Source organism: Pedobacter sp. ok626, assembly GCF_900100435.1.
GTDB lineage: Bacteria > Bacteroidota > Bacteroidia > Sphingobacteriales > Sphingobacteriaceae > Pedobacter.
This window is the reverse complement of sequence record NZ_FNEX01000006.1, coordinates 173,015-288,357: the sequence shown is the minus strand read 5'-3', so window position 1 is coordinate 288,357 and position 115,343 is coordinate 173,015. Positions and strand designations below refer to the sequence as shown.

At 39.8% G+C, this 115,343-nt stretch carries 90 protein-coding genes (2 of these 90 running past the window's edge); 38 read left to right on the top strand and 52 right to left on the bottom strand.

The genetic code is table 11. The features are described 5' to 3' along the window. The 11 genes from BLS35_RS11105 to BLS35_RS11055 form a co-directional block, all read right to left on the bottom strand. Positions 1 to 1,412 carry the 5' portion of a RagB/SusD family nutrient uptake outer membrane protein gene (locus BLS35_RS11105; RefSeq protein ID WP_090780849.1) on the bottom strand. Its footprint begins 292 nt before the window's first position, so 1,412 of the gene's 1,704 nt are visible here — the first part of the coding sequence; the start codon lies at positions 1,410 to 1,412; its stop codon lies off the left edge, out of view. Between the two features lie 15 nt (positions 1,413 to 1,427). Further along, the gene (locus BLS35_RS11100) at positions 1,428 to 4,544 is read right to left on the bottom strand and encodes a SusC/RagA family TonB-linked outer membrane protein (protein WP_090780847.1); all 3,117 of its coding nucleotides are present in this window, start codon (positions 4,542 to 4,544) and stop codon (positions 1,428 to 1,430) included. 97 nt (positions 4,545 to 4,641) lie between these two features. Beyond that, the gene (locus tag BLS35_RS11095) at positions 4,642 to 6,885 is read right to left on the bottom strand and encodes a glycosyl hydrolase family 95 catalytic domain-containing protein (RefSeq protein WP_090780845.1); all 2,244 of its coding nucleotides are present in this window, start codon (positions 6,883 to 6,885) and stop codon (positions 4,642 to 4,644) included. Position 6,886: 1 nt separating this feature from the next. Then, positions 6,887 to 9,052, bottom strand: coding sequence for an alpha-galactosidase (locus BLS35_RS11090; RefSeq protein ID WP_090780843.1), 2,166 nt, complete (start codon positions 9,050 to 9,052; stop codon positions 6,887 to 6,889). Between the two features lie 13 nt (positions 9,053 to 9,065). Next, the gene (locus tag BLS35_RS11085; protein WP_254778828.1) at positions 9,066 to 11,129 is read right to left on the bottom strand and encodes a glucosidase family protein; all 2,064 of its coding nucleotides are present in this window, start codon (positions 11,127 to 11,129) and stop codon (positions 9,066 to 9,068) included. Between the two features lie 111 nt (positions 11,130 to 11,240). Then, entirely contained in the window at positions 11,241 to 11,750 is a 510-nt protein-coding gene (locus BLS35_RS11080; protein WP_090780839.1) for an Lrp/AsnC family transcriptional regulator, read from the bottom strand. Positions 11,751 to 11,818: 68 nt separating this feature from the next. Next, on the bottom strand, positions 11,819 to 12,502 hold the full coding sequence (locus BLS35_RS11075) for a hypothetical protein (RefSeq protein WP_165973247.1): 684 nt from the start codon (positions 12,500 to 12,502) through the stop codon (positions 11,819 to 11,821). A 155-nt stretch (positions 12,503 to 12,657) separates the two neighbouring features. Beyond that, positions 12,658 to 13,266 carry a hypothetical protein gene (locus BLS35_RS11070; RefSeq protein WP_175459592.1) on the bottom strand — a complete coding sequence of 203 codons (609 nt, stop codon included), beginning with the start codon at positions 13,264 to 13,266 and terminating at the stop codon, positions 12,658 to 12,660. A gap of 1 nt (position 13,267) precedes the next feature. Further along, positions 13,268 to 14,536, bottom strand: a complete 1,269-nt coding sequence (bioA, locus tag BLS35_RS11065) for an adenosylmethionine--8-amino-7-oxononanoate transaminase (RefSeq protein WP_090780835.1) — start codon at positions 14,534 to 14,536, stop codon at positions 13,268 to 13,270. Then, positions 14,533 to 14,973, bottom strand: coding sequence for an NUDIX domain-containing protein (locus BLS35_RS11060; RefSeq protein WP_090780833.1), 441 nt, complete (start codon positions 14,971 to 14,973; stop codon positions 14,533 to 14,535). The genes bioA and BLS35_RS11060 overlap by 4 nt, the downstream gene beginning before the upstream one ends. Before the next feature lie 3 nt (positions 14,974 to 14,976). Further along, on the bottom strand, positions 14,977 to 15,954 hold the full coding sequence (locus tag BLS35_RS11055) for a cation diffusion facilitator family transporter (protein ID WP_165973248.1): 978 nt from the start codon (positions 15,952 to 15,954) through the stop codon (positions 14,977 to 14,979). 135 nt (positions 15,955 to 16,089) lie between these two features. Here BLS35_RS11055 and BLS35_RS11050 point away from each other — a divergent pair, with 135 nt between their 5' ends. Then, positions 16,090 to 17,283 carry a pyridoxal phosphate-dependent aminotransferase gene (locus BLS35_RS11050; protein ID WP_175459591.1) on the top strand — a complete coding sequence of 398 codons (1,194 nt, stop codon included), beginning with the start codon at positions 16,090 to 16,092 and terminating at the stop codon, positions 17,281 to 17,283. Between the two features lie 79 nt (positions 17,284 to 17,362). Here BLS35_RS11050 and BLS35_RS11045 read toward each other — a convergent pair whose 3' ends face one another. Continuing rightward, complete coding sequence (locus BLS35_RS11045; protein WP_090780829.1) at positions 17,363 to 18,604, bottom strand: ABC transporter permease; 1,242 nt, start codon at positions 18,602 to 18,604, stop codon at positions 17,363 to 17,365. A 94-nt stretch (positions 18,605 to 18,698) separates the two neighbouring features. Continuing rightward, positions 18,699 to 19,406, bottom strand: a complete 708-nt coding sequence (locus tag BLS35_RS11040; protein ID WP_132225951.1) for a hypothetical protein — start codon at positions 19,404 to 19,406, stop codon at positions 18,699 to 18,701. A gap of 228 nt (positions 19,407 to 19,634) precedes the next feature. Between BLS35_RS11040 and queA the strand changes: the two genes are divergently transcribed. Together queA and BLS35_RS11030 are read left to right on the top strand one after the other, a co-directional pair. Next, positions 19,635 to 20,684 (top strand): tRNA preQ1(34) S-adenosylmethionine ribosyltransferase-isomerase QueA, encoded by a 1,050-nt coding sequence (gene queA, locus BLS35_RS11035; RefSeq protein ID WP_090780826.1) that lies wholly within the window; start codon positions 19,635 to 19,637, stop codon positions 20,682 to 20,684. A gap of 93 nt (positions 20,685 to 20,777) precedes the next feature. Further along, entirely contained in the window at positions 20,778 to 21,461 is a 684-nt protein-coding gene (locus BLS35_RS11030; RefSeq protein ID WP_090780824.1) for a 2-C-methyl-D-erythritol 4-phosphate cytidylyltransferase, read from the top strand. Here BLS35_RS11030 and BLS35_RS27510 read toward each other — a convergent pair whose 3' ends face one another. The 6 genes from BLS35_RS27510 to BLS35_RS11005 form a co-directional block, all read right to left on the bottom strand. Next, on the bottom strand, positions 21,462 to 21,623 hold the full coding sequence (locus tag BLS35_RS27510) for a lmo0937 family membrane protein (protein ID WP_131611230.1): 162 nt from the start codon (positions 21,621 to 21,623) through the stop codon (positions 21,462 to 21,464). A 92-nt stretch (positions 21,624 to 21,715) separates the two neighbouring features. Beyond that, positions 21,716 to 21,937 carry a DUF2795 domain-containing protein gene (locus tag BLS35_RS11025; protein ID WP_008240955.1) on the bottom strand — a complete coding sequence of 74 codons (222 nt, stop codon included), beginning with the start codon at positions 21,935 to 21,937 and terminating at the stop codon, positions 21,716 to 21,718. A 130-nt stretch (positions 21,938 to 22,067) separates the two neighbouring features. Continuing rightward, on the bottom strand, positions 22,068 to 22,616 hold the full coding sequence (locus BLS35_RS11020) for a cob(I)yrinic acid a,c-diamide adenosyltransferase (RefSeq protein WP_090780822.1): 549 nt from the start codon (positions 22,614 to 22,616) through the stop codon (positions 22,068 to 22,070). A 2-nt stretch (positions 22,617 to 22,618) separates the two neighbouring features. Then, positions 22,619 to 23,407: an ABC transporter ATP-binding protein gene (locus BLS35_RS11015; RefSeq protein ID WP_090780820.1), complete on the bottom strand. Its 789-nt coding sequence runs from the start codon at positions 23,405 to 23,407 to the stop codon at positions 22,619 to 22,621. 52 nt (positions 23,408 to 23,459) lie between these two features. After that, positions 23,460 to 23,750 (bottom strand): Asp-tRNA(Asn)/Glu-tRNA(Gln) amidotransferase subunit GatC, encoded by a 291-nt coding sequence (gene gatC / locus BLS35_RS11010; protein ID WP_090780818.1) that lies wholly within the window; start codon positions 23,748 to 23,750, stop codon positions 23,460 to 23,462. Beyond that, positions 23,747 to 24,550, bottom strand: coding sequence for a lysophospholipid acyltransferase family protein (locus tag BLS35_RS11005; RefSeq protein ID WP_254778826.1), 804 nt, complete (start codon positions 24,548 to 24,550; stop codon positions 23,747 to 23,749). Before BLS35_RS11005 ends, gatC begins: the two co-directional genes overlap by 4 nt. A 134-nt stretch (positions 24,551 to 24,684) precedes the next feature. Here BLS35_RS11005 and trpS point away from each other — a divergent pair, with 134 nt between their 5' ends. The 10 genes from trpS to BLS35_RS10955 all read left to right on the top strand — a co-directional run bounded on the left by trpS (position 24,685) and on the right by BLS35_RS10955 (position 39,479). Then, a complete protein-coding gene (gene trpS, locus BLS35_RS11000) occupies positions 24,685 to 25,683 on the top strand; it encodes a tryptophan--tRNA ligase (protein WP_090780816.1) in 999 nt (332 codons plus the stop codon). 45 nt (positions 25,684 to 25,728) lie between these two features. After that, entirely contained in the window at positions 25,729 to 26,343 is a 615-nt protein-coding gene (locus tag BLS35_RS10995) for a deoxynucleoside kinase (RefSeq protein WP_090780814.1), read from the top strand. 1 nt (position 26,344) lies between these two features. After that, a complete protein-coding gene (gene kdsB / locus BLS35_RS10990; protein ID WP_090780812.1) occupies positions 26,345 to 27,073 on the top strand; it encodes a 3-deoxy-manno-octulosonate cytidylyltransferase in 729 nt (242 codons plus the stop codon). A 33-nt stretch (positions 27,074 to 27,106) separates the two neighbouring features. Beyond that, positions 27,107 to 27,637 carry a putative periplasmic lipoprotein gene (locus BLS35_RS10985; protein WP_165973249.1) on the top strand — a complete coding sequence of 177 codons (531 nt, stop codon included), beginning with the start codon at positions 27,107 to 27,109 and terminating at the stop codon, positions 27,635 to 27,637. Between the two features lie 363 nt (positions 27,638 to 28,000). Then, the gene (locus BLS35_RS10980; RefSeq protein ID WP_090780811.1) at positions 28,001 to 30,775 is read left to right on the top strand and encodes an outer membrane beta-barrel protein; all 2,775 of its coding nucleotides are present in this window, start codon (positions 28,001 to 28,003) and stop codon (positions 30,773 to 30,775) included. Between the two features lie 9 nt (positions 30,776 to 30,784). Next, positions 30,785 to 31,549, top strand: a complete 765-nt coding sequence (locus BLS35_RS10975) for a GLPGLI family protein (protein ID WP_090780809.1) — start codon at positions 30,785 to 30,787, stop codon at positions 31,547 to 31,549. Positions 31,550 to 31,705: 156 nt separating this feature from the next. Next, complete coding sequence (locus BLS35_RS10970; RefSeq protein ID WP_090780807.1) at positions 31,706 to 33,322, top strand: CTP synthase; 1,617 nt, start codon at positions 31,706 to 31,708, stop codon at positions 33,320 to 33,322. A 20-nt stretch (positions 33,323 to 33,342) separates the two neighbouring features. Next, the gene (yidC, locus tag BLS35_RS10965) at positions 33,343 to 35,142 is read left to right on the top strand and encodes a membrane protein insertase YidC (RefSeq protein ID WP_090780805.1); all 1,800 of its coding nucleotides are present in this window, start codon (positions 33,343 to 33,345) and stop codon (positions 35,140 to 35,142) included. Between the two features lie 150 nt (positions 35,143 to 35,292). Further along, positions 35,293 to 38,145 (top strand): alpha/beta hydrolase family protein, encoded by a 2,853-nt coding sequence (locus BLS35_RS10960; protein WP_090780804.1) that lies wholly within the window; start codon positions 35,293 to 35,295, stop codon positions 38,143 to 38,145. Positions 38,146 to 38,207: 62 nt separating this feature from the next. Further along, the gene (locus BLS35_RS10955) at positions 38,208 to 39,479 is read left to right on the top strand and encodes a nucleoside recognition domain-containing protein (protein WP_090780802.1); all 1,272 of its coding nucleotides are present in this window, start codon (positions 38,208 to 38,210) and stop codon (positions 39,477 to 39,479) included. 23 nt (positions 39,480 to 39,502) lie between these two features. Here the strand turns inward: BLS35_RS10955 and BLS35_RS10950 are convergent, their stop codons facing one another. Beyond that, positions 39,503 to 40,399: a LysR family transcriptional regulator gene (locus BLS35_RS10950; RefSeq protein ID WP_090780800.1), complete on the bottom strand. Its 897-nt coding sequence runs from the start codon at positions 40,397 to 40,399 to the stop codon at positions 39,503 to 39,505. Positions 40,400 to 40,492: 93 nt separating this feature from the next. Between BLS35_RS10950 and BLS35_RS10945 the strand changes: the two genes are divergently transcribed. After that, a complete protein-coding gene (locus BLS35_RS10945) occupies positions 40,493 to 41,110 on the top strand; it encodes an NAD(P)H-dependent oxidoreductase (RefSeq protein WP_090780798.1) in 618 nt (205 codons plus the stop codon). Between the two features lie 37 nt (positions 41,111 to 41,147). Here BLS35_RS10945 and BLS35_RS10940 read toward each other — a convergent pair whose 3' ends face one another. The 4 genes from BLS35_RS10940 to BLS35_RS10925 all read right to left on the bottom strand — a co-directional run bounded on the left by BLS35_RS10940 (position 41,148) and on the right by BLS35_RS10925 (position 53,775). Further along, the gene (locus BLS35_RS10940; RefSeq protein WP_254778824.1) at positions 41,148 to 41,999 is read right to left on the bottom strand and encodes an energy transducer TonB; all 852 of its coding nucleotides are present in this window, start codon (positions 41,997 to 41,999) and stop codon (positions 41,148 to 41,150) included. A gap of 71 nt (positions 42,000 to 42,070) precedes the next feature. Next, positions 42,071 to 43,069, bottom strand: a complete 999-nt coding sequence (locus BLS35_RS10935) for a PorP/SprF family type IX secretion system membrane protein (RefSeq protein WP_254778823.1) — start codon at positions 43,067 to 43,069, stop codon at positions 42,071 to 42,073. 3 nt (positions 43,070 to 43,072) lie between these two features. Next, positions 43,073 to 51,922: an Ig-like domain-containing protein gene (locus tag BLS35_RS10930; protein ID WP_139205883.1), complete on the bottom strand. Its 8,850-nt coding sequence runs from the start codon at positions 51,920 to 51,922 to the stop codon at positions 43,073 to 43,075. A gap of 440 nt (positions 51,923 to 52,362) precedes the next feature. Continuing rightward, the gene (locus BLS35_RS10925; RefSeq protein ID WP_090780791.1) at positions 52,363 to 53,775 is read right to left on the bottom strand and encodes a L,D-transpeptidase family protein; all 1,413 of its coding nucleotides are present in this window, start codon (positions 53,773 to 53,775) and stop codon (positions 52,363 to 52,365) included. Between the two features lie 227 nt (positions 53,776 to 54,002). On the opposite strand from BLS35_RS10925, the gene abc-f reads away from it, so the two are divergent. After that, positions 54,003 to 55,601 carry a ribosomal protection-like ABC-F family protein gene (gene abc-f, locus BLS35_RS10915; RefSeq protein WP_090780787.1) on the top strand — a complete coding sequence of 533 codons (1,599 nt, stop codon included), beginning with the start codon at positions 54,003 to 54,005 and terminating at the stop codon, positions 55,599 to 55,601. Between the two features lie 110 nt (positions 55,602 to 55,711). On the opposite strand, the gene BLS35_RS10910 is transcribed toward abc-f, so the two are convergent. From BLS35_RS10910 to BLS35_RS10900, 3 genes are all read right to left on the bottom strand, one after another. Beyond that, a complete protein-coding gene (locus tag BLS35_RS10910; RefSeq protein ID WP_090780786.1) occupies positions 55,712 to 56,104 on the bottom strand; it encodes a group III truncated hemoglobin in 393 nt (130 codons plus the stop codon). Between the two features lie 48 nt (positions 56,105 to 56,152). Beyond that, entirely contained in the window at positions 56,153 to 57,307 is a 1,155-nt protein-coding gene (locus tag BLS35_RS10905; RefSeq protein ID WP_090780784.1) for a heparin lyase I family protein, read from the bottom strand. 104 nt (positions 57,308 to 57,411) lie between these two features. Beyond that, positions 57,412 to 57,693, bottom strand: coding sequence for a hypothetical protein (locus BLS35_RS10900; protein WP_090780782.1), 282 nt, complete (start codon positions 57,691 to 57,693; stop codon positions 57,412 to 57,414). Positions 57,694 to 57,765: 72 nt separating this feature from the next. Between BLS35_RS10900 and BLS35_RS10895 the strand changes: the two genes are divergently transcribed. Both BLS35_RS10895 and BLS35_RS10890 read left to right on the top strand, forming a co-directional pair. Then, positions 57,766 to 58,314 carry a TetR/AcrR family transcriptional regulator gene (locus BLS35_RS10895; protein WP_090780780.1) on the top strand — a complete coding sequence of 183 codons (549 nt, stop codon included), beginning with the start codon at positions 57,766 to 57,768 and terminating at the stop codon, positions 58,312 to 58,314. A 3-nt stretch (positions 58,315 to 58,317) separates the two neighbouring features. Next, positions 58,318 to 58,908 carry a pentapeptide repeat-containing protein gene (locus BLS35_RS10890; RefSeq protein ID WP_090780778.1) on the top strand — a complete coding sequence of 197 codons (591 nt, stop codon included), beginning with the start codon at positions 58,318 to 58,320 and terminating at the stop codon, positions 58,906 to 58,908. 11 nt (positions 58,909 to 58,919) lie between these two features. On the opposite strand, the gene BLS35_RS10885 is transcribed toward BLS35_RS10890, so the two are convergent. The 5 genes from BLS35_RS10885 to BLS35_RS10865 form a co-directional block, all read right to left on the bottom strand. Then, positions 58,920 to 59,891 carry an L-histidine N(alpha)-methyltransferase gene (locus BLS35_RS10885; protein ID WP_090780777.1) on the bottom strand — a complete coding sequence of 324 codons (972 nt, stop codon included), beginning with the start codon at positions 59,889 to 59,891 and terminating at the stop codon, positions 58,920 to 58,922. Between the two features lie 8 nt (positions 59,892 to 59,899). Beyond that, positions 59,900 to 61,051 (bottom strand): ergothioneine biosynthesis protein EgtB, encoded by a 1,152-nt coding sequence (gene egtB / locus BLS35_RS10880; protein WP_090780773.1) that lies wholly within the window; start codon positions 61,049 to 61,051, stop codon positions 59,900 to 59,902. Positions 61,052 to 61,166: 115 nt separating this feature from the next. Then, on the bottom strand, positions 61,167 to 61,784 hold the full coding sequence (locus BLS35_RS10875; RefSeq protein WP_090780772.1) for a gluconate 2-dehydrogenase subunit 3 family protein: 618 nt from the start codon (positions 61,782 to 61,784) through the stop codon (positions 61,167 to 61,169). Positions 61,785 to 61,799: 15 nt separating this feature from the next. Then, entirely contained in the window at positions 61,800 to 63,536 is a 1,737-nt protein-coding gene (locus tag BLS35_RS10870; protein WP_090780770.1) for a GMC family oxidoreductase, read from the bottom strand. Positions 63,537 to 63,674: 138 nt separating this feature from the next. Further along, positions 63,675 to 64,553, bottom strand: a complete 879-nt coding sequence (locus BLS35_RS10865) for an NAD(P)H-binding protein (RefSeq protein ID WP_090780768.1) — start codon at positions 64,551 to 64,553, stop codon at positions 63,675 to 63,677. A gap of 81 nt (positions 64,554 to 64,634) precedes the next feature. Here BLS35_RS10865 and BLS35_RS10860 point away from each other — a divergent pair, with 81 nt between their 5' ends. Next, positions 64,635 to 64,994, top strand: a complete 360-nt coding sequence (locus BLS35_RS10860; RefSeq protein ID WP_090780766.1) for a winged helix-turn-helix transcriptional regulator — start codon at positions 64,635 to 64,637, stop codon at positions 64,992 to 64,994. Positions 64,995 to 64,997: 3 nt separating this feature from the next. On the opposite strand, the gene BLS35_RS10855 is transcribed toward BLS35_RS10860, so the two are convergent. The 5 genes from BLS35_RS10855 to BLS35_RS10835 form a co-directional block, all read right to left on the bottom strand. Beyond that, positions 64,998 to 65,825, bottom strand: a complete 828-nt coding sequence (locus BLS35_RS10855; protein ID WP_090780764.1) for a hypothetical protein — start codon at positions 65,823 to 65,825, stop codon at positions 64,998 to 65,000. 10 nt (positions 65,826 to 65,835) lie between these two features. Next, entirely contained in the window at positions 65,836 to 69,138 is a 3,303-nt protein-coding gene (locus tag BLS35_RS10850; protein ID WP_165973250.1) for a TonB-dependent receptor domain-containing protein, read from the bottom strand. A gap of 214 nt (positions 69,139 to 69,352) precedes the next feature. Next, positions 69,353 to 70,318 carry a FecR family protein gene (locus tag BLS35_RS10845; protein ID WP_090780760.1) on the bottom strand — a complete coding sequence of 322 codons (966 nt, stop codon included), beginning with the start codon at positions 70,316 to 70,318 and terminating at the stop codon, positions 69,353 to 69,355. A gap of 114 nt (positions 70,319 to 70,432) precedes the next feature. Then, the gene (locus BLS35_RS10840) at positions 70,433 to 71,032 is read right to left on the bottom strand and encodes an RNA polymerase sigma factor (RefSeq protein ID WP_090780758.1); all 600 of its coding nucleotides are present in this window, start codon (positions 71,030 to 71,032) and stop codon (positions 70,433 to 70,435) included. A gap of 75 nt (positions 71,033 to 71,107) precedes the next feature. Next, positions 71,108 to 72,313: a DUF763 domain-containing protein gene (locus BLS35_RS10835; RefSeq protein ID WP_090781007.1), complete on the bottom strand. Its 1,206-nt coding sequence runs from the start codon at positions 72,311 to 72,313 to the stop codon at positions 71,108 to 71,110. 183 nt (positions 72,314 to 72,496) lie between these two features. Between BLS35_RS10835 and BLS35_RS10830 the strand changes: the two genes are divergently transcribed. The 6 genes from BLS35_RS10830 to BLS35_RS10805 all read left to right on the top strand — a co-directional run bounded on the left by BLS35_RS10830 (position 72,497) and on the right by BLS35_RS10805 (position 77,753). Beyond that, on the top strand, positions 72,497 to 72,853 hold the full coding sequence (locus BLS35_RS10830) for a VOC family protein (RefSeq protein ID WP_090781005.1): 357 nt from the start codon (positions 72,497 to 72,499) through the stop codon (positions 72,851 to 72,853). Positions 72,854 to 72,872: 19 nt separating this feature from the next. Then, positions 72,873 to 74,102, top strand: coding sequence for an exo-beta-N-acetylmuramidase NamZ family protein (locus BLS35_RS10825; RefSeq protein WP_090780756.1), 1,230 nt, complete (start codon positions 72,873 to 72,875; stop codon positions 74,100 to 74,102). Between the two features lie 31 nt (positions 74,103 to 74,133). Next, positions 74,134 to 74,685, top strand: a complete 552-nt coding sequence (locus tag BLS35_RS10820; protein WP_090780754.1) for a dihydrofolate reductase family protein — start codon at positions 74,134 to 74,136, stop codon at positions 74,683 to 74,685. Continuing rightward, the gene (locus BLS35_RS10815) at positions 74,682 to 75,830 is read left to right on the top strand and encodes an adenylate/guanylate cyclase domain-containing protein (RefSeq protein WP_090780752.1); all 1,149 of its coding nucleotides are present in this window, start codon (positions 74,682 to 74,684) and stop codon (positions 75,828 to 75,830) included. Before BLS35_RS10820 ends, BLS35_RS10815 begins: the two co-directional genes overlap by 4 nt. Before the next feature lie 67 nt (positions 75,831 to 75,897). Further along, positions 75,898 to 76,911: an SDR family NAD(P)-dependent oxidoreductase gene (locus tag BLS35_RS10810; RefSeq protein WP_090780750.1), complete on the top strand. Its 1,014-nt coding sequence runs from the start codon at positions 75,898 to 75,900 to the stop codon at positions 76,909 to 76,911. Between the two features lie 17 nt (positions 76,912 to 76,928). Beyond that, positions 76,929 to 77,753, top strand: coding sequence for a helix-turn-helix domain-containing protein (locus tag BLS35_RS10805; protein ID WP_090780748.1), 825 nt, complete (start codon positions 76,929 to 76,931; stop codon positions 77,751 to 77,753). A 5-nt stretch (positions 77,754 to 77,758) separates the two neighbouring features. Here BLS35_RS10805 and BLS35_RS10800 read toward each other — a convergent pair whose 3' ends face one another. The 5 genes from BLS35_RS10800 to BLS35_RS10780 form a co-directional block, all read right to left on the bottom strand. Further along, on the bottom strand, positions 77,759 to 78,277 hold the full coding sequence (locus tag BLS35_RS10800) for a GNAT family N-acetyltransferase (protein WP_090780746.1): 519 nt from the start codon (positions 78,275 to 78,277) through the stop codon (positions 77,759 to 77,761). Between the two features lie 89 nt (positions 78,278 to 78,366). Beyond that, entirely contained in the window at positions 78,367 to 79,332 is a 966-nt protein-coding gene (locus BLS35_RS10795) for an alpha/beta hydrolase (protein ID WP_254778820.1), read from the bottom strand. A 77-nt stretch (positions 79,333 to 79,409) separates the two neighbouring features. Further along, the gene (locus BLS35_RS10790) at positions 79,410 to 80,639 is read right to left on the bottom strand and encodes an MFS transporter (protein WP_254778818.1); all 1,230 of its coding nucleotides are present in this window, start codon (positions 80,637 to 80,639) and stop codon (positions 79,410 to 79,412) included. Between the two features lie 75 nt (positions 80,640 to 80,714). Further along, on the bottom strand, positions 80,715 to 81,593 hold the full coding sequence (locus BLS35_RS10785) for a helix-turn-helix domain-containing protein (protein WP_090780742.1): 879 nt from the start codon (positions 81,591 to 81,593) through the stop codon (positions 80,715 to 80,717). A gap of 232 nt (positions 81,594 to 81,825) precedes the next feature. After that, entirely contained in the window at positions 81,826 to 84,453 is a 2,628-nt protein-coding gene (locus tag BLS35_RS10780) for a zinc-dependent metalloprotease (protein ID WP_090780740.1), read from the bottom strand. A gap of 291 nt (positions 84,454 to 84,744) precedes the next feature. On the opposite strand from BLS35_RS10780, the gene BLS35_RS10775 reads away from it, so the two are divergent. Together BLS35_RS10775 and BLS35_RS10770 are read left to right on the top strand one after the other, a co-directional pair. Then, positions 84,745 to 85,236 carry a nitroreductase family protein gene (locus tag BLS35_RS10775; protein WP_090780738.1) on the top strand — a complete coding sequence of 164 codons (492 nt, stop codon included), beginning with the start codon at positions 84,745 to 84,747 and terminating at the stop codon, positions 85,234 to 85,236. Positions 85,237 to 85,283: 47 nt separating this feature from the next. Then, positions 85,284 to 85,724 (top strand): nuclear transport factor 2 family protein, encoded by a 441-nt coding sequence (locus tag BLS35_RS10770; RefSeq protein WP_090780735.1) that lies wholly within the window; start codon positions 85,284 to 85,286, stop codon positions 85,722 to 85,724. A 46-nt stretch (positions 85,725 to 85,770) separates the two neighbouring features. Here BLS35_RS10770 and BLS35_RS10765 read toward each other — a convergent pair whose 3' ends face one another. Continuing rightward, on the bottom strand, positions 85,771 to 86,157 hold the full coding sequence (locus BLS35_RS10765; protein ID WP_090780732.1) for a winged helix-turn-helix transcriptional regulator: 387 nt from the start codon (positions 86,155 to 86,157) through the stop codon (positions 85,771 to 85,773). A gap of 181 nt (positions 86,158 to 86,338) precedes the next feature. On the opposite strand from BLS35_RS10765, the gene BLS35_RS10760 reads away from it, so the two are divergent. From BLS35_RS10760 to BLS35_RS10725, 8 genes are all read left to right on the top strand, one after another. Beyond that, positions 86,339 to 86,914, top strand: coding sequence for an RNA polymerase sigma factor (locus tag BLS35_RS10760; protein WP_090780731.1), 576 nt, complete (start codon positions 86,339 to 86,341; stop codon positions 86,912 to 86,914). A 94-nt stretch (positions 86,915 to 87,008) separates the two neighbouring features. Further along, entirely contained in the window at positions 87,009 to 88,118 is a 1,110-nt protein-coding gene (locus BLS35_RS10755; RefSeq protein WP_090780729.1) for a FecR family protein, read from the top strand. 260 nt (positions 88,119 to 88,378) lie between these two features. After that, the gene (locus tag BLS35_RS10750; RefSeq protein ID WP_090780727.1) at positions 88,379 to 91,873 is read left to right on the top strand and encodes a TonB-dependent receptor; all 3,495 of its coding nucleotides are present in this window, start codon (positions 88,379 to 88,381) and stop codon (positions 91,871 to 91,873) included. A gap of 30 nt (positions 91,874 to 91,903) precedes the next feature. Beyond that, positions 91,904 to 93,337 (top strand): RagB/SusD family nutrient uptake outer membrane protein, encoded by a 1,434-nt coding sequence (locus BLS35_RS10745; protein WP_090780726.1) that lies wholly within the window; start codon positions 91,904 to 91,906, stop codon positions 93,335 to 93,337. A 45-nt stretch (positions 93,338 to 93,382) separates the two neighbouring features. After that, complete coding sequence (locus tag BLS35_RS10740) at positions 93,383 to 94,492, top strand: TlpA family protein disulfide reductase (RefSeq protein ID WP_175459590.1); 1,110 nt, start codon at positions 93,383 to 93,385, stop codon at positions 94,490 to 94,492. A gap of 1 nt (position 94,493) precedes the next feature. Then, positions 94,494 to 96,002 (top strand): hypothetical protein, encoded by a 1,509-nt coding sequence (locus BLS35_RS10735; protein WP_090780722.1) that lies wholly within the window; start codon positions 94,494 to 94,496, stop codon positions 96,000 to 96,002. Beyond that, entirely contained in the window at positions 96,002 to 96,517 is a 516-nt protein-coding gene (locus tag BLS35_RS10730; RefSeq protein WP_090780720.1) for a protein-disulfide reductase DsbD domain-containing protein, read from the top strand. Before BLS35_RS10735 ends, BLS35_RS10730 begins: the two co-directional genes overlap by 1 nt. Before the next feature lie 100 nt (positions 96,518 to 96,617). Further along, positions 96,618 to 97,637 (top strand): LacI family DNA-binding transcriptional regulator, encoded by a 1,020-nt coding sequence (locus tag BLS35_RS10725; protein ID WP_090780718.1) that lies wholly within the window; start codon positions 96,618 to 96,620, stop codon positions 97,635 to 97,637. Here the strand turns inward: BLS35_RS10725 and nagA are convergent. The 3 genes from nagA to BLS35_RS10710 are packed head-to-tail and all read right to left on the bottom strand — an operon-like array spanning position 97,634 to position 101,423. After that, a complete protein-coding gene (nagA, locus tag BLS35_RS10720) occupies positions 97,634 to 98,824 on the bottom strand; it encodes an N-acetylglucosamine-6-phosphate deacetylase (protein ID WP_090780717.1) in 1,191 nt (396 codons plus the stop codon). The two genes, BLS35_RS10725 and nagA, sit on opposite strands and share 4 nt — an antisense overlap. A 2-nt stretch (positions 98,825 to 98,826) precedes the next feature. Beyond that, complete coding sequence (locus BLS35_RS10715; protein WP_090780715.1) at positions 98,827 to 100,047, bottom strand: Gfo/Idh/MocA family protein; 1,221 nt, start codon at positions 100,045 to 100,047, stop codon at positions 98,827 to 98,829. A gap of 35 nt (positions 100,048 to 100,082) precedes the next feature. Next, positions 100,083 to 101,423, bottom strand: coding sequence for a sugar MFS transporter (locus tag BLS35_RS10710; RefSeq protein WP_090780714.1), 1,341 nt, complete (start codon positions 101,421 to 101,423; stop codon positions 100,083 to 100,085). A 187-nt stretch (positions 101,424 to 101,610) separates the two neighbouring features. Between BLS35_RS10710 and BLS35_RS10705 the strand changes: the two genes are divergently transcribed. Then, entirely contained in the window at positions 101,611 to 103,038 is a 1,428-nt protein-coding gene (locus tag BLS35_RS10705; protein ID WP_090780712.1) for a Gfo/Idh/MocA family protein, read from the top strand. 88 nt (positions 103,039 to 103,126) lie between these two features. After that, positions 103,127 to 103,864, top strand: a complete 738-nt coding sequence (locus BLS35_RS10700) for a glucosamine-6-phosphate deaminase (RefSeq protein WP_090780710.1) — start codon at positions 103,127 to 103,129, stop codon at positions 103,862 to 103,864. Between the two features lie 47 nt (positions 103,865 to 103,911). Here the strand turns inward: BLS35_RS10700 and BLS35_RS10695 are convergent, their stop codons facing one another. Genes BLS35_RS10695 through BLS35_RS10685 form a run of 3 tightly spaced genes read right to left on the bottom strand, consistent with a single transcriptional unit; the run spans position 103,912 to position 112,017 of the window. After that, positions 103,912 to 106,998, bottom strand: coding sequence for a T9SS type A sorting domain-containing protein (locus BLS35_RS10695; protein ID WP_254778816.1), 3,087 nt, complete (start codon positions 106,996 to 106,998; stop codon positions 103,912 to 103,914). Then, positions 106,988 to 108,757: a RagB/SusD family nutrient uptake outer membrane protein gene (locus BLS35_RS10690; RefSeq protein ID WP_090780708.1), complete on the bottom strand. Its 1,770-nt coding sequence runs from the start codon at positions 108,755 to 108,757 to the stop codon at positions 106,988 to 106,990. Before BLS35_RS10690 ends, BLS35_RS10695 begins: the two co-directional genes overlap by 11 nt. 17 nt (positions 108,758 to 108,774) lie before the next feature. Then, a complete protein-coding gene (locus BLS35_RS10685) occupies positions 108,775 to 112,017 on the bottom strand; it encodes a SusC/RagA family TonB-linked outer membrane protein (RefSeq protein ID WP_090780705.1) in 3,243 nt (1,080 codons plus the stop codon). A gap of 214 nt (positions 112,018 to 112,231) precedes the next feature. Between BLS35_RS10685 and BLS35_RS10680 the strand changes: the two genes are divergently transcribed. Next, the gene (locus BLS35_RS10680; RefSeq protein WP_090780703.1) at positions 112,232 to 113,005 is read left to right on the top strand and encodes a rhamnogalacturonan acetylesterase; all 774 of its coding nucleotides are present in this window, start codon (positions 112,232 to 112,234) and stop codon (positions 113,003 to 113,005) included. Between the two features lie 337 nt (positions 113,006 to 113,342). Next, entirely contained in the window at positions 113,343 to 114,173 is an 831-nt protein-coding gene (locus BLS35_RS27765) for a DUF6266 family protein (RefSeq protein WP_175459589.1), read from the top strand. A gap of 62 nt (positions 114,174 to 114,235) precedes the next feature. On the opposite strand, the gene BLS35_RS10670 is transcribed toward BLS35_RS27765, so the two are convergent. The 3 genes in view from BLS35_RS10670 to BLS35_RS10660 are tightly spaced (at most 27 nt apart) and all read right to left on the bottom strand, a layout consistent with a single transcriptional unit that may run on beyond the window. Then, positions 114,236 to 115,000: a Crp/Fnr family transcriptional regulator gene (locus BLS35_RS10670; RefSeq protein WP_254778814.1), complete on the bottom strand. Its 765-nt coding sequence runs from the start codon at positions 114,998 to 115,000 to the stop codon at positions 114,236 to 114,238. A gap of 27 nt (positions 115,001 to 115,027) precedes the next feature. Next, a complete protein-coding gene (locus tag BLS35_RS10665) occupies positions 115,028 to 115,291 on the bottom strand; it encodes a hypothetical protein (RefSeq protein ID WP_090780700.1) in 264 nt (87 codons plus the stop codon). A 24-nt stretch (positions 115,292 to 115,315) separates the two neighbouring features. Continuing rightward, positions 115,316 to 115,343, bottom strand: the final stretch of a protein-coding gene (locus tag BLS35_RS10660; RefSeq protein ID WP_165973252.1) for a methyltransferase domain-containing protein. It continues 584 nt past the right edge of the window; 28 of the gene's 612 nt are visible here — the last part of the coding sequence; its start codon lies off the right edge, out of view; the stop codon is at positions 115,316 to 115,318.

Here is a 115,343-nt window from a genome sequence, read left to right as displayed (position 1 = left end):
TTAATATTATCTAGGGCATCTTGCTGAGTAGCACCCCCCATATAAGCTGCTTCCGCAGCAATTAGATAAGTTTCAGCTAAACGATAAACAATTACCGGACGAATAGATGGATAATTCAAGTCAGCACGTTTGGTATCATTGTATTTTTTCATATAAGGTGCCAATGTAAAATCATAACCATCCGGCGGAATCAATAAATACCTGGAGGCTGCGATTTTAGCTGGGCTTACAGCAAAGCCAGGCATAAAAATCGCCGTATCCCCAACTGCAAATTTATTTTGTTCAGGAATAGCTCCAGCAGGAGCTCCTGGAGGAAGTACTTTAGGCCACTTAGGGATAGATGAGGCATTGTTGCATATCCAGGTAGTTAGAAACGTTTTATTGTAGCGGGTATCATTTACTCTTTCCTGAAAAGCAACATCAGTTAACCACCTCGTAGGCGAGCAACGAATATATGGACGTCCGTATATCACTGAACGCATCATTCCCGGACGAAGTTCATATTGAGGAACCCACATGTGATTTAATACATTATCGGCACCACCACTATTATTTGGGCCATTGTAAGCAAGATTAGAAGTATGCTGAACATTCCACAATACTTCATTACTATTTTCATTTCCTTCTGCAAATACATCCCCAAAATCTTGCATTAATGACATACCGCCAGTAGTGATCACGGTCTTTGCCATGTTATAGGCGTCCGTATAATCTGTCGATTTTTTTGCTAGCGAACCAGCTCTGGTTAAGTAAACTTTAGCCAACAAATGTTGTGCTGCAACTCTTGTAAGTTCACCAGCGACAGCGCCCGTTGTTTTCGGATTTGCATATAAAGTTGGTGTAGCAATGGCCTCTTTAAGATCGTTCACAATAAAATCATACACTTCGGCCATTGGTTCACGTGTGCCTGATGTTTTAGGGGTGTTTTGAAAATTTTTATTTAAACTTACATCACCATAAAACTGAACCAGAAGGAAATAATAATTTGCCCTCAAAATCTTTGCTTCTGCTACACTTCTGCTGATCACATCAGCCGACAAACCAGTAACGATCAAAGAATTATCTATTACTCCATTACAAGTATTGATATTATAGTAACAATTTTTCCAAACCGCCTCAACTTGTCCATTTGTAGTGGTGTAATTACTATTGTATTTATTGATGCTGTTGTTTCCATCCTTACCAGTAAAAAACTCATCCGTTCCAATTACTGTCATGGTAAATAAATCCTGATTCCCCCAGAAAGAACGATTACCTGCGTATGCAGCATCCAATCCTTTTTGAAAGCCCTGTGCTGTTGAAAAATACTCAGGAGTTAACGTTGAATGCGGTTCTTCTATTAATGCATTTTTACATCCGGTAGCTGCTAAATACAGACAAGCTACGAAGCAAATAATATATTTCTTTTTCATACAATTAAAATTGAGTTAAAGCGTCATATTTAAACCAAAAACCATAGAATAACTAGCGGGTGTATCCACACCAACGTTGGGTCTATTATTAGTGGCCCCAGTATTACTTATAATTGATTCAGGATCTATCCCTTTGTATTTATTACGATATTCTGAAAACAAAATGAAAGCATCATTTACAGAAGTATAGACTCTCAATGCTTTGATTCCTAATTTAGACACTAGTTTTTGAGGCAAATTGTACCCCAATGCTAAAGTCCTTATTTTAACGAAAGTACCATCAAAATAGCCCAATGTTGAATTGTTTGGCGTATTGGTTGATGCCGCATTCGGCTTAGGCCAGAAATTCTCATTATTAGTTGGCGTCCAATAATTCACATCCAGATTGTTATAATTTCCCTGGAATGTATTGGCAAATCCACTATTGTGCATACTGCTTACAATAGTACTACCGAAACGGCCGAAAGCGACAACAGTAAAGTCGAAGTTTTTATAAGCAAATCTATTAGTAAAACCACCCGACCAATCTGGCTGGCTAGAACCAATGATTACCCTATCATCAGCTGTAATTTTACCGTCGTTATTCGTATCTGCAATCCTTATATTTCCTATCACGGAACTGGAACCAGTCAGCGTTAAGCCCAATCTTTTAGCTTCAGCAATGTCTTCAGGAGTATTTTGCCAGATACCTACTTTTTTTAAATCGAAAATAGTGCCGATAGGCTGTCCAGTAAATCTGTTATTGTCCGGGTCATTGATAATCCCATCTTGAAGTTGAGTAATTTTACCACGGTTAATGGAAGCATTAAAGTCTGTTGTCCATCTTACCTTATCTTTACCATCCCCATCAATGTTCACTGTACTGATCTGAAACTCTATCCCTTTATTCTCAGACTTCCCTACATTGGTAACATATGCATTTGGAATTCCAGTTGTAAAAGGAAGATTTTGTTGCAAAATAAGGTTATCAGTCCAAACATGATAAGCATCAATTGACCCTGTTATACGATTATTGAATACACCAAAATCCAAACCAAGATTCGCCGTCGCACTATACTCCCAAGCCAGTTTTGGATTAGGCACACTAGCTAAGAATAATCCGGTAGTTGTTTTATCGCCAAAATTATAAACCACCCCATCAAGCGAGCCAAGCGTTGAATAAGGGTCGATTGCAGTATTTCCTACCGATCCATAAGAAAGTCTCAGTTTCAAATTTGAAATGGCCGATATCTTCTTAATAAAATTTTCCTGACTGATGTTCCATGCAGCTGCAGCAGAAGGGAATGTTTTATATTTTGCACCAGGAGCAAGTCGTGATGAGGCATCAGAACGTAAGGTCAGGGTTAACAAGTATTTATCCTTATAACCGTAATTTACTCTTCCCATATAAGAAAGCAATGACCATTCGTTAAAACTTCCTGTAGCAGTAAGATTTGAGCCAAGTTCTGGATTATAATACCACAGTGCATCCGCAACGAGGTTATTATTGTTAAAAGAATTACGCTGGTTTTCATCTTTCTGAAAGCTGAATAAACCCGTGAAGTTTAATTTATGATCTTTGGCAATCACTTTATCGTAGGTTAAGATATTCTCCAGCGTATAATCTGTTCTGAACTCAGTTCTATTGCTAGATGTTGATAAGCCACCAAGGTTATTTGAGGTTGCACTTCCGTAGAAATTGCCATAAATATCGGTTTTAAGTTCAGCCCCAGCATTAAATCTGTACTTTAACCCTTCAGTTATATAGGCTTCCGCATATAGGGTAGTGAAAGTTCCAAAACGTTTACGGTTCTCTACTTTAGCACCATCAACAAAATCGGCTAGTGGATTCCATACCTGATTTGCACTTCCTGGTACAAAGCCCCATAATTTACCCGTTTCATCATAAGGGGTAGCTAATGGACTAGCGCGGAGTACCTGGCCCATTGGATTGAAGCCTTCTCCTTTAGTCAAGCTATAAGTATTAAAACTGTTCAACCCAACTTTAAAATATTTACCTAATTTCTGATCAACACTTATTTTAGCGGAATAGCGTGTAAAAGCCTGACCAGGATAAATTCCTGTTTCATTGTGATACCCCCCAGATAGCGCATATTGGGTCTTTTCTGATCCTCCAGAAACTGCGATCTGGTGATTATTTGTAATCCCATTTTTATAAATCAGATCTTGCCAGTCAGTACTGCGCCCCATTTTAATGGACTCCAATTCTTGCGGAGCAAAAATACCGTCCAGCGCTGGATCATCTATTCCTGAATACTTCGTTGTACCATTAACGGTAGCCCATTTTTTTAACAATGCAAACTGAGCGCCATCCATGACGTCAATTTTCCCCAAATTCTTGGTAACCCCGGCATAACCACTATAGGTAACCACAGCCTCACCTATTTTCCCTTTTTTAGTCGTTACCAAAATCACACCGTTTGCACCCCTTGAACCATAAATCGCTGTTGAAGATGCATCTTTAAGCACCTCAACTGAAGCGATATCATCTGGATTCAAATCATTGATGCTTCCAGTATATGGAATACCATCTACAACAAATAACGGATCATTATTTGCAAGAAGGGAGCGTACTCCCCGAATCCTAATTACTGGCGTGGCTCCCGGTTTACTGTTACCCCCGCTTTTTTGAATATCTAAACCAGCACCTCTTCCTTGTAAAGCCTGTGATAGGTTGGTTACAGGAACATCAGCAAGGGCCTTTTCTCCAATAGAGACAATAGAACCTGTAATGTCAGATTTTTTCTGCGTTCCATATCCCACTACGATAACTTCTGATAGTGTTTTATTTTCGGCAACTAGTGTTACATTTATTATTGATCTGTTTTCTACTGCAATTTCCTGAGAAATATATCCAATAGAAGAAAATATTAATGTTCCTGTACCATCAGGAATTGTTAAACTGTAATTACCGTTTCCTTCAGTTGAAGTAGATTTCGTACTTCCCTTCAACTTTACAATGACACCCGGCAAAGGGCCGTTCACATCAGATACTTTACCTTTTACTGTTAATTGGTTTTTAAAATGAATTACCTTATTGATTGAGTCATATTTTCCAAGAGCATCTACCGCACTACAACACAATAAAAAAATCATGATATACCAATAGGAGGATGTTGTTCGATTAATCATAATTGATTGGTTATTTGGTTAAAAATTGATTAACCTAAATTACCAACCCAGTCAATGGTATTTATCTCTTACATTAGCATTGTAATCACCCAAATTGTCATTTCAATCCCCAGTAATTTTTACCATCCGAGTTCACCGCATCAAGCGTAAAATTAAGCGATTTTTGCCCTGAGTATAAGACCACCTCTTCTCCTGCTTTTAAATCAATTTTAACCACACCATTTTCCTGTGGCGTAATCTTAAACTGGCGTTTACCTATAGCTTTAACCATACCTTTTAAATCTGTTTTGACTAGACAAGGAGAACCTACCAGACTTTTAATTTTTATAAATTCAGTTTGTCCGTTTCTTCTACTTCCACTTACTAAAAATGCACCTTTTGCACTCAGATCATAAAATGTAGCATCTTTCCAACTATCCGGAACGGCAGGAAATGGCCGGATTATACCATTCCAGCTTTGCAAAAGCATCTCGTTCATGGTGGTTACAGCCGATAAGGGTGTTTCAATCACTGGTCCGGCCTCCAGGTACATCGTATTTGGTTTAATGCTGTATTTCCCCTTCATCATCTCATTCAACAGCTGCTGGGTTTTATTTCCATTGCCCATCATGGCATAAATAGAACCCGACCCAGTATAAGAATATCCCCTCCATGAAGCCGCATTATTTTCCCATTGACTTAATGATCTTTTAATCAAATCGCGGTTTTCCAGCTGATCCCAGTTGACATCATAAATCGGATAAATCTGTAATAAGTGTGAATAATGACGGTGAGAGATCGAAAAATCAGCATCACGACCAATTCTATAGCCCAATTTATCCTGCGGATATGGGGTTAAGTTGTTTAGCACCTCCTGCCATTTAGCAACAAGAGGATCTTTTAATCCAAGCTCTTTGTTGATATACAACAAAGTTTTTAAGCCCCAATGAAAGACAGATAAGTCGTAATTTGCATCTCTGGTAACTCCTTTAGGATATTCAGGAGAATAAGTATAAGGAAGATGATATTTACCATCGCTTTCCTTATCGATAATATTTAAATAATAATTAACAGATCGGGTTAATACCGGATAAAGGTTTTTAATAATCTGTTTATCCATGGTATGCTCATAAGCCTGATAGTAGACGTGCAAGAGCCAGGTAAGGTTACCCAACTCCTTGGATGCATCACTGCTTTCAGTTCCATTATTCCCCTTTAAAACTTTAATCCCCGAAGTCATTGTATATGGTCCGGATCTTCCTAAGGCTGCCGAATTGTGTTGATAAGGCTCAGGTGCATTTTTAGATAAATTGTCAATATTATCATTGATCATCTTCATCAATGGTGCAACCAACTCCACATGATTAGAGCTAAAAAAAGGATAATAAGTCAGTTGAATATTTAAATTCCACCAGTACTTAGGCCATGGTGTCATCTTGTACCATGGTCCCATTAAATCAATTGGATAAGCCCCCACTCTGGTTGCCGAAGCCATTTTATATTGCTGGATCCACCAGAAACTTTCCAGACGAGCATCAGGAATAGAAATAAAACTCTTCTGATAAAAATTACGCCAATGCGCTCTGTGGGCAGCAACAATTTGAGTCACAGTTGTAGGGCTTACCGAACTTAAAACTTGCTTTGCAGCTTCCTTAGAACCATCTTTAGGATAAGTGCTCGCGATTGTGATCAACAAGGAATTGGTATTCCCCTTTTTCGTATTTTTCCATGCTGTAGTATAGCTTCCCCCACTTGCCAAAAGCTGATAATTATAGTTTACCTCGTTTTCCTTAGAAATACGATAAGGCGGATTAGTGGTGTATTTTGAAGCAGTATCTTTTCCCAACGCCAAAAATGGACTCAGAGCTTGTTCCGGTTTCCAGGTCCAGCTTGGTTTTTCGTCCTTTTCTGTGCGTGTATTTAAAATAATGACATCTTTAGTAGCTGCTACAAGTCCATTGAAATGAATCAGTCCTTTATCCGTTGTAATTGTTCCCCTCAACTCAGCCTTAAGTAAATCTAAACGCAGCTTGATACTTTTAATGGAGCCCTTTACTTCCATTAAGAATCTACCAATAGGTAATCTGCACCTTCCAATAGATGCATTAATTCCTTCTTCATGCGCTACCACATCGGTTCTACCTAAATCAAACCTTAAAGTATTTGCATCCTCTCGGTACACCATCACACCCAGTAAGCCGTTACCTAAAAAGGCTCCCTCCTCCCATTTGGTAGATAAAGAATTAAAAACCATATCATTCCGGGACATAAAAGTATCCCAGTTTATTTTATTTTGGAACTGGGCAGAGCTCCGCTGAAAAATACCAGCCAGCAACAGTAAGATTAGGATTCGTTTGTTCATTTTATTTTTCTGCAACAATTTCAAATACAGCACTGGTTAAAGGTGCTATTTTACCCGCCGAAAGATTCAATCCTACTTTCATCAGGTAATCACCACTGTAAACTTTTCCATCCTCTGCTTGAGTAGACCTGGTATCAGGCAAGAGATTGATTTCTTGTATTTTATACTTTTTCAGAGGATCAAGTCCTTGTAAAAGTACTTTACCCATATATTCTTTACGTCTAAAATTAAGCAGGTAGTTGAACAGCACTGCCCTATTTTTACTTTGATCTGCATACATCAAAACGGCTCTATTCTCCTCATAAGGGGAGACCAAACGGTACAAATCGCCAAACCAGATGACATCACTGATTCCTTTGTAAGTTTTCACTGCCTGATTACTAAGCTTGATCTCTTGCTCTGTTAAGTTTTTAACCCGTATATCGTATCCCATTTTACCCATCATCGCTACATCGGTACGGAACTTAAGAGATTGTTTACCCATTGAAGTCACATGGCTCGATACAGTTAATGCCGGGAAAAAGTTAAGGTATCCCCATTGTATAAATACACGCTCCAAACCATCAGTATTGTCACTAGGCCAGAACTCTGTAAAGTATTTCAAACCTCCATAATCAACCCTTCCACCGCCACCAGCGCAAAGCATAATTGGTAAGTGTGGATGTTTTTCTCTTAAGCGCTTAAGGACATCAAATAAGGCTCTGTTATAGTCGATAAACAAATTACCCTGGTTTTCTTTTAAAAATGGAGAATAAGTGTTGGTCAGCATTCGGTTACAATCCCATTTGATAAAAGCAATGCCTGGATTCTTGGTCACCAAATCGTTTACCATATCGTATATAAAATCCTGGACTTTTGGGTTTACCAAATCCAACACCAATTGATTACGAGAGTAGGCTTCCTCTCTGTTGGGTAACTTTAGTATCCATTCTGGATGTTTTTCATAAAGCTCACTTTTAGGACTTACCATTTCCGGCTCTAACCAAATCCCAAACTGCAAATGCTTTTTACTGGCTTCACTAACGAGATAACCTATACCACTTGGCAGTTTTTTCTTGTCGACCTGCCAATCCCCTAGTGCGGTTTTATCCGCATCTCTGGGATATTTATTCCCAAACCAGCCATCATCCAATAAAAATAGATCAACACCCAATTTATTCGCTCCGTCAAATAATTCAACCAATACGTCCTGGTTGAAATCCATATGGGTAGCTTCCCAATTATTTAAAAGTGTTAATCTTGGTTTATTCCCATCCAATACACCATAATTTCTGGCCCAGCGATGCAGATTTCTAGTGGCCTCACCTTTACCATTTTTGGTATAAGTAAATATAAATGCAGGAGTTTCAAAGGTTTTGCCTGCCTGTAGTTTATATTCGGAAGCATAAGGATTCATACCAGTAATCATCCGTAATGAATTTTGCTGATCGATTTCAAAAGAACATTGAAAGTTACCTGACCAGGCCAATGTACCTGCGATCAATTCGCCTGTAGTTTCGTCAGACGGCCTATTTAGAGAAAGGAAAAAACAAGGTGAGCGATACATTTGGGCTCTGGTACCAAGCTTACTATCCAGTATTTTTATCCCCGGTGTAAGTTGACTTTCCTTCATGCGCATTTCGGTCATGTAGTCCCCATCAAACTGACTCAACCAATATTTAGAAGCATCAAAATGCAACATAGAAGATGCATAATTGGTTAGCGTAACTGGCTTTTTCTCATTATGCTTTATTTCTGTCCATTCTTTAATAATGTCTTCGTTGTAATAAGCCGAAAAATGCAAGACCACCTCTACCGGATATTGTGGATCCTTTAATGTGATAGACGTAGTAGTCACATTATCGTCTTCTTTGCTAGTCCTCTGCGCTGCATACTTTAAATCCAGTGAAGGATTACCATCACTGTGTACCATACGGATTGCAGGCTCAAAAAGATCGCCCATGCCTGCTCCAATGTAAGCTTCCCTGCGGGTAGATTGCAGTAAAACCTGATCTGCAGGATTAATAAGCCTTTGCCCCAGGTAACTTTGATATAATTTTTGAGCAGAGGATATAGTAAAAATAAGCGAGGTGTTTTTAGTTTCAACAACAATCTGCTTTTCTTTTTGCGCATTGGCATTACTACCAAGTCCTAAAAACAAAAGAAAACAGGCAATGTATTTAGTCATGTTTTAGTTTGTATTAGAGTTTAATTAATTGAGTTCCATCCTCTTTAATTTGATATTTATAATCCTTCCCTGCCTTTTTAATGGTTACCAGTAATTTATCCTTACCGGTACGCGCTACTTCCAGGTCAAATACATTTCCAAAAGAATGAATATTCCTTAAAGCCATATTGTTCCAGTCTTTGGGTAACCTTGGCGCGCACTCAAAGCTATTAAAACCAACAGGGCGCATGCCAAACAAGCCTTCAGTAAATATACGGCAGTATAAACCACTTTCAGCAGATAGATGGCGTTGATTCCCCTCTGGATAAGCTTCCACTGCATAAGGAACGTGATCACCCAATAACCTACGACGTGAGTAATATTTGATAAAATCCATTGCCTTTTCAGTTTCTCCAGCTTGCAGTACTCCTCTTAATGCGTAAAGCGTGGATCTGTCCCAGAAAGTTTCCTTTCCTGCCTGTGTGGCTAGTCCGTCCGCTGTCCATAATCTCGGGGAAAACAACGCATCAATGGTACCTTGTTTTCTATCAAAAATACCCATAGTTAAAGGCAAGCAAATCCATGCACGCAATACATCATTACCTTCGTAATACTTATAGGTTTCAAAGCCTTCTACATTACCGCCAAAATACTTTTCTATGTTCGTTTTCAATGCATCGGCCTCCTTACGGTAAGCATCAGTCTGACTTTTAGGTTTATTTAATGCCTGCCCCAATAACACTGACGAACGTAATGCATCATAGTATAAGGTATTGGTTGATAAATTGGCCTTACCAGCCGGAAAACGACCTTCTAGTTCATCTTTATCGGAAGTAACAACCCCCTCTGAATTTAATTTGCGTTTGCTGTATTCCAAACACCACTCAATTAAGGGCCATAACTTGCGAGCCGAATCTATATTCCCATTGGCCAATGCATAACGCGAAGCACCATATGCGATCATCGCCTGATCTCCCCGGTCCCCCGCACCTTTCCAAACCGCATCACCTTCGGCCACAATTGAACTTGGGATAGCTTTATAGTCAGGATTCATATACTTTGCAAACCAGCTATAAGCATTCATTGCAGAAAGATTACCTATCCTATCGCCCGAAAAGGCAAAATAAGGGTTGATATATTCTGCCTGATCATTGGCCCATATAGCCGCATAATAAGCTAAACCGCCAGGTCCATGCATATAGCCACCCTTTGTTTTATAAATACTTTCCGTAGCCCTAAGTTTAGCGAAATCGAAAGTTGTATTCAATACCTTATCAGGAGTTTCTAATTTTAGAGGGGCTTCAATCTCGGCAATTCTCGCTATTCTTTTTTGTTCTTCTACATCAGGGTTAATTACTGGTAGTTGATCAGGATGATCTGTAGCCAGGTAGTAAACAGCAAAGGTGATCGACTTTCCTGGTTTTAAAACCCGACTTCCATCACCGATTGTCCCCATGATTACACTATGCGATCGCACTTTACTTCTTGAAGGATCGGTTCTTACCTCACGTTTCAAGTATTCCATTGTAACCGGAAGATCCGCATCAGATACGTTGGTAAAGACAAATTTCTCAATGGCCATAGGCTGATCCACGGATGGGTAGATACTTCGTTCCATGGTACACAAAATCGGTTCCCCGATTTCAGCGTTTACACGCATGATGCCTTTATGATTGATATTTTTAATATCGTAACCTATACTACCCTTTTTCTTGCTTTTAGCACTTGCAAAATCAAAAAGTTTATTGTTGATGTAGAACCGGGGAAGTTCTATATCCTGAAATGAATAAGTGATATGTGTTCTGGTTCCATCAGGTAACATTCTAAAAGTTGGAAAAACAAGGGTTCTGCTAATTTTAGACCTTTTAAGACTATCCAGTCCGTATTCAACCCATATAGCTACCTTTTCACCCGCCATTTCAATGTGATCGGTATGTGGTACTGTATTGTTAATATTCCATGTAATACTTCCATTGCGTTGTATAGCCCATCTATCGATCTGTTTTGGCAAAGTAACACGCTGCTGTCCGTAGCATAAAGCCTGACTAAGACAAAAAGCTGCCGCAATAATGTTTGTTTTGGTAAAAAAAAATCTCATACTATTAATTATGTTCAAATTGGCTATTGCAATTTGAAGATTTTTCACAGCTTTTTCAGGCATTCAATTGGCTAGTTAATCAACAATCTTAGCATAGATATCCAATCAATACTATTTCATCCGCCTTTGATTTCTACTGAATCTGTTACACAAATGCGTTAAATCAATCGCTTGTCCACCTCCAATTTCATTGAGTACAAAAAATGTTCTGAGCTCACTTACATTTTCAAATTTAGCGAATGTATTGACCAGGCAATTGCGATAACCCTTCATATCAGTGGCTACTATATGTAGCAAAAAGTCAAACATTCCATTTACATGATAGCAATTAGTAACCTCAGGGACATACTTTACAAACTCCATAAAAGATTCCAGATTTGAACTGCTATTGTGAATCAACCGAACTCCGGTAAAGGCCATCAATTCTCTGTTTAGCATAGTGTTGTTCAAAACCGTCACATATTGCTTAATATATCCACGTTGTTCTAATCGCTTTATTCTTGAGCTTACTGAGTTAGGAGATAAATGGATCTTCCTTGAAATATCCTTGGCACTAATCCTTGCATTTTCCTGCAAATGAAATAATAATTTGAGATCTAGTTCGTCTAAGTTGAAAGGCATACAGTTTTTTTATTTGAAGGCAAATTAGATCAAGTCATCAATTAAAAAAACTGTCTGTAGATACTTTTTTATTTAGATTGTCTTTTAAAATTCTCTCCACGCAATCTGCTCAGAAACGAAGGTTGCATCGCTAAATAGCTGGCAATGTGCTTTACAGCAAAGTATTGTTCAATCTCGACCCCAAAAAAACTTAGGAATTCCTGATATCTTTCTCTTGGTTTCATCTTCCCTATTTTCCTTTTCTCTAGAAAATCCTGTTTCTCCAAGTCAAAAGCATTCAGCTTCAGACATTCAAAATATTCTTTTGGTAAGGGAATAATTACTGCACCACGAGCCAGCTGCAAATTAAGATCACTGTTTACAGGCATCTGTTCTACCTTACCAGGTTTACAAAAATCTTCAGTTTCCTCATAGGGTAAGCCTTCCTCATCAACCCTGCGGGTATAATAACGCCCATAACCCGAATGCAACCAAAAACCCTCAGTAGATAAGCCGCCTTCAGCCCCCACCATTGTCATTTTCCCCAAAGTTTCTACCTGGAGCATTGGCAATATCGTACTATAAAACGCATCTGAGTGGTCCAGAAAACTGCGTAAGTAGTTAAAAAAATCACTGATGACCATCAGTTCTCTTTCTGACCTATGCGAAATACTTAAGCCCCTGATACTGAACTCATCTTCAATTGATTCCATTATCGACATTTTACAAAATAAATAATCTTTACGCTCTTTCATAGATCTACTTTCTTTCATATGTTAATTTTCTTAATAAATTACACATAGTCCAACCAATAATCCACATTAGAAAGAAAATTTATTTTGTAACGATAATGGGACAAACTATCAAAAAAACAAAACCCGCCTTATAAATAAATTATAAAGCGGGTCCGGTAAAGTTAATTTATAATTTAAGCGACCAGCTTACCCAGGTTTTGTATCCAGTCTGCAAACATATTCTGTTCTATTTTTATAACCAATTCCGCATGTTTTTCCCAATCTGGCGAGAAGGTTTTAAGTTGGTTCAACATCTCTTCCAAATGTCCCTCTTCCTCCAAAATGATAGATTTAACATTCACCTTGCTTCCTGCTCTGGTTAAAACATCCTGATAAACAGGATACAACTCATCTGCCCGCACTTCAATTGCATAAGTAACAAATAAATAAGCAGCAAATTTCAGCTCATAACCAGTCAAATTGAAGTGCTGCTTTAAATATCTACATACAGCGACATCCAGCGCATTCAAATAAAATTTAGTATGATTAGGACTTAAAAGCTCGTCATTGGTATATGTTTTACACAAGTCACCATCCAGCTTATCCAATTGCTTCTTCAGGTAATATGCATGGCGATGTTCTTCTGCGGCATGTTTAAGAATGATCAGGTTCACCTGTTCCTTATGCTCCGATGCTGAAATCTTTTTGGCACCTGCATTCTCCATGTAGGACAATGTATTTAGCCACTTAGCATGCAACATATTATCATTAACTATATTCTCCAAAATTGCCTGGATCTGCATATTATATCTCTTTTAATGCCTGTAAAATTGTTTGGTAAATATACGCCAGATCTTCATTACTAATTACATAGGGAGGCAATATATATAATATATTGCCCAATGGACGCAGCACAATCCCCCGTTCTAAAAAGTACAAGTATAACTTATCCCTTAATCCGCTCAAATAAGAGGTATCATCACCAGTTTCCCATTCCATAACCAGTATTGTTCCAGCTTGCCTGATAGCTTTCAACTTAGGGTGTCCTTTAATACTTTCTGCAAATCCCCTATGTTGCGCTTCCACTCTCTGAATATTCTGCAGGGTTTCGGGGCTTAATAAAATATCAAGACTGGCCAATGAAGCAGCACAAGCGACAGGATTTGCCGTAAATGAATGTCCATGGTACAGTGTTTTAAGTTTATCATCACTTAAAAAACCATCAAATATCGTTGCATTACAGGTAGTAATCCCGAGCGGCATTGTTCCCCCTGTTAGTCCTTTAGAGAGACAAAATATATCAGGTTTATTGGCCAATGCTTCACAAGAAAAATACCTTCCTGTACGACCAAAACCAGTCATTACCTCATCGGCAATGGTTAAAATACCATGTTTCTGACAGCTTTCCAGAAGCTGATCTAGGTATTGAGCTTCATACATCAGCATTCCACTAGCTCCGAGAACCATTGGTTCGAAGATAAAACAAGCAACCTCATTAGAAAGATAGTTGATCCTCGACTTTAATTGCTCTATGTTTTGAGCATTGGGTAAGTCTATAAACTCTACATCAAACAAAAGCTGATTAAATGGATCCGTAAATATGCTGCGACCACTAACAGACATGGCACCAAAGGTATCACCATGATAAGCCTCTTTAAATGCAATGATCTTTTTACGGTCCTGCTTACCGGTATTTACCCAATACTGTAAACACATCTTAAGGGCAACCTCCACCGCAGTAGAGCCATTATCGCTATAAAAGGCTTTTGATTGCTTTCCCGGTAGCAGTGGTAATAGACGTTCCGCAAGTCGTACTGCAGGTTCATGGGTAAAGCCGGCAAATATTACATGTTCGAGTGTATTTAGTTGTTCGGCAACCTTGGCAGCAATATATGGATGTGCGTGCCCATGAATATTTACCCACCAGCTAGAAACTGCATCAATATACTTTTTGCCCGCCTCATCAAATAAATAAACACCTTCCCCACTCACAATAGGAATATGGGGCAAAGGATTTTTCATTTGCGTATAGGGATGCCAAATCACTTGTGCATCACGTGCTGCTAAACTCATAAATCGTATTGTTTCAATAACAGATCAATTGCCTTTTTATCGGTTTTAAAGGTCACATCGTCTTCCTTTAGCGTATCCAATGCAATCCATCTAAACGATTGCAGAACACCCTCATCAAAGTCAAACGCCTCAGTTTTAAAATTGAGTGCTAAAGGATGTATAGCCCTAACCAAGTAATAAATGCTTAAAATCTGGCTGTCGTTAAAAGATGACTGCTCATAAAAATCAGTCGTATAAAGATGAGCTAACACCTCTATTTCGGCATTACACTCCTCCATAAACTCCCTTTTAAGCGCATCTGCGAGGCCTTCACCAAGCTCAAGACCACCACCAGGGAACTTACTAAAGATACGCCCACCCGACTGCTCGTCACTAATCAAGACTTCATTGTTGGTGTTGATTAATAACCCGTATACCCTAACGTTAAAATAGCTCATTATTTATTGGTCAAAATGTTTTAAATTCTTAGTCGCATTGTCTATTGTCCACTTGATTTCAGCTCGGAAAGGTTCCTGTCTAACCGGGCATTCTTTCATATGACAATAATTACAGCAAGCCGGCAAACATGGATCAGTATGGATAAAAAGCTCAGTCCTACGATCCGCATTACCATTTATGATTTCATCTATTTCAGATACTTCCTTGTGAACCCTGTTCAAGTCAAAATAATATGGCAAAGTAATGTGACAATCGATGTGCAAATCAGCACCATATTGCTGCGCCCTTAAATTATGTACATCTATCCAGGGATCTTTCCTGTTTTTTTGAAGTATATTAATAATATCGGCAACCAGATCAACATTACTTTCGTCCATTAAACCGCCCACTGAGCGCCTGGTTAACTTATAACCGTTATATAATATGTATAAGCCCAAAAGGATTGAAATCACGCTATCCAGCCAAAAAATCTCCGTCAGCTTAATCAAAATGATTCCTACAACTAGGCCACCACTGGTAATCGCATCAGTTAACAGGTGTTTTCCATCGGCTTCAAGGGTAATTGATCTATGGTTCTTTCCGGTATTGATCAAATAGTAACCTACAATCAGGTTAACTACCCCAGTGACTCCAATAATGCCGGCTCCTTCAAAAAGTTGAACAATTGGCCTAGGATAGATCAAATCATACCCCGATTTAAAGATAATAATAACCCCTGCAATAGCTATTAGCACACCTTCAATAAACGCAGAAAAGAATTCCACTTTTCCATGCCCATACGGATGATTTTCATCCTTTGGCAAAGTAGCAAGGTAAATGCTATAAAAAGCAAAGCTACTGGCTATTACATTTACAATGCTTTCGGCGGCATCTGTAAGTATAGCATTTGAATGTGTGATGAAATAGGCGGCAAATTTAGCCAGCATTAACACTACGCTTACGCACAATGCGATTAATATGGCTTTCTTTTGAGGTTGCAAATTGCTGAGTTTAGCAGCCAAAAATACAGTTTACCTGTCAAATTATGATAAAAAGTATTTTTTTTAGTTTATAATACCGTTAGGTTTATATATTTGCTATTTCACAAAATAATATTTGCTTGCGCATTAATCATTATGACATTTTTATCAAAAAGAATCAACAACCTATCTGAGTCACAAACCATTAAAATGGCGAAGCTAGGAAGAGAGCTATCTGCAAAAGGGATAGACATTATCAATTTAAGCTTTGGAGAGCCTGACTTTTTTACACCTGATGATGTAAAGACGGCAGCCAAGAAGGCAATTGACGAAAATTACTCTTACTACACCCCGGTTTCAGGTTACCCTGAATTACGTAAGGCTGTTGTTGACAAGCTTTTAAAGGAAAATGGCTTGACTTATACGTTCGACCAAATTGTGGTCTCTACTGGCGCTAAACAATCATTAGCCAATGCGGTAATGTGCCTAGTTGATCCAGGAGATGAAGTTATCGTACCAACTCCTTACTGGGTATCCTATTCAGAAATGATTAAACTTGGTGAAGGTGAAACTGTCTTTATCAATGCATCTGCAGAGAATAACTTTAAAATAACTGGTGCACAGCTAGAAGCCGCAATCACGCCTAAAACCAAATTATTCATGTTCTCTTCACCATGTAACCCAACAGGATCGGTTTACAGCAAAGAAGAACTTGCTGATTTAGTTGCAGTATTCGAAAAACATCCAAACATCTACATCATCTCTGATGAGATTTACGAACACATCAACTTCGTTGGAAAACATGCTTCAATCGCTGAGTTTGATTCTGTAAAAGACAGGGTAATCCTAATCAATGGCTTCTCTAAATCTTATGCAATGACTGGCTGGAGAGTTGGCTATATGGCTGCAAACAAAGAAATTGCCAATGCCTGTGATAAGCTACAAGGACAAATCACTTCAGGTTCTTCTTCAATTGCACAACGTGCAGCTTTAGGGGCATACCAAGGTGGTTTAGAATCTGTAAAATTAATGGTTGACGAATTCAGAAAACGTAGAGATATCGTTTATGCTTTATTAAAAGAAATCCCTGGTATCAAAGTAAACCTACCAGACGGGGCCTTTTATTTCTTCCCTGAAGTAAAATCTTATTTCGGTAAAAAGAACGGCGATACGGTTATCAACACAGCTGAAGATCTTTCTCTATACCTTTTAAATGAAGCACACGTATCCACAGTTACTGGTGAAGCTTTCGGAAACGAAGACTGCATCCGTATCTCTTACGCTGCTTCAGAAGAGCAATTAAGAAAGGCTGTTAGCCAAATTAAAGATGCCTTAGCTAAATTAAGCTAACTTCATATAACAGTATAACCCTAATAAAAAAAGCAGATCATGATTTATGATCTGCTTTTTTTATATAAACTCAGCCATATTACGAGCGGATTGCTTCGACAGGATCCAACCTAGACGCCGAATAAGCTGGCCAAAATCCCGATATCGTTCCAATCGCAAACGAAACTCCTACCCCTAACAAAATATTATTCAGGAACAGGACCATCGTAAATCCCATTGCGCCCGTAATTAATGTGACGATATAAACCAATAAGATACCTAGTCCACCACCCAACAAGCAAAGCGCAACAGCCTCAAACAAGAACTGCAGCAATATGAAATAATTCTTAGCACCCAGCGATTTTTGAATACCAATGATATTGGTACGTTCTTTTACGGATACAAACATAATATTGGCAATTCCAAAGCCTCCCACAAGAATAGAAAAACCGCCAATTACCCAACCTGCAATATTTACAATACCAAACATCTGATCTAGCTGATTAGATGCAATAGTACTCTTATTCAAGGCAAAATCATCTTCAGCACCAGGTCTGATTTTATGTATCGCCCGCATTGCGCCCCTAATCTCGCTCTCAATTTCCTCGACAGCAATATGTTCCTTTCCTCTTACAGTAATCGTAGGATCATATCTATCACTTTGTACATCAAACAATCCTTTAGCAAAATTCAAAGGAATCAAAATGTTCTTATCCTGTGACATGCCCAACATATCTTCCCCTTCTTTTTTAAATACCCCCACAACAGTCAGGCGACGCCCCATAACCAATATCTTCTTTCCGATAGCAGTTTCACCATTAAATAGACCATCGGCGATATCAGCTCCGAGAATGATCACAGGCGAACCTGATTTTCCTTCATTTTCTGTAAAATACCTTCCTTCCTGAAAATCGATGGTCCATGTTTTATTAAAATCCTGAGAAGCCGCCTTTAGTCCAGCCCCTTCAACCGAACTGCTTCTATACTTCACGGTTCTACTATCCGCATAAATCTCATAAGAAACCCCTTCTGCATGCTCTAATCGTTCCTTCAGCGCGGCATAATCTCTTAAAGAAGGTTCTGGTCTGTTCACATATTTCCACCAGGGATAATCTCCAAAGCCACCCCAAGGCCACTTTTGAACAAAAATCGTCTTAGAGCCTAACTTATCTATACTTTCCTGAAGCTTGCTTCTAAAAGTGTCGGTCGCCGTAAAAACGAAAATAATGGCAAAAATACCAATAGTAATTCCCAGTAAGGAAAGCATGGTCCTTAGTTTGTTTTGGCGCAATGCATCAGCTGCGAACCTAAAACTTTCTCCTATTAGTCTGAAAATAATCATAATTATAGTTTAGATCAAAACTAGCCAAAAAGGTTACAGTAATTCCTGCTAAACTATAAAAAATATGATGCAGACAAGATATGTCGAGATTTTATTACTGTTTAGTCATGCTTAAACTCAAAATAGACGGTAATCTCGATGCAAGTTTTTCAAAAAGCGGCCTATTAATCGTATTTGTAACTAGAATGGTGTTGTTAGGTGCCGTACGTGCTGTCTGCCCAAAATCACTAGCAGTTAGCCCTTTTACCAATCCATTTAGCTCAACGGTTACCCTTGCAACATACTTACCCTTGCTAATTTCAATCTTTGGCGCTTCAAGCTTAATCAACTGAGTCATATTTAACTGGACAATAACAGGTATTCTTGTACCCGATGCCTCTATGTAAGTACCGGCAAGCATTAATGGTGGATTAGTAGTTGATTCGTTAATACTGATTTTGAATTCATTATTCTCGTAAACACCCGAAACTAAAGATACTGTACCAGATAAAGAATCAGGCTTAAGTGCATTAACTGCAAATAAATTTTTCGACTCTAATGAGATCGCTTTCCCTGCCTGAGTAGCACTAAATTCTACCTTTGAAATGTTAACACTTGCATTTGTCCAGTTGATACTCCCGTTTGTACCGGCCGCAACTATAGCTCCACTAGCTGTCGCATTAGTGCTTAAAGATGCATTCAGATTAATTGCATTAAAACTATAGCTCAATTGCGTATCAGTTGCCGTAGTATCATCCTTGGTGCAACCCATAAAAAGCGTAAGCAAGCAAATCATTGAAGTTGTGAAGTAGAGTTTTTTCATCAGTTTGTTTTTTTAGAGTTTGATTTATAAGGTGTTTTTTATACAATTAAATCTAACGCTAAATTCTGAAGCAAATCTGAAGTTAAGGTGATCAAAATGCCTTTCATATGACAAATAAATGAGAAGTATGAAAAATATTAACGTTATTAGACAGCATCAAAAAGAATTATACATTAATCAGGATATTATTTTGTAAATTTGCGCCCTTAAATATCACATTAAAACACTATGAAGTTATCTCAATTTAAGTTTAATTTACCCGAATCATTGGTTGCCAACAACCCTTCTGAACAAAGAGATGAAGCCCGTTTAATGGTTTTACATAGGGATAGCGGTAAAATTGAACATAAAATATTTAAAGATGTTTTAGATTATTTCGATGATCAGGATGTTATGATTCTGAACAATACTAAAGTTTTTCCTGCCCGTTTATACGGAAACAAAGAGAAAACCGGTGCAACAATTGAGGTTTTTCTGTTAAGAGAACTGAATAAAGAGCTTCGTTTATGGGATGTTTTAGTTGACCCTGCACGTAAAATCCGTGTTGGAAATAAATTGTATTTCGGTGATGACGATCTTTTAGTTGCAGAGGTAGTTGACAACACAACTTCTCGTGGCCGTACCATCCGTTTCCTATTTGATGGCACAGACGAAGAATTCAGAAAAAACATCGAAATTTTAGGTGAAACACCATTACCTAAATACATCAAACGTAAAGCTACCGCTCAGGATAAAGAACGTTACCAAACTATTTTCGCTAAACATGAAGGTGCTGTTGCTGCTCCAACCGCTGGTTTGCACTTTAGTAGAGAACTAATGAAACGTTTGGAACTGAAAGGTATCGACTTTGCAGAAGTGACCTTACATGTTGGATTAGGTACATTCAGATCAGTTGAGGTAGAAGATCTAACTAAACATAAAATGGACTCTGAGCAATTTATCATTGAGCAGAAAGATGCAGATATTGTAAACAAGGCATTAGAACGTAAAAAAAGAGTATGTGCTGTTGGTACAACCTCAATGCGCGCTATTGAATCAGCTGTTTCTTCAGGAAGAACACTTAAAGCTGCCAACGACTGGACCAGCAAGTTCATCTTTCCTCCTTATGAGTTCAGCATTGCAAACTCAATGATCACCAACTTTCACACTCCAGAATCTACGCTATTGATGATGGTAAGTGCTTTTGGCGGTTACGATTATGTTAGACATGCTTACGAAGTAGCTTTGAAAGAAAAGTATCGCTTCTATAGCTATGGCGATGCAATGTTAATCATCTAAAGATTAATCTAAGTCAATATTAAAAATATAGACATGGGAGATTTGAAAACGTAAGTTTTAAATCTCCTATTTTTATTTAAAAGCAATAATAAGATGAAATACTATGCCATAATAGTAGCTGGTGGATCAGGTAACCGAATGCAAAGTACTATCCCTAAACAGTTTTTGTTACTAGATGAAAAACCTGTGCTTATGCATACAATAGCCGCATTTCATTCGTGTGAACTCGCTCCTCACATCTTACTAGTGATCAATATAGACCAGCACAAATATTGGGAAGAACTTTGCTTGCAATATAATTTCACAATCCCCCATCAGGTTGTTAATGGTGGAATACAACGATACCACTCTGTGAAGAACGGGTTGAAAGCCATTAAAGGAAAAGGCATTGTTGCTGTTCATGATGCAGTAAGACCATTAATTTCAGCTCAGCTAATTACCAAATCCTACCAGGTCGCCGAACAGACAGGCAATTGCATTATTGGTATTACACCTACTGACTCTGTTAGAAAAGTACTGGAAAATGGCAAAAGCGAAGCACTAAGCCGAGCTGAGCTGGCACTGATACAAACACCACAAACATTTGACTTAGAACTGCTTAAAAAAGCATACAAGGCTCCATTTAGAAATGAATTCACTGATGATGCTTCGGTAGCGGAGTATGCTGGATATAAAATTAACCTGATAGTGGGTGAAAGAGAAAACATCAAAATCACCCACCCAGAGGACTTGGAGATTGCCTCCATTTTAAGAAGGATGATCAAGAAAACACCTTAGTTATGCGGCCCTATTTATTACTTTCAACAGAATAGCAACCACAGCAATAACCAACAAAATGTGAATCAAACCACCAACATTAGGTCCGAACCCGTGAAAGACGAATCCAATAATCCATAAAATGACCAGCACCACTGCTATAAGATAAAGTAAATTTCCCATAATATTTATTTTTAATACAAGAACACTTAAATCTGCAAATTGTTTAAAATAAAAAAGGCTCCCTTTGGGGAGCCTCTACTATTCGTTACAGGTTAATACTCGTCCTCGTTAAAGAAGAAATCATCTTTAGTAGGATAATCTGGCCAAATCTCCTCTATGGTTTCATAAGGCTCACCATCATCTTCCAAAGCTTGTAAATTTTCAATCACCTCTACAGGGGCACCTGATCTGATACCATAATCAATCAATTCATCTTTTGTTGCAGGCCATGGAGCGTCTTCCAAATGCGATGCGAGTTCTAATGTCCAATACATATTTCTTATACTATTAAGTTATTCAAATTTATTTCGCAAAAGTATATTAAAAAACCTGAGCAAAACAAATTTTTTTTCCACTATTTTCAATCATATCAATTTTTACACTAATACTCCTGAAAATCACTAATTATAATCGCGGAATCCAGATGTTTTCTTCCGTTTTAGCATCTGCATTCAGCTTTCGTGCCAAAACAAACAAATAATCGCTTAAACGATTCAAATAAATAGTCATTTTTTCGTCAACAAAGCTTTCCGAAGCCAAATGTACCGTTAAACGCTCTGCACGACGACATACACATCTCGCTACATGACAATAAGATACAACCGTATTCCCTCCAGGTAAAACGAAATGCTTGAGTTCAGGCAACACTTCATTCATGTCGTCCATTTCCCTTTCCAGTAAACTGATATCAATATCACGAAGATCAGGAATTTTCATCCTTGATTTTTCTGGATCTGCAGCCAAAGCGGCTCCAACAGTAAAAAGACGATCCTGTATTTCCTTTAACATCTTTTGATGATGAGCATCTATATCCTGACACATGATCAGTCCGATGTAAGAATTCAACTCGTCTACGGTACCATAACATTCGATTCTCAAATGAAACTTAGGTACTCGGGTACCTCCAATTAAAGAAGTTAATCCCTTGTCACCGGTTTTGGTATATATCTTCATATTTAATTTATGGTTTCAAAATCGCCGCCCTTCTCTTTCAGATGTGTCAATCGCGGCGACACCGTTTTGATATCTGTATTCAGATAGTCTTTTTCAATTAAACCATCACGCATACGAACAATACGATGCGCATGTTGAGCGATATCCTCCTCATGCGTAACCAGAATAATCGTATTTCCTTTACTATGGATCTCTTCAAGGAGCGCCATAATCTCTACGGAAGTCTTAGTATCCAGATTTCCGGTAGGCTCATCCGCGAGTATAATAGAAGGATTATTAATCAATGCCCTTGCAACGGCCACACGTTGCCGCTGTCCACCCGAAAGCTCGTTAGGCTTGTGAGTTACCCTATTCCCTAAACCAACGTTTTCTAAAGCTTTATGTGCACGCTCTTCGCGTTCTTTTTTATTGGCTCCTGCATAAATCAATGGCAGAGCCACATTATCCAACGAAGTAGAACGAGGCAACAAGTTAAAAGTCTGAAAAACAAAGCCAATCTCACTGTTCCGAACTTCCGCAAGCTCGTTATCCGACATCTGACTCACATTAGTTCCATTTAAAATGTAATCACCTTTACTTGGTGTATCCAAACAGCCTAAAATATTCATTAGTGTAGATTTACCAGAACCAGAAGGGCCCATCAATGCTACAAATTCTCCTTTATGAATATCCAGCGTAACTGATTTCAAGGCATGAATGACCTCTGAACCAATAACGTATTTACGCGCAATATTTTTAATATGTATTAATGCTTTATCCGACGCTGTCGACGTGCTAGAGGCTTTCTCCATTGCTTTTCTTTTGAGGTTAGACGGCACCGAACATACTAATGTTACAGCAACCTTATTTTTCTATGATCTTCGGAACAAGAAAAAACGCTTCGTTGTGAACAGCAGCGTTTTTTAATCCCTCTCCTACACTGATCTCCTGTTTTACTTCATCTTCGCGCCAAACATTCCCTTCCGAATTCATATATACCAAAGGCTCTACACCCGTAGTATCCAGCTCATTCAACTTCTCCATAAAAGTAAGGATCTTGTTCATATCCGGTATTAAGGCATCAATTTCTTCCTCCTTTACCGCGATCCTTGCCAAATCTGCTACTTTATGTATGGTCTGCTTATCTATAATCATTTATCAACAAGTTTACTATTTATCAAATCAAAAATACGGTCTTTTAGCTCATCTGAGTCATTTATTGTCAAATTGGTCGTCAAAACTGGCTTATGAACATAAATATTGCCAATTCCTGGCTCGGAACCATACTTAAACCCATCGTCCCACATCTTTTTCCAAACATTCGTTAAACTCACCGCAACAATAGGTATCCCCTTTTCTATGGCCAATCTAAACGGTCCATTTTTAAAAGGCATCAATCTTGGCGGATAATATTCATCAGAAATCTTCCCTTCCGGAAAAATAATCAGGCTCATTCCATTTTCAAGATTCTGCCCAGCCTTTTTAAAGGCCCTAAAAGCTGACATCTTACTATCCCTATCCACGGGAATATCGATAGTTTTAAAAAAGACCCTCAACATCGGATTCTTTAATAACTCGGCCTTCCCCATAAAATGAAATCTACCTTGCGCCAATATGCAAAGGATCATGATATCATGGTTAGAGGTATGGTTACAGCAGTAAATATAAGTTTGACCTGGCAGCAGGGGCTCTTCGAAAGTAAAGCGAGGTACAAAGCCAATAAAGAAGGCGCAGAGTCTACTTTTTAACTTACGCAGACTGTTTAACAGGCCATAACTCTTCGGATTTTGGGCCGCCAGATAATAAAACGGATAAAAAAGCAACGAAAATATAGCAATAATAAATACAGAATAGATTCGGTGCGTTTGTTTAAGGATGCTAATCATTGAATTCAAAAATACTAAAAAATAGCCCATATGCTCAAAAACTGCAATTAAGGTGTAAACTTTTAGCATGTAGATAAAAAATAAAATTATAAGCGGGCTGGATTAGGGTTTTTTATTAATTTCGGCCTCTTGAATCTTTCCATCAATTTGAGATCAAAATAAAAAGCGGGGATAGCTTCAATAAATTAACAATTAATAATCAGATGAAAGAAACGGTAGTTAGCGGTATTCGCCCGACAGGGAAATTACACTTGGGAAATTATTTTGGTGCAGTAACCAACTTTGTAAAAATGCAGTACGATTACAACTGCTATTTTTTCATTGCCGATCTTCATTCTTTAACTACGCACCCTACCCCTCAAGACTTACATGGTTATGTAAGACACGTTTTAGTAGAATATCTTGCATGCGGCATAGATCCTGAAGAAACAACTATATATGTACAGTCGGATGTTCCTGAAGTAGCCGAACTTTATTTATATCTAAATATGAACGCCTATATGGGCGAATTAGAAAGAAGTACTTCATTTAAGGATAAAGTAAGGTCACAACCTGATAATGTAAACGCAGGCTTGTTAACCTATCCAACTTTAATGGCAGCTGATATTCTAATTCACAAGGCTACAAAAGTTCCGGTAGGTAAAGATCAGGAACAACACCTTGAGTTTACACGCACCTTCGGTAATCGTTTTAACAGACTTTATAAAACTGAGTATTTTCCTGAAGCTTTTGCATTTAACTATGCGCAAAACCTGGTTAAAGTACCCGGATTAGATGGCAATGGAAAAATGAGTAAATCAAGTGGCGAAGGAAACTGTATTTATCTATCAGATAGTCCAGAAATAATTCGCAAAAAAGTATCGCGTGCGGTAACAGATAGTGGCCCGACAGCCGAAAACCAGCCTAAGCCAGAAGCTATCCAGAACTTGTTTGACCTGATGAAAATCGTTTCTAGGCCTGATACTATTGCGCATTTCGATGAGCTATACAACAAGATGGGTATTCGCTATGGTGATTTCAAGAAACAACTTGCTGAAGACATGATTGTATTCAACACACCTATCCGCGAACGTATCGAAGAGCTTTCTAAAGACAGTTCTTACTTACGTCAGGTAGCCAAGCATGGTGCGCTAAAAGCTAGAGAAAGTGCACAAAAAACCATCAGAGAAGTGAGAGAGATTATTGGGTTTAAATCATTTTAACATTTAGTGTAAATTAAGTACCTTACTCCTCATCAAATTTAAGATATGCACATAGCGATAGTTGGAAATATTGGCGCAGGCAAAACGACTTTAACAGGTTTACTTGCGAAAAATTATGGATGGGAAGCCTTATATGAGGCTGTAGATAACAATCCTTACCTGGAAGATTTCTATAGTGACATGAAGCGCTGGAGCTTTAACCTTCAAATCTATTTCCTCAATAGTCGTTTTCAGCAAATTGTAGACATCCAGAATTTCAATAGAAATGTAATTCAGGATAGAACAATCTATGAGGATGCATACATATTTGCAGATAACTTGCATGAAATGGGATTGATGACCACCAGAGATCATCAAAACTATAAAGCAATATTTGAGAACGTTACTTCTTTTATTAAACCACCAGACTTACTGGTATACCTGCGTGCTTCCGTACCTACTTTAGTAAATAATATTCAACGTCGCGGCCGCGAATACGAAACAAGTATTCGTATTGATTATTTATCTAAACTAAATGAGAAATACGAAGCATGGATTAAAAGCTATAGCCTTGGTAAATTGTTGATCCTGGATAAGGATAAATTAGACTTTACCAATAATCCAGAAGATCTGGGCACCATCATTCAAACTATAGACGCCGAGATCAACGGATTATTTTAATATGGAAGTACTAGGCATTATTCCTGCCCGTTATGCCTCTACCCGATTTCCGGGCAAGCCTTTAATTGACATTCAAGGCAAAAGCATGATCCAACGGGTTTATGAACAAGCCTTAAAAGCGACAAGCTTAAACAAAGTGGTTGTAGCCACAGATGATGAGCGCATCGCTGAAGCAGTAAGTAATTTCGGTGGCGAATTTGTGATGACTGGAAGTACACACCAAAGTGGTACAGACCGTTGTGCCGAAGTATCGCAACATTTCCCTGATTTCGATACCGTAATTAATATACAGGGTGATGAACCATTTATAAACCCAAAACAGATCGATTTACTTGTTTCTTGTTTTGAGCAAGAAAATGTACAACTCGCTACCCTAATTAAAGAAATCCATACTGAAGAAGAATTGTTTAACAACAACATTCCAAAAGTGGTAATCAATAGCAAACAAGAAGCCGTTTATTTCAGCAGGCACACTATACCCTATATCAGAAGTGCAGAAAAAGACCAATGGCTAAATGCACACCAGTTTTACAAACACATCGGCATTTATGGATATACGACCACTACCCTACACGAAATTACCAAGCTTCAGCCATCTTCGCTCGAAATAGCTGAGAGTCTGGAACAATTACGTTGGATTGAAAATGGCTATACCATTCAAACCCGCATCACAGCAATTGAAACCATTGCCATAGATACACCCGAAGATTTGAATAAGATCATTAGGTAATCAACCCAATTATTACTTATATTGGTTATCGTTATGAAAAAATATCTTATCCCAATTTTGCTGGTATTCGGCATTTTAAGTGCCTGTACTTCGGACCATAAAACCAAAGGCAGTGCTGAAAACCATATCATATTAAAACCATTTAGTGACTCCGTGAAGATAGACACTTTTAAAGTTGCACTTAATGGTGGAGCGGTGAAAGACATGACCATTCAATTTAGCATAACTGCCTACGATGGAAAGCTCATTTACAGTAAAGACTTTAAAGCCAAGGATTTGATAGACAACTACAAGTCTAGTGTTGATTTAAAAAAAGAGCGCAGTCAGATGGACTTTATCATGAATGAATATAAGTTATTTCTGGACGACGAGAACTTTTTAGAACCTGCTGTTACAGAAAATGAGAGCCCCGATCAGTATACCCCTGATAAAATTTTTTACAACGAACTAAAACAGTCTGCACTAAACGGTTTCAAGTACCGTACTGGAAAAGAGACAAGTGTATATATTGCCTGGTCTGAAAAAGAGAAAAAGGTTAAGCCCTACTACAATTGTTGTAAATAATTTCATTTTAATTTTATTGCCAAAAAACGCGCTAATTGATAGCCAGAAGCATGTGGTAACGTAAAAAAGCCATACTTTGTATACCTCAACAAGAAAAAAATAAAAATAATATTATGATACTTATAAATTTTATATTATGTTTATATAATCAAAGAGCAAATAAGTAGTTTGTTTTTTATCAACCAGCATATTCTAACCAAATATACTTTTACAAAATAGCCCGGAAATTTTCGGGCTATTTTTATTTAAAGCCTTTTCAATCCATTTTCAACTGACAAAAAGGAATATTATTTCGAATAGTTAATGCGATAAAAAAAATAGTTCTTAGCTTTAAGAATTCTGCTTTTCGCTACAAAGTAATTTATGCTCAAAAAGATTTTCATTAGTATTCTCTTTCTATTTCCAATTATTACAGCTTTAGCACAAAAGGCAAGAATAAAAGGTATAGTTATAGATCCTATCGAAAAAAAGAAACTGGAACATAGTTCCATTCTACTTATCGGCGCAGATTCTATGTTGGTAAAAACAACCAGAGCAAATCAACAAGGATATTTTGAATTGGAAAATTTAAAAAAAGGGGACTATAAGATTCTGATCACCTATCCTAAAATGGCCGATTATATTCGTAACCTAAGAATATCCGACACTTCAAATCTAAATTTAGGTACCATTGATATGGAACTGAAATCTAAATTATTACATGAAGTGGTCATACAAGCTATAAAAAGTGCAACAAGGATGAAAGGTGATACCCTGGTTTTTCAGGCGGATAGTTTTGCCGTACGCACCAATGCCAATGTCCAGGAACTATTAAAAAGACTACCGGGAATAGAGGTAGATAAAAATGGTACTATAAGAGCACAAGGCAAAGAGGTAAAAACAGTATTGGTTGATGGGGATGAGTTTTTTGGCGATGATCCCTTACTCGCTACAAAATATTTAAAAGCAAATGCAGTTGAGGAAATTCAGGTATACGACAGAAAAAGTAAAAATGCAGACCTGACCGGTATAGATGACGGCATTAAGAACAAGACCATCAACATTAAATTAAAAGAAAATGCCAAAAATGGCTACTTGTCAACAATTGACCTCAATACTAGCACAACTAAACTCGGAGATTATGGTGGTATGGTCGGTGTATTCCAAAACAAGCTTAAAGCCGCTGTTTATGGCACCTATTCCCGCTTAAATAATGAATCGAAGATCAATAATTCGATGCGAAAGCTGAAGGGTGAAGAATATGACCTGATAGAAGTTGGAGATGATGGCAGTTCCATCATGTATATATCGGATAGTGAAGATGATGATTACGCTTCTTCTTCGGGAGGACTACCTAATAATTTAAGTCTGGGAGCTTATTATGCCGATAAATTTAAGGACAATAAAATGGGGATGAAACTCAACTTTAAAATCTTCAATAACAATAACGTTAACCATACAACTGCCAATACAGAAGAGCTCCTTCCAGATCAACCAAAATTCTATAGCTCAGAAAGCACAGACAATAATACCGAAGTAGGTGGCGAATCTTTAAAGGGAACGTATTCTTATGCGATGGACCCGCTGTCTATCTTAAAAGTGTCTTTTGGACTGAGTAAACGTAGAAACGATGACAATTCCAGGAGTGCCAACTCAACCCGCGGAGATAATGGATTATCCATCAGTGAGAATGAGCAAAATAATACAGGAAGAGGTACGAATGAAATCTATAATGGAAATATTAACTGGTCCAGAAGGTTCAAGAAAAAAGGGCGCACCCTATCTATTGATATACAGCCAGAAAGCCAAAGTAGCAGTAGTAAATCGTATAGTCTAAACACCACCAAATATTTCAAAACCAATGGGTTCATTGATAGAATTGAAAACACCGACCTAAGGAAAAACAATTCAGGATCTCAAAATTCATTGGGTACCAGGATCAATTATACCAATCCAATTTCTAAGAAATGGATACTCGAAGCAGGATATAGTTTCAAAACTATAGCTTCAAGTAGTAATAGAAAGGTTTTTGACAACATTAAAGGCGACGCCCTTCAAATAGACTCCTTAAGTAATAACTTTAAGTTCGTCAATTTTTCCAATCTGGGCAAAGTAATCCTACAGTACAATAACGAAAAATTTTCGGTATCAGGCGGGCTCGAAGCTACCCAGAGTAAATTTGAATTGAAGGATCTGGATAAAAACACAGATTTCAGGAGAAACTACTTAAATCTATCGCCTAGAACCAACGTCTTTTATAAGATTAGTAACAGTACAGGCATGTCCGTAAATTACAATGGATATATGCAACAACCCAGCATAGAGCAATTGCAACCGGTCCGCCAAATCAATACCCCATTGTTCCAGGTTATTGGTAATTCAGCATTAAGGCCTTCTTTTAGTAATAATTTCGGCATTTCTTATAATAGTTTCCAGTTCAAATCAGATCAATACATTTCTGCCAACTTCAACTATAGTTTCACCAGTAATGCCATTGTAAATACTGAATTGGTAGATGAATTCAACAAGAGAATATCGAGTTTTATAAACGCTGATGGCAACAACTCCCTAAATGGTAACTTAAGCTATTCTAAAGGCTTCTCTAAGGTACATATGCGTTTTGGTGCCGACCTGGGCTTCAGCAGATCCAACACCATAGCCATCATTAACGCTACCCAAAATAAAGCGGCAAATATGCAATATAATTTAAAAGCATCCTTTAATTATTATACACCTAAAATAGAATTCAACTACGTCCCCTCAGCCTCCTTAATGACAGGCAAATCATCTATTGGTGAAATTAATGATGGTAGAAGTTTGACCCACAATCACGAAATCTCAGGCACCATTCAATTGCCTTTTAAATCAGAATTCCATACCTCATTCTCCCTATCCTTCCGCCCTGCCAATTCCTCATTTATACAAGATGTGAATACGGCTATATGGGACAGTTATTTAGCTACAAAACTACTTAAGAGCGAATCACTTGAAATTAAGCTATCTGTTACCGATATCCTGAACCAAAAAATCGGATACAATAGATTTGTGGGAGGTAACGTTAAAACTGAAAGTACTTTCAGCTACATCCCACGTTATGTATTAATTGGGATAAACTGGAATTTAAGTGGTAATTTTATGAAGAACACAGCGACCAAATAAATTGATCTGATGAAGCAACAGGTTATCGTTCTATTTCTTGCATGTACCTGCTTTTTGAGTTTAAAGGCTCAGGAGACCTTTATCCCCTATGGCAAAATTACATTCGAGAAAAAAGTAAACATGATCAGAAGCCTCGAAAACTCTGGTCTTCCGGAAGAAGCCAAAGAGAAAATGCAAAAGTATGCCAGCAGCAGCTGGGAATTCTGTTTTAATCTGGAAAAATCAGTCTACAGACCCATCAAAAAAGAAACCGAAAATAGCCAGATAGGATCTTTCTTCTTTTCAATGGGCAAACAAAACAATGAAATCTATACCGATTACGGTAAAAACCGAAGGGTAATAAAACGCGCGGTAATGGACGACGAATATCTGCTTACAGACACCATTCCCCGTATAAACTGGAAGATTATGCACGACGTCAGAAATATTGCAGGATACGAGTGCAGAAAGGCCATAGGTGTAATTTATGATACTGTATATGTGGTGGCCTTTTATACAGACGAAATTTTACTGCGCGGAGGGCCCGAAGGATTTGGCGGTTTACCTGGCACCATATTGGGACTGGCTATACCTCGATACAACACGACCTGGTTTGCAACAAAGGTGGAAGGCTTTGTTAATCAGCAAGCAGAAATCACCCCCCCAACGAAGGGAAAAAAAATAGAAACGGATAAGGACTTGATGAAACTCATCGAATTATATACCCGTTACGATCAGGATAAAAAAGAAAAAGAGAAAGAAGCAAAGAAAACGCTGTACGGATTCACCCTGTAACTTTTTAGGAGTTAAGATTTTACCATTTCTTTCACATATAAGTGTTTTTTTACAAAAAGAGCGGCTCAGCTTTGGTTTTATTTGCTAACTTTGTATCCCGTACAAAAACAATAAAACAGTGATACAATTGCTGCTTTATTTCAGAAAATCAAAAACATGACTAAGTATATTTTTGTTACGGGCGGTGTTACTTCCTCATTAGGTAAGGGCATCATCTCCGCTTCATTAGCCAAATTACTACAAGCACGCGGCTATAGTGTTACCATCCAAAAGTTCGACCCTTACATCAACATTGATCCAGGAACATTAAATCCTTACGAACATGGTGAATGCTACGTTACCGAAGATGGCGCAGAAACAGATCTTGATCTTGGTCACTACGAACGCTTCTTAAACGTTCCAACCTCTCAGGCAAATAACGTTACCACAGGTCGTATTTATCAGAATGTAATCAACAAAGAAAGACAGGGCGAGTATCTTGGAAAAACTGTGCAAGTAGTTCCGCACATTACAGATGAGATTAAAAGAAACATGCGTTTGTTGGGTGAAAGTGGACAATATGATATTGTAATCACAGAGCTTGGTGGAACTGTTGGTGACATCGAATCTTTACCGTTCATTGAGGCTGTACGCCAGTTCAAATGGGAAGAAGGCGCACATAATGCAATCGTGATCCACTTAACCCTGATTCCTTACCTTGCTGCTGCAGGTGAGTTAAAAACAAAGCCTACTCAACACTCTGTAAAAACATTGCTTGAATACGGTATCCAACCAGACATCCTGGTTTGCCGTTCAGAGCGTTCTATTTCATTAGACATCCGCAAAAAAATTGCGTTGTTCTGCAACGTAAATGTAAATGCGGTAATCGAATCGTTGGATGCTTCTACCATTTACGATGTTCCTTTGTTAATGATGAAAGAGCAATTGGACAAAACAGTACTGAGCAAATTGAAGTTGCCACAAAAAAACGAGCCGGATATGGAAAAATGGAAAGAATTCCTTGGCCGTTTGAAAAACCCAACATCTGAAGTTAAAATTGGTTTAGTAGGTAAATACGTAGAATTACCAGACGCTTACAAGTCAATTATTGAATCATTTATTCATGCTGGTTCAAGAAATGAATGTAAAGTAAAAGTTGAATACATCCACTCAGAAGGAATATATCCGGACAATGCAAAGGAAAAACTTAGCCATTTAGATGGTATATTGGTTGCTCCAGGCTTCGGAAGTCGCGGTATTGAAGGAAAAATTGACACCATTAAATACGTAAGGGAAAACAATGTGCCATTCTTTGGTATCTGCCTGGGTATGCAATGTGCCGTAATTGAATTTGGTCGCAATGTATTAGGACTTCAAGGTGCAAACACTACTGAAATTGATGAAGAAAGTGCACACCCTGTAATCAATATGATGGAAGACCAGAAAAGCATTACTGCAAAAGGTGGTACCATGCGTTTAGGTTCTTATCCATGTGACCTGAAAAAAGGTACAAGAGCATTTGCTGCTTATGGAAAACAACACATTACTGAGCGTCACAGACACCGTTATGAATTTAATAGTGCTTACCTGAGCCAATATGAAGAAGCAGGAATGATTGCTTCAGGTATTAACCCTGAAACCAATCTGGTTGAAATTGTTGAGCTTAAAAACCATCCTTTCTTTGTTGGTGGACAATTTCACCCTGAATTAAAATCAACAGTTGCTAATCCTCACCCACTTTTTGTTAAATTTGTCGCCGCTGCGATGGAGTTTGCGAAGAAAAAAACAAAATAATACGCGTTTAATTAACAATAATGGATAGAAATACGTTTACAGGATTGTTCCTGATCATGATCGTTTTAGCAGGGTCCTTCTATTTCTTTAAGCCTAGTGAGGCTGAAATGAAATCAATTCAGGAAAAACACACTGCCGATTCACTAAAAAAAGCTGGAGTTGCACCTGCTCCAACCACAGTAGCTCCGATAGTGGCATTACCTGTGGTAGATTCTGCAGCACTAACTGGACCTTTCGGTGGCAATATCACAGGAACGGTACAAACTAGTGTTCTTGAAAATGAAAATTTAAAATTAACCTTCAGCAATAAAGGTGGTAAAATATTATCGGTACAAGTTAAAGGCGAAAAAACCTATAATGGAAAACCGGTTATTTTATTTGATGGTGATCAGAACAAGTTTGGCTTGAACCTGAACATCGGTGGTAAAATTGTAAGTACAAACGACCTATATTTTACAGCTACACAAAATGCAGGAAGCATCAATATGCGTGCTAACTATTCGGCTGATAAATATATTGAATATGTGTACGTTTTAAAGCCTAACAGCAATCAGGTTGGCTTTAATATCAATTTAAATGGCTTAAACCAGGTTATTCAAAATAACACTATTGCTTTAAACTGGGAAACTACTTTACTTGAGCAAGAAAAATCAGCTAAGAAAGAGCAGGAACACTCGGCTCCATATTATAAATATGTAGACAAGAATCCTGATCACCTTGGTGTTGCTAAAGATGTTAAAGAAGACCTGAAAGATGGTAAAATTCAATGGTTCTCTTTCAAACAACAGTTTTTCAGTGCAGCTTTAATTCCTAAAGATGCTTTTGAAAAAGGAGATCTTGAAGTTAAAGTAAGCATTGAGCCTGGTAAAATTAAATGGTATGGTGCAAACATGATCATGCCTTTTAACCAACTGGCAGCACAGAACTATAGCATGGACTTCTATTTCGGAACCAACAAGTTCTCTACTTTAAAAGCTCAAGGTCATGAGCTTGAAAAGCAAATAGACATGGGCTATTGGCCACTTAAATACATCAACAGATTCATTGTATTGCCTGTATTTAAGTTTTTAGAAAGCTTTGGCTGGAACTACGGATTGATTATTCTGCTTTTAACGATCATGCTAAAAGTAGCGATGTCGCCTTTAACTTACAAATCTTATCTTTCAATGGCTAAAATGAGAATTTTAAAGCCCGAGATGGATGTGATCAAAGCTAAAGTTGGCGAAGATAATCCGACTCTATTACAACAAGAATATTTAAAGCTTTACAAGCAAGTGGGTGTAAATCCATTGGGAGGTTGTTTACCAATGTTGCTGCAATTGCCTTTTGTAATGGCTTTCTTCTTCTTCTTCCCTAACCTTTTCGAATTGCGGGGCGAATCATTCTTATGGATGAAAGATTTATCAACTTATGACGACTTCATTAAATTTGGCTTCACCCTTCCTTTTATTGGTGATCACTTAAGTTTAATGTGCGTATTGATGACGATTTCTACGTTGATCTATACTTATTTCAACAACCAGATTTCTGGTGCTTCAGGTCAAATGAAATACATTGGTTACATCATGCCAATCATTTTCTTAGGCGTACTGAATAGCTATCCATCAGGATTAAACTATTACTACTTCCTTGCGAACATGTTGACTTTTGCTCAGCAATTCTTAATCAAGTCGATGGTTGATGATGAAAAGATCCACAGAACATTACAAGAAAATAAAACTAAACCTGCTGAAAAGAAAAAGAAATCAGGATTTAGTGCTAAACTAGAAGATTACATGCGTCAACAGCAACAAGCTGCTGCACAGCAAAAAAAGAAATAAGTTATCATCTTATTTTATACAAAAATGCCCGGGTCGTTAAATATGATCCGGGCATTTTTTTTTGTAAAATTTGGCGTACAAATAAGGATATCTGTATAAAAATTATAACATTTAGAGGTTCAATCCAAAAGGCGACTAATTCAATTAAACATGTTAAGAAAACTAATTCCACTCTCACTGCTATTCCTTTCAAGCGTAAGTTTTGCGCAAAAGAAACCTTTAGATCATACAGTCTACAACAATTGGGAATCAGTAGGCACAAAACAATTGTCAAATAATGGATTGTGGGCCGCCTACATCATAAATAAACAAGAGGGGGACGGTGTTCTATACCTGAACAATTTAATGACTAATACAAAGCTAAATGTAGCCAGAGGGACGAACTTACAATTTAGTAAAGATTCAAAATATGCTGCCTTTGCCGTCAAACCTTTATACAAGGATATTCGCGAAGGAAGAATTAAAAAGAAGAAACCTGATGAAATGACCAAAGATTCATTAGCTATCGTTAACCTTGATCAATCGGATGTTCTTAAAATACCAAGGGTAAAATCCTATAAAATGCCCGAAAATGGGGTAAATGTGATCGCATATTTACTAGATAAACCACTTGATACAGCTAAAAAAGCAAAACCTACAGGCATAAGCCCCTCAATAGAGAAAAAAGATGATAGTGCCACTGCTTTTGCAGATGAACCAGATGCTAAAGGCAAACAAGAAGGTACTGACCTGGTTTTTAAAAATCTAACAACCCAAACCTTGCGTATTTTCAAATATGTAACCGACTACAGCTTTAATAAAAATGGCAAACAATTGGTTTTTGCTTGTTCAGGTTCAAAAAAGGATAAATTGGCCCCTACTGGCGTGTTCCTGTTCAATACAGAAAAAGGAACATTAAAAACATTGGTAAAAGGAAAGGGTAATTTTAAGAGTTTCACTTTCAATGAAGAAGGAGAATACCTTGTATTTTTAGGTGAAAATAGTCCGGAGAAAAAGGAAATTAAAGATTTTGAGATTTACTATAACTCTCCTACCCTTGATACAGCTCAACTATTGGTTGACAAAGCCATTCCGGGAATGCCAGTAAAATGGGCTGTAAGTGGTGATGGTAGTCTAAAATTTAGTAAAGATAGCCGTAAGTTATATTTCGGCATTGCCCCAATAAGAACCCCAAAGGACACAACTTTAGTCGATTTTGAAAATGCAAAACTAGATGTATGGAGTTATAAAGATGACTACCTGCAGCCGATGCAACTGAAAAATCTTGAAAAGGACTTAAAAAAATCATATCTATCCGCCATTGAAGTATTTAGCAGCGATCCGAGAATCGTTCCGCTGACAGATATAAAGCTACCAGATGCAACACTAGTCAATGAAGGAAATGCCAGTTTTGTTCTGGCCTCGACCGATTATGATGGCAGAATACAAGCGCAATGGACTGGTGGCACCTTAAAGAACTATTACCTGGTGGATACAAAAACTGGTTCTAAAAAGAAAATCATCGAAGGATTAAGCGGATATGCAATGGCTTCCCCTGCTGGCAAGTTTGTGCTTTATTTCGATAAAAAAACATCCAATTGGTATACTTACAATGTGCTTACTGCAAAAGTTACTCATCTAAACAATGGCCTAAATGTAAAATTTGTTGATGAGGAAAATGATGTACCAGATGATCCTGCTCCTTATGGGATGGCTGCATGGACGGAAGAAGACAAGGCTGTATTGATTTACGACCGTTACGACATCTGGGAATTTACTCCGGATGGCAAAAATGCTCCGCAAAATATTACCAATGGATTTGGCAGACAAAATAAAATCACCTTCAGATATGAAAAGCTAGATCCTGAAAGCAAGTTTTTAGATAAAAAAGCAAGCATCTGGCTCAATGCCTTCAACAATAGTACTAAAGAGCGTGGCTGGTACAAAAAGTCCATTGGTAACCAACAGAATCCTGAACTTGTAGTAATGGAGAAAATGACTTACTCAGACCTGGTTCAAGCTAAAGATGCAGAACGTTTCATTTTTGATAAAGGCAATTATGTAAACTCACCAAATGTTTACGTATCAACAGATATGAAGACACAGGTAAAACTAAGTAACACCAACCCGCAACAACAGAATTACAACTGGGGAACTGCAGAGCTGGTAAAATGGACAACACCTAAAGGCTTTAATTCGGAAGGGATACTCTACAAACCAGAAAACTTTGATCCGACTAAAAAATACCCGATGATCGTGTATTTCTATGAAAAGCTATCTGATGGATTGTACAGCTATCAGGCTCCTGCGCCTACTCCATCCAGATTAAACATTCCTTTTTTTGTAAGTAATGGATACCTGGTATTTGCACCAGATATTAGTTATGAAACAGGTTACCCTGGTAGATCTGCAGAAGAGTTTATCAATTCTGGAGTTGAATCGCTAAAGAAAAACTCATGGGTAGATGGTAGTAAAATAGGTATTCAGGGACAAAGTTGGGGCGGCTACCAAGTGGCTCATTTAATTACCAGAACAGATATGTATGCAGCAGCATGGGCAGGAGCACCAGTAGTAAACATGACCTCAGCTTATGGTGGAATGCGTTGGGAAAGCGGTATGAACCGCCAATTTCAATATGAAAGAACCCAGAGTCGGATTGGTGCTACCCTTTGGGAAAAACCAGATCTATACATCGAAAACTCTCCTTTATTTAAGCTGCCAAATGTAAAAACTCCAGTAGTAATTATGGCTAATGATGCTGATGGAGCTGTACCTTGGTACCAGGGAATTGAAATGTTTACAGGTTTAAGAAGGTTGGGCAAACCAGTTTGGTTACTAAATTATAACAACGAAGCGCACAATTTAATGCAACGCCAAAACAGAAAAGATATCCAAATCAGAGAGCAACAGTTTTTTGACTATTACCTAAAAGGCGCAAAAGCTCCGGCATGGATGGTAAACGGCATACCTGCAACCGAAAAAGGCAAAAGCTGGGGGTTTGAGCTAACTGATGAAAAACCTTAAATTTAAAGCAGGGATATTAGAATCAAAACTTTAAATTTAAGGCCTAAACTAAATCATCTTTAATGGCATTAAGTAGAATCTGGTCTGCTTTTATAATCGTTGCAATTGTTGTAGCGAGTATAAAATGTTTCTTTTTTGGACAAACTGATATTTTTAACTGGATGGTTATTGGCAAAGCCGATGATGCTGCCAATCCATTGAAACTTGACGGTATCATTCAAACCTGCTGGGTTGCAGTAGAGCTTTGTCTTAAACTGATCGGGATTTTAGCACTATTTATGGGCTTGATGAGCATCGCAGAAAGAGCTGGCGGCATACGTTTATTGTCGCGGATTGTAGGTCCCTTCTTTTCAAAATTATTCCCTGACATCCCCAAAGGACATCCGTCTATGGGGCACATGATTATGAATTTCTCAGCCAATCTATTAGGATTGGACAATGCAGCAACACCATTCGGATTAAAAGCAATGGAAAGTTTGCAGGAACTAAATCCAAGTAAAGATGTTGCATCCAACGCTCAGATTATGTTTCTGTGCCTTCACGCGGCAGGATTAAACCTGATCCCTGTAAGTGTAATTGCCATCCGTGCATCGCAAAACGCCTCAAATCCAACGGATATATTTATACCTTGCTTGATCGTAACCTTTGTAGGTACAATCACAGCAATGATGATTGTTTCCTTCAAACAAAAGATTAACCTTTTACAACCCGTAGTCATTGGATGGGTTTTAAGCATCTCGTTTATCATTGTTTTATTGGTTTTATATATTACTCGCCTTAACGCAGATGGCATTAAATCGTTCTCGGGAATGCTGAGCAACGGTTTGATTCTATTCGTTTTTTTGGTAATTGTGTTGGGTGGACTTTACAAAAAAATTGATGTATTTGATGCTTTCATTGATGGTGCAAAAAATGGCTTTGATACCGCAATTAGAATTGTTCCTTATTTAGTTGGAATGCTGGTAGCCATAAGCTTATTGCGTACAAGTGGTACTTTTGATGTGGTGATTGGCGCTATAAAAGCACTATTCGCTTCCTTAGGGGCTGATACGCGATTCGTTGAAGGTTTACCAACAGCTTTAATCAGACCGCTAAGTGGTGGTGCTGCCAGAGGAATGATGGTAAGCACCATGGAAACCTATGGTCCTGATTCTTTTGCCAGCCGACTTTCTGGAATATTCCAGGGTGCATCTGATACTACATTTTATGTAGTTGCCGTTTATTTTGGTGCTGTAAATATAAAAAATACACGTTACGCAATTGGCGCGATGCTACTGGCCGACTTAGTTGGGGTTTGCACCGCAATAGGTCTTTGCTATTTATTCTTCGGTTAATAAAATGGTTTAATGATGCGTCATTAAACCATTTCTTTCAAAAATATCTCTTTGATGGTTTTGATCTGCTCCTCATAAATTGTTTTTTTACGGGTACCAAAGTATAAGGTATTTTCTATAGGATCATTTCCCTCCCATAGCACTTTGATACTTCCCTGATCAAGTTCTTGTTTAGACAAGAAATCAGGCATTACCGCAATGCCATTACCTGCACTTAAACATCTTAAAATAGAACACAAATTGGGTACAATATAGTTGGGTTTAAAGTCGGGTCGTTTACCAAAGTTATTGTGCCAAAATCTGCGTTGGTGTTCCATATCCCCAGTAGTACCATACCAGGTTTGCTGTTTTAACCAGTCCAACTGCCCATTAATATCTTTGGCTTTAGTTAAATTTTCGAAGTCTCCAGTAACCGTTTTTGCCCCACAAACCAGTACAATTTTTTCTTTAAAAAAAGGCTCATAAGACAAACCTTTATAATCTCCTTTTTGAGGAGTGATGATCAGATCCAGGATACCGCTATCCAGATCATTCAACATTTGTGGATACTCTCCAAACTTGATAATCACATTAAAAGGAAGCGTTGGCAAATAGGATTCTAAAGTAAACTGAAAGGTCTCAAAACACATCCCGATGCTTATGGTTGGGATGTCTTTCTCTACACTTTTGTGGAAATGCCTTTCTGCCTCTTCCAATTTAGTTAAAGATTCGAGGATATAATTGTAAAGTACCTTCCCTCTTTCTGTCGAGATCATTCTCCTGGATGTTCTGTCGAAAAGCTTATAACCAACATAAGACTCCAGCGAGCTTAAGTGTAAACTCACTCCCGGTTGCGAGATATACAATGCCTCAGCAGCACCAGTAAGTGTCCCGGTTTCATAAATAGCTTTAAATGTCCTGAACCATTCTAAGTTAACCATACTATCATAATTATGATACAAATGTATAAATTAAACTATTATAATTATACATATACCCACATTACCTTTGTACTGTTATTAAAACATACAACAATGAAGAGAATATTTGTAATTAATGGCGGCCAGGTTTTCGGACATTCTGGTGGTAGATTTAACAAGACAATAGCAGATAAAACAATAAGCTTTTTTGAAAATAATGAGGGCTTTGAAGTACGTTCAACCGACATCAACCAACCATACGATATCAAACAAGAAGTAGAAAATTATAAATGGGCTGATGTGGTGATTTACCATACTCCTGTATGGTGGTTCCAACTGCCGAATGAATTTAAGAAATATATAGACGTGGTGTTTACAGAAGGTCACAACAATGGTATTTACCACAGTGATGGTAGATCTTCGGCCAATCCAACCATCAATTATGGAACAGGTGGCATGATGCATGGCAAAAAATATATGCTAACCACCTCATGGAATGCACCTAAAGAAGCCTTTACGCTACCGGGAGAGTTTTTCCAAGAAAAAAGTGTGGATGAAGGACCTATGTTTGGCTTCCACCGCATGAATGCTTTTACTGGTATGGAGCCATTGGAGAGCATCCATTTCCATGATGTAGAGAAAAATGCAGATGTGCCAAATGACCTGCAACGCTATGAAGCACATCTAAATAAAATCTTCGTTAACGAATATAAAATGGAATTATCAGCATAATAAAAATGCCCGCTTAAAGCGGGCATTTTTATTATGCTTATTGAGGCATTGCAAAACTAATAGGGATGTTATACTTTACACGAACAGCCTTTCCATTCTGAATACCAGGCATCCATTTTGGACTGCCATTTAAGACCCGAACAGCTTCTTCATCGGTACCATAACCCAGCTTCCTTTCCACTTTGATATCTGTAAGAGAGCCATTCTTTTCGATGATAAATGATAAGTATACTTTCCCTTGAATATTAACTTCTTGGGCCATTGCTGGATACCTGATGTTTTTCGAAAGATATTTATAAAATTTATCCATCCCACCCGGAAATGTAGGTTGTACTTCTAATACTATAAATGTCTCATATACTTTATTATCCTCAGTCGCATCTGCACCTACTGGCCCTTTACCAGTTGGCCCTTCAATTACGATCTTCCCATCCGGGTCACCAATAATGTCTTTCTGTCCAGGAGTTGCATTCGCAAGATCTTTGATCTGTACCGGTTCAACATCAACTACCATATTATCGTCTACAACAACCGGTGGTGGAAACTTGATTTGAGTTTGTTTGGCCGGCGGTGGCTCAATCGCTGCTGGCGGCTTGGTTTCTGGATTTACAGGTGGTGGCGGCTGCACAGTCACCGTTGTTACCTTATCAGGAATATCCTCAATTGTGTTATTTCCCTTGATCAGGCTAATGATCTTTGGAGATAAAAACAGCAGGATAAACAATGTCCCCGCTATAAAAAGTGCCCTTAAAGTATTCGAGGAACTTTCCCTACGTAATGCGTAAGCACCATAGGTTTTGTTTTTCTGATCGAACACTACATCAAGCCATTCATTGCCAAATAAGTCGATTTTTGAACCCAACATTGCTTTAGAATTTAGATTAAACATTATACCATTGATTTATAGTATTGATGCTAGCATCGTCACCATTCCATAAGCCGGAGAAAGAAATATTTAAATTAAAAAACCCTTGGACAAATAAATGATCTTGGCACCCGTCCAAAAGTTAAACCCATAGTTATTTCATGCGAGCCATTTTGATTGCTATTGAGTTGACTAGTTACATGATCGTAAGAATAACCGATTCTGAATCGCTCACTTACAAACACCTGCACTATCCCAGAAATAGAGTTTTGTTTACCCAAATCGAGCTTATTGATGTCTTTTTTCCATAAACCAAAACCAGTTCTGTAAGATGCCCCAATCCAGAGCTTATCATTAAATATGGTCATCACATTTAAATCTACACTTGTAGGCCCTCTAAAGTCCTCTTTAACCATCAGACTCGGTCTTATCCTCATATCGGGAGAAACATTAACCAATCCGCCTGTAATAAAGTAGGCATGTCGGCTACGCGAAATATTAAAAGAAGGTGAGCTGGTTATAGATGTTACTCCAGAGCCGGAAAAAGCATCCAGTATCGAAAGCCCCATATACCAGAAATCAGAATTGTAAAATACACCAAACCTCACATCGGGTTTCATACTATTTTCGTCGCCTATGGCAATGGCCTGATCACCCCCTTCCGAAGTACGTATCATATCCCCATTTAGATTATATTGCACTACGCCTAATCCTATTCCAAAGCTCAACCTTTTAGTATCATCCGCGTCAAGCTGTAAGCGATAGGCATAGTTTGCCGTTAAAGAGGTGGTAAATTGTGGGCCTATCTTATCAGATGTGATTTGAAAACCCAAGCCCATCTTTCTATCTCTTGGATCTAAAATCCCATCAATGGACATTGCTCCCGTTTGCGGTGCTCCTTCTACGCCTACCCACTGCGAACGCAACGCCAGTTGGGCAAACCACTCTTCCTTGTATCCTGCATAGGCAGGGTTCACACTTAAACTATTAAATATATACTGGGTAAATTGAATATTCTGCTGCGCGCTTAACCGTCCTGCAAAAGAGCAGAGCAGAAATACAAGCACAGACATACATTTTACACTTTTCATCATTGTTTATCTTTTTAGCAATATCCAGCTCCGGCGAACGTCTTCTGAACTGCCTTTTTTCATTTTTAATACATAGAAATATGTTCCATCATTTAATCCCTTACCATCCCACTCATTTTTGTAATTGAGGTTTCTGTATACCTCATCACCCCAACGGTTGTAAACAAAAAAGCTCACACCTTCATAGTTTTCCATGCCTTTAATAAAGAAGGTATCGTTCTTACCATCGCCGTTTGGTGTAAATGTGTTTGGAATCTCCAAAGGTGGTGGTGCGACATCTATCCTTACCTCAGCAATGTTCGATGGGAGTCCGTTTGCATCATTAATCTTATAAGTAAACCTTTCTATACCATAAAACCCCTTATTTGGCTTATAGGTTACTTTACCATCTTTCTCAACAGAAAGGGTACCATTAGTAGGCAGGCTTTTTACATCTACAGTAGCCACATCTAAAGGGAAGAATGCAGGGCGGTCGTTCATCACAATCGGAACAGCCACTGGCTCTTCTGCTTTTGTAGATGCAAAATCATCAATTGCAACAGGGTTCCGTGTAATGTCTATAACAGTAGGGTCATCGTTATCGGCTGCAGTTCCCGATATATCGCTAACTTTGACGCTCTGATTTGTAAATCCATTAACGGTGGCCGTATTGGTCGTTGTACCTACAATTTTTTCCGCCTCGGTAATGGTATAGTCCACGGTTGTCACAAGTGTAGCACCCGGAGCAAGGACAGTCTGTTTAAGGGTAATCGTTCCCGGGATTTTAGCGTCTATTAAGTCAAGATTAGAAAGAGTAACATTACCTGTATTGGTTATCCTGAAGGTATAGGTCAGCGTTTTAAAATCACGGTTTAACCTCCCTGTTTTAACTAACGTTATTAAAGGATTGGTTAAAACAGCGACATCTACTGTAGCTGTTTTAGACGAAGTATATTCAAGCGATCGCACTGTCGCGGTGTTTACAATTTTACCTGAACCATTTAATGGGAAACCGGCCACATCGAGGTCATTCTGACTAATTGTGTATACCCCATCATAGGTCCATGACTCATTTTTTTCGAGGATTCCATTACCGTTATCACCTTTTGGTTGGCTTAAAATTCCACCAAGTAAAGGATCATTTACCACCACTTGATTGTGGTTTGCATTGCCGTTGTTATATACCGTTATGGTATATTTTATCTTATCACCTACCGCAGAGACTGAGCTCTTATCAGCTGTTTTGCTAATCGCGATATCCACGCAAACCGGTACATTAACAGTAATCGTAAAGGAATCTCCGGCACAACCACCGGTCTCTCCTCTTGGTGTTACAGTGTAAATTATGGTTTGAGCAGTAGTTGAAGTATTGATAAGGGTAGCATTTAATGTTTTTCCAGAACCGTTGCTTACACCTGTAACAACAGTTGAGTTTGCGGTCCAAGTAAAGGTTGCAGGTACTGCATTGCCACCTTTTATCGTGTTATTTACATTATTTTGAAGATCATAGCTGAACGCTGATCGAGTGCAGCTAAGCGAGTTTACAACATCGTTATAACCTTTAGGCACTTGATTTACAGTAACAATGGTTGTAGCAGAAATGCCACTGGCACAGCCTGTAGTATTGGTTACTTTAACTGTATAATCTCCTATCTGGTTTACATTAAATGTTTGGTTAGTTGCTCCTGGTATCAGAACACCATTTTTGTACCACTGATTACCTGTTAGTGACGAAGAGGTTAGTACGACGTGTCTGCCTTCACAGAATGTTGTTCTGCCACCTGGCGTAATTTCTGGTACCTCAGGGTAAGGAACAGCAGTCACTTCGACTGATGGAGATGCTGATGTGCTGCTACATCCATTTGAATTGGTTACCAAAACTGTGTACGTTCCACTAGTTGTTGCGGTATAGGCTTTATTGGTTGCCCCAGGAATGATCTGACTGTTTTTGTACCATTGGTTACCGGTTGCAGATGATGAAGTCAAGATTACCGAACTACCCTCGCAGAAATTAAGCTTATTTGCATCTACCATGATTGTTGGAACTGGAGGCAATGAGTTTACTGTTAGTATAAATTCATTAGATACCGGGCTAAAGCAACCATTGGCATTCGTAGTGATCACGGTATACTTACCCGCTAATTTCGCGTCATAAGTACCACCTGTTGCACCTGGAATAACCGTTCCGTTAAAATACCACTGGCAACCGGTTGCCACATCTGAAGTTAAAACAGCAACATCGCCTTCACAAATGACAGCAGTTCCGGTAACACCTGGCTTAACTGGTAACGGATTAACCGTTATCGTAAATTCATTGGATACCGGGCTAAAGCAACCATTACTATTTGTGGTGATCACCGTATAATTACCCGCTAGTTTTGCATCATAAGTTTTTCCTGTTGCACCTGGAATAGCAGTCCCGTTAAAATACCACTGGTAACCGTTTGCTATAGCTGAAGTTAAAACCGCCATATCCCCTTCGCAAATAACAGCAGTTCCTGTAATTCCTGGCTTAACCGGCAATGCATTGACCGTTAATGTGATTTCATTAGATACCGGGCTAGAGCAGCCACTAAGATTAGTAGTGATTACGGTGTACTTGCCCGCTAGTTTTGCATCATAAGTTCTGCCCGTTGCACCTGGAATGGCTGTTCCGTTAAAAGACCACTGGCAACCGTTAGCTATATCTGAAGTTAAAACAGCCACATCACCTTCACAAATAATCGCAGTTCCGGTAATTGCAGGCTTAAGCGGTACTGCATTTACCGTTAGTGTGATTTCATTAGATACCGGGCTAAAGCAACCATTGCTGTTTGTCACCATCACAGTATATTTACCAGCTACTTTCGCATCATAAGTACGACCGGTTGCACCTGGAATAACGGTTCCGTTAAAATACCACTGGTAACCGTTAGCTAAATCCGAAGTTAAAACTGCCACATCACCTTCACAAATTATCGCAGTTCCTGTGACTACAGGCGCGTTAGGCAATGCATTTACGGTTAATGTGATTTCATTGGATACCGGGCTAAAACAACCATTGCTGTTTGTCACCACCACAGTATATTTACCTGCTACTTTCGCATCATAAGTTTTTCCTGTTGCACCTGGAATAGCGGTTCCGTTAAAATACCACTGGTAACCGTTGGCTACATCTGAAGTTAAAACAGCTACATCACCTGCACAAATAATCGCATTTCCGGTAATTGCAGGCCTAACTGGCAATGCATTTACCGTTAATGTGATTTCATTGGATACCGGGCTAAAGCAACCATTGCTGTTTGTCACCATCACAGTATATTTACCAGCTACTTTCGCATCATAAGTTTGTCTCGTTGCACCTGAAATAGCCACTCCGTTAAAATACCACTGGTAACCGTTAGCTACATCTGAAGTTAATACTGCCACATCGCCTTCGCAAATAATCGTCGTCCCTGCGATTACAGGCACCGTAGGCAATACATTTACTGTTAAAATAAACTCACTAGATACAGGGCTAAAACAACCATTGCTGTTTGTCACCACCACAGTATATTTACCAGCTACTTTCGCATCATAAGTACGACCGGTTGCACCTGGAATAACGGTTCCGTTAAAATACCACTGGTAACGGTTAGCTAAATCAGAAGTTAAAACTGCCACATCCCCTTCGCAAATAATCGCCGTTCCTGTGATTACAGGCGCCGTAGGCAAGGCATTTACGGTTAAGGTAAACGCATCGGACACTGGACTAAAACATCCATTGGTGTTCGTTACTACCACTGTATATTTACCAGTTACTTTTGCATCATAAGTTTGTCCGGTTGCACCTGACATCGCTGTTCCCTCCAAATACCACTGGTAATCAGTCCCTGCGCTAGCAGTTAAAACAGACATATCACCTGCGCAGATAATCGCCGTTCCGGTAATTCCTGGTTTAGCAGGCAAGGCATTTACGGTTAAGGTAAACGCATCGGACACTGGACTAAAACATCCATTGGTGTTCGTTACCACCACTGTATATTTACCAGCTACTTTCGAATCATAAGTTTGTGCAGTTGCACCTGATATCGCTGTTCCCTCTAAATACCACTGATAATTAGTCCCTGTACTGGCAGTTAAAACAGCCACATCACCTGCACAAATAATAGCAGTTCCAGTAATTCCTGGTTTAGCAGGCAAGGCATTTACGGTTAAAGTAAACGCATCGGACACTGGACTAAAGCAACCATTCGTATTGGTCACTACCACCGTGTACTTACCCGCTACTTTGGCATCATAAGTTTGTGCGGTTGCACCTGGTATCACTGTTCCCTCTAAATACCACTGGTAATTCGTCCCTGAACTGGCAGTTAAAACAGCCACATCCCCCGTACAAATCATCGCCGTCCCGGTAATTCCTGGTTTAGCAGGCAAGGCATTTACAGTTAAAATAAACGCATCAGACACCGGACTGAAACATCCATTGCTGTTTGTTACCACCACTGTATATTTACCAGTTACTTTTGCATCATAAGTTTGTGCAGTTGCACCTGATATCGCTGTTCCCTCCAAATACCACTGATAATTCGTTCCCGCACTGGCAGTTAAAACAGCTACATCCCCCGCACAAATAATATTAGTTCCGGTAATCCCTGGTTTAGCAGGTAAGGCATTTACAGTTAAAGTAAACGCATCGGACACTGGACTAAAACATCCATTGCTGTTTGTAACCACCACTGTATATTTACCAGTTACTTTAGCATCATAAGTTTGCCCGGTTGCACCTGATATCGCTGTTCCCTCCAAATACCACTGGTAATCAGTCCCTGCGCTGGCAGTTAAAACAGCCACATCACCTGCACAAATAATATTAGTTCCGGTAATCCCTGGTTTAGCAGGTAAGGCATTTACAGTTAAAGTAAACGCATCAGACACAGGGCTGAAACAGCCATTGCTGTTTGTTACCACCACTGTATATTTACCAGTTACTTTTGCATCATAAGTTTGCCCGGTTGCACCTGATATCGCTGTTCCCTCCAAATACCACTGGTAATCAGTCCCTGCGCTGGCAGTTAAAACAGCCACATCACCTGCACAAATAATATTAGTTCCGGTAATTCCCGGCTTAGCCGGTAAGGCATTTACGGTTAAGGTAAACACATCAGACACAGGACTGAAACAGCCATTAAGATTGGTCACTATGACCGTGTATTTACCAGCTACTTTCGCATCATAAGTTTGCCCGGTTGCACCTGATATCACTATTCCTTCTAAATACCACTGGTAATCAGTCCCCGCACTGGCAGTTAAAACAGCCACATCCCCTGTACAAATAATAGTAGTTCCGGTGATTCCCGGTTTAGCAGGCAGGACATTTACGGTTAAGATAAACTCATCAGATATAGGACTCAAACATCCATTGGTGTTCGTTACTACTACAGTATATTTACCAGTTACTTTCGCATCATAAGTTTGTCCGGTTGCACCTGTTATCGCTGCTCCTTCGAAATACCACTGGTAATCAGTCCCTGCGCTGGCAGTTAAAACAGAAACATCACCTGTACAAATAATAGCAGTTCCGGTGATTCCCGGTTTAGCAGGCAACGAATTTACAGTTAAGGTAAACTCATCAGATATAGGACTCAAACATCCGTTCGCATTGGTGACTACCACAGTATATTTACCAGCTACTTTTGCATCGAAAGTTTGCCCGATTGCACCTGATATCGTTGATCCCTCCAGGTACCACTGGTAAGTAGTCCCTACACTGGCAGTTAAAACAGCCACATCGCCATCACAGATAATATTAGTTCCTGTGATCCCTGGCTTACCTGGCAAAGGACTTATTACTACAGAAACCCGCTCAGAACTTTCCTTACATCCACCAATATTTGAAACTAAAACAGAATAATCACCCGAAGTATCTGCAATATAATCGCGATTAGTTGCTCCACTTATTGCCTCGGTTCCACGATACCATTGATATTTAGTTGCAGAATCAGATGTCAATTTCACAGTATTACCAGTACACACTATAAGCGGGCCGTGCGTAATGTTAGGAGTAGTAGGGAATGGAGTAACAGTAACCACTAAACTATCGGACCTGGAACCTAAACACCCCAATGTATTCACAACAGCTACTTCATATTTCCCTCCTTCAGTAGCATTATAAATTCTTTTATTTGCTCCGGGTATAATCACCCCGTTCAAAAACCATTGGAAATTAAAACCTGGTGTTGAAATAGACGATTTAAGAGGAATACTTTCCCCCTCGCAAATATATTCGTCACCTATTATATAAGAATCCTCTGTTGGCCGCGCGTTCACCACCAAAGTGATCTCACTCGAGATTGTTGAACAACCCGATACCGAAGAAATAGCAACCCTAATCTTTTTTCCATTAAAAGATACCGGAATTGCTAAAATCTTGAGGGCTGTAGTCGTTGCACCAGTAATACCTGTCCCATCAACAAAATTCATCCAAACTCCAGCTTCCTCATACTGCCATTGATAGCTATCATCAGCGGCTAAAGACGTTATAGAAAAAACTGCATCAGTTCTCTCACAAACAGGAGTACTAACAGGCTGATTAACGACAGTAGGCAACGGATTGACATTTATTACATAAGTAGCTTTATATCTATGACTTGCGTCAGTACCCACTGTAAATAAATACAAACCAGCAGTGGTAGTTGTGCCACTAAAAGTTACTTTACCACTGCTTAATGCCGCTGTCAACCAGCCAGGCATGCCTTCCGTAAAAAAAGAACTTCCACCAGCTATCAGATCGTAAACAAACGGAGAAATCGCCGAACCGGCACAAACTTCCAGCCTTTTAACAGTATTATATTTAATATTATTACAGGCTTCGATCGCAGTTCCATTCTTACATTCATCATGAGGATTAGTTGGAGCTAGATCAAATACTGTATTTGTGGCATCAGGGTCCGTAACATCCTTAGGACGCATAATACTAGCCTCAACATGAAGATCCTGCCCCAAAGCTGCAACATCTAAAGTTCCAACTATAGTATATGTAACCTCACAATTAGCAGGTAAGTCCAGACTCGACCGATAACCACTAATATCCTGAACTATACCATTTTCTGAAGCGAGAACATTAGTAAAAGAGCGTGTGATACCAGTAACAGTAAAACCAACAGGTAGTTTAAATTCAAATTTAGCTCCTGTTACATCACTTACTCCACCATTTTTAACTTTAACCTGGTAGCTTACTTGATTAAGCGATGTTATTGCAACCGTTGGTACGATACTCACAATCTCCAAATCGGCTACCTTTATTATAACATTTAATGGTTTTGCCTCTTCTTTACTTAGAATATAAGCGTAGGTGTCCATCGCTTTCTCATTGCCATAGCTATTCGTGCCTTTACCATTATTTGAATTTCCAGAATCAGAACTATAACTACCCCAAATATGTCCATTAAAATTACTAGACATCCCATTTAGTGTATTAACAATAGGATCAGATTTTTCTCCTGCAAGTCCTCCAGTAATGTCGCTATCATCCCAATACACCCGATCACTATAAACACTCTCATCTATAATTGCAGGAGTAGGATTAATAAGATATCTAGTCGTATTTTCAGCAAGCTCTATAATGATCCCCTTAGGATTAATTTCCATATCAATAAAAGGGAAATGTACTTCAGCAGATGCCAATCGTACTTTCACCTCAGGAACGATTAAACCACCAGGCACAACATTATTTAAAGCATCTTTCCCATCCCATTCAATTGTATTCACACCTGCAACAGCCGCCCCAGTTAATACCCTATCTTTCCCAGCACCAAGCGGGATCACAATCCTATAACTTCCAGGCACATTAGCTGTAAAAGTTATGACACCACCTTTCTGACTAGCTTGCCCTAAGGTCCCCTCCGATCCCGTAAATCCAATTCCAGAAATATTCGGAACGATGGCTTCATTTTTTAACCAGGTGGTCGTATTGACTCCCTCAATAGAAACAGGAGCCGAAACTGGTAAATCCGGTGCAGGAGGGCCATAAAACAATTTATGAGTAACCAGATTCTTTAGGTCATCGTCCTCTTTGCGAGGGTCTTTTACAAAATTGAGTACATCTGTATTATCTAAACTTTTATAAGTTGGATTTCCTGCGTTATCAAGAAAACCTTTATTATTCGAAAAAAATGTAAAAGCATACCCGTTATTTCCATTGTTTTTTACCCGGTAAGCCCTTCCATCTTTGGTTAAGACATAGTTTATTCCGTAATAAGCCGTTTCACTCTTATCAAGATTTTTTGAAAGTCGCAGATTGAAAACATTGGTATATACTCTTCCTGGTAACCAACTTGTATTTGTTGCATTCCGAACTGATATATCCCATGCAGAGAGCAATGAGGTGTTATTAACTTGCCCCCAATTCGAATTTGCTAAAACATTATCTGCATTCTCACTTGTATTCGAGGATACAAACTCAATCTTCCAAACCCCCTCATCTACAGCTAAAACAGAAACGTAATTAGGAACATAATAGTTCCCTGCCGCTCCTTGCCCAACGTACCTTGGTCCAGCCAACTCCTCATTGCGAGTACTGATCTTCCCGGATGTAGTCGTCGTTACCGTTCCTCTTGGTGAAGTAATCCTTATAAACCAATTTGAAAGCCCTTGCGCACTTGAAGCCACCGCGATAACTTCATTTGCTTTCGCGTAAACATAGTGAGTTCCCGGTGTTCTAAAAGGAAAATATACAGTCCCTGCCCCCCCTCCGTCATATGAATACAAAAAAGCCCGATTACCACTAGCTCCCGAAGGATATAAATCCCTACTCCCATCAGCTTTTGCGCCAAAAGAAATCATTAATAACAAAAGAATAAGCACACAGCAAACCTTCCTGTAGATGGAAACAACTTCAGACTTGAGCAGCTTTAACATAGATGTTAACACACTAATTTTTCTTAAGAGTATAATTAGATTTACTCCTGTCAAATTAGTTAGAATTTGTATCATTTTTCAAAAAAAATCACACAAACGATTTTTTTTTAATAACAATTAGGCCAAAAATTATAAAAAACCCAAAAAACTGCATTTAAATGCAAATATAGACAAATAACAATCTTAACACTTGTTCAAAACCCAAATACAAAAATAAAAAGACGGGTAATTTTGAGAAATATATTTCCCAATATGTAGCGTTAGATAATCACAATTCATACATAATTACTGTGCCAACAAATTTTAACTGCTAGAAAAAAGCACAAAAAGAACAGAAAGCACAAGCATATGCAATAAAAACTAGCCAAACAAGAATATGAACAGATAATGAATAAACTAAAAAGAAATAAAAGGAAGTTAAATAGGTTAGAAAATTGATATCATCTACCAGCAATCAATCTGGCTGACAAAACTGCGTCAAGTCCGTAAATATCATTACAGTATACAACACCTCCCTTATCGTTAGTAAACGCCGTAAAATAAGTAAGTGTTATTGGAATTGACTGGGGCAAACCGATATATTTAGCTCGTGGGTAGCCATTCAACATTGCCTTTTTTATTTGATCGTACTTTGGCCCTTCACCAAAAAGAACCAACGCCAGTTCCATCGGTTTTTCTAAACGAATACACCCATGGCTAATTGCCCTATTTTTCTTTTTAAAGGCCGACTTTAAAGGCGTATCATGTAGATAAACTCCACTCTCGTTATTAAACAGAAACTTGATTTTGCCAAGCGCATTCAATTCTCCTGGCATCTGCTTAAAAGTGTAATCTTCCACATTGTTAATCGTCCAGTCAATACCTGAGGGATTACCCACACGCTTTCCATCCTTATAGACCGAAATATTGTTATTAACCAAATAATGCCGATCTTTCTTGATGTTTCTCATGGTCTCAGTCTTGGCGATACTAACCGGAATATTCCAAACCGGGTTCACCTGTACACTGTAAATTTTACTGCTCAACTGCGGACTCTGCCATCTACCGGGCTCCCCTACGCAAACCTTCATATTCAACACAGATTCCTCCTGGTCAATTACATCCAGACTAAAATTCGCAAGATTTACCATCACATATTTCGGCTCTATCGGCTTATTTTTCCACCTCAGGCGCTCCATGTTTACCGACAAAACAGACTTGGTCTCTTCCAATGTTTTGCCTGGCGCCAATTCATCCGATTTCAGCGCAAACTGGAAAGCCTTATACACCTTGCCACTCGGTTGTATGCTATCCAGATAATTCTTCACTTCTCTTAGCTCAAGAACGCGTGTCACAAAAGCACTATCAGGCTTAGCCGTAGCACTAAAATAGTTGGAGTCAACAATATGAGGCTCTACCAACCCAAACTCCATAATCGTACTATACTTCAACACTGCATAAGCCGTTAGCAGCTCTAACTTCACCTTCTTACGATAAACATCAAGGTTCTTAAACGACTTCTTCCGATCCACTTCCTCCATTAATAACCGAAATGCACTAGCCCTAAAAATTTCGGGATCTAAGCCATGATCAGCTACACTTTCCAAATCACTGAGCAAGTAAGCTAAGTCACCATTTCTGAAAAACCGATTCAAGAATACAGTCTGATAGTTATTTTTCTCATAAAATGGTTGGAGCTTATCGTGATACTCCAAAGTTGACAAGGTATCATTTAATTCTTCTTTAAACACCTCTATTGTATCTTTAGGGGCATTTTGACGACTAATACCATAAACAGGCGCCAACGACCATAAATTGGTCATCACCATCCCACATAGGAATAAAAAACGTCCAACGCTACCGGTTCTAAACATATTGACTGATGTTTATTGGTGCACTGCAATAGCATCACCAAAACCACAACAATTGCTCAATAGTAATGTTTTGATTAATAGACCATAATTAACGGTTTCAAGTATTTTTTTATACTTTTGTCGAAAACAATCAAAAAACACCAGAATGTAGGATTTCATTTCTTCTAGAAAAATCAACAGAGCCAACATACCAGGCTCCATTTTTTTTACGCTACAAAGAAAGAAACATGCTTATACTTCAAGGTATTACCTATACTCATCCCAACAGAGATTTACTGTTTGCAGATCTTAATCTCATTATTAATAAACAAGAGAAAATTGCATTAATCGGCAATAACGGTGTAGGAAAATCTACACTTCTAAACATTTTATCGGGAAACCTAAGTCCTTCAGCCGGATCAATAAACAGTAGGTCGAAGCCATATTATATACCCCAACTTTATGGTCAGTACAACGATTATAGTGTTGCTCAAGCACTACATATTGACCATAAACTAAAAGCCTTAACAGAAATTTTAGATGGCCAGGTAACAGATACAAATCTGGCATTGCTTGAGGACGACTGGGCAATTGAAGAAAGATACAAAGAAGCTTTGTCCTATTGGCATCTTGATGGCCTAGATTTAACTCAAAAAATGGGAACTTTAAGCGGTGGACAAAAAACAAGAGTTTTTCTATCCGGAATCGCCATTCACCGACCAGAAATCGTCCTATTAGATGAGCCTAGCAATCATTTAGATGCCCACAGCAGAAACATACTGTATGACTATATAAAATCAACTAAGCAAACCCTAATTGTAGTGAGCCACGACCGGACCTTATTAAATCTCCTTAATACCGTCTACGAACTCAGCAAACGCGGCATAACTATTTACGGTGGAAATTATGATTTCTATGCCAGCCAGAAAGCAATTGAAGGGAATGCTTTGGCTCATGATCTTAAAACCAAGGAAAAGATGCTCCGTAAGGCCAAAGAAACGGAAAAGGAATCTTTAGAACGACAGCAAAAGCTAGATGCCCGTGGAAAGAAAAAACAAGAAAAGGCAGGATTGCCTACTATTGTCATGAATACCCTCAGAAACAAAGCCGAGAACAGTACATCACGCATGAAGAGCATTCATTCGGAGAAAGTAAGTACAATCTCGCAGGAACTTCATCAATTGCGGGAGGCAATACCTGATATTGATAAAATGAAGATGAACTTTGACGATTCCAGCCTTCATAAGGGCAAGATATTGATAACAGCCAGGGATGTGAATTTCGGGTATGAAGATCGATTACTTTGGAGGGAAGGCTTGGACTTTCAAATCAAGAGCGGCGAACGTATAGCCATAAAAGGGTTAAATGGCTCCGGAAAAACGACACTTATAAAAATGATCTTGGGCGAACTCTCCACTTTATCAGGAAATCTTGATCGTGCCGAAATAAAAACTGTTTACATTGATCAGGATTATTCATTAATTGACAATACCTTAAATGTTTACGAACAAGCGCAACAATATAATTCAGGAACTTTACAGGAACATAAAATAAAAATCCGTTTAAACCGATTCTTGTTTACAAAAGAATATTGGGAAAAACCATGTGCCGCACTGAGTGGTGGAGAAAAGATGCGATTGATGCTTTGTTCACTAACCATAAGCAATCAAGCCCCCGACATCATCGTATTGGACGAGCCAACCAATAACCTCGACATGATGAATGTAGAAATTTTAACTGCAGCAATTAACCAATACAAAGGGACATTATTAGTGGTGTGCCACGACGAGTACTTTTTGAAGCAAATAGAAATTGATCGTTCGATACTTCTTATCAGAAAAGTGTAAACCGAAGCAGAAATCCGTCAAGCAATTGCAGATTTCAATAGGGGAAAATTTGGCGGATTAGCAGTGCGGGCAACAAAAAAATGGAACAGTTTATCGCTGTTCCATTTTTGCTATACAATAACCTTAGATGGGCCTCCCCTCATATGCTGTAGTTTACTTAAAAACATCAATGCCATGGTCTCCGCTTTCTTCTTGGCATGATCTGCCATTTCTCCTACAAATAAGGTACCTACGGTTTCGTTAAACAACACCAACCAACGGTCAAAATGTGCCTGTTCAATAGGTAAGGGTGCATGTCTGGCAAAAGGATTCCCTGTAAACCCAGGAACACCGAACAATACAGCATTCCAAAAAGCATACATTTTTTGTAAATGCGGTCCCCAATCTTTAATCACATTATTAAATATGGGACCAATAAGTTCATCCTGCTGAACCTTGTTATAAAAACCATCGACTAATTCAATGATATCATTTAGGTCAGTAATATCGTGTCTTGCTTCCATATGAAATAGGATTAATAAATAATGCTACAAAGGTACGATTTAGTATCACTATCTGACAGTTTCGCTGTAACCACCAAGATTATAAGCAACCGGAACCGTACTGTTTCCTACTCTGTAAATACCGAATTTGAAATAATACCCATCTTCATCATTCCTCCCAATAAGAATTTCCTCTTGATTAACGATATGTAACTTTTGTTGTTTATTTCCTTTTAAATAACTCATCGTTACATCCAGCTTACCTGGTTTTAAAATGGTATTCTCCTCTTTTCCGTATTTTGTCCAATCTATATGAGTAACAAAGGTAATCCAACAATCCTTCGGAAATTCATTGAAAGGCATTCTATAGGCAATAGTAGAAGTTTTGTATTTAGAAGAAAGTGGTCTCATCACTTCAGTATTTTCCATTCCGGCGTTATTACGATCTGTTTTATCAGTCAGCCATTGGCGATCAGAATTTGCTTTGATATAAAAGTATCCCTTAGAAAAACCAAAAGCCAAAGGTGGATAGCCCCCTTGTTCAATAAGCCAACCATTAGGCTTTCCTGCCATATAAGTAATTTCTCCATTTTTCCCTTTTTTCTCGACTTTATCATGAGCGATATTTTTCTTAAAAATCATACGGTCATAAAGCGCTAAAAACTGATCGATCGTCAATAACTTGATTTCCCCTTCCGGCGTAGAGACCAATGTCCTACTCGGCGTACCATGCCATTGCGCAAAAATAGTGGAAGCGCTATCAGGCATTGATGAAGGTATGTATACCGAAAAAGTATAACTACGAGAACTTCCTTGCTCACAAATGCCCTTGCCGTAATGATAAACAGTTTTCAGCTTCTGAGCGTTTTCATAAACACTTGCAGGCAGTTTTTTAAAGTCGTTAGCAGTTGCATAACTGTACGACATTTCTACACGTCCCTTTGTTTCACCCTCAGCATAACCTGATAGTGAATTGTCCCCAGCCTTAAGCTCAAATCTATAAGAAGGCTTCCCATTAAAAGGAAGCGTATAATCGTATTGTAACGCATAAGATTTATTAATCCCTACAGCCACCCATTCCTTATCAATAATTTCGTTCTTTTTTGCGCTATCTGCCTGCACATTCACTCGCTCAGGAATAGAGATAAGCTTTTTGCTTTGCGAATATACTGAACAAAGTAGCAGCTGCTGAACTGCAAAAAGGCATAAGATTTGTTTTTTCATTTTGTACGTTTCCTCTGTTTGTTTATGGTTCTATTTTGTGCTATAAATCAAAACAAACATATAACTACAAAGCGACACTATATTTTGTTATTGTCTTGAATGCTTTAACTTTCGTTGAATACCAATTTATCATCTCCCTTCCCAAAAGAAACTCCATCCTTATCAAATACCTCCAATACTTTCGAGCTCAGCCCTTTTTTTCCGAGACTTTCCAGCAATTCATTACCAATATAATTATTGCACACCACCCTTAATATTTGATCACTATCTTCAAGATCAACAGACCATTCCAGGATACCTGGGAAAGCACTTATGACCTGCGAAACCAGTTGCAAATCACTCGGTGTATGGATTACAGTTGACATGATGATGATGTATCTGGACATAAAATTATTTAATTAGGGTGACAAATGTATAAAAAATTTGCAAACAAACCAATCGTTCGGTATCTTTGACAAATGGAAAATCCATACAAGAGAAAAAAAGACCCAGAAGCCAGTAAGCAACTGATTCTAAATACCGCAGCCGAAATCGGTGCCACTGCAGACTGGCATCAGGTTACTTTTCAAGCTATAGCAGATAAAACAGGTTTGAGTAAAGGTGGGATCATCCATCATTTCCGCAATAAAGAAGAATTGCTCGAAGAGCTGGTATTACAAAGCCTTGTCGAATTGACCGAATGGATCGATGAAGAAAAAAGAACCTCAGGCAATGACATCGCCCCTATCGCCTTTCTTCGCTTCGTTATTAAAAAAAGTGACGACCTGCATTACAGAAGAACCATGAAAGTCATTTTACAGGCGGCACTCGTCAATGAACATTACAAGAAAATGTGGGACAATTGGTTTACCCAGCATATCGCAGGTGGGTCTCTAGCAGACCTGGATATCAACACCCTAATCATTATGTTGGTTGCAGATGGATTATGGTACGCAGATAACCTTGGCCTTTACAACATCACGACACACAAGAAACAGCAAATCCTCAACAAACTATTAAGTCTGTAATCCATGAATAACAACGAAACCACCATCCACGAAGGCAAAACATTTACGGGTATCAATTATGCAGAAAAAAGATTGGAAAACCGGGAATTTATAAACTGTGAATTCATCAATTGTGATTTCTCTAAGAGCAATTTGAGCCACAATGATTTTATGGAATGTCATTTTAAACAATGTAATTTCTCCCTCACTATAGTAACAGGTACAGGATTTAAAGATGTTACTTTTACTGGCTGTAAGATCCTGGGTATTGATTTTTCAAAGTGCAACAAATTCCTATTCTCTTTTACTTTCGAACAGAGTCATCTTGATTACTCAACCTTTTACGGCACAAAACTCAAGAAAACTAAATTTACAGACTGCTCGCTTAAAGAAACAGATTTTGAAGAAGCAGATTTAACCGCCAGCGTATTTCAGAATTGCGACCTTACAGGAGCAACCTTTGTCAGGTCTGTTTTAGAAAAAACAGATTTCCGTACTGCAAGAAATTTCAGTCTGGATCCAGCGGTCAATAAAGTAAGACAAGCCAAATTCTCTTCGCTGAACCTCGCTGGCTTATTATATCAATACAATCTGGATATAGATTATGATGGCTAGACTATCTAGCCTCAGCTCACCATCCATACTGCATCAACAAAATACCTGTTCACATCAAAAAAATTATGCTCATAATGAAATCCAGATCTGGAAGCAAGTCTTTCAATGTCTTCCAGCGCATATTTTTGCGAGATTTCCATATAAATATACTCATCCTTAACAAAAGGAATTGTTACTGTCCCTATATGAACGATTTGGTCTTTTAAACTAATCAGGTAGCTTTTACAAGCTCCCGACTCCGGATCATAACTAACATAATGCTCAAAATTTTCAAGTTCAAAATCTCCCCCCAGCTCTCGGTTAATTCGCTCCAGCAAGTTCAAATTAAATGCACTTGTGATCCCCTTACTGTCATTATAAGCCGCCAATATTTGCTTCGGATTCTTCTTCAAGTCGAAACCAATGATCAACATATCTCCTTTAGCTAATAATTTCCTTAATGAACCTAAAAAAACCTCTACTTCAGCCTGATCCATGTTTCCGATATTAGCCCCCATAAACAGGACAACTTTTCTCCGATTAGAAAGGCTAATACCTTTCTGCAACATATGCAGGTAATCTCCATTCAACCCCTTTATATCCAATTCAGGCAACTCTTTAGGTAAATTATCTTCCAAATCGCTGATCACATGTGCAGAAATATCGATCGGTAAATAACTAAACTCCAGGTTTTCCTTAGCCAGTACCCTTAATAAATGAATAGATTTTGTGGCATCCCCTGCTCCCAGTTCAATCAAGTCAAAAGGCGTATTCCCCTTAATCAATTCAGCAATCTGCCCAGCCTGATTCGAAAATATATCCATCTCTGCATTGGTCAGATAATACTCATCCATTTCCATGATCTGTTGAAATATATAATCTCCACGTTCATCATAAAAATATTTGGCATGCATAAACTTTGGACATGCCTGAAGTCCGGCTAGTGTCTCCGTAAGAAACAGTGACTCAACAGTGGTTAAATTTCCAGTAGTAATTGGCTGCATATATGATGTTATTGAGCTAATCGTATTCCAGTGAATTGCCATCTTAAATATGGCTGAAAGAAATTTCTATAAGTTATCCTGCCATGGCCTGGAGGTGTCGCTTCAGATGCTCCCCGAAGCACTTTTTGGTTCACCATAAACTTCCCATTGTACTCACCTATAGCACCCGGCGCTTTACTAAAGCCCGGATAAGGAAGATATGCACTTTCAGTCCATTCCCATCTATATCCCCATTTAAACTTTCTGGCAGCAATCTCCCATTCAAATTCTGTTGGCAAGCGCATTTTACACCAACTCGCAAATGCATAAGCTTCATAATAACTGATGTGCGTTACAGCTGCTTTTAAATTAACAGGCTTAAGACCTTCAAATGTATAAGTAAACCAGTCCCCATCGATTAAATGCCAATACATTGGCGCGATGATTTTATTGTTGTTAACCCAATCCCAGCCATCGGCATGCCAATGAACAAAATTCGTATAGCCACCATCTTCAATAAACTCCAAATAGGCTGCATTACTGACTAGGGTTGAACTGATAGAAAAGTCCTGCAAATAGACCTTATGCCTCCCCAGTTCATTATCAAAACAAAAGCCTTCCCCGGCATAACCAATCTCGTAAATACCCTCTTTAATGGAAATCATTTCCAATAAAGTACTTTCAAGTTCAGTGTCTATAGTTTCATCTGCACGATAAGCTGGAAACAGCGGATTATTTCCTAAGATATATTTGATATCAGTTAACAGCAGCTCCTGATGCTGCTGTTCGTGGTTAAGTCCCAAAAAGAACAAAGCTTTGACTTCCGCAGTAAGTTCATTTTTTAAAAAATTGCGCATAGCTATATCCACATACGACCGATAAGCATAAATATCACTCACACTAGGGCGACTGAGATTTCCTCTGTCGGTGCGGATTACACGATTACCAATAGTTTCGTAATAGCTATTGAATACATAATTGTATTCAGCATTGTAAACCCTATACTCCTTATGAAACGGTATTAAAATAAATGTTTCGAAGAACCATGTGGTGTGACCAAGGTGCCATTTTGGAGGGCTGACGTCTACAATCGGCTGCACCACATAGTCTTCCGTTTGCAAAGGTTCACAAATCTGTTCAGAATGCTTTCTGACTTGAATATACTGCTCCGAAAATGTCATTATGATTATCTAGCTTTTTCTAAATTCTGTAGTCATATTAACATCTGGTACTTTCAATTGTTTTCCCTTCCATCCCTACAGCGTTCTTTTTGATAGCGTTCAAACATCATAAGCGTTACACATTTTCCATTCCGTACTGCCTCAAAACATCTGCAGGTACACCTTCCCAACGGTTTGGCGTATTACCTACGTAACCAAGGTCGTTCACCCCCATTTGCGTGGTATAAAATCCCGAAGCAGTAAGGTTACGCATCAGATTAAAAAATGCAACCCCTTGTTCTAATCCTGGTTTAACCTTTTCCGGGTAAGCAATATCATCTATCATCTCAATCTGCTGCGTGCTCGAAGCATCTTTAAAGGTTTTTTGGAACCTGTTTAAACACTGCAAATCCAACCATTTCAAGCCCCCACGCATTGGCGTTTGATGAGCAGGTATATCTTTTACAATAAACTCTATAAAATCAGGAACCTTAGCATCCGAAGCACTACCAGATTTATCATCCTTAGGGATAATGATATCGGCCAATAGCGTTATTGTCGCCATTTCGTGTGCATCAAAAAACTTGTAACTATTTAATTGCTTATCCCGCGCTATTTCAAACTCCTGCCTCCCTGGCTGGACTTCTTCCTCAACTTTTACTGTTTTCTCCTTACCCGGTTTACAGGCCTCCAAAACCAAACCTGCACTTATTGCAGTCAAGCCTATGGCTTTTAAAGAATCACGTCTGTTCATTATCTATTATTTTGATCAGCTAATGTTTAATTTTTCCTTTTGTTGCAAGATATATTCAGCAGTGCGCATAGACAGGGCTAAAATAGTCCAGGTTGCGTTCTTATCCCCCTGTTGGACAAAAGGAGCTGCATCTACTACAAAAAGATTTTTACAATCGTGCGCCTGGCACCATTTGTTTAAGGCAGATTTTTTTCGATCATCACCCATCCTTACCGTACCCACCTCATGGATAATCTTGCCCGGAGCCTCTAAACCGTAATTGGTATCCGCACCAGGAGGTTCAGCCGCAATAGCCCCCATCGCATGCATAATTTCTTTAAAGGTTTCCTGCATGTGTTTAGCTTGTTTCACTTCCTCTGGCGCCCATTTATAATTAAACCGAAGTACCGGAATGCCGTATTTATCTACCACATTAGGGTCTATTTCACAATAATTGGTTTCTCTTGCAATCGCAGTTCCCCTACCAGCCATCCAAACACCGGTTCCAAAAAAACGACGATAGTCATCTTTCAAACCAGCACCATATCCACCCGCAGGTTTCATATTTCCATCCCTGCCCGGCACAGTTCCATTTTGCTTTTCCATCCCCCAGCCAAAACCATAACGAGGCATCCCAAGCCCGCCACCATATTCGATATGATAACCACGTGGAAAATCAAGTTTTTTATTATCCAGCCACCAGGGCGAATAGATATGTACACTACCGGCACCATCTTCATTATACCTTTTCCGGTCTAGCAATTGCGGCAAATAACCACCCATACTAGCGCCGGTAGAGTCATGCAGGTATTTACCAATAATACCACTGCTATTGGCCAAACCGTCGGGATGAGCGGAAGACTTAGAATTAAGCAACAAACGTGCAGATTCACAAGCGCTTGCACCAAGTATAACAATTTTACCACGAACCTGGTATTCCTGCATATCCTTTGTATTTACATAAGATACTCCGGTAGCCAGGCCGCTTTTATCCGTTAAAACTTCCCTAACCATTGCATTGGTAATTACAGTCAGATTGCCTGTATTAACTGCCGGAATAACCAGACATGAGGAAGAAGAAAAATCGCCGTATACCTTGCAAGAGCGACCGCACTGTCCGCAATAAAAACAAGGTGCACGATCTTTGTTATTAGGTAAAGCTTCCGTCAACACAGAGCCCCTACCTGGTATTACTGTAACGCCAACCTTTTGGGCAGCCTTTTTAATAAAAAGTTCGTTAAGCCTTGGTTTCGGAGGAGGCATAAAAATACCGTCAGGTTCACTTTCTATTCCTTCAACAGTACCGTACAAACCAATCATCCGATCTACCTTATCATAAAAAGGCTTTAGCTCTTGATAAGTAAGTGGCCAATCGTCCGTAAGTCCGTCTTTCGGTTTAAAATCATCCGGTCCCATTCTTAAAGAAATACGCCCCCAGTGGTTGGTACGGCCACCTAGCATTCTCGATCGATACCAGGCAAATTCAGAATTATTCTTTTGAGTATAAGGCTCACCTTCCAGCTCCCAGCCTCCATATGAACCATCAAAATCACCAAATGGACGCGTAGTATTAGCACCTCTTCTAGGGGATTCCCAAGGCCACTTTAATTGCTGAGAATCTATACGAGGATCAAAATAAGCCCCAGCCTCAAGCATTAAAACCTTTAAACCTGCATTGGCGAGCACATACCCAGCCATTCCACCACCAGCACCCGATCCTACTACAATGGCATCATATTCAATGCCCGATTTTTTAATTTCGAATTCGTTCATTTGTATTTGCTTTGGTCAGTCTGTTAAGTACTAAGTGTACAAAAAGACAAAAAATGACCAGTAATATACAAGAATTTAATTTCAATTTTTAAAAATCGGGCATTAAGAAAGTATTAAATCTTAACTCCGGACTGTAATTTAGAATGCCTTTGCAAATTCCTGCGCAAAATCTTCAAGCTTTGTTTTTCCAAACGACGAAGGTTTATTGTTAAAATAATCTTCATATAATTTACCACTCTTTGTCGCATTGCCCATTTCAACATAACTTTTAGCCATCGGCTCAGGTAAGCCAGCCTGCATCATACCTTGTAAAGCATCTGCATCACTAAACTCCACCCATGGAAGTTCTGGCTTGCCAATCGCGGCCCCCAATACACTTGCCACATTTGCAGCAGTACTTTCATCGCTGGCAATATACCGTATACCATTACCTTCAAATCCTCGTTGCAATTCTTCTGCGGCTACGGCTGCAATATCATTAGGGTGTACCAACACTAATGGCGTTTCTGCATCATAGTTAGAACCTAAAATACCCGCATGCTTAATCATATCGACATTCCCATAAAAGTTAACGTAGAAAAATGCAGGACGTAGGTGCTTAACTGCCACACCATCCAATTTGCTATAAGTTTGTTCTACATCATGTAGGCCAGAAATAGGTCCTGTACCTCCATCTAAGTGTGCACCAATACTGCTTAGGTTAACGACACGTTTAACACCCGAAGCCTTTATCGCTTCAGCATATTTTTTACCAGTACCCGAAATAAATTCCCTGATATTTGGAGCCCCAAAATTTGGTGGAACCATAGTATAGATGGCATCTTTACCCGAAAATGCTTCGGTTAAAAACGCCACATCTTCTACAGAGCCGATAGCGGCTGTTGCACCAAGTTCTTCAATAGCTTTAACTTTAGCTGCATCACTACTAATAATAGTGACCTGATGCCCGGCAGCAATTAAAGTTTCTGCCAATGGTTTACTGATATGACCGAGTGATCCTGTGATTGTAAAATTCATAATATTATATTTTAAATTATTGATTACAAAGGTATATTCGCACTTACTTTTATACAAGTACTTACCCCAAAGTATGTAACTATGACGGCGATTAAAGAAAACTCTACACGTAATTATAACAAACAGGTTTCTGCTACTTCCTGTCCTGTTACCTATGTAATGAACAAGATCGGTGGGCATTGGAAGCCTATTATTCTATATCACCTTTCAAATGGCAGCAAACGCTATAGTGAGTTAAAGCGGGCAATTCCTCAAATCACAGAGAAGATGCTGATCCAGCATTTGAAGCAATTACAGGAAGATGATCTGGTCCTTAGAACTGCAGAACCTGTTGTTCCTCCATTTGTAACCTACTCATTAACACCAGCTGGAGCAAAACTCCAGCCAGTATTAAATGCAATGGCGATCTGGGGATTAAATGATATGGAAGAAAGAAGATGAATTTTAACGTGGGAACAGTTGGACAAGGTCAAATACCTCTAAAAAGAGTTTATTTGCTTCGCCTGTTTTCCTATTTAAAAATACACTCTGTACCTTACCGGGAGAAACCCCATCGTATGGAACTTCCATGTTAATTGTGCTTTCATCCCTGTTTTTATTGACATAATAGTCTTTGGTTTTTGCATCCCTAACCACCACAATCGGATAAAGTTCGGTTCCGCTTTGCTGTGGGCTCACCATTGGTACTTGAACCTTCAGATAAGACGTCCATTCTCCGGGCTTGACATTTGCCGCTATGGGGATGGTGGTGGTGTTTACCACAACAAGAGGATCGGCCTTGGTACTATCGTAATAATACTCCAGTACATCAATATTAATATCTACATAAGTAGAACCGCCCGAAGGCTCCACATAAAAATTTGCAATATACTCATCTCCCTCCGGATTCGGGTAAGTGTAGCTTTTACTGAACTGTTTTCCATCAAAGTAGAATTTAGGAACAATATTTTGCTTGTCATTGATGTTGAATGTTTGGCGATAGATGGTCTCTCCGGTGCTTTTCCTTTTCAATTCCATGTTAATCTCATCTTTTACAAAGGCAAGCTGGTTCTGAAAAGCTGTTGAAAGCCTCACTTGCCCATAGTACTCACGCATTTTAACACCGTCAAAATACTGTTCAACAGTATCACCCAGAACAAAACCGCTTATGCTAAATTCTTTGTTGAGTGCTTTTATCTTCGGTATAATATTGTCCCCATCTTTTTCGCAGGCACTGAATAAAAATATAGGCAGAATAGCTACCAGGTAAATTATTTTAAATGTTTTGATCATGATGAATAAATTAAAAATTATAAGAGATAGAAAGACTGAATGTACGGCCCGTATAACGGCTAAAGGTTTCCCTGTCACCTACTCGCCTTTTTGTAACCGGATCGACATACCCTTCTTCGAATTTCTCCGAGAACCCGAATTTATACTTGTATTTGTCGTTCCATTCCAGATTTAACTTGTCCTCGTTTCCGGGTTTTAATTCATAGGTTGTTGGATCATTAATGAAATAACGGAAAGGAGCATCAAGCAGGTTGCTCATGTTTAATTTGGTTTCCATTTTTCCTTTCAAAAATTTATAGCTGATCTGCGCATCCATTTGCGTACGCGGCCTTTCATACTCAACAAAAGCGGGCTCTATTCCAGTGATAAAAGTTTTATAGCCCGAATGATTCAAACTGACATTTAAACCCAGTTTTTTACCTGCGTATTGTAGTCCTGCATTATACAGTAACGGAACCTGTCCATATAAAGCTCGAGGATATTTCAGGTATTTATAATACATCGTATCGACACCCGCAGGTGTGGTTTCATACTGTATTTCCCTTGCCCTTACCTCTGATTTTTGAAGGGTAAGATTACCGCTCACATACACATCCTTTAGAAAAGGAAGTCCTTCATATACAAAATCTAAACTTTTTCGCAACTCAAATTCCCATCCTCTTACTTTTGCCCAGTCAGAGTTTGAAATGGTGATGTAGCCCCTGCCATTATTTTCATTGTCCAGCCTGTAATATTCTGCCGGTTTATCAAAGTACTTATAAAAATAAGACACCGACAGCAATTCTCCTGCACCGGGAAACAGCTCGATCTTGGCATCGTAATTATCAATAAGCGTACTGCTTACACCGTTACTCCTCACAACCGATCCATAATTAGGGTTATAACGTGAGAACCTCGAATTTTCCATCATACCCGGACGAACCGCCGACTTCGCATAAGATGCACGCAAGTTCAGCTCCTTTAAAGGAGAATAAGTAACGTTTGCCGAAGGCAGAAAATACCAGTCCTTCTTTTCTTCAAAAAAGATCTTACTATTTTTATCCCTTAGCAAACTGGCAGAGTTCGTGATGGTATCCAGTTTAAAATATTCAGCTCTGGCACCCCAAACCAGCCTGAGGCCTGGTAACAACTTGTGATCCAACATCAAAAATCCGCCCTTATTTATGCTTTCAGCCTCAAATTTATTTGAAGTGTAATCTTGCTTAAAGTAGAACAAACTACTTCCAGTGTTCTCCATACTCATAAAATTGCCCCAGTCCTGAATAGGAATCAAATCTATTGGAACAATTGAATTTGTCCCTTTTACGATAGGCAGTATCTGCCAATCGTAAAAGGCATGCTTTTTTAAATAATTAACCCCAGTTTTAAAGACATGACTAGTTTTGCCAAGCTTAAAATCGTAGGCCGCGTTAATCACGCCGTCAAAATTATTTTCTTTATAGATGTATTCATCGCGGTGCAGTGGACCGGAACCGGGATCGCTTACAGTACCTGGCTGATAAACGTAAAGCACCCTGTTTCCAATTTCTCTAGCTGTTTGTGAGGCTGATATCGCATCCTTCTCCAGCGATTTTAAAGATGTCCTGGCTACACTCCAGTCAATTGTGAGTGACTTAACACGATGCTTGCCACTTACTTTATTCTGCAACAAATCTGTAAATTTAGGACGGTCATCTTCTAGTATGCCCCCGTACTTCATGTCCGAATCATTTTTCGGATTTTCAAAACTCCAGCCGGTATAGCGGCTAAACCGATTATCAAATATCCTTGTATATAAATTATAGGTGTTAATCTGGTGCTTTTCTGTCTTAAAACCACCGTTTAGCAGTAATCCCAAAGTCGTATTAAAACCATATATGTTCCCGGTATTTACATCAGTAGGATCATCCCCGCGCGTAGGCTCATGCGACCAGTCTCCACGACGTATAGAGGGAACATAATCATTGGTTTGCGTATTTCGGTAACTTGCCGAGCCCACAAAACCGAGCTCCCGTACTTTAGTTTTACTAAGCGAATATGCCCTGCCCAAACTCAATTGGTAATTTTGTGAGGGCATCGCCTGAAAACTACGCGTACCCAGGCGCTCTGTTCCCCCAATACGTTTGTTCTGTTCGCCAACCTGAGCGGCTTTGATTTCGTTCTGACTGTCATCCTTTACGGGATCAAATTTGCCAACAAGGTTCAGCAGTCCAGTTGGAAAATGAGCTCTGCTCCCATCATCAAAACCCAGGTAATCATATTTACCGCGGCCATAACCCAGAAAATCTTTTCCAAAGGTGCGGCTATTAAAAGAAGTACCGATACTTATGGATAGGAAATTGCTTTCAGGTACAGATTTGGTGGTGATCTGAACCAAACCTCCCGCAAAACCATAAGGCATATCGGCGGTAATCGACTTAGCCACCACAACGTTTTCGACCAGGTTAGTCGGAATCAGGTTAAACTCAAAATCACGCTCCTGCACATCTGTGCTGGGCAAAGTACTTCCGTTCAGCACAGATACATTGTAACGCTCTGCAATACCACGGATCACTACTTTTTTATTTTCGTTCGTACTTACTCCGGTAATCCTTTTCAGCGTTTCGCCTAAATGCTTATCAGGCGTAGCACCGATCTGCTCTGCGGAGATCCCATCAGAAAGATTGGAGGTGTTTTTTTGCAGCGCATATAAACTGGCTATAGATGCCTTTTTATAGCTTGAAGTAACTACCACTTCTTGCAAACCTTTCGAGTCTACCTTCATGGCTATATCTAAGGGGGTATTTTTTCCCTCATTTACACTTACACCTGTAATCCGCTGCTTTTGATAAGAGATATAACTGATTTCAAGGGTATACGTTCCCGGTTTAAGGCTCAGACTGTACTTCCCATCCATATTGGTCTGCACTGTTTGTCCAGTTTCCACTATCCTTACAGAAGCACTGGGTAGCACTTCCCCACGTTCATCTACCACCTTTCCCGAGATACGGCCAGGCTCCTGTTTTTTTACCACAGGGAGTTTACTAACTGCGATTGAATTATTAATTTGTTCAAAACGCAAATTTTGTTCGCCCGACAAGACTTTCAGCGCCTTATCTAAGGTCATGTTGCGGGTCTTAAATTCAGCGATCTCCAGCTGAGCAAGCTGCTGGGAATAGACAAAATTGAAGCCCGATTGTCTGGACAAGTCAGTTAAAACCTCATGGAGTGTGGTTTTATTGACATTAATGGAAACGCTGACCTGGTCAAGGCGTTGGGACTTTACATCCTCAGCCAACAACAGGCTGGTTAAGGTTAAAGAGATAACGATTACCATAAAGGTTACTCTCGTCATAAAAAACAGTAGTTTAATTACACTTATTTTTGTAGAATTGTGCATAGCTTTTTTAAAATGATTTAATGGATTGCATTCAACGGATCATTAAGCTTTTGAGCGGAAGTGGTGAGACACTTTCGCTTTTTTAATGACCGGATCTTTTTTTATTACCGATTGTTTTCTTCTTTACATATAGCGCTTATTTTTAATGGTGAAATTCTTATTGATTAAATTATCCGATGGTAACTTGCTTACCACTGATTTTATACCGTAAGCCCTCAGCCGAAATACTGAGCAATTTCATGATGTTAGACAATGCTTCATTCTTAACTTTTAGCTGGAACCGCTTTTTTAGGACAGACTTATCCTTGAAAACAAATGTAACTCCATATACACGCTCCAGTTTTTTGCTAATGTTCTCCAACGTTTCGAAATTAAACACCAGAATATTTTGCTGCCAATTTCTGATATCTGTGGTCAGCACCTGCTGCTTACTGAAATTACCTGTTGATTTATTATAGCTCATCTGCTCACCAGGAATCAGCAACCACTCTTTGTTATTGCTTTTACGATTGCTGACTACACCTACTTTTCCTGTAGCTACTGCTACCTCAATCTGTTCATCTTGATGATAGGCTTTTACACCAAATGAAGTTCCCAATACCTTCACTTTCAGCTGTTCGGTTTGAATGATAAAAGGATGTTGCTTATCGTGGGAAATCTCAAAAAATGCCTCTCCCTTTAAATAAATTTCACGAGTAGCGCCGTTAAAGACTTCGGGATAACGAATACTGGATTCACTATTGATGGAAATCAGCGAGCCGTCTGATAGTCTGATCTGTTTTTTCTCACCGGCCAGGGCCGAAGTTTCATGGTATATAGCTACCGACTTGCTGTTATTCCTCTTATAGACAAGTAGGCCTACCGAGCAAATCATTAATAAAATCGCAGCAGTCTTAAGTGCTGGCCATAGCAACCTTCTAATTCGGCCTTTCTTCTCCTGTAAGGATACTTTACGAATTGCAGCGATTGCAGCCTCATTGGATGCCCTGTCTATTTCATGCTCATCTGGCAAGCGGTACCCATATTCTTCAAAATGATCATACCACTCGTTTATCTTTTCAATTTCTTCAGGTGTGCATAAACCAGCTTTGTATCTTTTGGCCAGCTCCTGCAGGTGATTAGTCTGTGTCTCCATTCACCTATATAATCCTCAAAAAGGGCAGGCAGTACCATTAAACAATTGGTAACATTCCGTTAAATTAATGTTAAGTCGATTAAAATGATAAATGCAGCCCGATTGTCGACGACATTAAGGTTTAAAATCATTAAAAATATAAAATGAAGCCAAGGCAAGGAAAAAAGACAGGTCACCTTGTTTCAGGTAAGCGCGAAGAGATTGCAATACCATTGAGATGTAGTTTTTTACGGTTTGCTCAGAAAGATCCATTTTAGTGGCAATTTCCTTAATAGAAAGCCCCTCCTTCCTGCTCAATTGAAAAACCTGCTGTACCGTTAAAGGCATTTTTAGCAGTTGCTTTTCAAATTCCTGCTGAAGATCTGTAGCCAGCATATTTTCCTCCACAGAAAACACTGATGGTTCTTCTTTTAAGGCCATAGCCGTTTCCATCGTCAATCTTTTTTTCCGGAACAAGTACTGGTCTACAATGGCATAATGTGCGGCTCTTGAAAGATAAGGCAGAAATGACTCTTTGATAACGAGTGTATGGCAGTTGTTCCAGAGAGAAATGTAAATGTCCTGGAGCATATCTTTTGTTTCATCCTCAGACCCAAGCCTTTTATATATCTGCCTATATAATCGTGTCCGGTAACGATGTAACACTACGGCAAAAGCTTGTTCATTATTATCCTGTATTAACTGAAGTAATTCTGGGTCTGACAGATTTTTCATCGCCTCAAATATAAGTCCAGTAGGTTAACTCCCTATTAACTCTTCATTCGGGAATAATCTACATCTCTTAGGAATCTAAAACTGTAGCTGTAACTGCCCTTCATCAGGTCTTTTCGCATCACCAAAAACAGTTTTACCACCGTATTTCCAGGAATCACGACGCTCTTTTTCAATTAAGGCATCAAAATTCTCATTTGGGATGAAGTCTTTCTCTGCTCTGCGGGATAGGATCCCTAGTTGTTGTATAGCCTGTAATTTATCGCTCTGCCCTATTTTCGCCTGCTGCACCGCCTTACTCAATACACTAATGGTTTCATCGTATACTTTGATAGGTACTGGGAAAGGGTGGCCATCTTTACCTCCATGAGCAAAGGAAAAGCGTGCAGGATCATCAAAACGAGATGGCGTACCGTAAATCACCTCGCTCACCAAAGCCATAGACTGCAAGGTCCTTGGCCCCATACCTTCTAACAATAGCAATTCTTCAAAGTCCGCAGGTTGTTTTTCCTGGGTTAACCAAAGCATGGCACCTAGTCTTTTCAGATCCACATCTTTTGCTTTAACCTCATGATGGTTGGGCATAATCAATCTACGCGCTTCAGCAATCATCCGATCTGGATGTTCACCGGTCATGGCCAGCATTGCGGTTTTGGAAGCTTCAGCGGCTCTAGCCGTCAGGTTTAGAATCTGTCCCATGTTATTGCCACAAATCCCAGTATGCGGTTCTTCCACAAAAGAAGTGATTCCCGCAGAATGCCAATGATACCTCCTTGCTGTTGAACCACCATTTTGCATGCCTTGCTGAACAACAGTCCAAAGTCCATCGGTATTTACTACAAAGCTGTGGGTATATAACTGAAATCCATCTTGTATGGCCGTATTATCTACCTTAGCACTCAATCTGCTGCAGCGCACCAGTTCCATACCATCTAAGCCGGTTCTTTCCCCAAAGCGCAGCAATTCATCAGGAGTACTACGGGATTTCTGGCCCTTGCCTCCACAGATGTAAATGCCCAATTCTTTATATAAAGGATTGATTGCTGCTTTTAAAGAGCCCATCACCGAAGTGGTAATACCCGAAGAATGCCAGTCCATCCCCATTACAGCGCCCAGACTTTGAAACCAAAAAGGATCACTCAAACGACGCAATACCTCCGCAGTCCCATACTCTGCAATGATGGCTTCAGTAATGGCCAGCCCCAAACGCGACATGCGTTCTGCAAGCCATTTGGGGACCAAACCATAATGCAATGGTAAATCAGCTGTTCCGGATCTTTTCATTACTAACAAAATTAGCAATAAAATACCAGAAATAGCTCTATGCCCAACTGGCTTCATGCTTTCAATTTACCTACGCTATGCAAAGTAACTACACAAATTGGTTACATAACCACCAACCATGAAATTCCTAGTAAAAAAACAGTTATTTTACTATATTGTTATGAGTTAAAACCAAATTCACCTATGGCGCTTAAGCAGATTCTTCCAAAAGTATTTTATTCAGATATCAATGTGGGTCTAAAGTTTTTCATTGACGGTATGGGATTTACCCTCGGGTATCATGACGATTCCTTATACATTGTCAATCGGGATGACATCACTTTTCTACTGGTAGATAGTAAAGAATTTGCAGAAGGAGATCGTCCTGAAATCAGAATAGCCACCGATGATATTGAGGCCATCTACCAGGAAATCAAAGACCGCGCACCGGAAATCTTACACCCTAATTCTAAAGTAGTAAGCCATAAACCCTGGGGGCTTAAGGAATTTGCTACTCTTGATCCAACTACGGTTTGCATTATATTTCAACAGCCAATATAACCCTTATACCCCTCTAAAAATGATGAGATTTACTTCTATACTTTTTTTAACGCTTCTGGTGATCAGCAATGTTCGATGCAGTGCGCAAAAAGCATCTTCAAATCACAGTAAATCCAATAAGTCGGGAATTATTACAGGTGCCGACCAGACTGAAAAATATTTGCCTTATCTAAAAGGAAAACGAATTGGCCTGGTTGCAAATCAGAGTTCCATTATTGGCAAAAAAAGTAGCGTGGACAGCTTATTGAGCCTTGGGATTAAAATCGTAAAAGTGTTTGGGCCTGAGCATGGTTTTAGAGGCAATGCCAGTAATGGAGCAGTTGTGGGCAATGAAAAAGATGCCAAAACTGGCATTCCGATCATCTCTTTATATGGCAAAAACGAGAAACCGACAAAAGAACAACTGGCAGATATCGACCTGATGGTCTTTGACATTCAGGATGTGGGCTGCCGCTATTATACCAATATCAATACGCTTGAGTATGTGATGGATGCTTGCGCAGAAAACAACAAAGAACTGCTAATTCTCGACAGGCCTAATCCTAACGGATATGTAGTAGACGGACCGGTAATGACTGAGGATAAATATAAATCTGCCATAGGGATTCATTATACACCCATGACGCATGGTATGACGATCGCTGAATTTGCACAATACCTTAACGGCGAAGGATATCTGAAAAAACAATGCAAAATAAAGATTATAAAAGTCGCCAATTACAATCATGACTTGCCTTATGTATTACCGATAAATCCCTCGCCGAATCTAAATACACAGCAAGCTGTAATGCTTTTCCCGAGCTTATGTATGTTTGAAGGAACAGCTATCAATGAAGGCCGGGGAACTTATATGCCATTTACGATATTGGGAGCTCCCGCATTAAAAGGCAAATATTCATTCTCCTACAAACCGGTAAGTATCCCGGGAATGAGTGAGCGACCAAATCACAAAGACGCTGTTTGTTATGGCCTTGACCTTCGCAATTATGATATTAACAAGCTTCGGAAGAGTCGACAAATTGATTTATCCTGGTTAATTGAATTGTACAATGCCTATCCGGATAAAGCTAATTTCTTTACTCCTGGAAGAGCGAACCAAAACATATCAGCTTTTGATCTGCGCATCGGTACCGATCAATTAAGAAAACAAATCATAGCGGGAGTATCGGAAGCCGACATCAGGAAAAGCTGGGAACCGGGATTGCAAAAGTTTAAGGCTATACGCGCAAAGTATCTCCTATATCCATAATTAAAAATTGATATCAAAAAGAACTATTCAAATGAGAAAGGTTATCTATGGAATTAATCTGACTACAGATGGCTGCTGCGACCATACCAAAGGAAATGGTACAGCAGATATTCATGAATATTTTGCTGACCTAATGCGGGATGTCGATCTGATCGTCTACGGCCGTAAAACCTATGAGCTAATGGTTCCCTATTGGCCTGATGTAGCAAAAGGCCAATCCGGCACACAATCAGAGAATGAATTTGCAGAAACATTTGATTCGATCGACAAAATTGTTTTTTCCAAATCATTAGAGAGCGTTGATGGGAATACGAGGATTATTCGTGAGAACCTTGCAGAGGAATTCTTAAAACTTAAACAGCAATCAGGCAAGAAAATTTCAATTGGTGGTGTAGACCTGCCTTCGCAATTAATAGCACTTGACTTGGTTGATGAGTTTCACTTTGTCATTCATCCTGTCATTGTTGGCGAAGGAAGACGGCTGTTAGATGATACGCAGCTTCGGGATCGGTTAAACTTGAAACTTGTAGAGTCGAAAGTTCTTGAATCAGGAGCTGTAGCACTTCATTACTTGAAACAATGACAAAAAAATGGGATTACACAAGTACTGCGCAAAAATTCTCTGCTAAGTTTCCGGTGCTAAGTTATTTGGGCATACAAATCAATTTCTGGATTATAGCAAGTGTTTTTCTGAGTATCATCCTGCATTTACAAGCCCTGTCAATAAGCGAAACTTCACAACTCAGCTCCCCTACCAGATTTAACAACACCTTAGCATTGTCTGTAATGTTTGGATTCTTTTATGGTATCATACTTGGCTTAACCGACCAATACCTCGATAAGAATCTTTACGAAAAGCACTCTATGGGTAGAATAATTTTAGTCAAATCTACCATCTCCCTCCTCCTTATTGTCCTTACGCTGATTTTAATCAGATACACCTTCTTTGATTTTTTTATTACTACCTCAACTTTTGGAGACAACCTGAAGACAAACGACAAATCATGGAGATACCTTTTTTATATTCTGGCTATCTACTATTTCGTTATGACACTGATCATAAGTTTTATCAATCAGGTAAATAGAAAATATGGACCAGGTGTTTTGGTACCTCTATTACTTGGAAAATATAAATATCCTAAGGAAGAGGAACGAATTTTTATGTTTATGGATTTGAAATCCTCCACAACTATTGCGGAAAAGCTGGGGCACATCAAGTATAGTTCATTTATCCGAGACAGTTTCATGGACATCAACCAAATTCTGTTACGATTTAATGCCGAGGTTTACCAATATGTTGGGGATGAAATTGTGGTAACCTGGAGGGTGCCTGATGGACTGAGAAACCTTTCTTGCATTCGGTTTTTCTTTGGCTGTGAAAAACAGTTTAAAGAAAGAGCTAATTACTACATGACAAACTATGGTTTATTACCCCACTTTAAAGCAGGACTCCACATGGGAAAAGTTACTGCTGTAGAAATCGGTGATATTAAAAGAGATATTGCCTATCATGGAGACACCTTGAATACCGCTGCAAGGATTCAAAGCGTCTGTAATGAACACAATAAAAACTTTCTTGTTTCGGAATACTTGTTGGAATCCTTAGAACCAAACCATAACATCAAAACAGAAACTATTGGTATGATCTTGTTAAAGGGTAAATCAACAAAAGTGGGAATTCTCAGTGTAGAAGGGATTCAACCTGACACGCTCAACAAAATAACTTGACACGCTAAACAAAACCCACGGCTCCGCATCCAGCTAAATTTGTTCTATACATTTAATCAAAAACAAAATGAAAAAGAACAATTATCACGGTGCATTACAACACCCAATAGGATCTGGATTTAACGCCTCCTCAACAGCAACTGAAGTGATCAAAGGCATTGACCTGACTGGAAAAATCGCGATCGTAACTGGCGGAAACGCAGGAATCGGTCTGGAAACTACTAGGGTACTTGCAGCAGCAGGCGCAACAGTTATTGTTCCAGCCAGAGATATTGAAAAAGCAAAGAAAAATTTAGAGGCCATTTCAAATGTAGAAATCGAGGCAATGGATCTGACCAAGCCTGAAACTATTGATGCATTTGCTGAAAAGTTCCTTGATTCAGGCAGACCGCTACATCTGTTGATCAATAATGCCGGTATCATGTGGGTACCATTGCAAAGAGACAGTCGCGGAATCGAATCACAACTAGCTACCAATTATTTAGGGCAGTATCAGCTTGTAGCAAAGTTGTGGCCTGCACTTAAAAAAGCCAACGGTGCGAGGGTAGTGAATGTATCTTCTTATGGTCACCAGATGGCACCTTTCGATTTCGAAGACCCCAATTTCGAGCACAGGGAATACCAAACACTTTCGGGATATGGGCAATCAAAAACTGCCAGCAACTTGTTTGCCCTTGAGCTGGATAATCGCGCCAAATTATTTAATGTAAGGGCATACTCATTACATCCGGGCTCAATTGCCGGTACGGAGCTGGCCAGAGATGCAGATATGGAACTATTCAAGCAAATGGGCTTTTTTGACGAGCATGGCCATATGCGTCCTGAAATCCTGGCAAGTCTAAAAACTATTCCTCAGGGTGCTGCGACTACTGTATGGTGTGCAACCAGTCCACTGCTCGATAATATCGGCGGAGTGTATTGTGAAGATGGAGATATCGCTGAATTAGACCTTGGAAATTTTGGAGCGGATAACGGCCTGGGCACACGAGGCGTACAGCCCTACTCACTAGATGAAAACAATGCTAAAAGATTGTGGAATTTGACCGAAGAAATGACCGGCCTTAGGTTTGATGTTAAATAAACAATAACTTTATTGCGATGGACCATATATCCAAATACTTAACTAAAGACATCAAGCTTTCCAGCTATGAAGATAAGCTGTTTAAATCAGATCTGATGTTTGAGGACCATATGCTGGTTTGGTTCATCTCTGGCGAAACAAAAATTATACAGGCAGACACTACTTTTTATTTTAAAACCGGTGATATTTTCCTGATTCCAAGAAACCAACTGGCAACGATCATCAATTATCCGAAAAATGGTTTACCCCATAAAACGGTAGTTATGCATTTATCTACTGAACGCTTGAGGAAGTTTTATGAAAAAATTGATCTTGGAAAAAAAATACAACCTGAACAAAAAATATATAGTTTCCATAATCATCCACTTCTGGAAAGCTGCCTGACTTCCCTTATACCTTATTTCAACCTAGAAGGAGAATTCCCTGAAAACCTTGCCAGCTTAAAAATTGAGGAGGCGATCAATATCTTACGAATAATTGAACCTGGAGTTGATAGCGTATTGGCAAACTTTGACACGCCTGGTAAGATTGATTTAGTCAATTTTATGCAGCGAAATTTTATGTTTAATATGTCATTGGAGAAACTAGGTTACTTAACTGGTCGTAGTTTATCAACGTTTAATAGAGATTTTAAAAAGCTCTTCAATGTAAGTCCTCAAAAATGGTTGACAGATAAAAGACTCGAACTTGCCTACTATCATTTGGCAGAAAAAAGGAAAAAACCAACTGAGGTTTACCTTGAAGTAGGTTTTGAAGACCTTTCCCATTTTTCTTTTGTTTTCAAGAAGAAATATGGAATATCGCCAAATCAAATACTTTTGAATATCTCCACTCGGGTTTAGCCCATTTACAATCCTTTCTTCATCATAATATCAATCTGTTCATCATCGCCCATTTTGAATGTATGCTTGTCAAAAGCCACAAATCCATTCTTTTCATAGAACCTGATTGCGCGTGGATTTTTTTCCCAAACGCCCAACCATAAATAGGAATTATGCTGCTGTTGAGCGACTTCTAAAGCTTTTTCATAAAGAAGTTGACCAACTTTTTTACCATGATGACTACTTTTCACATAAATCCGCTCAATTTCTAGCGCCTTTTCATCCTGTCGCTCCGTTTGGGCGCTTCCAGTGTTTACTTTTAGGTAGCCTACAGGACTTTCATCTTCCCAGGCGATGTAAAACAATGAATCTGGGTCACTCAATTCAACTGTCAATCGATGATCATTAAAACTATCTTCAAGATACTTGTTCATATCATCCTCGGTATTGCTGTCGGCAAATGTTTCAAAAAAAGTTTCCCTGCCTATGCGCTGAACGGTACTTAAATCCTTAGTCGTAGCTTTTCTAACCTCTATGAATTCCATGCTTTAATATATTTTGGTTCGCAAATTTACGCAATAAATAAATCGTTCAATGGAACAAATTTGCTCAAGAAAGGGATATTTCCCTTTTGTTATTGAAGGTTTTTGGTAAAAAAAGAACCTAATTTATCAAATGGAATGATATTTACTTTATCATATAGATCAACATGAACTGCATTTGGGATGATAATGAGTTCTTTCGGTTCCTCAGCCATTTTATAAATATCCTCAGTAAAATATCTTGAGTGGGCATTTTCACCTGCTATTAAAAGAATTGGGCGTCCAGAGATTTCTTTGATATAGGTTAACAATGGCATATTCATAAATGACAAGGGATTGGTCAAAAGCCATGAGCCGTTTGAATTCACAGAATTGGGATGAAAACCACGAGCAGTGCGGTAATAATTGAAATAATCTACCACAAATTGAGGCTCATTACCCTGCAGTTTTTCAGGCAAATTACGTGGGCCAATTGCAGGTGTTCCCTCCTTAGCGTCTTTCCAACGTTGTTGGCTCAATCCCTCTAGCATTTTTGTACGTTCTTCAAGTGACATGCTATCATTATAACCTTTAGACATCACCCTGGTCATATCATACATACTGGTAGTGGCTATGGCCTTAATCCGTTTATCCACAGCAGCAGCATTTAATGCCATACCACCAAAACCACAAATACCAATGATCCCAATTCGGTTTCTGTCCACAAATGATTGTAACCCAAGATAGTCAACAGCGGCGCTAAAATCTTCAGTATTGATTTCTGGTGAGGCTAAATTACGTGGTTCACCCCCACTTTCGCCTGTATAAGAAGGATCGAATGCTAAGGTAACGAAACCACGCTCTGCCATGGTATTCGCATATAAGCCGGAGGACTGCTCTTTAACTGCACCAAAGGGTCCGCTAATAGCAATTGCGGCTAAGGGTTTGCTTCCAGTATTTTTAGGAAGGTACAAGTCACCTGTTAAAGTAATTCCATAGCGGTTTTTAAAGGTCACTTTTTGACGGCTAACTTTCTCACTTAATTTAAAAGTATAATTATCATTTTGTTCTTGTTTCATTTTGTCTATTTTTTTTGTTTGGGATATCGCATTTCCTCCTACTAAAAGAGATGCAATTATCAATAAGCTTTTACTTTTCATCCTAGTATATTTATGGTTTTAACGTTTGAATTTATCTTCCCTGATTTTGCGACTTTCCAGTCCAATAGTTCTCTACTTAGCATCATGACTAATGCAATGACACCAAAACCAGCCCCTAGCCATGGAAGATGAACAATACCTTTACTGGCAATAAACCATCCGCCAACTGCCGTCCCCATTGAAACACCAAGATTACCAAAAGAAGCCTGTAAGCTATTGGCAAATTCCGGTGCTTCCGGTGCCGCATCAATCATATAAGAAATAGTGGTTAAAAATGCAGGACCGTACATCATTCCCCAAAAAGCTACCACTGCAATTTGAACATAGAAATTAGTCCCTGAAAAATGGAGTATAACTGGAAGCATTATTGTACCCAGCAGAAAAAATGCAGTTGTAATGGGAATATTTTTCGCTAGTAAGCGCCCTGCCATCCAATTGGCAATTACACCAGTAATTCCAAAAAGCATAAGCATATAACTCACCTGTTGCCCCGTCATCATTTTAGCTTTCAGCAGGTAATCCGCAAAATAACTATATGATGAAAACCAGGCAGAAATTAAAAACACATTTAAAGCTACGCTGATGATAAAACGAGGTTTTTTCAGAATCCTTAACTGACTGCCATAAGATAACTTCTCTGTCACAGGCATATTTGGAATGAAGGCGATGATGCCAGCAATAGCAATAAGACTTACCACACCCTGAACCATAAAACTGGTTTGCCATCCAGATAAGCTAGACAAATAGGCTGACAGTGGAATAATCGTTACCTGCGCTATAGCGATACCGCCAATTACAATTCCCATGAGTTTGTGCTGCTCATTTTTTCCCGCAGAACGAATCACTACCCCCATAGCCGCGGCAAAGAAAACCGGTTGTAAAACAGCTGGCAGCACTCTGAGTAAAAGTAACAACCAAAATGGCGGAGCAAAAGCGGATAAAATATTGGAAACTAGAAAAAGCGAAATGGCGGCTACCATCATCTTTTTCTTGTTAATTCCAGAGGTAAATAGGACGATAAAAGGCCCCGTTAAAAAGATAGTCAACGCAAATGCACTAAGTAATACTCCTGCCTGATCAATTGTAATTCGATAATGAGCTGCTACCTGTGGCAAAACGCCAATGATTCCAAATTCAGTACTGATTATACCAATTACTCCAAGACAACCGGCATAGGCTATTTTTTTTAATCCACCATTTCGTGCTTCCATATCTCCTACTTTCATTTTTAACAGAAAGTACAAAGATACCCTGGCCTTAAGCCCTACCGGTAAAGATTATCAAACCGATCATTAAGAATTTCAAACCTGAGCTTCTCGGAAAGCCTTTGGATTGGTCCCGGTCAACTTTTTGAAGAAGTTGTTAAAATAAGTAGGATATTCAAAGCCCAATGCGTAGGCAATCTCGGCAACATTCCATCCTGTATATTGAAGTAACGCTTTCGCCTCGCTAATGATGCGCTCGGTGATGTGAGTAGTAGTTGGTTTACCGGTAGTTTCCTTTACCGCCCGGTTGAGGTAATTGACATGCACATTTAATGCTGCTGCATAGTCCTGAGCCGTTTTTAATTGCAGTGGCTTATCAGTGCTTTCCACAGGAAATTGCCTTTCCAATAATTCAAGGAATACCGAGCTGAGTCGGCCTGCTGCATTTTGATGCTGATCATAATGTTCAGAAGGATTCAGCTTTAGTGCTTCATGAATGATCAGGTTGATGTAGTTTCGGATCAGATCATCCTTGTAGGCATAATCGCTCTTCTGCTCCTCAATCATTTTTAGGAAAATAGCGTTCAAGAAATCCCGCTGCCCTTCATCAATCCTCAGGATTGGAGTACCTCCTATCCTAAACAAGGGAGAATGCTGAAGGCTTTCGCTGCGTTGGGAAGCATTAAAAAATTCTTCTGAAAAAAGAACAGTATAACCCACATAGGTGGTCGAAAGCGTCTCCCAGGAATAAGGAATATGTGGATTTCCAAAGAATAAAATCGTTCCTTCCTGCTGGAAACTTCGATCAGCATAATGAATCGCACTTTTACCTGTGGTCAGGCAAATTTTATAGAAGTCTTTACGGCTATAAATACGTGTGGCCTGACTATCTGCTTCAAGTTGCCATACATTGAAGCCTTTTAGTTTTAGCTCACTATTAAAGTCGGAAATTTGTAATGCAGCTTTCTCTTCCATAACACAAAGTTAAGAAATTCAAAACTTATACAGATTATTTTCGATGTTGCAATACTGACCATTCAATGTCTTGCTTTAACAACTTCCTGTAATTAGGATTCCCAAACGCTTCCGACCCCTGCCCTAGCTGGATAAACAGTATTTATTTATACAGATAAATAAGACAAAGTTAAAAATCAAAATAGCCGCAGATTTAGTCTGCAGCTATTTAATAATTTTTAGTATTGCAATATTATTTAACCGCCAAAGCTTTGTCAATTAGGAAAGTTAGATTGGTACGATGAGCTTTCGTTTCCTCATTCGGTGAAACTGCAGTCCCAAGCTGAGCTTTTATCTTTTTCAATGTATAAAGCGCTGCTGCTTTACTGGCATTATCATATCCTCCTGGTGCAGAAACGATACTTGCTGAAGCTTTCACAAATTCAGTTTGCAAATTTTGTCGGAACAGGTTAACATTTGATTTAAGGTCTGCTATAAAAATGTTATTTGCCAAATCATTCATTACATTAGTTACAGAATAGGTGTTACCATAAAGTCCACTGTTGTTTATTCTGGTTAAAGTATTCGGATGCAAAATTTGAGCTAACGTACTCAATTGTATTCCCATAAAAGTATTCTGAGGTTTAAAGTCCTCATTGGTTCCAAAAAATCCGAATCCACGTCTTTGAATTTGAAGATAAGGGAATAATGATTTATCTGCATCAAAAGCATCTGGAGCAAATACGTATTTACCCAATAGTGCCATTGCCTTTTTCTGATAAGCCACTGGAACAGGAGTAAATGGTGCAGTGGTTGTTTGTTGTCCAACAAAGCTTCTGTCTACATAAATACCCCCAATAAAACGACTTACTGCCGCAGCCATGCTTGAACGCTGACCGTTAAGCTGCAGGTAACGCTGACGCAACTCCTGGTAGCTCTGGCCAGTTTTGCTAAAACGAGACTTCAACTTTGGCATCATTGTGTTTACCAACTTGAATCTGTCTTCTCCATAAGCAACCATATCATTCGTATGGTCATTAACATTTACCCGTGGATCTATACCGCCACCTGGGCTACGCATATCATCAGCATCATTACCAAAAGTAAGTTGTGGATCCGTACTACGACTCAGAATTTTATTTAATCCTGCCTCTTCTTCCGACTCATTAAATGGCGTATAACCATATTCAATTGCCCATAAATCATAAGGCCCTGCTTTAGTCGTATAATAATCTCCTTGTCTACTACGATCGCTGCTTACATTTATGGCTGGATAATCCATTACGGATCCCTGTAGTCCAATTTTACGGGTAAGTGCTATATCATTCATCTGTGCAGGGCTTAGCATTTGGCTGGCTTTCATATTATGATTAAGCCCTAAGGTATGTCCCATTTCATGCATGATCAGGTAGTACAAGAACTGCTTATGCATTTCACGTACAGACTCTTCTCTTTTTGCCTCAGGTAAGTCAGCATCAAGCGCTTCAATCGCAGTTAAACCTGCTTGATATTGTACACTTAACTCCTGAGCCAATGCGCAAGAAGCCATATGATTCTTGTCTAAACCATGTACATGATTAGCTCTTGAGGAAACAGCTTCAATTGGGTTTTCCCAAGGTAACTTTAATGAGGATCCAGCACCATTATACAGGTCATCTGCTATAACTGTACCGGCTCCGGAACGCCACTCAACGGTAATATCAGCCCCCAAAATCTGTCCGGTCAAAGGGTTATAAAAGCTTGGACCAATTGCTCCATAAGATGGATTGACTGAGGACACCCAACGAATGACGTTGTATGCAATGTCCGCAGGATCCCAACTGGCAGTATCCGACATTTGTTTCATTACCACTGCATTTTTGAAACCAGCTTTCTCAAATGCTTCATTCCATTTCTCACCTGCCTCTTTTATAATCGGACGAAACTCCAATGGAGTCGTATTTTCAATCCAGAAAACAATAGGTTCGACAGGCTCACTCAGTGCAGCTGATGGATCTTTCTTTTTAAGATTCCAGCGACTGATAAAGTCCTTATATGGTGTTGGAGATACGGAAGTCAGGTTATCTACTTCTGCACCAAAATAACCTACCCTTGGATCATCACGACGTTGGCGAAAATCATTTTTTGGTACTTCAAGAAAAGAATGCTGCATTTTAACCCTTACATAGCGGGCATCAGTAATATCTTTTCCTCCGCCATTCAAAGGTGCGGGATTGTCATAAGCAAGCTCTACCACCACATCTGTATTCCCTGGAAATGAACGGATCTTTTGATACTTCGATTTAGCGGTATTTAAGTTTCCTAGATTAAACATTGCACCCGGAGGCAATGTTGGTGGGAAAACCGGCTTAACCGGATCCAATTTATCTCCAAGAAAAAGACCATCAACCGAAATCAAATAACCCACTGAATCTTGGGCGACTACTTTATCGCTATAAAAAACAGCATCCGAAACGTCAACATTTGCAGCTTTACTTACAGGGTTTGACTTATCGTAATAGAAATTTGTATTCTTTTGAAGTAGTTCAATTTTATCATCAGATTTCTGAACCTGGAATAACCAGGTAGTCCTAATCATATTCTGATTAAGGTACAAGGCAGTTGGCCCCCCCATAGAAAAACTCTGATAAATATAATTCTTGCCGATCTGATCTTTTTTAACATACATCTGAAGACTACCTGTTACAGTATCTCTGTACATTGTAAATAGACCATCAATCTTTTTGCTGGATTTAATCTTATCCTTAAGGATTGGTTTAGGGGGGATTACCTGAGCCTTTTTTAAGGAATCAGCCATCGCCAATGCCTTCTTTTTCTTTTGGGCAAAAGCCCCAGTGGCCAAAAACACGACCAGTGCTAGTAAAGTAATGGAATTTTTCATACGAAATAATGGTTTGTTATGGTTATGACTATGAATTTGTTTTGTATATGATGGTTTCAAACGACAAATGTTACATAACCCTAATATCACCAAAATCTTCTGATTTTCAAACCCTTACCCTTCACCACTATTTATGCATAATTTGCTCATCATCTTTTCTTCCCATTCCAATTACATTGTTATTATCTAATAACCTTTAGGTAACTACTAACAAATTGTAACCAATTATAGGCTAATTTTGCTGACAACAAAACGAATAAATAATTGAACGAATTGTAAACGATAATAAATATGGGACTAGATCAAATAATAGATTCTTCGATACTGGATATTTTTCAACTTATGCCCTCAACAGGTGCCTGGCCATTTACAATGGCTCGCATAGACCGTAATGAACTTTCCGGCCTTAAGACGGATAAGACCTTGTTTGCTCCTTTCCAGCTGCTTGTTCTTAAACGAACTGATTTCAATGGAGAGGACCTACTTGATTATGCAACGAAATCCAAGGAATATGAGACCATTCTCGCTCCTCTAAGGTCTGGTTTTCTTGAAAATTATAACAGGATGAGCAGCAACGAAAAGGAATTGCAGGAATGGACAGATAAGACTATCAGTCTGGCAATTGGGTTAGTCCTGAACACCGCTCTACTTAAAGGGGTCCAGTTCAGCCCAATAGAAACAGACCTTTCGGCTTTGGATTCTCACTTGGAGCTCGGCAAAAAAAAACTTAGGGCATACCAATTATTCGACACCTACCAGATCGACCCCTCATTTCTGGTATAACAAAACACCACATTAACAATAGAATTTCACATATAAAATTAAAAATCATGATACAAGAGATGTTAGATACTCAACAAGAATTAAGGAACCTAATAGATGCCTATGCCTATCTGAGTGACGAAAAAAAGATTTCAGAAGTAATGGGATTATTTACACCAGATGCCCTATACCAAGTTTATATAAACAATGCCATGGTGGCAAATGTCTCGGGAACGAAGAGCCTGGAGAAGGAATTTAATGGGCATGCATCCCTTGTAAAAACCTATTTTACGATGAACGGCCAACATACCGTAAAAATAGATGGCGATACTGCAACTGGGGTTTCTTTCTCCCAGATCAAAATGGTTAGAGAATCCGAAGGAAAAGACAACATTACCGATTACAGCGTTAGGTATGATGATAAATATGTTTATCAAAATGGCAAATGGCTGATAAAGGAACGCACTGGCCATTTCATTATCATAGAAGTAAGACCGCTGAACAATTAGGCAGGCCAATCATCAGAACCAATAAATTAGGTTTATTGGTTCTGTTTTATGAAGTCTTGGAAGACCTTTCGCTTTTAATCTTTTCCCGGTGTTGAATGCCCCATTCTGTCATTGCGGTAACAACTTTTTCTAGTGTGTGGCTGTAGGGCAGCAATTGATACTCGATTGTGACCGGATAACCTACATCAACTTTTTTAATAATAAAACCATTCATTTCCAGCTCCTTCAGCTCACTTGAAAGTACCCTGGCAGAAATACCCTTCACCTGTCTTTGCAGCTCCGAAAATCTGTTGTTTCCTCTAGCCATTGCGATAATGATCATCAGCTTCCATTTGCCGCCAACAGCATATAGCGCATCTGACACCGCATTGAGTACCTTAGTACATTCTTCGGTAAACTCTTTATTTACTGGCTGCTCTTTTGTACGTTCCATAAAACTGTGCTAACATTGCCTAATAACCTTTAGGTAACTGGTAATAAATTGTTAGCAAATATAAACAAATATCGACTGTCGTCACACTTGCGCCTTGTAAATAGCTTTCGGAATATTTTGCTTAAACTTGCCTCCGCTAAACCTGTTAATATTTCGTAAATTGGTATAGGGAACATATTGTATGCAGATATATGAAAAACACACAGATTCGCAGTTAACCGGCTTATTAAAAAAAGGTGACAGGGATGCTTTCACTGCAATTTATGAACGCTTTTTTGCTGTGCTGTATATTCATGCCTTTAACAGACTAAAAGATAAGGATGAGGCGAAAGATGTTGTACAGAATTTATTTATCAAATTGTGGAACAAGCGGGATTCAGTTGACTTCAGCAACCTTTCCAACTATTTATATACTGCGGTAAGAAATGGGGTAATGAATGTTGTTTCCCATAAAGCAGTGGAGTCTAAATATATTTCGACACTGCCACAGTCTGTTGTAATTGCAGATTGTATAACCGACCATCGACTGAGAGAACGCCAGCTTGCAGATATCATTGCTAAAGAAATTGAACTGCTCCCTCCAAAAATGCGGGAAGTCTTTCAACTTAGCCGATTTCATAACCTAAGCCATAAAGAAATTGCGGAACAACTCGGCATTTCAGAGCAATCCGTTAGAAGTCATGTCAAAAATGCGCTCAAAATACTTAGAGTGCGTTTAGGACTCTTACTCTATCTCGTCTTATTGATCAGCCGCTAATATTATTTTTATTTTTCTCATTTTTTTTACCCCTATGCTATGGGGGATCCCTGTCTATATGATTAAGGGGCCAGTTGAGCCTCTATGATGGATAATGGAAAACATAGATTTACAACACTTACTAAGGAAATATAAAGCTGGCTCTTGTAATCCGGAAGAACTGGCCTTGCTGGAAAATTGGTATTTACAATGGAAGGTTGAACCCGGGCAGCTGACAGAAGAGGACTTAACAAACCTGAAGAAAGATATCTGGCAAAAAGTCGATGAAGAAACCAAAATGCCTAAACCTGTTAAACTATGGCCTCGAATCGGAATCGCCGCCGCGCTTGCTGCCATTCTCCTCTCTACGGGGATTTGGTTTTTGCAAAAAAATCAATCAGGTATACATACCTATGCAAGTGATGTAGCTCCAGGTCGCTCAGGTGCTACGCTGACATTAGCAAATGGTCAAAAGATCAATTTAACCAATGCGGCCAATGGGGAACTAGCCAGTCAATCAGGAGTAACTATTAGCAAATCTGCCAATGGACAACTCATCTATGAGATCAAAGAAAACACAAATCAGGCAGCCCAACTAAATACCCTATCGACAGCGAATGGAGAAACTTACAGAGTTCGTCTGCCCGACGGATCGCTGGTATGGTTGAATGCGACATCCAGCTTAACCTTTTCTAGCAACTTAAATGAAGGGGGCAAGCGTAGGGTAAAACTTATCGGTGAGGGCTATTTTGAGGTAACTAAAGATACAGCGCATCCCTTTGTCGTTGAAAGCTCAGATCAGGAAGTTGAAGTACTTGGGACGCACTTTAATATCAATGCTTATCAGGATGAAGATATGATAAAAACAACCCTGATTGAAGGCAGCGTAAAAGTGTCAACCCCACAATTGCAAAAGATGCTCTTACCTGGCCATGAAGCTGTAAAATATGGAAATGACATTCAAGTCCATAGTGTTAAGGCTGAACAGGCAGCAGCCTGGAAAGACGGAAGATTTGTCTTTGACGATAAAAAAATTGAGGACATCATGAAAATGATCGCACGCTGGTATAATGTACAGGTAATCTATGAGGGAGAAATGCCTGAAGACCTTTTTCTGGGGTCGGTATCCAGATTTGACCATGTTTCCCAGGTATTGAATGTATTGGAATCAACCGGCAGGATTCATTTTAAAGTTGAGGAGAGAAAAATTTATGTTTCAAGATAGTTAACAGAATAATAAACCCAATTCACAAAGTATGACAGAAAGTATACGAAAGGAATATTAGAACAGGGATTAAACTAAAAACCCGAAAGTGTGCAACACTTCCGGGAATGATTGGCCCGCGAATTTAATCAACGTAAACCTCAGTTTGCCAACAGTTTCGAAGCAGAAGCAAGCTGAATAACCAACTAAAACAAATGTACAAAAATTACACTAGGAAACTCGGTGTACCACATCTGGTATACCATAAAATCTTGCTGACTATGCGATTAACCGCCGTCATACTATTGGCTACACTGATGCAGGTAAGTGCCTCCAGCCTCGCTCAAAAAATTACTTTGTCCAAATCAAATGCCAGCCTGGATAATGTGCTCAACGAACTGCGCCAGCAATGTGGATTTGATATTGTTTATACCAACGTGCTTTTAAATAAGTCAAAGCGTGTTACCATCAATGTAAAAGGAGTTCAGCTTGAAGATGTGCTTGATGCAGTTTTTAAAGATCAACCCTTGACTTACTCCATCAACAACAAAGTAGTAATCATCAAAGCCAAAGAACAATCACTTCTTGATAACATTGTCGCCCGATTTCAGGCAGTCGATATCAAGGGCCGTGTGGTTGATGAGGCGGGTAATTCAATGCCAGGGGTCTCGATCAGATTAAAAAGTGGAAATAAAGGAACGATAACTGACAATAACGGAAGGTTTTCTTTACCAAACGTTGCCGAAGATGATGTTATACTCTTTGCATTTGTGGGCTACGACCTTAAACTGATAAAGGTGAAAGAGGCTAAAGGAACCGATATGGTAGTGACCTTGAAACCTAAGGTAAATAGCCTTGATGAGGTAGTTGCTGTGGGGTATGGAACCACAAGAAGAAGAGACTTGACCGGTTCTGTCGCTTCTGTAGACATCAATGAGGTCAAAAACACACCTTTTGTGAGCATAGATCAGGCCTTGTCTGGCAAAGCTGCCGGTGTTCAGGTGGTACAGGCCGACGGTTCGCCCGGTGGTATGGCCAAGATCCGTATACGTGGCGGGAGTTCTTTGATTGGCGGAAATGACCCACTGTATATTATAGATGGGGTTCAGATCACCATTCAAAACAAATATGTACAGAGTGAGGCAGAAGTTCGAAACCCAGTAGAAGCTTTGGGAAACGATAAAAACTATGCGAGTAATGGTGTAGGTTCTTCTTTTTCACGTGGATTAAATACCCTTGCCGGTTTGAATATCAATGATATCGAGACTATCGACATTTTGAAAGATGCCTCAGCAACGGCAATATACGGTTCCAGGGCTGCCAATGGCGTTGTAATCATCACTACCAAAAAAGGAAAACTCAATCAAAAACCAGTGTTAGAAGCCAACTACTATACTGGAATGAGTAAAGCAATAACCGAAAAGCTGTTGAATGCGGATCAATACAAGAGCCTGATGCTGGAGGGAGCTAAAAACCTCAATGCGCTTAGAGCGGCTCAGAGCCGACCTGCCGATGGGGTTGCAACCTCAATCATCAATGATCCTAATTTCCTGGGTACAGCTAATACCGATTGGCTCGACTTCATCACCCGCACTGGCGTCACTCAAAATGCGGACATCAGTGTCCGCGGTGGTGGAGCAGGTTCGCGTTATTATACTTCACTGGCTTACAATGACTCAAAAGGAACGCTACTGGGAACCGATTTCAGTAGAATCGCAGGTAAGGTAAACCTGGACAATGAGATCAACAGTAAATTGCGTGTGATCACTAACCTGGACTATGCTTTTACCAAAAATAATGTGACCAACGGAATTTATTCTTCCGCGATTTATGCCCCGCCAACCTTAGCCCCATTCAATGCAGATGGCAGCCCGGTAGCATTTAATACTGCAGATACAGGCTTTGGACAATACAGCGATATCCAGAATCCAATGGCACTTTTACAAGGAAAAAACAGTTCAAAAAACACCCTGTTATTAGGCTCTCTTTCGCTGGAGTATGACATACTGAAATCGCTTAAATTCAGGAGTACCGCCTCGGTAAACTATTCAAGCTATCATCAACTGAACTACGCACCTTCTACCGTCTCTGTAACAGATGCTTCAGGAATCAATTCGGTAAATTCGAATGGCGGTATAGCTAGTCAGGCCCAGACTCAGCAAACCGATGTATTCTACGAAAATACCTTAACCTATGAAAAACAGTTTAATGAAAACAACCGTCTGACCCTATTAGCGGGAACCTCCTGGCAAAAGACAAATGCTGAAACCTTTTCGGCTTCCGGACAAGGCTTTCCCGACGATGTTTTTCTGAATGGCTTGTCATCTGCAGCTCTGCCACTTCCCCCGCAAGCGAGCGAATCACAGAGCGCACTGCTCAGCTTTTATATGCGTGCAAACTATGCATTAAAAGAAAGATATCTCCTGACCTTGACTGCCAGATCGGATGAATCCTCTAAATTTCCTAAAAACAACAGAATAAGCTATTTCCCTTCGTTTGGTGTTGCATGGAGAGCATCTGAAGAGTCATTTCTGAAATCAGCTACCTGGCTAAACGAACTAAAATTCCGCGCCAGTGCGGGCTATACTGGTTCTCAGAACTTAGGCAATAATCTATTTTATACGCTATTTACCCCTGCTGCTTATGCCTCTACAAATGCATTAATCCCTACACAGTTGGGAAATGATCAAATCAAATGGGAAACGACCTTGCAGAAGGACGCAGGTGTAGACTTTGCCATCTTCAATTCGAGGATTACCGGCTCAGTTGGTTACTATAATAAGCAAACTTCTGATCTGCTGATGGCCTATACAGTGGCGACAAGTTCGGGTTTCAATTCAGCACTTGTCAATGTGGCTGATATTAGAAACCAAGGTTGGGAATTCGACCTGAGGGCTGATATCGTACGTGGCAAAAATTTCACCTGGAATCTTGCTGCCAACATTTCACGCAACAAATCCAAAGTGACCAATATCAACAGGGATCTGCAGAATCCAAATGCCATTTCCCAGGAAACGGATCCATTTGTGAACTCCTTATTTATCGGTAATACGATATTACGTGAAGGCAGTCCTGTCGGATTGATTTTCGGATACCAATATGATGGGGTGATTAAGAACCAACAAGAGCTTGATGCTTACAAACAAGCAAGTTTGTATGCGCAATTTGGAATTCTTTCCAATCTTGCCATTGGTTATCCAAGGTACAAACTTCAGGAAAACGGTGTTTACAAAGGATACTTCAAACGTGACGTCATCGGTAATGCTGAACCTAAGTTCTATGGTGGTATCACCAATAATTTTAGATACAAACAATTTAACCTGATTACCTTATTTAGCTACTCGGTGGGGGGAGATATTCTTTATCTGCCAGATGTCAGCTCACTGGGCCTTTCGGATAGAGGAAATCGCAATACCAGGATATTACTACCGCATTATACCGCGCAGACTCCGGATGCAGACCGGCCAAGTCTGGTCTACACCGAAAGTAACCTATTTGGAACCGGTAGCTCCGACCTTTCCGTACATGACGCCTCCTATATTAAGCTGAAATCAATTTCCATTGGCTATCAGCTACCAGATAATTTAAGTAAACGGCTGGGACTTGGTTCAGCGATGGTTTATGTATCAGGCAGCAACCTTTTCACCATCACAGGGTATCCTGGTCCGGATCCAGAGATTAGCAACGATCCTTATAGTTTAATCAGCGGGTATACGGACTCTGCCAATTATCCCTCTATGCGTCAGTTCACTTTTGGGCTGAGAGTTGGATTCTAAATCTTCTGTATAACCATAAAAAAAATTCACATGAAACGAATTTCAATATATATATTACTTGCAGCATTTTTCGGGACTTTAGTGTCCTGTGATAAGCAGCTCAGCGAACCACCTGCAAACGCCAGGGTGGATGGCACAGCGATTACTGATCAGAAATCAGCACAAACGGTGCTAAATGGCGCATACTATCGGTTTGCGAATGTAGATAATAACAACGTAACAAACTGGACAAGCAATCAGGTTGCGGGGGGGATGTATAACGGGCTCCTCGCCTATGGTTTTGGCCAGGTACCTGACGAAAAAAATGAGAATGCAAATGCTGGATATGCTCCCATGATTTGGACGCAGGCTTACTTGTTGGTCACAGCTACAAATGCTGTAATCGATGGAGTGAGTGTACTGGCGGACAATGCATTTGTAGGTTCCAGAAAAAATGAAATTATCGGAGAAAGCCGTTTTTTACGTGCATACGGACACTTTAAAATACTCGTATATTTTTCAGAATGGTTTAAGCAGGACAGCAAAAATGGTGTATTAATCAGAGATAAATTTATCACCTTAAGTCAGGTTCCCAAGGCACGTAGTACGGTCGCGGAATCTTATGCTTTTATACTAGCTGATCTGGATTTCGCAATAGCCAATGCCCCCGCTACTAACCCAAATTACTATGCTACCAAATGGGCAGCCATGGCGTTAAAGATGAGGGTACTACTATGCCGTGGTCAGCAAGCTGACTATACAGAAGTCAACAATCTGGGAAACACCCTGATCCAAAGTGGTCCTTATGCACTGGAAAACAACCTGAAGGATATTTTCTATACAAAGGGTTTGAGTAGTAAGGAAGTGATCTTTGGGGTCAAACCGCAACCCAGTCAGGAACTGTTCTATTATATCCAAAGCCGGGCGTATTATCCTGGTCAGTCGTCGGTGTTTGCAGCTACACAAAAATTTAAGGACCTGCTACAGAACGACCCAAGGGGAACATGGATGGTCGGAGCGCTGACACCTTACCAGGCTTATTCGCCGAACACCTATTATTTTCTAAAATATATCGCAGTCGGAGGAAATCCTTCACAACTCAGCGAAACCTCCTATGCTTTGCGTTTGTCTGAAGTTTACCTCATGCGGGCGGAGGCAATTATTCGTTCTAATGCTGGTGACCTCAATGCTGCAAAATCATTGATCAAAACGGTTATGGGCAAAGCAGGTGTGACCAACTTTTCGGCTGTTGATGATGCAAACACAACAGATGCACTGCTGTTGCAGAATTATTATGAAGTAGAACGAAACCTCACCGGGGAGGATGGTATTGAGTGGCTAACGCTGATGCGTTTACCTTTTGCCACGGTAAAGCAACTCAGACCAACTATTATTTCAGATATACAGTTTTATTTTCCGGTACCACGATCAGAGTTTGATACCAATCCCCTCTTCGGAATACAAAACACAGGCTACGGACAATAAATAATGACCATATATTTTAATAATATGAAACATACAATCAAAAAAATGAACATTTTAAAAAGAATAATCTTTGCGGTCGGTTTAATCATCCCCACAACTATAGCTACTGCTCAGAGTAAGGCAGCCCTAACGATAGGCGACACTGCGCCGGAACTAAAATATGCCAAATGGATTAAGGGAACACCTGTAACTAAATACGAAAAAGACCACCTTTACGTATTTGAATTCTGGGCAACCTGGTGCGGCCCATGTAAAGCCGCGATGCCACATTTATCAGAATTGGCTAAGAAATATGAAGGTAAGGTTACTTTTACCGGTGTTAACATCTGGGAAAAAACCGGTGATAAGCCTTACGAATCATCGTTACCCGCGGTAACTAACTTCGTAAAAAGTGTTGGAGATAAAATGGCTTATAACGTGATTGCAGATAATAATGAGCAGCACATGGCCAATAAGTGGATGATCGCAGCGGGACAAAACGGTATTCCAGCAACCTTTCTGCTAAAAGAAGGCAAGATCATATGGATTGGTCATCCGATGAAACTGGATTCTATTATTGAACTGTCAATTGCCGGAAAGTATGACATGGAAGCTTTTAAGCAGGAATTTAATGGATCTAAAGTAAGAACTGAAGCTATGATGGCAAAATTCAAAATTTTGGATCCTATGTTAAAAGCGGTCAAAGCCAAAGAATATACCAAAGTATTGGCGATCATTGATACGCTTGATCTTTCAGATCAGATGATCGCGATGCAGGCAAACTCAGCGAAGATCACTGCATTATATGCGCTGAAAAGAGAAACAGAAGCAATGTCTTTCTCGCAGGGCTGGATCAAAAGTAACAATGGTTTCAGTGGAACTGTGGCAGGAATAATTATAGGAACAGAAGGTTTGTCCAGAAAGTCATATCTATACGCAGCTGAATTGGGGAACTCAGCATTGGCTCAGGAAGGTATTGTTAAACCTCTTGTTTATCATTTCATAGCAACAGCTTATGATAAAGCTGGAGATATAAAAAATGCGATCATTTCAGAAGAAAAAGCACTTCAAACTGCCAAAGAAGCCTTAAAAGAAGGAAAGTTTATAGGCTCAATATTGGACTCTACTGTTACCGAATTTGAAGCACAGTTGGCTTTGTATAAAAAGAAATTATAAAATGATGAACAGAATTTTAAACCTAATGATGCTGGCCCTGCTTTTAATTGCAGGGCCACTCATGGCACAGCAGCGTCCGACAAGTCCGGTTAAAGTGCTATTTGTAGGCTATGATCCGGCTAAACCTATGCCCGAAATTAAACGGTCTGCTCCGGGTATGATGTCTGAAAAGGAATTCAAAGCTGAATATCCGCTGCGCATGCCTGCTTTTAAGGCACTACTTAGTCAGTATTTTACTGAAGTGAAAACTATTGATTGTAGAGACTGGAAACCAGTCGATTCTGAGCCTTATGATGTAACGATCTTTGATTTTGCGACTACGGCAGTTGAACCGGCAAAAATGGAAAAGGGCGCTAATGGTGAAAGCAAGTTTACAGCAGCCAGGTACCTGCCCGATAATTTTTCTAAACCAGTTATTTTTATAGCAAGTACCGCTGATGAAATGGGCCGCAGGATTGGTCTTAAACTGGATTGGCTTTGTCTCTGCCTGGATGCAGACGCACATCACCTGAATACCAACCATGCGATCTTTAAAGGACCTCTGGAAAAAGTAATGCCTACTATGGAAAATAAAAAAACACCTGATGGGATTTTTCACTATGCAAGTGGTGCAGGTGTTCCCAAGGAAATCCCGATGTGGAGAGTGCAAAAAACGGGTTATCTTGATGGTAAAGGGAGCAGGATAGGATTGGTCTCTCGGGGCAACAGGTTCACTGAATCCCCCGATGCGGAGATGATTTCCAGCGGGGTTTGCGCAAAGGATGTAGGCGCGGTAGCATTGGGCCGCCATGGCAACTTCTTCTTGTGGGGCTTCAGTGCTTCACCAACTGATATGACAGATGAGGGCAAAAAAGTTTTTGTAAATGCGGTTGCTTACATGAAACAATTTAATAGTAAAACACCAATTGCCAGAAAATACAACGACCGCATGGCAACAACAGATGATGTGCGGGAAATTATTGCTGCTGCAACCAAAACCCATTATAACGACTATGTAGCACAAATGAAATCATTTAATGAAGGTAATGTAAAAGAAAGCAAACGCCTTGCCGATAAAAAAGCTACAGGGCAAACACTGACTCCCGAGGAAGAAGCCTCCCTTCTTTATATTGGGAATACGCAGGAAATTGACTCCTGGGAAACTTATTTGAAAAGATCCATGGGGAAATTTGCCGATAAATTTGGTACAGATGCTGAAGCCTTTCAAAAATATATGAAAGCAAACATGGGTTACATTTATTGTAATCCGGATGGTTTTTATGACTATTCAATTGATGAGGACGTTCAAAAGATCGGTGTATCTAATCACAGCCTCAAGCTGTTGGATGCCTGTGTTGCCATGCTGAAAAAAGGCAAGGAGAGCGACCTCGCTTTGCGCGTGCTGAAAAGGTACACCGGCGAAAACCTTATTACTGCGAAGGACTGGGCCAGCTGGCTGTCTAAAAACAGAAATAAGTTATTCTTTTCGGAGACGAACGGATATAGATTCATGATCAATACTTATAGTTAATGAAAAAGTTAATCGGATTATTTATAATCTTCTTATCTAGCGGACTGTGTGCCAATGCACAGTCCGCCTTCGACAAAAAGATAACAGCCGCGGTGGCACAGTTAACATCTAATGAGCCAACCAATGAGAACCCCGTTACTTTAAATGCCCGGATACTCCTGGAAAAGGATAGTATTGCGATTATCGTTAAAGTCGGCATGGCACCAGGCTGGCACATCTATCAGTATGTCCCTTCTACTATGCCTTATATCGCAATTGAACATATTTTAAAACTACCGGAAGGCTTTCAGTCCGTTGGTAAGTGGGAGATCAGTAAACCCTTTCCTTCTTCCAACGATCCAGGCGTGCTGATTTATGAAAAACAGGCCTGGTTTGTACATAAAGTAGTAAGGTCAGCAGGAATTAGAAGTACCGAAATAATCCAGACGGGCTTATATTATCAGACCTGTGATCTACACCAATGTCTTCCTCCGGTTGAAAAGATTATTGACCTGAAGGTAGAACCAGAGAGCTAATGCAGTCATGATAGAAAGACATCCTTGGTCCTTTTTTTTGTTTTTTTTACTACCTTAGGCTTATAAACAAGAAACCAAATCTAATTCCTTCCGAATCTTTATGGCCCGTCACTACGTAACAATAAAGGATATTGCAAAAATTTTAAATATTTCAGTTTCTACCGTGTCCAGGGCTTTAAGGGATACTTACGATGTAAATCAGGAAACCAAAGAAAAAGTACTGGCCCTCGCCACAGAACTGAACTACAAACCAAATTTTAATGCAACAGGGCTGGCCAAAGGTAGTACCCATAACTTAGGGGTGATTCTACCTTTTATCACCAATTACTACTTTTCTACAGTGATCACTGGTATCCAGGAAGTAGCTTATAACAATGGCTATAACATCATCTTGTTCGTGACTAACGATTCTCCTGAAAGAGAACTCGCTATTATAGAAAATCTTTCTGTTTCAAGCCTGGATGGCTTACTGGTTTCCATTTCTTCTGATTCAGACTCCTGTAACCACTTCCAGGAAATTGTTGATGAAGGTATACCTGTAGTATTCTTTGACAGGGTAGCCAGCGAAATTGAGACCTCAAAAGTAATGCAGGATGATTACAATGGAGCTTTTGAGGCCGTAGAGCACCTGATTGAAAACGGATACACACGAATTGCACATATTGCCGGTCCTAAAGGACTCAGCTTTACTGAAGCAAGGCTCAGAGGCTATCTGGATGCACTAAAGAAACACAATATTGAGCCAAATGAGGATTGGGTGGTTTACTCCGGCTTTTCCCAGGAACATGGCGAAAGCGACACCATCCAGTTAATGGAATTGAAAGAAAAGCCGGATGCTATTTTTGCTGTGAACGACAGAAAGGCAATAGGTGCTATGATTACATTAAAAAACAAAGGCATAAAGGTTGGTGAAGAATTTGGTGTAATTGGCTTTACTAACGATCCAATGTCGACCATCATCTCACCCTCTTTATCTACCATTGCAGAACCTGCTTTTGACATTGGCAAATTAAGCTGTGAACTGCTGATCAAACACATTACCAAAAAGTATTTTCACGCGGAAGAAATTGTACTTCCAGGAAAGCTCATCGTTCGGGAATCCAGCAGCAGAAAAAACTAAGGCTTGCTATAAACAACTCTTCCGTTCACGATGGTATGCTGGATATTAATATCCCGATCAAAAACAACCACATCAGCATCCTTACCTACAATAAGCGCACCTTTTCGGTTTTCCAAGCCCATGATACGGGCAGGTGTTGTACTGATCATCCGTACCGCTTCCTCCAGGGAAACTCCAGCCATGTTTACCATGTTCCGAACCAGTCTATCCGCTGTAGCAACGCTCCCTGCAAAAGAACTTCTGTCGGGCAGCTTGGCAACTCCATCTTCTATAATCACTTTTAGGCCATTTTTTAAACTGCCCAATATACTCTCACCCGGAGGCATTCCGGCACCGCGCATGGCATCTGTAATGAGGGCTGTTCTCCCGGCACGCTTTATTTTGTAGATCAATTTTAACAAAGGAGCAGGTAAATGAACCCCATCAGCTATAATTTCAACATCCATTTCATCAATCAGATACCCACTTTCAATTACCCCGGCAAAGCGGAAACAATCACGGCGACTCACCCCAGACATGCTCGAATAAAAATGCGTAGCCAGGGTATACCCATTTTCGAAGGCTTCCAATACCTCTTCATAGATCGCATCTGTATGCGCCACTGCGGCCAATACTCCCTTCGATTTCAGATACCGGCCAAATTCAATAGCTCCTTTTAATTCTGGAGCAGCACTCCATCTTTTAATGATACTGCTGGCCGCCAGTATTTCTTTGTATTCTGCAGGATCAGGGTCGCGGATATACCTCGGATCCTGTGCTCCTTTTTGGCTAAGCGCAAAATAAGGTCCTTCCAGGTGCATACCTATAAACTCTGCGCCTTTATCGTTCAGTTTATCCGCCTGCTCATAAATCCTCAAAGTCTCCAGCAGGTCTTCCTTTTCACTGGTCAGTGTTGTTGGGCACATGGCAGTAGTGCCGTAGCGCGCATGCGTTTCGGCAATACCCAGGAATGCTTCAACAGTATTATCCATAAAGTCGTGCCCGCCCCCACCATGAATGTGCAGATCAATAAAACCCGGAGAGATGTAATTTCTTTTGGCATCAATTTCATCCGCGTCCGGAAAATCAAGATTCCCTTCTTGCGTTGCCACAATTTTCCCATCTGAGATCAGTACTGTTCCCTGTTTAATGGTTTTGTATGGAGTAATGATTTGTCCGTTATATATTTTTAACCTTTTGCCTTGCATAATTAAATTGAATATTCTGGTTTCCAGAGTTGTATGGTTTCTGTTTCAGCAGCTGTATTGCCCATATGAATGGCGATGGACGAATCTTTTGCTGTAGCTGCATTAGATGCTGGTTTACTTTTTGTCAAAATACAATTTGCGAAATCCTTCAGGGCATAAACGGTTGGCTCTAAGGATTTCTCACCAGGTTTTTCAAAAATCAGTTCATTGCCTTTACCTTGTGTAGTAACCGCAATAGTAGCTCCGGTCACCCCATCTACCGTCCCCCTCTTATTATTTAACGATTCCGGGTAAATAAATGCCTTATCACGCTGTATTTCTAAAGTCGCCTTATCACCTAAAATACGGATCCCGTATCCATTGTAGGCGTTGGAAAGTACAGATGTGACACTTACTTTAATGTCATTAGGGTACTCATAAATCGCTCTAATGTTGTCATAAGTATCCCTTCCATCCTTCCAGTAGTTTACGCCGCCCATCGCAGTAACCTTTAAAGGATGGCTGTCCGTTAGGTAATGTACCGCATCAATGGCATGTGCGCAAAGTTCAGATAAGGGACCGCCACAATATTCCTTATACATTCTCCAATTAATAGCCTGTTCCATTTTGGGATCGCTGACTGGAAAGCGCCAGTTGGAATTCCGGTTATACTGACATTCAAAATTCGTAATCTTTCCCAACCAATTCTGATCTATCGCTTCCTTCACTTTATGATACAAACCAAAATAACGATACTGGTAACCAACCTGGAAAACCAAATTCGATCGACGAACCCTTTTCTCCAAATCAATAGACTGAGCAATGTCGTAGGTCATGGATTTCTCTAAATAGATGTGCTTTCCTGCAGCCAGGGCATCTACGCCCATCGGATAATGTAGATAAAGCGGAGTAGCAATGATCACCGCATCAATATTTTTATCCTCCAGCAGTTTACGGTAATCTGTATATGCTTTAGCACCTTGGGTAGCTTGCTTCAATCCATTTTTAAGGTGCTCTGGTATTGGATCGCAGCAGGCTACAACCTGCATTTCTGGTATTTGACTAATGAGTTTGATTAAGCCAGTCCCCCTTGATCCCGTACCAATTACCCCAACCTTGATGGTATCGTTTTTAAAATGACCTTTTGCCAATGCAGGGAATCCGGCATAACTCAGTGCAAATCCCGATAAGACTATGGCATTTCTGGTTAAAAATTGTCTTCTTGAAAGTTCTTCTGATTTCATTATTTCTATTTTAGAAAACCATCAACAGGTTAAATTTATCTGGTAACATTATTAGGTGCCCAATTTCTGATCTGGTATCCCTTAAATGCGTAAAACATTAAATATAGGTAACATGGGAACAATACCCAATAGGCAGTCCTAAGATCATACACATCAGCAAAATAACCATAAAAAAGTGGCATAATGGCGTTTCCACAAAGCCCCATGATCATGATCGATGCACCCAGTTTGGTATATCTACCAAGCCCATCAAGTGCCAGCGGCCATATACCTGCCCAAACCAATGAATTTGCCAGCCCAAGTAACACCACAAACCAAATAGAAATGTCGGCCGCATGCCCAAGAATGTTAACCTGTCCCCGACCAAAAATAATAAGCAGCGTAAATATGGCACCTAGCAAAGTACAGATGCGTAACACATTAACCTGACTGATGATTTTAGGAATCATTAATATTCCCAGGGTATAACCACAAATGGTTGCAAACAAAGTATAAGATGGAAAGATTTTGGCTTCCAGCAAATGGATATTCATAGAACCTGCATAACCAATTATAGTATCAATAGCAATGACCTGTGTCCCCACGTGTAGAAATATAGCAATTGCGCCGAGTATAAGATGTGGAAATTGAAAAATGCTGGTCTTACCAGAATTTGCTGCAGCCACATCTTCGCTTTCGTGCTCTGTATCAATTTCGGGCAGTGGCGAGTAACGAACCATTAGGCCAAGACCAATAAGCACAGTCCCCACACAAGCATAAGGAACAATTACCCTTCGAATCAGTTCGTCTAGCGCAGCACTCTTCTCGGCGCTATTCATCAATGGCAACTGTTTAAAGAGTTCTCCATCTGTAGCTTTTAAAATGACTGCGGCAAACAGCAATGGCGCCAGTATACCTGCACCCTTATTGCAGATGCCCATGATACTGATACGTTGGGCTGCTCTTTCCTTGGAGCCTAAAACGGTGATATAGGGATTGGCTGCAGTTTGTAGTATGGCCAGGCCCGCACCCAACGAAAACAAGCCCAGTAAAAAGACCTCATAAGTGCGAGTCAGTGCCGCTGGAACAAATATAAATGCCCCCACAGCCATTGTCCAAAAGCCAATCATCATTCCTTTTTTAAAGCCTACAGACTTTAAAAGAAAGGACGAAGGCACAGACATCACAAAATAAGAGATGTAAAAAGCAAAGGCAACCAGGTAAGATTCAAAGTTCGTAAGTTCACAGGCAATCTTGAAATAAGGAATCAGGATTGCATTAATCCAGGAAACAAATCCGAATATAAAAAACAATAATCCAATAATAAGAATTGAAATCAGGGTATCTCGCTTACTTAGGGAACTTACCGATACGGAAGAGATTTGTTGCTTGGCCATAGCTAAATATAGTATAATCTGAAAAACGAAACTAAGGATATCAGTACAGAATAAACCACTCTGAAACAGATAAATGAGCGGCAACGCTACCGATAACGTTCTCGCTATTTTATTCGGTTTTATAGTCCTATTCTTAAAAGTCATTTAATAGATTTGAAGAAACTCATCACCATTTTAATCGCAATTAATGAAGAACAATAGAAGAGATTTTTTAAAACTTGGCGGTCTGGCTGGTCTTGGTCTGGCCTCTTCGGGTCTTTTATCGGCCTATACTTCCATTTCTGAGACTTCAAAAGAGGATGATATTCTTAAACTAGCCAAAAGGATACATAAGCAGGAATTTAATATGAGTGGTTATGCCGCTCCTAAACTAGATACAGTCCGTATCGGTTTTATAGGATTGGGTAACCGCGGCGCAGCGGCGGTAAAACGCATGGCAAGGATTGCAGGTACAAGTATTAATGCATTGTGTGACTTACGTCCAGAAAAAGCGGCTGCCTCTATCCAGAACTTAAAACGTACTGCACATAAACCTGTAGTATACACGGATAAAGAAGAGGCCTGGAAAAAACTCTGTGAACGCGACGATATCGATCTCATCTATATAGCCACTCCCTGGGAACTTCATACACCAATGGCCGTTTATGCCATGAACCATGGCAAGCATGTATGTACTGAAGTCCCTGCAGCTACCTCGCTTGAAGAATGCTGGCAACTGGTACAAACTTCTGAGCGTACAAAGAAGCACTGCATGATGCTGGAAAATTGCTGCTATGACTTTTTTGAGATGCTTACGCTTAACATGGCAAGGCAGGGATTTTTTGGAGACATTATCCATTGCGAAGGTGCTTATATCCATGACCTTCTGGAAGGAAATTTTTCAAAGTCCAAATATTACGATATGTGGCGACTGAAGGAAAATGTTAAACATAAGGGCAATTTATATCCCACGCACGGACTTGGTCCGATATGTCAGGTGATGAATATCAACCGTGGTGACCAGATGAATTACCTGGTATCGGTTTCTTCTAATGACTTCATGATGGGCGAAATGGCTAAGGAACTTGCAGCTAAGGATCCATTTTACAAGCCTTATGTGGGCAAAGCCTTCAGAGGTAACATGAGTACCACGACTATCAAAACACACCTTGGCCGCACAATGATGATACAACACGATGTAACTTCACCAAGGCCATATTCTCGTTTGCACCTGATTAGCGGCACAAAGGGTACTGCTCAGAAATATCCATTGCCGGCGCGCATTTCTACGAGTCATGAAGGCTGGCTTTCTGATATCGAATTTAAAGCGATGGAAGAGAGATATACCCCTAACCTTGTTAAAAAGATCGGTGAAATGGCTAAGGCCGTGGGCGGACATGGTGGAATGGACTTTTTGATGGACTGGCGTACCATAGACTGTCTAAGAAACGGACTTCCCTTAGATCAGGATGTTTATGATGCAGCACTATGGAGTTCTATACTTCCCTTGAGTGAGTGGTCTGTAAATAACCGTTCCAATTCCATTGATGTTCCTGATTTTACAGGAGGATCATGGAAGACGAATTTGCCTGTTGACATCTCCCTTTCAAAAGGCGGTACAACCGGGGTTATTTAGAAACAAGACCAGAATAAATAAATGAGCTGCCTTAGGGAGATTGGAAATCTATTGTCTAATAAATCATTGAAAACACGAATACAATAAAATGGAAACAAGCGTAACAAACAGTCCTGAAGAACTTGGAATCGCAGCCGGAAAGGCCGCTGCAGATCTGATCAGGGAAACCATTGCCAAAAATGGCAAAGCAAACATCATCCTTGCCACAGGGGCAAGCCAATTTGAGACTTTAAACCAGCTCATCAAAGAAGACATTGACTGGAGCAAGGTGGCCATGTTCCATCTGGACGAATACATCGGCTTACCAGAATCTTCACCTGCCAGTTTCAGAAAATACCTTAAAGAACGCTTCCTTGAAAAAGTTACACCTTTAAGGGCAGCTTATCTGGTTAATGGAGAAATGAATCCAGAAGCAGAATGCAAGCGTCTGGGTGAGATCATTCAACAAAACCCTATAGATGTTGCCTTAGTCGGCATTGGCGAAAACGGGCACCTTGCATTCAATGATCCACCGGCAGACTTTGAAACCCAGATCCCTTACCTGGTGGTAAACCTGGATGAACAGTGCCGCAAACAACAATTTGGAGAAGGCTGGTTTAAAAGTATTGACGATGTTCCGACCCAGGCCATTAGCATGTCGGTTCAGCAGATTCTAAAATCCAAACACATCATCTGCTCGGTACCCGACCGCAGGAAAGCTCAGGCAGTAAAGGATAGCTTAGAACAACCAGTTAGTAATAAATACCCTTCAAGCATTTTACAATTACATCCCGATTGCAGGTTTTATTTCGATAAAGCTTCCGCAGAACTACTTTCAGTAGTATAAAAAAAGGCTCTTCATAAAGAAGAGCCTTTTTTTTAAAAGTAATATCTTTACATTTTCACAAACATTCCATTCTGTCTTGCACTACTATTATTGAACTCAATGATATAAGAACCCGGTGGAAGATGAGTAACATCTATTTCCGTTTGCTCCATGCCCATCTGTGGAGCTCTGGTCATCACTCTTTCACCCATTATATTGTAAACATTTATCACAGCAGATGGATTAATTTTAGCGTGTTTAACCGTTAAAATCCCCGAAACAGGGTTTGGATACATCTTCAGTTTTCTATTTTCTTTTATTCCGGTGGTAGTATCCGACATTTTAGCCACGCTTAAACTACGCGCTAATAGTAAAGGATTATTGTCAATGCTTACCGTATTGCTGTAAACTATATCTCCCGTGTCATCCAAATGTTTGCTCCCGATTTTATAATATACCAACTGCTGAGGTGCTGCATTATCTTTCATCAGGTAAGCCGTCTGATTGATTGAAGCGGTAACTGCGGAAATCTTCGTGAATGTACTGCCATCGGTTGATCTATATAACCCCAGGCTGAACTGATCTTTTGCCCAATCGATATTGAAATTGATCTTAACGGTATCCAGCCCGCCCTTCTGAGCATCAATTCCCAAGTAGGAAACCTGCTGATCGGGCGACGGTATGCCATTCAGATATTTTTCGAGCATAGTATAACCATCGGTTCCATAAGTATTTTTATCTACACCTGTCGAATCTGTTGCAGAATTCTGAATCATCTTTTCCCACCAGTTGGGCAAGCCATCATTATCCGTATCCATAGGATAGTCTGTACTAGCTAATACCGGCCATCCGCCAACAGTGGTCTGGCTATCAATGATCCCAGATGGATGAAGCATTCCGGAAGCAACATAACTGGCGTCTTCATAAGTAGCGGTACCTGTAAGTGTTTCTTTAATGATCCGCCTGTCCACAGTATCCCTTCGCGGTAAAATGGCACCGGCGCCATTCATCACCGCATCAAAAGCATCCTCTGCAGTCTGCGTTACAACGGGGGCGTACGGAAATGGTATCAATGCCTTCCCTGCTGCTTTCATTGCCGCAGCGTTGTAATATCCGTCTAGCTGTACCCCCTTAGTCCAGTTATCGGCTGTAACATCGGGAAAACCGTGTACGTAATTTCCATTCAAATAGAATTTTCCTCCAAATACAGTATCTCCAGCTAAAGTGGTACTGTAACTCGTATATAGTAAAATCCGGTTTTTCCGATTTGAAGCAGAACTTGAAGCTGCGCCTGTGGTTGCAGGACCAGCTTTATGGTAATTATTAACCATGTTATAATGCCCCCCAGCACCTCCGTATGGAGAACCTACCCAATTGTAAACAACATTGTTCCTGAAGTCTGCATATTCCAATTCAGGTTGTAAACTGGTTGTGCTACCTGAAAAGCGGGGATTTCGGTTGGAATTACTAGCGAGGAGATTATGGTGAAAAGAGGCATTTTGACCGCCCCAAATTCCTCCGTAGCCATGTGGCGTACCCTTAGTATGGATTGACTGATAAAGACTTTCGCTCAACATACTCCATTGCAAGGTAAAGTTTGAAATGGCATAGAAAGAACCTACTTCGTCGGTAGACCAGCTCATCGAACAGTGGTCGACAATGATGTTCTTAAAAGGCTGAGTAATGGGTTCTCCATAATTGTTATACATGGCATCTACTACTTTTGAAGAATCACCGGGAACGGTAATTACATCTCCGGGCCGGGAACGAATGTGTCTCACAATAATATTGTTTGCCCTTATGCCCAAACCATAATTCTTTAAGCAAATGCCATTACCTGGTGCAGTTTGTCCCGCAATGGTAATGTTATCCTTAGTAATGGAAATGACGCTTCTTAAGTTAATCGTACCGGATACTTTGAAGATTACGGTCCTATTTGGCTGAGATACCGCATCACGTAAACTCCCAGCAAGGCTATCTTTAAGGTTGGTTACATAGTATACCTCGCCACCCCTTCCGCCTTTAGCATAACGGCCTCCCCCCTCTGCCCCGGGAAAAGCCAGTTGCGACCAAACTTCAGTAAAGCCATTAAGCGAAACATCTTTTGAGACCAGGTAACGGCCATCACTGAATGCGCTGGTTGTCCAGGGATAAACCCTGAGGAAAAAAGTCCGGTTGTCTGAAACTGGAATATTGAGGTTTGCAAATGTAACTAGCGAGGGTATTGAACCCGATGCAAGGGCTACATCAGAATTTAAATCTGTAAAAGTTATACCATCTGTCGACCAACAGATACGAGCATGGGCAGAAGCCGAGGAATTAAAACTCAGTGGGATTTTAACCTGGTTTACGACAAAATTATATCCTACTGTAGGTGTTACAGTATATTGAACGTACCTGTTACTATCAGGGCCAGTATTTGCAGGCCAGTTCCCATCCAGAGGTAAAATACGTTGGCCCCCGTTGCCGGAAATATAATTATTCAACTTAAGTCCGGATAGTGCTTGCGCAGTTGCGGAAACTTGACCGGTTACCGTAGCAGTTTGGTTTGCGGTTAAGGTCCAGCCTGCTACCGGGGAAACGTTTGTTGTTCCGGTAATGACCAGATTCTTTATGAGCAGGTATTTGCTACTTATCGCACTGGCTGTCCATGGTGAAATCCTGAAATACATTTTTTTACCGCTGGGGACAGTAATGTTCTGTCCGCCAAAAGTGTATGCGATGGGTGTTGTACCGGATAAGAGGGAAAAATTTGAGGTCAGATTTGTAAAATGAACGCTATCGGTAGACCAGGCCAGGTTTACACGTCCTGCCCCCGAACCGTAAAAACTGATCATTAGCGCTACAGACTTGACATTTAAATCATTGCCGTTTGTTGGACTCAATACGAACTGCATAAATCGAGTACTGTCTGGCATAGTCTGGGCAGGCCAGTTATTTCCTGGAGGAAGACTTCGTTGACCTCCACTGATGTAGTCTTGAACGGATAGGCCCGAAAGCTGTTGGGCTGTTGCTGTAATGTTTCCCGTCACAGTTGCGTTTTGGTTTGCTGTTAATGCCCAGGTTGCCGATGCAGCCGTTTGGGCATTGAGTCTTCCCGCAGCTGTCCAAAAGAGCAGGAAAACAATAAGGCCGCGCATAACTTTAGTATCCATAGTCTTGTTTCAGCTTTGGATTTGACTCTACTACTGATTGGGGCAATGGGAACAGCTCGCTATGATTGGGTTTAAAATACTGTGCAAAATTAGTAATCCAGACAGCTGTGATCGAACTTACCCAAGCCACCTTCGTGTAACCTACTGGAGTTGCTGCAGGTGCTGGGGAATAAAGGGAATTGCTAAAGATCACTTCTGTTGAAGCCGATTTATAATACATGCTCTGGGGAAGATTATTGTAAGGGGCTACTTTATTCAACATTTTGGTGTAATTGCTTCTCGTTTCGGCAATCTTCGAGGCCAGCAGATTCCAGCGTATGAGATCATACTTACGGATCCCCTCTCCTCCAAATTCAAAATAGCGTTCATCCACAATCGCGTTAAAGAAATCGTCTTTGCCTGAAGGGGTTGTGCCTATGGCAGTTTCATTACCCTTAAAACCCCGTTTCCTAACTTCCTCATAGGCAGATTTCGCTGCAGCCGTTGGTCCGCTGTTCAGTTCGTTCTCGGCTTCGGCAAACATTAACAGGACATCCGAAAAACGCAGGATCGGCCAGTTGATCCCGGTTTGCTGACTGGCAGATGTAGGTGCCGGGTTCCACCAATCGGCCCTGAATTTCCCGCTAACCATATTCACCATCGTTTGTACAGCTTTGGTTTTATCCGCATTGTTGTAGTAAGGTGCCAGGGTAACATCTCTCCTGGTATCTAATGCATTAAAGGAATAAAAATAAACCGGAACCGCCCGTACAGAACTGTTACCCAGCTGTGCTGTACCAGAAGAAGCATAAAAACGTGGTCCGTCATAATAGCCTATCCTTCCGCTGATGTCCTTCCCCATCGCCACTTCAAACATAACTTCGCCATTGGGCTCAATTTTAAAAGCATCGATGTAGTTTTTAAATACATCCTGAAATGTTGGGTTCAGATTATGTTTGTCGCGATGTTGCATAATTTCTGCGCATTCATCCCTCGCTATTTTATAGAAACTGAGATAGTCTGGTTTACGTTCCATTTGCTCGGAGGCACTTCTAAGGGAATATCCTCCTCTATATAGCGCAATCCGAGCCCTTAATCCTTTAACAGCCCCTTTGGTAATACGTTCATCAATCCCCACTCCGGCATCATTACGCCAGGGAACCAGCTCGCCAGCAAGCTTAAGGTCCTCGATTATTCTGTCATAAATCAGGTCACGGTCCGTTTTTGGCAGATAAAGATCTGACTGATCAATTGCTGGTTCAAATATAGCCGGAAGATCGCCCCAGTTCCTGATCAGCTCCAGGTAAAACTGGGCACGCAAAGTCAGTGCTTCGCCATACAAACGTCTCAACTGTTGCTTTTCCGTCTCAGAACCATTGTTGTACATCGCCATTGCCGGGATGTTCTTGATGCAGATATTTGCCCTTTCTATTCCCGTATACAACTGCTGAAAAGGCAAGGTGAGCTGCCCGTTCGTAGCTTGCAGGTTGTACCTGGATAAATCACGTGAATTGTTGTCGGGTGCCGAAGCATTGGTAACTCCAATAAACTCGTCGGTGTCGTAAGGGTACATCATACTCAGGCGACCACCATAACCGTTATCGCCGGTTAACTGTTCATAAACACCCATTAATGCACTTGTGGTATTGGCCACATTGCTGAACACAAACTGTTCGTCAAAAGCCGATTGTGGTGATACGTCCAGGTATTTTTTACATGAACTCAGGCCAAGCATACTTACAAGCGCCATGGCTATTGGGAAAAATATTTTTACTTTCATCTTTTGAGCTTTTATGGTTAAAGGGAAAGGTTGATACCAAATATATACGTGCGGCTACGCGGGTAGGCAGAGTAATCAACTCCCGGCGTCACCGGGTTTGAGCTCCTCACATTGACTTCAGGATCAAAGCCTGAATAGCCTGTGATTACGGCCACATTATTGGCTGTAGCGTATACCCTTAACCTGTTGATTTTTGCCTTGCTAATTAATTTTACAGGAAAAGTATAGCCCAGTGTAATGTTGTTGAGCCTTAAAAACGAACCATCTTCAACCGCCCAGGAAGTTGGATAAAAAGCCCCTGTACCGGTAATCGGCTGCCATATTTTTGCGTCCTTGTTCAAAGCGGCAAGCTGATCTGGCGGAATACCCGTAACCTGGGCAGCACCACCTACTACAGTAACTTTTTGAACCAGGTTACCACTGGCATCAATGGTTTTCCAGCGGTCTTTCATTACGGCCAGCATATTGGTATTGGGTGTATAGCTATTTGTAAACTCAATTTTATTGGCATTGTAAATGTCGTTGCCCACCACAAAGTTTACAAACATGCTCAGATCGAAGTTTTTATAGGTAAACTGTTGGTTAAAACCTCCCGAAAATTTAGGTGTGGCATCCCCAATAATATCCTTATCGCTCTCATTGATAACATTATTGCCATCACGATCTTTCAATTTCATCCAACCGGGCTGGGCTGTTCCAAGCACCCCAGATACATCGGCTACACCAGGTTTAAGTGTATAGATTTGCGTAGCTGGATCATAATTAAAATCGTTAACACTATAGAACCCATCCGATACATAGCCATACATGGAACCAACAGGTTTACCCACCTGTACAATATAATCTGCTGGCTGCCCAGAAACAAAGGATACAGCTGGTGATGGCAGATAGCTGGAAGCAGTGGATAACTTATCAATTTTATTCCTGTTAAAGGCAATGTTAAAATTAGTTGTCCATGAGAAATTTTTCTGTTGTATTGGTATCGCATTCAGCTGAAACTCCAACCCCTTGTTTGAGGTTTGTCCAACATTTTGGAGCTGGGTAACATAGCCTGATATGGAAGGTATGCGCACATCCAGTAAAAGATCTTTAACCTTATTTTGATACGCATCAATGTTCAGCTGCAAGCGATTGTCCCACAAGGCAATATCCAACCCTATATTTTGCGTTACAGTAGTCTCCCATTTCAGATTTTTATTGGCCAGACTGGAAGAACTATAGCCTGGACTCACCACTTCATTCAAGGCATATTTGGCATTGGTAGAAAAGGTTGTCAGATACAAGAAATCACCGATCCTGTTATTCCCTGAAGCTCCATAACTGGCACGTAGTTTCAGATCAGAAATAAAGGAAACATCTTTCATAAAATCTTCTTTTGAGATTCTCCAACCTATGGATCCTGAAGGGAAATAGCCCCATCTTTTATCGGCAGCAAACTTTGAAGAAGCATCAGTTCTGAAAGTAAACTTAGCCAGGTATTTATCATTAAAGGAATAGTTTAAACCTGTAAAGAAGGAAAGCAAGCGGCTCTCGTTGATTACATTAGCTGGAAACAGCGGAGAACTCTGTCCGAGGCTAAGCTGTCCAAGCGCCTTTTCGGGAGTAATGCCCAAAGGAAACATTTTCAATTGATCAAGCTTAATTTCATCTTTCAGATTGTAAATCTCTTGCCCCAGCAAGGCGCTAAAGTTATTTACCCCTTTTTTATACGTATAGGTAAATACATTGGAATTGTTGAGGCTAAAACGTTTGGTGTTATTGATGTTTACAATAGGCAGGCTACTTCCATTTGTTCTGGCATTGGATGTGAAATAATCATCGAACGCGTTGATGGTGGTATTGTTGAAATTAACCCCGGCAGTGGATCTGAAAGAAAGGCCTTTGGTAAACGTATAATTGAGATATCCATTGATATTCAGGTTATCAGATGGCCTGCTCCTGTACTGCGCATCGCTTAGCTGAATAGGATTTAACACCCCTAATCCATTTCCAGTATTGGTATCGTTGAAGTAATCCTCGTCAATTACATCGTCGCTCATACCTTTGGTATTTAAGGGTTTGTATTTAATGGTATGGCGAAGCAAACTATAGGTTGCAGTTGCCTCGCTGGTAGACACACCTGAGCCATTGATCTTCTGATTATTATATCGCACACCAAAACCTGTCCGAAGTTTATCGCTTGCCCTGTGATCCAACTTTAAATTGAAGAGTTGCCTGTTAAATTTAGAGTTGACCATAATGCCTTCCTGTGAATTATTGGTATAGCTAACGTTAAAAGTGGTTGCTTTACCACCGCCTGTAATGGCGACTGTATGTGTTTGTGATACCGCATCTCGGCCAAATGTTTTTTCCTGCCAGTCGATTGGTGCTGTATTTTTGTAATCCGCAATATTGGCGAAACTACCGTATGTTTGTTCAAAAGCGGCTTCAGTATTTGTTAAGCCTCTCGATCTTTCATATTGTCGCAATACAAAATCATAAGGGCTCATCACTTCCAGTTTGTTTTGCAGTTGGGCCAGGCCCAGAAAACCATCGTAGCTGACTCTTGTTTTTGCTTCTTTACCTCCTTTTGTGGTGATGACCACTACACCATTGGCTCCCCTCGCACCATAAATGGCTGTTTCTGAAGCATCTTTAAGTACTTCTACGGATTCAATATCTGTGGGCGAAATATTGGATAATCCATCCTCTACCTGAACTCCATCGACCACATATAAAGGTGAATTATTTTGGGTAATAGATCCTCCTCCCCTTACCAATACCCTTACATCAGCACCAGGCATTCCTTCATTTGCCGTAATCTGGACACCTGCCAGTCGACCTGCAAGGGCCTCAGCTGCTGAATTGACGGGTATATCTTTCATCTGTCCTGCATTAACAGAAGCTACCGCACCGGTAATATCCTTACGTTGCAGTGTTTTATAACCTATGGTAACTACCTCGTTTAACATATAGGCTTCCGGCTGAAGTCTCACAGTCAGTTCCTTTTCGTCCACAATTCTTACTTCCCTTGTTTTATACCCCAGATATTTAAATACCAGAGTAATTTCTCCGCCAGCTTTCGCTGTTAATTTAAATGCGCCGTTTATATCGGTACTTACCGCAGTGGTCTGTCCCTTAACGGCAACTGACACACCTGGCAACAGTTCATCTTCTGCCTGACTCATTACTTTACCCGAGATTGTACGACTTTGTTGCTGTGAAAAAGAAATGCCTACAAAATGCAGCAACACAAAAAATACCTGTAAAAATCTTTTCATAATGTTTGGTTATAGCTGGTTTAGGACGATAGAGCAATCGCTTATAACAAGATTACATTTTTCTGATGAAGGATCATATCCATTTGGCCTAAAAATGTATGCAAGCGGTATCGGTAACGTTATCGAAACCGCTCCCGGTAATTTTAAGGACTGATTTAACTTCCGACAAGCCAAGGAAAAGTATATTAGTCATGCAGAACTTAATAAACCAAAAATGAAACAGACCATAAAAACACTAGCTATCTCCGTACTTCTACTGTTCACGTTTATGAGCTTTAAAAACGGACAGAAAAAGATTAATATATATGCTATAGGCGACTCTACCATGTGTGATTTCTCCCCTGCTTATCTCGCCCAGTTTGGAGGAGACAATTATCCCATCAGGGGCTGGATGCAAATGATGCCAGAGTTTTTTAATGACCATGTGGTTGTTCACAATGCTGCCCGCAGCGGTAGAAGCTCTAAAAGCTTCAGAACAGAAGGACACTGGAAACCTGTTATAGCGCAGGTAAAAGCGGGCGATTATGTATTCATTATGTTTGGGGCGAATGATCAGAAGGCGGACACTGCAAGACATACAGATCCAGCAACTACCTATCGTCAGAATTTGTTGAACTATATAAATGAAACAAAAGCAAAGGGCGCCCATCCTGTTCTATTCACATCACTGGTTCGAAGAAACTTTGGTAAAGATGGAAAACTTGTAGATACTTATGGCGAGTATGTAAATACCGTACGTAAACTTGCTGAAGAGCTCAATGTGCCTGTAATAGACCTGAATAAAAAATCATCGGATCTGGTCACCAAATACGGGCCAGAAGAATCTAAAAAACTCTTCCTATACATTGAACCCGGTAAGTTTAGCAAACTACCTGAAGGTAAAAAAGACGACAGTCATTTGTGTGTATTTGGGGCAACAGAGATCGCGCGTCTTGCGGCTGACGGATTAAAAGAAATCAAATCACCCTTGGCTGCATATCTCAAATAGTAGCCTGTTTTTACAAAAACAAGAAAATCAACCCATCAAAAAATTTAAAATATTTTAACATTTGTTAAAAAAAACAGACTTTCTGTTTCGCAACCAGAATGTTACAACCAAGGATTTTAGCCTAAAAGTTTCCTTTCAGTTAACCCTATAAACCCGGCCTATACCCGGCATTTACCCGGACATTACTCGGACACTGCCCGACTGGAGCCGAGTAGCATCCGATTAACATCCGTTAATATACTGTGAATTAAATTACTTTAAAGTGCAAGCAGTCAAAATCATGCAGTTTGAAAATCAAGATCTTAGTGCATACTTTTAGAAAAAAAACAAAAAAACTATGGCAAGAATTAATAACGGTATTTTGGGTGGTATTAATGGCAATGTCGGTACAGTAGAGGGCTATGTAAGGTATGGAGTAGCCTATGTTAGGGCAAAGAAAAGAAAGCGTACAAGTCCCCCAAGCCCAAGAGAGAAAATCCAAAGAAAGAGAATGGAAGTAGTGAATAATTTCGTCAACAGTATGACGGATTATGTTCGAATAGGCTTTGAAGAAGCTGCCCAGGGCAAACCCATTTCGCCCAACAATGCAGCTAAATCCTATCAACTCTTACATGCAGTTCAAGGCGAATATCCTGACATCAGCATTAACTACGCTGCAGCGCGTTTAACTCAGGGAACGATCGAGCTGCCATTAAACCCAATTGCAACAGCCGAAGGCGATGGTGTTCACTTTAACTGGACTTACGACACCTCATTAAACTGGAGCGACAGAAGCGCAAGAGCAATGTTGTTGGTTTATGCAGAAGAAACAGGAAAATCATATTACCTGTTTTCTGGCGCACGCATGACAGAAGAGACAGATTTTTTAGAATTACCTGCAGAACTAAAAGGCATGAAACTTCATGTCTATATGTCTTTTATTGCAGATGATAGAAGAAGTTTAAGCAACAGTATTTACCTTGGCAACCTTGTTATGGAAACACTAGATTTAAACACAAGGGGAATATCAACAGAGCCCGATTCTTGTGCTATTTTACCAAAAAGAAGAAAAGAATATGCTGAAAAAACCGCGCCATTACTCCATGAAAACGGAAAAATAACCGGTTTACTTTTTGATAAAGCGTTTGAACGGGAAAGTCCTCCATTTCGTGGCTCCAGTTCTGCCTAAAATGCTATTTTCAGCCCTTATTTTCAAATTGCTATTGATTTGTATGCTCCATGTGGACAAAATCATTTGTAATTCGACCTTGCAATTAATCTTTCAATATCTTTGACCCAAATCTTCCTACCATCAGTTTCGATGATTTCTTCTGATTTGAATTCCTTCAACAATCTAATTACGTTTTCCTTAGCGATTCCTGCAATATTAGCCAGATCATTCCTCGATATATCAATAATTATTTCCTTGCCTTCCTCAGTCTCTATTTTAAATTTTTCCCGCATAACAATCAGTGCAATTGCAAGCCTTTCGACTGCAGTACGCTGGGCAAAAACAGAAATATTATTAGCGAGTACTGAGTACTCATGACTCAAAGATTTCAACAAGCGATTTGCAAATATTGGAGAGCTATTTAAAACTGTTAAAAAGTCATCCTTAGGGATAAAACTGATCACAGTATTCTCCATGGCTGCTGCAAAGTCCGGATATCTTTCCTCAGACAAAACTGCATGGTAACCAATTAGTTCCCCATTATTGGCGACATAAATGATTTGCTCCCTTCCGGTGGAATCAACCTTATATTTTTTAACTTTTCCGCTATGAATATAAAATATTCCATAGGGCACTACACCCTCTCTAAAAATAATTTCTCCTTTTTGATACCTCTGCTCTCCCTGACGACCGATCAAAAAACTATACTCTTCAGCCGAGAGGATCGACAGAATAGATTGAGTAGTGAAATTCCATTTATCAATCGGGAAAATTCCTGATAAGCTCATAATGCAAAGATACAACTTATTAAACCTTCGTCCCTTCGGACTCCATGATTTATTCATTAGGTTTTATGGATAGGTCGGGATGTATTAAACCGACTCTCTTTCTGGAAACACAATATAATTATGCAGATATACGAGGGCATATCTATAGCAACTGAACTGGGTACTGTTTAAAATTAAGGGAGATAAATTCTCTATTTTCTTTTCCAATTCATTCACATATTCACTAAAAGGATATTTTTCATTTGTAAGCTGACTTACAGAATCAGTAATAATCCGCTCCACTTGTGGGTAATCTTGCGCTTCAGCAAGTTGTTTTAAAACTGCGGAGGCATAATTTTCTAAAGTCATTTTGATTTTTTTTATTAAGGAGTTTTATTCTTTAATCCACATTTTCAAAGGT

Bases quoted from the DNA above. Each gene is read 5' to 3' on its own strand.
- BLS35_RS11100 (WP_090780847.1), bottom strand. From the start codon at position 4,544: ATGATTAATCGAACAACATCCTCCTATTGGTATATCATGATTTTTTTA.
- BLS35_RS11095 (WP_090780845.1), bottom strand. From the start codon at position 6,885: ATGAACAAACGAATCCTAATCTTACTGTTGCTGGCTGGTATTTTTCAG.
- BLS35_RS11090 (WP_090780843.1), bottom strand. From the start codon at position 9,052: ATGACTAAATACATTGCCTGTTTTCTTTTGTTTTTAGGACTTGGTAGT.
- BLS35_RS11085 (WP_254778828.1), bottom strand. From the start codon at position 11,129: ATGAGATTTTTTTTTACCAAAACAAACATTATTGCGGCAGCTTTTTGT.
- BLS35_RS11080 (WP_090780839.1), bottom strand. From the start codon at position 11,750: ATGCCTTTCAACTTAGACGAACTAGATCTCAAATTATTATTTCATTTG.
- BLS35_RS11075 (WP_165973247.1), bottom strand. From the start codon at position 12,502: ATGAAAGAAAGTAGATCTATGAAAGAGCGTAAAGATTATTTATTTTGT.
- BLS35_RS11070 (WP_175459592.1), bottom strand. From the start codon at position 13,266: ATGCAGATCCAGGCAATTTTGGAGAATATAGTTAATGATAATATGTTG.
- bioA (WP_090780835.1), bottom strand. From the start codon at position 14,536: ATGAGTTTAGCAGCACGTGATGCACAAGTGATTTGGCATCCCTATACG.
- BLS35_RS11060 (WP_090780833.1), bottom strand. From the start codon at position 14,973: ATGAGCTATTTTAACGTTAGGGTATACGGGTTATTAATCAACACCAAC.
- BLS35_RS11050 (WP_175459591.1), top strand. From the start codon at position 16,090: ATGACATTTTTATCAAAAAGAATCAACAACCTATCTGAGTCACAAACC.
- BLS35_RS11045 (WP_090780829.1), bottom strand. From the start codon at position 18,604: ATGATTATTTTCAGACTAATAGGAGAAAGTTTTAGGTTCGCAGCTGAT.
- BLS35_RS11040 (WP_132225951.1), bottom strand. From the start codon at position 19,406: ATGAAAAAACTCTACTTCACAACTTCAATGATTTGCTTGCTTACGCTT.
- queA (WP_090780826.1), top strand. From the start codon at position 19,635: ATGAAGTTATCTCAATTTAAGTTTAATTTACCCGAATCATTGGTTGCC.
- BLS35_RS11030 (WP_090780824.1), top strand. From the start codon at position 20,778: ATGAAATACTATGCCATAATAGTAGCTGGTGGATCAGGTAACCGAATG.
- BLS35_RS27510 (WP_131611230.1), bottom strand. From the start codon at position 21,623: ATGGGAAATTTACTTTATCTTATAGCAGTGGTGCTGGTCATTTTATGG.
- BLS35_RS11025 (WP_008240955.1), bottom strand. From the start codon at position 21,937: ATGTATTGGACATTAGAACTCGCATCGCATTTGGAAGACGCTCCATGG.
- BLS35_RS11020 (WP_090780822.1), bottom strand. From the start codon at position 22,616: ATGAAGATATATACCAAAACCGGTGACAAGGGATTAACTTCTTTAATT.
- BLS35_RS11015 (WP_090780820.1), bottom strand. From the start codon at position 23,407: ATGGAGAAAGCCTCTAGCACGTCGACAGCGTCGGATAAAGCATTAATA.
- gatC (WP_090780818.1), bottom strand. From the start codon at position 23,750: ATGATTATAGATAAGCAGACCATACATAAAGTAGCAGATTTGGCAAGG.
- BLS35_RS11005 (WP_254778826.1), bottom strand. From the start codon at position 24,550: ATGCTAAAAGTTTACACCTTAATTGCAGTTTTTGAGCATATGGGCTAT.
- trpS (WP_090780816.1), top strand. From the start codon at position 24,685: ATGAAAGAAACGGTAGTTAGCGGTATTCGCCCGACAGGGAAATTACAC.
- BLS35_RS10995 (WP_090780814.1), top strand. From the start codon at position 25,729: ATGCACATAGCGATAGTTGGAAATATTGGCGCAGGCAAAACGACTTTA.
- kdsB (WP_090780812.1), top strand. From the start codon at position 26,345: ATGGAAGTACTAGGCATTATTCCTGCCCGTTATGCCTCTACCCGATTT.
- BLS35_RS10985 (WP_165973249.1), top strand. From the start codon at position 27,107: ATGAAAAAATATCTTATCCCAATTTTGCTGGTATTCGGCATTTTAAGT.
- BLS35_RS10980 (WP_090780811.1), top strand. From the start codon at position 28,001: ATGCTCAAAAAGATTTTCATTAGTATTCTCTTTCTATTTCCAATTATT.
- BLS35_RS10975 (WP_090780809.1), top strand. From the start codon at position 30,785: ATGAAGCAACAGGTTATCGTTCTATTTCTTGCATGTACCTGCTTTTTG.
- BLS35_RS10970 (WP_090780807.1), top strand. From the start codon at position 31,706: ATGACTAAGTATATTTTTGTTACGGGCGGTGTTACTTCCTCATTAGGT.
- yidC (WP_090780805.1), top strand. From the start codon at position 33,343: ATGGATAGAAATACGTTTACAGGATTGTTCCTGATCATGATCGTTTTA.
- BLS35_RS10960 (WP_090780804.1), top strand. From the start codon at position 35,293: ATGTTAAGAAAACTAATTCCACTCTCACTGCTATTCCTTTCAAGCGTA.
- BLS35_RS10955 (WP_090780802.1), top strand. From the start codon at position 38,208: ATGGCATTAAGTAGAATCTGGTCTGCTTTTATAATCGTTGCAATTGTT.
- BLS35_RS10950 (WP_090780800.1), bottom strand. From the start codon at position 40,399: ATGGTTAACTTAGAATGGTTCAGGACATTTAAAGCTATTTATGAAACC.
- BLS35_RS10945 (WP_090780798.1), top strand. From the start codon at position 40,493: ATGAAGAGAATATTTGTAATTAATGGCGGCCAGGTTTTCGGACATTCT.
- BLS35_RS10940 (WP_254778824.1), bottom strand. From the start codon at position 41,999: ATGTTTAATCTAAATTCTAAAGCAATGTTGGGTTCAAAAATCGACTTA.
- BLS35_RS10935 (WP_254778823.1), bottom strand. From the start codon at position 43,069: ATGATGAAAAGTGTAAAATGTATGTCTGTGCTTGTATTTCTGCTCTGC.
- BLS35_RS10930 (WP_139205883.1), bottom strand. From the start codon at position 51,922: ATGTTAAAGCTGCTCAAGTCTGAAGTTGTTTCCATCTACAGGAAGGTT.
- BLS35_RS10925 (WP_090780791.1), bottom strand. From the start codon at position 53,775: ATGTTTAGAACCGGTAGCGTTGGACGTTTTTTATTCCTATGTGGGATG.
- abc-f (WP_090780787.1), top strand. From the start codon at position 54,003: ATGCTTATACTTCAAGGTATTACCTATACTCATCCCAACAGAGATTTA.
- BLS35_RS10910 (WP_090780786.1), bottom strand. From the start codon at position 56,104: ATGGAAGCAAGACACGATATTACTGACCTAAATGATATCATTGAATTA.
- BLS35_RS10905 (WP_090780784.1), bottom strand. From the start codon at position 57,307: ATGAAAAAACAAATCTTATGCCTTTTTGCAGTTCAGCAGCTGCTACTT.
- BLS35_RS10900 (WP_090780782.1), bottom strand. From the start codon at position 57,693: ATGTCCAGATACATCATCATCATGTCAACTGTAATCCATACACCGAGT.
- BLS35_RS10895 (WP_090780780.1), top strand. From the start codon at position 57,766: ATGGAAAATCCATACAAGAGAAAAAAAGACCCAGAAGCCAGTAAGCAA.
- BLS35_RS10890 (WP_090780778.1), top strand. From the start codon at position 58,318: ATGAATAACAACGAAACCACCATCCACGAAGGCAAAACATTTACGGGT.
- BLS35_RS10885 (WP_090780777.1), bottom strand. From the start codon at position 59,891: ATGCAGCCAATTACTACTGGAAATTTAACCACTGTTGAGTCACTGTTT.
- egtB (WP_090780773.1), bottom strand. From the start codon at position 61,051: ATGACATTTTCGGAGCAGTATATTCAAGTCAGAAAGCATTCTGAACAG.
- BLS35_RS10875 (WP_090780772.1), bottom strand. From the start codon at position 61,784: ATGAACAGACGTGATTCTTTAAAAGCCATAGGCTTGACTGCAATAAGT.
- BLS35_RS10870 (WP_090780770.1), bottom strand. From the start codon at position 63,536: ATGAACGAATTCGAAATTAAAAAATCGGGCATTGAATATGATGCCATT.
- BLS35_RS10865 (WP_090780768.1), bottom strand. From the start codon at position 64,553: ATGAATTTTACAATCACAGGATCACTCGGTCATATCAGTAAACCATTG.
- BLS35_RS10860 (WP_090780766.1), top strand. From the start codon at position 64,635: ATGACGGCGATTAAAGAAAACTCTACACGTAATTATAACAAACAGGTT.
- BLS35_RS10855 (WP_090780764.1), bottom strand. From the start codon at position 65,825: ATGATCAAAACATTTAAAATAATTTACCTGGTAGCTATTCTGCCTATA.
- BLS35_RS10850 (WP_165973250.1), bottom strand. From the start codon at position 69,138: ATGACGAGAGTAACCTTTATGGTAATCGTTATCTCTTTAACCTTAACC.
- BLS35_RS10845 (WP_090780760.1), bottom strand. From the start codon at position 70,318: ATGGAGACACAGACTAATCACCTGCAGGAGCTGGCCAAAAGATACAAA.
- BLS35_RS10840 (WP_090780758.1), bottom strand. From the start codon at position 71,032: ATGAAAAATCTGTCAGACCCAGAATTACTTCAGTTAATACAGGATAAT.
- BLS35_RS10835 (WP_090781007.1), bottom strand. From the start codon at position 72,313: ATGAAAAGATCCGGAACAGCTGATTTACCATTGCATTATGGTTTGGTC.
- BLS35_RS10830 (WP_090781005.1), top strand. From the start codon at position 72,497: ATGGCGCTTAAGCAGATTCTTCCAAAAGTATTTTATTCAGATATCAAT.
- BLS35_RS10825 (WP_090780756.1), top strand. From the start codon at position 72,873: ATGATGAGATTTACTTCTATACTTTTTTTAACGCTTCTGGTGATCAGC.
- BLS35_RS10820 (WP_090780754.1), top strand. From the start codon at position 74,134: ATGAGAAAGGTTATCTATGGAATTAATCTGACTACAGATGGCTGCTGC.
- BLS35_RS10815 (WP_090780752.1), top strand. From the start codon at position 74,682: ATGACAAAAAAATGGGATTACACAAGTACTGCGCAAAAATTCTCTGCT.
- BLS35_RS10810 (WP_090780750.1), top strand. From the start codon at position 75,898: ATGAAAAAGAACAATTATCACGGTGCATTACAACACCCAATAGGATCT.
- BLS35_RS10805 (WP_090780748.1), top strand. From the start codon at position 76,929: ATGGACCATATATCCAAATACTTAACTAAAGACATCAAGCTTTCCAGC.
- BLS35_RS10800 (WP_090780746.1), bottom strand. From the start codon at position 78,277: ATGGAATTCATAGAGGTTAGAAAAGCTACGACTAAGGATTTAAGTACC.
- BLS35_RS10795 (WP_254778820.1), bottom strand. From the start codon at position 79,332: ATGAAACAAGAACAAAATGATAATTATACTTTTAAATTAAGTGAGAAA.
- BLS35_RS10790 (WP_254778818.1), bottom strand. From the start codon at position 80,639: ATGAAAGTAGGAGATATGGAAGCACGAAATGGTGGATTAAAAAAAATA.
- BLS35_RS10785 (WP_090780742.1), bottom strand. From the start codon at position 81,593: ATGGAAGAGAAAGCTGCATTACAAATTTCCGACTTTAATAGTGAGCTA.
- BLS35_RS10780 (WP_090780740.1), bottom strand. From the start codon at position 84,453: ATGAAAAATTCCATTACTTTACTAGCACTGGTCGTGTTTTTGGCCACT.
- BLS35_RS10775 (WP_090780738.1), top strand. From the start codon at position 84,745: ATGGGACTAGATCAAATAATAGATTCTTCGATACTGGATATTTTTCAA.
- BLS35_RS10770 (WP_090780735.1), top strand. From the start codon at position 85,284: ATGATACAAGAGATGTTAGATACTCAACAAGAATTAAGGAACCTAATA.
- BLS35_RS10765 (WP_090780732.1), bottom strand. From the start codon at position 86,157: ATGGAACGTACAAAAGAGCAGCCAGTAAATAAAGAGTTTACCGAAGAA.
- BLS35_RS10760 (WP_090780731.1), top strand. From the start codon at position 86,339: ATGCAGATATATGAAAAACACACAGATTCGCAGTTAACCGGCTTATTA.
- BLS35_RS10755 (WP_090780729.1), top strand. From the start codon at position 87,009: ATGGAAAACATAGATTTACAACACTTACTAAGGAAATATAAAGCTGGC.
- BLS35_RS10750 (WP_090780727.1), top strand. From the start codon at position 88,379: ATGCGATTAACCGCCGTCATACTATTGGCTACACTGATGCAGGTAAGT.
- BLS35_RS10745 (WP_090780726.1), top strand. From the start codon at position 91,904: ATGAAACGAATTTCAATATATATATTACTTGCAGCATTTTTCGGGACT.
- BLS35_RS10740 (WP_175459590.1), top strand. From the start codon at position 93,383: ATGAACATTTTAAAAAGAATAATCTTTGCGGTCGGTTTAATCATCCCC.
- BLS35_RS10735 (WP_090780722.1), top strand. From the start codon at position 94,494: ATGATGAACAGAATTTTAAACCTAATGATGCTGGCCCTGCTTTTAATT.
- BLS35_RS10730 (WP_090780720.1), top strand. From the start codon at position 96,002: ATGAAAAAGTTAATCGGATTATTTATAATCTTCTTATCTAGCGGACTG.
- BLS35_RS10725 (WP_090780718.1), top strand. From the start codon at position 96,618: ATGGCCCGTCACTACGTAACAATAAAGGATATTGCAAAAATTTTAAAT.
- nagA (WP_090780717.1), bottom strand. From the start codon at position 98,824: ATGCAAGGCAAAAGGTTAAAAATATATAACGGACAAATCATTACTCCA.
- BLS35_RS10715 (WP_090780715.1), bottom strand. From the start codon at position 100,047: ATGAAATCAGAAGAACTTTCAAGAAGACAATTTTTAACCAGAAATGCC.
- BLS35_RS10710 (WP_090780714.1), bottom strand. From the start codon at position 101,423: ATGGCCAAGCAACAAATCTCTTCCGTATCGGTAAGTTCCCTAAGTAAG.
- BLS35_RS10705 (WP_090780712.1), top strand. From the start codon at position 101,611: ATGAAGAACAATAGAAGAGATTTTTTAAAACTTGGCGGTCTGGCTGGT.
- BLS35_RS10700 (WP_090780710.1), top strand. From the start codon at position 103,127: ATGGAAACAAGCGTAACAAACAGTCCTGAAGAACTTGGAATCGCAGCC.
- BLS35_RS10695 (WP_254778816.1), bottom strand. From the start codon at position 106,998: ATGGATACTAAAGTTATGCGCGGCCTTATTGTTTTCCTGCTCTTTTGG.
- BLS35_RS10690 (WP_090780708.1), bottom strand. From the start codon at position 108,757: ATGAAAGTAAAAATATTTTTCCCAATAGCCATGGCGCTTGTAAGTATG.
- BLS35_RS10685 (WP_090780705.1), bottom strand. From the start codon at position 112,017: ATGAAAAGATTTTTACAGGTATTTTTTGTGTTGCTGCATTTTGTAGGC.
- BLS35_RS10680 (WP_090780703.1), top strand. From the start codon at position 112,232: ATGAAACAGACCATAAAAACACTAGCTATCTCCGTACTTCTACTGTTC.
- BLS35_RS27765 (WP_175459589.1), top strand. From the start codon at position 113,343: ATGGCAAGAATTAATAACGGTATTTTGGGTGGTATTAATGGCAATGTC.
- BLS35_RS10670 (WP_254778814.1), bottom strand. From the start codon at position 115,000: ATGAATAAATCATGGAGTCCGAAGGGACGAAGGTTTAATAAGTTGTAT.
- BLS35_RS10665 (WP_090780700.1), bottom strand. From the start codon at position 115,291: ATGACTTTAGAAAATTATGCCTCCGCAGTTTTAAAACAACTTGCTGAA.